This window comes from Clostridium beijerinckii, from assembly GCF_036699995.1.
GTDB classification, from domain to species: Bacteria; Bacillota; Clostridia; order Clostridiales; family Clostridiaceae; genus Clostridium; species Clostridium helianthi.
This window is the reverse complement of sequence record NZ_CP144906.1, coordinates 200172-315514: the sequence shown is the minus strand read 5'-3', so window position 1 is coordinate 315514 and position 115343 is coordinate 200172. Positions and strand designations below refer to the sequence as shown.

102 protein-coding genes, 2 tRNA genes, 1 riboswitch and 1 other annotated feature (2 of these 106 cut by a window edge) are annotated in these 115343 nt (G+C 30.6%); of the genes, 16 read left to right on the top strand and 88 right to left on the bottom strand.

All coding sequences use genetic code 11. The annotated features are described in order from the left end of the window. The 3 genes from PZA12_RS01505 to PZA12_RS01495 form a co-directional block, all read right to left on the bottom strand. On the bottom strand, positions 1–594 hold the 5' portion of the coding sequence (locus PZA12_RS01505) for a FadR/GntR family transcriptional regulator (RefSeq protein ID WP_103698134.1). Its footprint begins 108 nt before the window's first position; 594 of the gene's 702 nt are visible here — the first part of the coding sequence; its start codon is at positions 592–594; the stop codon falls past the left edge of the window. Positions 595–778: 184 nt separating this feature from the next. Beyond that, the gene (locus PZA12_RS01500; protein ID WP_078116939.1) at positions 779–1621 is read right to left on the bottom strand and encodes a patatin-like phospholipase family protein; all 843 of its coding nucleotides are present in this window, start codon (positions 1619–1621) and stop codon (positions 779–781) included. A gap of 223 nt (positions 1622–1844) precedes the next feature. Beyond that, positions 1845–3554, bottom strand: a complete 1710-nt coding sequence (locus PZA12_RS01495) for a methyl-accepting chemotaxis protein (RefSeq protein WP_103698135.1) — start codon at positions 3552–3554, stop codon at positions 1845–1847. 564 nt (positions 3555–4118) lie between these two features. Between PZA12_RS01495 and PZA12_RS01490 the strand changes: the two genes are divergently transcribed. Beyond that, complete coding sequence (locus PZA12_RS01490; protein ID WP_103698136.1) at positions 4119–6782, top strand: cation-translocating P-type ATPase; 2664 nt, start codon at positions 4119–4121, stop codon at positions 6780–6782. A 98-nt stretch (positions 6783–6880) separates the two neighbouring features. Here the strand turns inward: PZA12_RS01490 and adhE are convergent, their stop codons facing one another. Then, a complete protein-coding gene (gene adhE, locus PZA12_RS01485) occupies positions 6881–9475 on the bottom strand; it encodes a bifunctional acetaldehyde-CoA/alcohol dehydrogenase (RefSeq protein WP_078116936.1) in 2595 nt (864 codons plus the stop codon). A gap of 532 nt (positions 9476–10007) precedes the next feature. Here adhE and hydE point away from each other — a divergent pair. Continuing rightward, on the top strand, positions 10008–11054 hold the full coding sequence (hydE, locus tag PZA12_RS01480) for a [FeFe] hydrogenase H-cluster radical SAM maturase HydE (protein WP_103698137.1): 1047 nt from the start codon (positions 10008–10010) through the stop codon (positions 11052–11054). A gap of 241 nt (positions 11055–11295) precedes the next feature. Here the strand turns inward: hydE and PZA12_RS01475 are convergent, their stop codons facing one another. Then, the gene (locus tag PZA12_RS01475; protein WP_078116934.1) at positions 11296–12051 is read right to left on the bottom strand and encodes a DUF3298 and DUF4163 domain-containing protein; all 756 of its coding nucleotides are present in this window, start codon (positions 12049–12051) and stop codon (positions 11296–11298) included. 406 nt (positions 12052–12457) lie between these two features. On the opposite strand from PZA12_RS01475, the gene PZA12_RS01470 reads away from it, so the two are divergent. Beyond that, a complete protein-coding gene (locus tag PZA12_RS01470) occupies positions 12458–13417 on the top strand; it encodes a polysaccharide deacetylase family protein (RefSeq protein ID WP_078116933.1) in 960 nt (319 codons plus the stop codon). Positions 13418–13432: 15 nt separating this feature from the next. Here PZA12_RS01470 and PZA12_RS01465 read toward each other — a convergent pair whose 3' ends face one another. Beyond that, entirely contained in the window at positions 13433–14464 is a 1032-nt protein-coding gene (locus PZA12_RS01465; protein ID WP_103698138.1) for an anti-sigma factor domain-containing protein, read from the bottom strand. A 380-nt stretch (positions 14465–14844) separates the two neighbouring features. Between PZA12_RS01465 and ispF the strand changes: the two genes are divergently transcribed. Then, complete coding sequence (gene ispF, locus PZA12_RS01460) at positions 14845–15321, top strand: 2-C-methyl-D-erythritol 2,4-cyclodiphosphate synthase (RefSeq protein ID WP_103698139.1); 477 nt, start codon at positions 14845–14847, stop codon at positions 15319–15321. Positions 15322–15424: 103 nt separating this feature from the next. On the opposite strand, the gene PZA12_RS01455 is transcribed toward ispF, so the two are convergent. Continuing rightward, positions 15425–16021: a hypothetical protein gene (locus PZA12_RS01455; protein ID WP_242984820.1), complete on the bottom strand. Its 597-nt coding sequence runs from the start codon at positions 16019–16021 to the stop codon at positions 15425–15427. A 429-nt stretch (positions 16022–16450) separates the two neighbouring features. Here PZA12_RS01455 and PZA12_RS01450 point away from each other — a divergent pair, with 429 nt between their 5' ends. Further along, entirely contained in the window at positions 16451–16855 is a 405-nt protein-coding gene (locus PZA12_RS01450) for an HNH endonuclease (RefSeq protein WP_011967645.1), read from the top strand. A 120-nt stretch (positions 16856–16975) separates the two neighbouring features. Here PZA12_RS01450 and PZA12_RS01445 read toward each other — a convergent pair. The 3 genes from PZA12_RS01445 to PZA12_RS01435 all read right to left on the bottom strand — a co-directional run bounded on the left by PZA12_RS01445 (position 16976) and on the right by PZA12_RS01435 (position 19707). After that, positions 16976–17050 (bottom strand) — tRNA-Gly (locus PZA12_RS01445). Between the two features lie 4 nt (positions 17051–17054). Beyond that, a tRNA-Leu gene (locus tag PZA12_RS01440) sits at positions 17055–17139 on the bottom strand. A gap of 90 nt (positions 17140–17229) precedes the next feature. Further along, entirely contained in the window at positions 17230–19707 is a 2478-nt protein-coding gene (locus PZA12_RS01435) for a methyl-accepting chemotaxis protein (protein ID WP_103698141.1), read from the bottom strand. Between the two features lie 204 nt (positions 19708–19911). Further along, positions 19912–20176: a binding site (T-box leader), on the top strand. A gap of 128 nt (positions 20177–20304) precedes the next feature. Here PZA12_RS01435 and thrS point away from each other — a divergent pair. After that, entirely contained in the window at positions 20305–22236 is a 1932-nt protein-coding gene (gene thrS, locus PZA12_RS01430; protein ID WP_103698142.1) for a threonine--tRNA ligase, read from the top strand. Between the two features lie 149 nt (positions 22237–22385). On the opposite strand, the gene PZA12_RS01425 is transcribed toward thrS, so the two are convergent. After that, positions 22386–24995 (bottom strand): hypothetical protein, encoded by a 2610-nt coding sequence (locus PZA12_RS01425; protein WP_078116927.1) that lies wholly within the window; start codon positions 24993–24995, stop codon positions 22386–22388. A gap of 34 nt (positions 24996–25029) precedes the next feature. Next, positions 25030–25620: a 5-formyltetrahydrofolate cyclo-ligase gene (locus PZA12_RS01420; RefSeq protein ID WP_078116926.1), complete on the bottom strand. Its 591-nt coding sequence runs from the start codon at positions 25618–25620 to the stop codon at positions 25030–25032. 281 nt (positions 25621–25901) lie between these two features. On the opposite strand from PZA12_RS01420, the gene PZA12_RS01415 reads away from it, so the two are divergent. After that, entirely contained in the window at positions 25902–26519 is a 618-nt protein-coding gene (locus tag PZA12_RS01415) for a HutD family protein (RefSeq protein WP_078116925.1), read from the top strand. Between the two features lie 83 nt (positions 26520–26602). Here the strand turns inward: PZA12_RS01415 and PZA12_RS01410 are convergent, their stop codons facing one another. From PZA12_RS01410 to PZA12_RS01400, 3 genes are all read right to left on the bottom strand, one after another. Continuing rightward, positions 26603–27019, bottom strand: coding sequence for a hypothetical protein (locus PZA12_RS01410; RefSeq protein WP_077842310.1), 417 nt, complete (start codon positions 27017–27019; stop codon positions 26603–26605). Positions 27020–27176: 157 nt separating this feature from the next. After that, positions 27177–27764, bottom strand: a complete 588-nt coding sequence (rbr, locus tag PZA12_RS01405) for a rubrerythrin (protein ID WP_065417016.1) — start codon at positions 27762–27764, stop codon at positions 27177–27179. 152 nt (positions 27765–27916) lie between these two features. Next, positions 27917–29920 (bottom strand): methyl-accepting chemotaxis protein, encoded by a 2004-nt coding sequence (locus PZA12_RS01400; protein ID WP_078116924.1) that lies wholly within the window; start codon positions 29918–29920, stop codon positions 27917–27919. 326 nt (positions 29921–30246) lie between these two features. Here PZA12_RS01400 and PZA12_RS01395 point away from each other — a divergent pair, with 326 nt between their 5' ends. Continuing rightward, entirely contained in the window at positions 30247–30918 is a 672-nt protein-coding gene (locus PZA12_RS01395; RefSeq protein WP_077837235.1) for a helix-turn-helix domain-containing protein, read from the top strand. A gap of 133 nt (positions 30919–31051) precedes the next feature. On the opposite strand, the gene PZA12_RS01390 is transcribed toward PZA12_RS01395, so the two are convergent. Further along, entirely contained in the window at positions 31052–33313 is a 2262-nt protein-coding gene (locus PZA12_RS01390) for a glycogen/starch/alpha-glucan phosphorylase (RefSeq protein WP_078116923.1), read from the bottom strand. A 456-nt stretch (positions 33314–33769) separates the two neighbouring features. Here PZA12_RS01390 and PZA12_RS01385 point away from each other — a divergent pair, with 456 nt between their 5' ends. The 4 genes from PZA12_RS01385 (at position 33770) to PZA12_RS01370 (ending at position 36713) form a co-directional block, all read left to right on the top strand. Beyond that, positions 33770–34243 carry a MarR family winged helix-turn-helix transcriptional regulator gene (locus PZA12_RS01385; protein WP_078116922.1) on the top strand — a complete coding sequence of 158 codons (474 nt, stop codon included), beginning with the start codon at positions 33770–33772 and terminating at the stop codon, positions 34241–34243. A gap of 388 nt (positions 34244–34631) precedes the next feature. After that, positions 34632–34883, top strand: a complete 252-nt coding sequence (locus tag PZA12_RS01380; RefSeq protein WP_078116921.1) for a hypothetical protein — start codon at positions 34632–34634, stop codon at positions 34881–34883. Positions 34884–34965: 82 nt separating this feature from the next. Then, complete coding sequence (locus PZA12_RS01375) at positions 34966–35361, top strand: metal-dependent transcriptional regulator (RefSeq protein ID WP_077837240.1); 396 nt, start codon at positions 34966–34968, stop codon at positions 35359–35361. Positions 35362–35393: 32 nt separating this feature from the next. Beyond that, positions 35394–36713, top strand: a complete 1320-nt coding sequence (locus PZA12_RS01370) for a CynX/NimT family MFS transporter (RefSeq protein WP_078116920.1) — start codon at positions 35394–35396, stop codon at positions 36711–36713. A 209-nt stretch (positions 36714–36922) separates the two neighbouring features. Here the strand turns inward: PZA12_RS01370 and PZA12_RS01365 are convergent, their stop codons facing one another. Beyond that, the gene (locus PZA12_RS01365) at positions 36923–37474 is read right to left on the bottom strand and encodes a flavodoxin family protein (protein WP_103698143.1); all 552 of its coding nucleotides are present in this window, start codon (positions 37472–37474) and stop codon (positions 36923–36925) included. Positions 37475–37520: 46 nt separating this feature from the next. After that, positions 37521–38726: an alpha/beta hydrolase family protein gene (locus PZA12_RS01360; protein WP_078116919.1), complete on the bottom strand. Its 1206-nt coding sequence runs from the start codon at positions 38724–38726 to the stop codon at positions 37521–37523. A 129-nt stretch (positions 38727–38855) separates the two neighbouring features. Here PZA12_RS01360 and PZA12_RS01355 point away from each other — a divergent pair, with 129 nt between their 5' ends. Next, entirely contained in the window at positions 38856–39467 is a 612-nt protein-coding gene (locus PZA12_RS01355; protein WP_078116918.1) for a TetR/AcrR family transcriptional regulator, read from the top strand. Between the two features lie 173 nt (positions 39468–39640). Here PZA12_RS01355 and glmS read toward each other — a convergent pair whose 3' ends face one another. From glmS to PZA12_RS01330, 5 genes are all read right to left on the bottom strand, one after another. Then, a complete protein-coding gene (gene glmS / locus PZA12_RS01350) occupies positions 39641–41467 on the bottom strand; it encodes a glutamine--fructose-6-phosphate transaminase (isomerizing) (protein WP_011967598.1) in 1827 nt (608 codons plus the stop codon). Positions 41468–42132: 665 nt separating this feature from the next. Continuing rightward, positions 42133–43278, bottom strand: a complete 1146-nt coding sequence (locus PZA12_RS01345) for a mannitol-1-phosphate 5-dehydrogenase (RefSeq protein WP_078116916.1) — start codon at positions 43276–43278, stop codon at positions 42133–42135. A gap of 1 nt (position 43279) precedes the next feature. After that, positions 43280–43720 (bottom strand): PTS sugar transporter subunit IIA, encoded by a 441-nt coding sequence (locus tag PZA12_RS01340; RefSeq protein ID WP_011967596.1) that lies wholly within the window; start codon positions 43718–43720, stop codon positions 43280–43282. Then, entirely contained in the window at positions 43720–45771 is a 2052-nt protein-coding gene (locus PZA12_RS01335) for a BglG family transcription antiterminator (RefSeq protein WP_078116915.1), read from the bottom strand. Before PZA12_RS01335 ends, PZA12_RS01340 begins: the two co-directional genes overlap by 1 nt. A gap of 538 nt (positions 45772–46309) precedes the next feature. Then, positions 46310–47719, bottom strand: coding sequence for a PTS mannitol transporter subunit IICB (locus PZA12_RS01330; RefSeq protein WP_078116914.1), 1410 nt, complete (start codon positions 47717–47719; stop codon positions 46310–46312). 349 nt (positions 47720–48068) lie between these two features. Between PZA12_RS01330 and PZA12_RS01325 the strand changes: the two genes are divergently transcribed. Next, positions 48069–48554 carry a MarR family winged helix-turn-helix transcriptional regulator gene (locus PZA12_RS01325; RefSeq protein WP_077837246.1) on the top strand — a complete coding sequence of 162 codons (486 nt, stop codon included), beginning with the start codon at positions 48069–48071 and terminating at the stop codon, positions 48552–48554. Positions 48555–48739: 185 nt separating this feature from the next. On the opposite strand, the gene PZA12_RS01320 is transcribed toward PZA12_RS01325, so the two are convergent. The 23 genes from PZA12_RS01320 to PZA12_RS01210 form a co-directional block, all read right to left on the bottom strand. Continuing rightward, complete coding sequence (locus tag PZA12_RS01320; protein ID WP_103698144.1) at positions 48740–49876, bottom strand: trans-sulfuration enzyme family protein; 1137 nt, start codon at positions 49874–49876, stop codon at positions 48740–48742. 33 nt (positions 49877–49909) lie between these two features. Further along, a complete protein-coding gene (locus PZA12_RS01315) occupies positions 49910–51058 on the bottom strand; it encodes a trans-sulfuration enzyme family protein (protein ID WP_078116912.1) in 1149 nt (382 codons plus the stop codon). A gap of 136 nt (positions 51059–51194) precedes the next feature. Continuing rightward, positions 51195–51313, bottom strand: a riboswitch (SAM riboswitch). A 366-nt stretch (positions 51314–51679) separates the two neighbouring features. After that, the gene (locus PZA12_RS01310; RefSeq protein ID WP_078116911.1) at positions 51680–52954 is read right to left on the bottom strand and encodes an ABC transporter permease; all 1275 of its coding nucleotides are present in this window, start codon (positions 52952–52954) and stop codon (positions 51680–51682) included. Next, positions 52945–53682 carry an ABC transporter ATP-binding protein gene (locus PZA12_RS01305; RefSeq protein ID WP_026886617.1) on the bottom strand — a complete coding sequence of 246 codons (738 nt, stop codon included), beginning with the start codon at positions 53680–53682 and terminating at the stop codon, positions 52945–52947. Before PZA12_RS01305 ends, PZA12_RS01310 begins: the two co-directional genes overlap by 10 nt. Positions 53683–53687: 5 nt before the next feature. Next, positions 53688–55124 carry an efflux RND transporter periplasmic adaptor subunit gene (locus PZA12_RS01300; protein ID WP_078116910.1) on the bottom strand — a complete coding sequence of 479 codons (1437 nt, stop codon included), beginning with the start codon at positions 55122–55124 and terminating at the stop codon, positions 53688–53690. A gap of 430 nt (positions 55125–55554) precedes the next feature. Beyond that, complete coding sequence (locus tag PZA12_RS01295) at positions 55555–56763, bottom strand: CapA family protein (RefSeq protein WP_078116909.1); 1209 nt, start codon at positions 56761–56763, stop codon at positions 55555–55557. 237 nt (positions 56764–57000) lie between these two features. Further along, positions 57001–58002, bottom strand: coding sequence for a LacI family DNA-binding transcriptional regulator (locus PZA12_RS01290; RefSeq protein WP_041893549.1), 1002 nt, complete (start codon positions 58000–58002; stop codon positions 57001–57003). Positions 58003–58388: 386 nt separating this feature from the next. Further along, positions 58389–59879: a 4-alpha-glucanotransferase gene (malQ, locus tag PZA12_RS01285; RefSeq protein WP_078116908.1), complete on the bottom strand. Its 1491-nt coding sequence runs from the start codon at positions 59877–59879 to the stop codon at positions 58389–58391. Positions 59880–60034: 155 nt separating this feature from the next. Next, positions 60035–60934, bottom strand: coding sequence for a carbohydrate ABC transporter permease (locus PZA12_RS01280; protein ID WP_078116907.1), 900 nt, complete (start codon positions 60932–60934; stop codon positions 60035–60037). Then, a complete protein-coding gene (locus PZA12_RS01275; RefSeq protein WP_078116906.1) occupies positions 60934–61800 on the bottom strand; it encodes a carbohydrate ABC transporter permease in 867 nt (288 codons plus the stop codon). The genes PZA12_RS01280 and PZA12_RS01275 overlap by 1 nt, the downstream gene beginning before the upstream one ends. Positions 61801–61908: 108 nt before the next feature. After that, positions 61909–63222 carry an ABC transporter substrate-binding protein gene (locus PZA12_RS01270; protein ID WP_017209787.1) on the bottom strand — a complete coding sequence of 438 codons (1314 nt, stop codon included), beginning with the start codon at positions 63220–63222 and terminating at the stop codon, positions 61909–61911. Between the two features lie 369 nt (positions 63223–63591). Beyond that, positions 63592–63855, bottom strand: a complete 264-nt coding sequence (locus PZA12_RS01265; RefSeq protein WP_078116905.1) for a GIY-YIG nuclease family protein — start codon at positions 63853–63855, stop codon at positions 63592–63594. Between the two features lie 101 nt (positions 63856–63956). Continuing rightward, on the bottom strand, positions 63957–64961 hold the full coding sequence (gene ilvC, locus PZA12_RS01260; RefSeq protein ID WP_011967570.1) for a ketol-acid reductoisomerase: 1005 nt from the start codon (positions 64959–64961) through the stop codon (positions 63957–63959). A 12-nt stretch (positions 64962–64973) separates the two neighbouring features. Beyond that, positions 64974–66647: a biosynthetic-type acetolactate synthase large subunit gene (gene ilvB, locus PZA12_RS01255; protein ID WP_078116904.1), complete on the bottom strand. Its 1674-nt coding sequence runs from the start codon at positions 66645–66647 to the stop codon at positions 64974–64976. Positions 66648–66716: 69 nt separating this feature from the next. After that, positions 66717–67799, bottom strand: coding sequence for a 3-isopropylmalate dehydrogenase (gene leuB / locus PZA12_RS01250; protein ID WP_078116903.1), 1083 nt, complete (start codon positions 67797–67799; stop codon positions 66717–66719). Between the two features lie 135 nt (positions 67800–67934). Continuing rightward, positions 67935–68420, bottom strand: coding sequence for a 3-isopropylmalate dehydratase small subunit (gene leuD / locus PZA12_RS01245; protein WP_017209668.1), 486 nt, complete (start codon positions 68418–68420; stop codon positions 67935–67937). 13 nt (positions 68421–68433) lie between these two features. Further along, positions 68434–69693, bottom strand: a complete 1260-nt coding sequence (leuC, locus tag PZA12_RS01240; RefSeq protein WP_078116902.1) for a 3-isopropylmalate dehydratase large subunit — start codon at positions 69691–69693, stop codon at positions 68434–68436. 13 nt (positions 69694–69706) lie between these two features. After that, a complete protein-coding gene (gene cimA / locus PZA12_RS01235; protein ID WP_077837262.1) occupies positions 69707–71302 on the bottom strand; it encodes a citramalate synthase in 1596 nt (531 codons plus the stop codon). A gap of 65 nt (positions 71303–71367) precedes the next feature. Continuing rightward, entirely contained in the window at positions 71368–71877 is a 510-nt protein-coding gene (ilvN, locus tag PZA12_RS01230) for an acetolactate synthase small subunit (RefSeq protein ID WP_077837263.1), read from the bottom strand. A gap of 540 nt (positions 71878–72417) precedes the next feature. Then, a complete protein-coding gene (locus tag PZA12_RS01225) occupies positions 72418–72843 on the bottom strand; it encodes a hypothetical protein (protein WP_078116901.1) in 426 nt (141 codons plus the stop codon). Between the two features lie 226 nt (positions 72844–73069). Further along, the gene (gene glmM, locus PZA12_RS01220) at positions 73070–74416 is read right to left on the bottom strand and encodes a phosphoglucosamine mutase (protein WP_077842541.1); all 1347 of its coding nucleotides are present in this window, start codon (positions 74414–74416) and stop codon (positions 73070–73072) included. Positions 74417–74632: 216 nt separating this feature from the next. Further along, on the bottom strand, positions 74633–74941 hold the full coding sequence (locus tag PZA12_RS01215; RefSeq protein WP_077837302.1) for a YerC/YecD family TrpR-related protein: 309 nt from the start codon (positions 74939–74941) through the stop codon (positions 74633–74635). Between the two features lie 198 nt (positions 74942–75139). Beyond that, on the bottom strand, positions 75140–75976 hold the full coding sequence (locus tag PZA12_RS01210) for an AIM24 family protein (protein ID WP_078116900.1): 837 nt from the start codon (positions 75974–75976) through the stop codon (positions 75140–75142). Positions 75977–76149: 173 nt separating this feature from the next. On the opposite strand from PZA12_RS01210, the gene PZA12_RS01205 reads away from it, so the two are divergent. Continuing rightward, positions 76150–77583 carry a DDE-type integrase/transposase/recombinase gene (locus PZA12_RS01205; protein ID WP_168983577.1) on the top strand — a complete coding sequence of 478 codons (1434 nt, stop codon included), beginning with the start codon at positions 76150–76152 and terminating at the stop codon, positions 77581–77583. 243 nt (positions 77584–77826) lie between these two features. On the opposite strand, the gene folK is transcribed toward PZA12_RS01205, so the two are convergent. The 8 genes from folK to cdaA form a co-directional block, all read right to left on the bottom strand. Then, a complete protein-coding gene (gene folK, locus PZA12_RS01200) occupies positions 77827–78651 on the bottom strand; it encodes a 2-amino-4-hydroxy-6-hydroxymethyldihydropteridine diphosphokinase (RefSeq protein ID WP_077842542.1) in 825 nt (274 codons plus the stop codon). 12 nt (positions 78652–78663) lie between these two features. Beyond that, positions 78664–79473 carry a dihydropteroate synthase gene (gene folP / locus PZA12_RS01195; RefSeq protein ID WP_077842563.1) on the bottom strand — a complete coding sequence of 270 codons (810 nt, stop codon included), beginning with the start codon at positions 79471–79473 and terminating at the stop codon, positions 78664–78666. A gap of 16 nt (positions 79474–79489) precedes the next feature. Then, positions 79490–79963: an HD domain-containing protein gene (locus PZA12_RS01190; protein WP_078116899.1), complete on the bottom strand. Its 474-nt coding sequence runs from the start codon at positions 79961–79963 to the stop codon at positions 79490–79492. 148 nt (positions 79964–80111) lie between these two features. Continuing rightward, positions 80112–81179: a butyrate kinase gene (gene buk, locus PZA12_RS01185; protein WP_039772701.1), complete on the bottom strand. Its 1068-nt coding sequence runs from the start codon at positions 81177–81179 to the stop codon at positions 80112–80114. A 144-nt stretch (positions 81180–81323) separates the two neighbouring features. Then, positions 81324–82241, bottom strand: coding sequence for a phosphate butyryltransferase (gene ptb, locus PZA12_RS01180; RefSeq protein ID WP_270562869.1), 918 nt, complete (start codon positions 82239–82241; stop codon positions 81324–81326). Between the two features lie 263 nt (positions 82242–82504). Further along, a complete protein-coding gene (locus tag PZA12_RS01175) occupies positions 82505–84106 on the bottom strand; it encodes an NAD(P)/FAD-dependent oxidoreductase (RefSeq protein WP_077842545.1) in 1602 nt (533 codons plus the stop codon). A 171-nt stretch (positions 84107–84277) separates the two neighbouring features. Continuing rightward, complete coding sequence (locus PZA12_RS01170; protein ID WP_078116898.1) at positions 84278–85498, bottom strand: CdaR family protein; 1221 nt, start codon at positions 85496–85498, stop codon at positions 84278–84280. Next, positions 85471–86319 carry a diadenylate cyclase CdaA gene (cdaA, locus tag PZA12_RS01165; protein WP_011967552.1) on the bottom strand — a complete coding sequence of 283 codons (849 nt, stop codon included), beginning with the start codon at positions 86317–86319 and terminating at the stop codon, positions 85471–85473. The genes PZA12_RS01170 and cdaA overlap by 28 nt, the downstream gene beginning before the upstream one ends. A 241-nt stretch (positions 86320–86560) precedes the next feature. On the opposite strand from cdaA, the gene PZA12_RS01160 reads away from it, so the two are divergent. Then, positions 86561–87166, top strand: coding sequence for a cell wall hydrolase (locus PZA12_RS01160; RefSeq protein WP_077842547.1), 606 nt, complete (start codon positions 86561–86563; stop codon positions 87164–87166). Between the two features lie 70 nt (positions 87167–87236). Here PZA12_RS01160 and iadA read toward each other — a convergent pair whose 3' ends face one another. From iadA to rpsH, 34 genes are all read right to left on the bottom strand, one after another. Further along, on the bottom strand, positions 87237–88412 hold the full coding sequence (gene iadA, locus PZA12_RS01155) for a beta-aspartyl-peptidase (protein ID WP_078116897.1): 1176 nt from the start codon (positions 88410–88412) through the stop codon (positions 87237–87239). Positions 88413–88573: 161 nt separating this feature from the next. After that, positions 88574–89839, bottom strand: coding sequence for a tetratricopeptide repeat protein (locus PZA12_RS01150; RefSeq protein ID WP_078116896.1), 1266 nt, complete (start codon positions 89837–89839; stop codon positions 88574–88576). Positions 89840–89990: 151 nt separating this feature from the next. Beyond that, a complete protein-coding gene (ptsP, locus tag PZA12_RS01145; protein WP_017209683.1) occupies positions 89991–91610 on the bottom strand; it encodes a phosphoenolpyruvate--protein phosphotransferase in 1620 nt (539 codons plus the stop codon). Between the two features lie 231 nt (positions 91611–91841). Further along, positions 91842–92876 carry a ribonucleotide-diphosphate reductase subunit beta gene (locus tag PZA12_RS01140; RefSeq protein WP_039772711.1) on the bottom strand — a complete coding sequence of 345 codons (1035 nt, stop codon included), beginning with the start codon at positions 92874–92876 and terminating at the stop codon, positions 91842–91844. Positions 92877–93129: 253 nt separating this feature from the next. Beyond that, positions 93130–95361, bottom strand: coding sequence for a ribonucleoside-diphosphate reductase subunit alpha (locus PZA12_RS01135; protein WP_078116895.1), 2232 nt, complete (start codon positions 95359–95361; stop codon positions 93130–93132). Between the two features lie 196 nt (positions 95362–95557). Then, positions 95558–96913, bottom strand: coding sequence for a sensor histidine kinase (locus tag PZA12_RS01130; protein WP_078116894.1), 1356 nt, complete (start codon positions 96911–96913; stop codon positions 95558–95560). Then, on the bottom strand, positions 96885–97577 hold the full coding sequence (locus PZA12_RS01125; RefSeq protein ID WP_023974808.1) for a response regulator transcription factor: 693 nt from the start codon (positions 97575–97577) through the stop codon (positions 96885–96887). Before PZA12_RS01125 ends, PZA12_RS01130 begins: the two co-directional genes overlap by 29 nt. A gap of 69 nt (positions 97578–97646) precedes the next feature. Further along, positions 97647–98408: a tetratricopeptide repeat protein gene (locus tag PZA12_RS01120; protein ID WP_078116893.1), complete on the bottom strand. Its 762-nt coding sequence runs from the start codon at positions 98406–98408 to the stop codon at positions 97647–97649. Positions 98409–98448: 40 nt separating this feature from the next. Next, positions 98449–99006: a Fe-S-containing hydro-lyase gene (locus PZA12_RS01115; protein ID WP_078116892.1), complete on the bottom strand. Its 558-nt coding sequence runs from the start codon at positions 99004–99006 to the stop codon at positions 98449–98451. A gap of 306 nt (positions 99007–99312) precedes the next feature. After that, positions 99313–100155: a fumarate hydratase gene (locus tag PZA12_RS01110; protein ID WP_077842555.1), complete on the bottom strand. Its 843-nt coding sequence runs from the start codon at positions 100153–100155 to the stop codon at positions 99313–99315. Positions 100156–100733: 578 nt separating this feature from the next. Then, on the bottom strand, positions 100734–101396 hold the full coding sequence (gene cwlD, locus PZA12_RS01105; protein WP_103698880.1) for an N-acetylmuramoyl-L-alanine amidase CwlD: 663 nt from the start codon (positions 101394–101396) through the stop codon (positions 100734–100736). 520 nt (positions 101397–101916) lie between these two features. Beyond that, the gene (gene rpsI, locus PZA12_RS01100; RefSeq protein WP_008426638.1) at positions 101917–102309 is read right to left on the bottom strand and encodes a 30S ribosomal protein S9; all 393 of its coding nucleotides are present in this window, start codon (positions 102307–102309) and stop codon (positions 101917–101919) included. A gap of 26 nt (positions 102310–102335) precedes the next feature. After that, the gene (gene rplM / locus PZA12_RS01095) at positions 102336–102770 is read right to left on the bottom strand and encodes a 50S ribosomal protein L13 (RefSeq protein WP_011967539.1); all 435 of its coding nucleotides are present in this window, start codon (positions 102768–102770) and stop codon (positions 102336–102338) included. 160 nt (positions 102771–102930) lie between these two features. Then, positions 102931–103665: a tRNA pseudouridine(38-40) synthase TruA gene (truA, locus tag PZA12_RS01090; protein ID WP_103698879.1), complete on the bottom strand. Its 735-nt coding sequence runs from the start codon at positions 103663–103665 to the stop codon at positions 102931–102933. 16 nt (positions 103666–103681) lie between these two features. Continuing rightward, the gene (locus PZA12_RS01085; RefSeq protein ID WP_017209692.1) at positions 103682–104488 is read right to left on the bottom strand and encodes an energy-coupling factor transporter transmembrane component T family protein; all 807 of its coding nucleotides are present in this window, start codon (positions 104486–104488) and stop codon (positions 103682–103684) included. Between the two features lie 8 nt (positions 104489–104496). Further along, a complete protein-coding gene (locus PZA12_RS01080) occupies positions 104497–105366 on the bottom strand; it encodes an energy-coupling factor transporter ATPase (RefSeq protein ID WP_078116890.1) in 870 nt (289 codons plus the stop codon). After that, on the bottom strand, positions 105351–106202 hold the full coding sequence (locus PZA12_RS01075; RefSeq protein WP_077842559.1) for an energy-coupling factor transporter ATPase: 852 nt from the start codon (positions 106200–106202) through the stop codon (positions 105351–105353). Before PZA12_RS01075 ends, PZA12_RS01080 begins: the two co-directional genes overlap by 16 nt. Positions 106203–106435: 233 nt before the next feature. After that, the gene (gene rplQ, locus PZA12_RS01070) at positions 106436–106777 is read right to left on the bottom strand and encodes a 50S ribosomal protein L17 (RefSeq protein ID WP_041893475.1); all 342 of its coding nucleotides are present in this window, start codon (positions 106775–106777) and stop codon (positions 106436–106438) included. Between the two features lie 12 nt (positions 106778–106789). After that, complete coding sequence (locus tag PZA12_RS01065; RefSeq protein WP_041893472.1) at positions 106790–107737, bottom strand: DNA-directed RNA polymerase subunit alpha; 948 nt, start codon at positions 107735–107737, stop codon at positions 106790–106792. A gap of 102 nt (positions 107738–107839) precedes the next feature. Then, a complete protein-coding gene (gene rpsD, locus PZA12_RS01060; RefSeq protein WP_011967532.1) occupies positions 107840–108460 on the bottom strand; it encodes a 30S ribosomal protein S4 in 621 nt (206 codons plus the stop codon). Between the two features lie 30 nt (positions 108461–108490). Further along, positions 108491–108886 (bottom strand): 30S ribosomal protein S11, encoded by a 396-nt coding sequence (gene rpsK, locus PZA12_RS01055; RefSeq protein WP_011967531.1) that lies wholly within the window; start codon positions 108884–108886, stop codon positions 108491–108493. Positions 108887–108901: 15 nt separating this feature from the next. Beyond that, entirely contained in the window at positions 108902–109270 is a 369-nt protein-coding gene (gene rpsM / locus PZA12_RS01050) for a 30S ribosomal protein S13 (RefSeq protein WP_011967530.1), read from the bottom strand. 223 nt (positions 109271–109493) lie between these two features. Further along, positions 109494–109607 carry a 50S ribosomal protein L36 gene (gene rpmJ / locus PZA12_RS01045; RefSeq protein ID WP_003156543.1) on the bottom strand — a complete coding sequence of 38 codons (114 nt, stop codon included), beginning with the start codon at positions 109605–109607 and terminating at the stop codon, positions 109494–109496. A gap of 54 nt (positions 109608–109661) precedes the next feature. Next, a complete protein-coding gene (infA, locus tag PZA12_RS01040) occupies positions 109662–109880 on the bottom strand; it encodes a translation initiation factor IF-1 (protein ID WP_002582630.1) in 219 nt (72 codons plus the stop codon). Between the two features lie 7 nt (positions 109881–109887). Further along, on the bottom strand, positions 109888–110169 hold the full coding sequence (locus PZA12_RS01035; RefSeq protein ID WP_011967529.1) for a KOW domain-containing RNA-binding protein: 282 nt from the start codon (positions 110167–110169) through the stop codon (positions 109888–109890). 87 nt (positions 110170–110256) lie between these two features. Further along, positions 110257–111006: a type I methionyl aminopeptidase gene (map, locus tag PZA12_RS01030; protein ID WP_023974816.1), complete on the bottom strand. Its 750-nt coding sequence runs from the start codon at positions 111004–111006 to the stop codon at positions 110257–110259. After that, positions 111006–111656, bottom strand: a complete 651-nt coding sequence (locus PZA12_RS01025; RefSeq protein ID WP_011967527.1) for an adenylate kinase — start codon at positions 111654–111656, stop codon at positions 111006–111008. The genes map and PZA12_RS01025 overlap by 1 nt, the downstream gene beginning before the upstream one ends. A 25-nt stretch (positions 111657–111681) precedes the next feature. After that, positions 111682–112980, bottom strand: a complete 1299-nt coding sequence (gene secY, locus PZA12_RS01020; protein ID WP_077842560.1) for a preprotein translocase subunit SecY — start codon at positions 112978–112980, stop codon at positions 111682–111684. Between the two features lies 1 nt (position 112981). After that, positions 112982–113422: a 50S ribosomal protein L15 gene (rplO, locus tag PZA12_RS01015; protein WP_011967525.1), complete on the bottom strand. Its 441-nt coding sequence runs from the start codon at positions 113420–113422 to the stop codon at positions 112982–112984. 21 nt (positions 113423–113443) lie between these two features. Beyond that, complete coding sequence (gene rpmD / locus PZA12_RS01010; RefSeq protein ID WP_011967524.1) at positions 113444–113623, bottom strand: 50S ribosomal protein L30; 180 nt, start codon at positions 113621–113623, stop codon at positions 113444–113446. A 12-nt stretch (positions 113624–113635) separates the two neighbouring features. Then, on the bottom strand, positions 113636–114133 hold the full coding sequence (gene rpsE, locus PZA12_RS01005; protein ID WP_011967523.1) for a 30S ribosomal protein S5: 498 nt from the start codon (positions 114131–114133) through the stop codon (positions 113636–113638). A 20-nt stretch (positions 114134–114153) separates the two neighbouring features. Next, positions 114154–114513 (bottom strand): 50S ribosomal protein L18, encoded by a 360-nt coding sequence (gene rplR / locus PZA12_RS01000; RefSeq protein ID WP_011967522.1) that lies wholly within the window; start codon positions 114511–114513, stop codon positions 114154–114156. A gap of 18 nt (positions 114514–114531) precedes the next feature. Beyond that, positions 114532–115074, bottom strand: coding sequence for a 50S ribosomal protein L6 (gene rplF / locus PZA12_RS00995; RefSeq protein WP_011967521.1), 543 nt, complete (start codon positions 115072–115074; stop codon positions 114532–114534). Between the two features lie 68 nt (positions 115075–115142). Then, positions 115143–115343 carry the 3' portion of a 30S ribosomal protein S8 gene (gene rpsH / locus PZA12_RS00990; RefSeq protein WP_008426597.1) on the bottom strand. The gene runs 198 nt beyond the window's last position, so the window shows 201 of its 399 coding nt (coding positions 199–399); its start codon lies beyond the right edge, outside the window; its stop codon occupies positions 115143–115145.

The window sequence follows — 115343 nt, the reverse complement described above, 5'->3', positions numbered from 1 at the left end:
AATCTCTAATAAATTCCCCCTAGTTTTTCCTGTATGTAAAATTTGCGCTCTTGATTTTCGAATGAATTCATCCATAAGCTGGGATATAACTTCAAGAACATTTATAAGCAAAGTATTTCTTGAGGTTTTCGCTATTAAATAATGAAACTTAATATCAAGTTCAAGACTCTCGACCTCATTTTCTGCTATATACATTCTATCTAATATTGCTGCTAAAAGCTCCAGCTCATTATTTTCTATATTTTTAGCGGATAACCTAGCACAACGAAGCTCTAATGTTTCTCTTAAATCATACATTTCTTCAATTGAACTTTCTTGTAACATAAACATGACAGAAAGAGGTTCAAATAATGAATTATCAAAATTAGTTTTTATATAATTTCCTGCGCCTTGCCTGCTTTCCACAAGCCCTACCACTTCTAACGCTCTCAATGCCTCTCTTATTGATGCACGTGATACTCCTAGAGATTCTGACATTTCTCTTTCTGATGGTAATCTATCTCCCTTTTTTAATTTACCACTTTTTATGTTGTTCTTAATTTGTTCTATAACTTGATGATATACTTTAGGTGTTTTGCTATTGGATGTAAACATATATATCTCCCTTGTTCGCTTTATTGTCTAAAATTTTATATTTTATTAGTACATTATACATCAAAAACAGCTAGAATCCTACATTTGCAGATTTTAAAATTAGTTCTATTCTACTTAAGCACATTCACAATACATACTAATTTATCTATTTAAAAATGCTTCTCTAAAATATTATATTTAAATATTATCCAATATACTTAAGTATTTTTTCTTTATTTTGAATAATCAAATCATACCCATTTTGATATATTGCTTTTAGTTTACTTTTATTTCTCTCAAATCTACTTATATCCATACTTATACTTGGTCTTATTATAAATGCTTTTCCACTTTCCTCTAATTCTTTGCAGTAATCAAGTTGCTGATTGTATTTAATATGCCTATTTTTTAGTACATCTGCAAGCTTTGGATACTTATTTTTATAAAGTCTATAAGTCACTTCATTGGCTTTAGATTTTGCCTTTCTATACCCTTCATTCCTTGTTAATACTATTATATGTTTGTCATTGCCATCCTCTATTGACTTATTAATTGGTATAGGCTCTGAAAGACCTCCGTCAGCATAATATTGTCCATCTATCTTTTCAAATGGAAATACTAATGGTATTGCTATACTTGCTCTAAGAATTGAATTCCTCTTATCCAATAAATCTTTATCAAAATACTCATTCTTCCCAGTCTCAATATTAAAAGCACCTGCTAACATCTTTCCATCAAATTCATAAAATGCCTTATAATCAAATGGACAATGCTTATTAGGTATCTCGTCAAATACAAATTCTAAATCCATAAGAGATTTACATCTAATTAAATTTCTATAACTGATATACCTCTTATTATCCATAAATCTTTCCATTATCTCTAAGTTTCTTCCTCTTTGCTTAGAAACATACGAATATGCGTTAGTAGCGCCTGCAGATACCCCTACTATATACTTTATTTCTGCTTTTATATCCAAAAATCCGTCTAACACACCTGCTGTAAATAATCCTCTGAATGCTCCGCCTTCAAGTACAAGTCCTGTCATAAAAAAACCTCCATACGCAATAAATACTATTATATATTATAACTTAAATAATAAATTTAATCACATAAAAACTTACATAAATGGAGTTTCTAGTTTTTTTAATAAAGTCGTTTATTCTTAGTTCCTATATATTAAATTTATAATAGAAATGAGAATCTCTATAATTCTAATAACATAGAGATTCTCATGATAAATTAATATTTATGTTTATCTATTTTTAACATTAAAAAACAAACTTCTCAATTTGGGATGTAATTTGCTGCATTATATCTTTCAACTCTTCTGCAGATTTAGAAACCTTATGTGCTGAATTATCCATTTCATGAGCTGATACCGATATCTCCTGAGATGCAGCTGAATTTTCTTCCGATACCGCCGATGATAATTCCACATTTTCTACTATATTGTTTTTTCTATTATTAATATCAACTATTGAATCATTTATCTCATGAACTTGAGGAACTATATCACCTATAGATTCTACTATTTCTTTAAATGAAACTATGGTTGATGCTATTGTATGAATCTGCTCCTCTAATTTCTTGTTAGCAATACCTGTTGTTTCTTCAACTAATTTAGTTTCGGAACTTATGTCACCTAGCAAATTATTAATATCTTCTGATGAACTTTTAGATTGCTCTGCTAATTTTCTAATTTCATCTGCAACAATTGAAAATCCCTTACCTGCTTCACCTGCTCTTGCCGCTTCAATAGCTGCATTTAAGGCTAATAAATTAGTTTCATCTGCTATTTCATTAATCATATTAGTTATTTCTGTTATTTTATTTACACTTAAACTTAATTTATTAACTTTCCTTTGTGCTTCATTATAAGATTCTGCAATTTCATTTATCGATATACCTATATTTCTCAATCTTTCATCGCTAATATTAGCTTCATTACTAATATTAATAGTGCTTTTGTCCACTTTCTCTACAGATCTTGTTATTGAATCTAATTTATCACTAAAAGAACTTAAATTATTGTTTATTGACATAAGTCTTTCAGATTGTTCATTAGATCCTTCTGCTATATCATGAATTGAACTAGATACATCTCCTATATAATGCTTCATTTTTTCTGAAACCCTTGAAAGCTCTATTGATTGTTCTGTAACAAGATTCGAATCTTCCTTTACTGTAGATATAATTGATGCAATAGATGCTATAGTCTTGCTTAATGCATTCTGCATCACTCCAAATTCGTTCGTGGATTCAGTATCAAACTTTACAGTGAAATTTCCTTCTGATAAAATCGAAACTTTATGTACAAATTCTTTAATTGAATTCTTAATCATGAATATTATATATGTTGACATAAACGCCAGAGCCAGAATTGATATACTCAATATACTTATAAACATAAATATATTTTTTCTATATGCACTCATAGATTTATTAATCTCGCTTGTAGCTTTATCCTTTTGAAGTTGAACCAATGCCTTATTATCTTGAGCAATTTGATTTCCATATACCCCCATAGCATCATTTGTAATCTTTTTATCTGGAGTTAAGTCTTGTTTTCTTTGATCAATAATACCAGGTATGTACGAATAATATTGTTCATATTCTTCTTTAAATTTCATAACTAATTGGTGTTCTTCTGAATTATTTTCTGATTCTTTGACCTGTCTATTTACTATTTCCGTTATATTCGCATTTAATTCTAGCATGGTCTTTTCATTTGCTTCATCAAATGGTCTATCTATTATTTTTGTTAAAGTATTTCTTAAAACGCCCATACTGCCATTAACATCACCCCAATCACTAAGTTTTGGAATAACATTATTATACATTGTCAAGTTGGCATCATACATTTTAGATGTATTTAAATAGCCCAAAACTCCAATAGTAATTGTAGATATCAAAGATAAAATTACTATTATTATTATACTCCTTATGATTTTCACATCTTTTACTTTTTTTAATCTCATTTCAACTTCCCCCTATGGTTTAAACATATACATACATAACATCGCATTGTTAACGTGTGCAGTTATAATTATACATATTAATTAAAATTATAACAATAGTTATAATTTTACATACATACAAAACAATAATTCACTTATTTACATTTTTATATAATATAAATAATATATATCGTATGAAATACCGCTTAGTGTATTGACGTAAACTATATAAAATGCTATAATCATTACATAAAATAAATCACTACATTAAAAGGGAGTAGTTATAAATATAGCATCAACAATCGCGACTATATTGTTAGTCTGGTGTTATATACCCTAACAGGTAACGAGACTTTTAATATAACTTCAAATTTTTGAAGTTATATTAAAAGTCTTTTTTGTTGTTAATTTATCCGATATCTATCATCAGTAACACCCCTTCTTCAATTGGGTATAACAACTGTACATTTCTGGATGAGGTACCCCTTGAGGGTATAAGTTAAACTCTACCTGAAAATGTTCACTTTATAGACTTTAGCTAATTATGTACTTATTAAATTTTTTCTTTGAAAGGAAGATGCCATAATGAAAAAATATTTTTCTAAAACAGTAGAAGAATCTCTTAAAACCTTCGATGTGACTTTAAAGGGGCTGACGGGCGAAAAAGCTAATAAAATATTAGACTCTGTAGGCGAAAACACCTTAAATGAAAAAAAGAAAAAAAGCATTTTATCTGTATTTCTAGAACAATTTAAGGACTTATTAGTAATCATATTAATTGCTGCTGCTATAATTTCAGCTATGACTGGAAATATGGAAAGTACTTTTGTAATTTTAGCTGTTATAACTATGAATTCTATTTTAGGTACCGTTCAATATGTTAAAGCTGAACAATCTCTAGCTAGTCTAAAAGCGCTATCTGCGCCTAATGCTAAAGTTATTCGGAATGGGGTTAAAATTGAAATACCTTCTAAGACTGTAGTTCCAGGAGATATTTTGATACTAGAGGCTGGAGACTTAGTTGTTGCTGATGGTAGAATATTGGAAAACTTCTCTCTTAAAGTTAATGAAAGTTCATTAACTGGTGAATCCGAAAGTGTGGACAAATTCTCTGATGTTATTGACAAAGATGAAGTTGCTTTAGGCGATCAAAAAAATATGGTTTTCTCTAGTTCACTAGTCACTTATGGACGTGCTACTGTTCTTGTAACTAATACTGGTATGAATACTGAGCTTGGTAAAATAGCCACTCTTATGGAAGAAACTCAAGAAAAAAGTACCCCACTTCAAGTTTCCTTGGATGAATTTTCTAAGAAGTTAGCCTTTGGGATAATTGGTATCTGCGTTATTGTATTTGGATTAAGTATGTATAGAGGTATTGATCTATTAGATTCATTAATGTTTGCTGTTGCTCTTGCTGTTGCCGCTATTCCTGAAGCTCTTAGTTCTATAGTTACAATTGTTCTTGCCATAGGTACACAATCAATGGCTAAAGAGAATGCTATCATTAAAAAACTAAAGGCTGTCGAAGGTCTTGGATGCGTATCTGTTATATGTTCTGATAAAACTGGTACATTAACTCAAAATAAGATGACTGTTAAAAAGATTTTCGTTGATAATAAGTTAATTGATAGTACTAAAATAGATTTTAAAAATTCTGATTCAAATTTCCTTTTAACTAGCTCTGTACTATGTAACGATTCTACTTCAAAAGATGGTGCTGAGATAGGAGATCCAACAGAAGTTGCTTTAGTAAACTTAGGGCATAAATACTCCTTAAATGAAATTGAATGTAGAAATAATTACCCGAGGCTTAAAGAGATTCCTTTTGATTCTGATAGAAAACTAATGAGTACTCTTCACAAGATTAATGGAAAATATATAATGGTTACTAAAGGTGCTCTTGATGTATTACTAGATAGGGTGACTTCGATAAAAACTTCAGCTGGAGTAACACACTTCACTAACAATGATAATATCAATATAAATAATGTTAATAGAGAATTATCATCCCAAGGATTAAGAGTTTTAGCATTTGCTTATAGAGAGCTTAATGAAAATAAAGAACTCACTTTAGATGATGAATATGATTATACTTTCTTAGGTTTAATTTCAATGATTGATCCACCTAGAGAAGAATCTAAAGCAGCTGTTAGTGACTGTATTAAAGCTTCTATTAAACCAATTATGATTACTGGAGACCACAAGATTACAGCTTCTGCTATTGCTAAAGAAATTGGAATATTGCAAGATGGTGACTTAGCTGTAGAAGGCTTAGAACTTGATAAAATGTCCGATGACGAACTCAACTCAAAATTAAAGCACATTTCCGTTTACGCAAGAGTATCTCCAGAACATAAAATAAGAATAGTTAAAGCATGGCAAAACAAAGGTAAAATTGTAGCTATGACTGGAGATGGTGTTAATGATGCACCTGCATTAAAGCAAGCTGATATTGGTATTGCAATGGGTATAACAGGTACTGAAGTTTCAAAAGATGCTGCTTCAATGATTTTAACAGACGATAACTTTGCTACTATTGTTAAATCAGTTACTAATGGGCGAAATATCTATGCTAATATAAAGAATTCAATAAAATTCCTACTTTCAGGTAATACTTCTGGAATTCTTGCAGTACTATATTCATCAATATTTGCGCTCCCTGTTCCATTTGCAGCTGTGCACTTATTATTCATAAACTTATTAACAGATAGTTTACCTGCTATAGCAATTGGTATGGAAAAATCTAAAAAAGATGTTTTAAAAGATAAACCTAGAGATGCTAAAGAATCTATTTTAACTAAAGATTTTATAATAGATATTTGTAGTCAAGGTTTGCTGATTGGAATATTCACTATGGTTTCTTATCATATTGGTTTAGCTACAGGAAGCCATGGGCTTGCAATGACTATGGCATTTAGTACCTTATGTTTAGCTAGATTATTCCACGGATTTAACTGCCGAGGCAAAAAATCCATCTTTGCCCTTGGAGTTTTTAATAATAAATTTAGCTGGATTGCCTTTATATCAGGTGTTGTACTTGTAAATGCAGTTTTACTTATACCAGCACTTCAAGGATTATTTGAAATAACTCCACTTACTACTAATGAGTTAATGTTAGTTCACTTATTTGCTTTCATTCCAACTTTAATAATACAAACTATTAAGGTTGTTAGAGATTTTATTGAAAGAAAAAATGAAAAGAATAGAGATAGAGACGTTAATGATTCAACTATGAGGGCTGCATAAAATACCTTTAATATTATATAATTAAATTAATGAAAGAGCTGTATCAAAATTACTTAATTATTTTGATGCAGCTCCTTTTCTTCTATTATTTATAGTTTTTACTTACTACTGCCATTATACGATTTTATGTACATCTCTTTAATTTCACTCATTAAAGGATATCTTGGATTTGCACCTGTACATTGATCATCAAAAGCCTGTTCTACCATTTCATCCATTGATGCATAGAACTTTTCTTCTGAAACTCCAAATTCTTTTATGCTTTTTGGTATTCCAACTTTGGCCTTTAAATCATCTATTGCTTTAATTAATAGTTCAACCTTTTCTTCTTCTGTATTTCCTCCTAGATTTAGATAATCAGCTATTCTAGCATATCTCCATCCTGCATTTGGATATTTATATTGTGGGAATGCTGCTTGCTTTCTAGGTGCATCTGTTGCATTAAATCTAATTACTTCATCTATTAATAATGCATTTGCTATTCCATGAGGTACATGATGGAATGCACCTAATTTATGAGCCATTGAGTGGCATACGCCCAAAAATGCATTAGCAAAGGCCATACCTGCTACAGAAGATGCATGGGCCATCTTTTCTCTAGCTTTAATATTTGTAGTTCCTCCATTATATGCATCTGGTAAGTATTTAAATGTTAATCTTATTGCTTCTAGAGCTAACCCATTTGTATACTCAGACGCTAGCACTGAAACATAGGCCTCAATTGCATGAACTAAAGCATCTATCCCTGAAGCTGCTGTTAATCCTTTAGGCATACTCATCATAAGTTCTGCATCTATTATAGCCATATTAGGAGTTAATGCATAATCTGCAAGTGGATACTTAACTCCTGTTTGTTGATCTGTTATAACTGCAAATGGAGTTACTTCTGATCCAGTTCCTGCTGATGTTGGAATTGCAACTAAAATTGCCTTTTCTCCCATTGGAGGGAATTCATATACCCTCTTTCTAATATCCATAAATCTCATTGCTAAGTCTTCAAATCTAACATCTGGATGCTCATACATTACCCACATAATTTTTGCAGCATCCATAGGCGATCCTCCACCTATAGCTATAATAACATCTGGATTAAAGTCTCTCATTGCATCTGCACCTAACTTTGCAGCCTTTAATGTTGGATCAGGTTCTACATCTGAAAATATCTTGTATTCTATATGATTTTCACTTAAGATATCTGTAATCTTATGAGTATAACCTAAATCAAATAATACTCTATCTGTTACTATGAATGCCCTTTTCTTCTTCATTGCATTTAATTCTTCTAAAGCAATTGGAAGACATCCGAATTTAAAGTAGATTTTGTCTGGAACTCTGAACCAAAGCATATTTTCTCTCCTCTCAGCAATTCTTTTAACATTAATTAGATGCTTAGGGCCTACATTTTCCGATATTGAATTTCCACCCCAAGATCCACAGCCAAGAGTCAATGATGGTGCTAATTTAAAATTATATATATCTCCGATTGCACCCTGAGATGCAGGCATATTTATAAGAGTTCTAGCAGTCTTCATGGCTACTCCGAACTTCTCTATTCTATCTACTGATTCTACTTGATTTGTATAAAGTATTGATGTATGACCAAATCCACCTAGCTCTATCATTCTTGAAGCCAATCTTAAGGCATCATCAAAAGTTTTAGCTTTATACATGCCTAATATTGGTGACAATTTTTCATGTGAAAATGGTTCTTCTAATTCAGGTGATTCAACTTCACCTATCAATACTTTAACAGCTTCAGATACTTCAACCCCAGCCATCTTTGCAATCTTGTAAGCTGATTGACCAACAATCTCTGAATTTAAAGATCCCTTTGAATCTAATATTATACTTCTAACCTTATCTACCTCATCACCTTTAAGTATATAAGCTCCTCTTTCATCTAGTTCTTTTCTAACTTCATCATATACTGATTCCATAGCTATAATACTTTGTTCTGATGCGCAAACTACTCCGTTATCAAAAGTTTTAGAAAGTAAAATTGAGTTTACAGCCATCTTTATATGTGCTGTATCATCAATTATAGCTGGAGTATTTCCTGCTCCAACTCCAATAGCTGGTTTTCCTGATGAATAAGCAGCTCTAACCATTCCTGGACCTCCAGTGGCTAATATAATATCTGATTCAGCCATTACATTTCTGGATAATTCTATTGATGGCTCATCTATCCATCCAATTATTCCTTTTGGTGCACCAGCTCTTTCTGCTGCCTCTAGAACTATTTTTGCTGCTGCTATAGTTGAATTCTTTGCTCTAGGATGTGGACTTATAATTATTCCGTTCCTTGTTTTTAATGCAATCAATGTTTTAAATATAGCTGTTGATGTTGGGTTTGTTGTTGGCACGATTGCAGCTATTACCCCTATAGGTTCAGCGATATGAGTTATTCCGAACATTTCATCTCTCTCTATAACTCCACAGGTCTTTGTATCTTTATATTGGTTATATATGTACTCAGCTGCAAAGTGATTTTTTATTACTTTATCTTCTACTATTCCCATGCCGCTTTCTTCTACTGCCATTTTAGCAAGGGTAATTCTTGCATCATTAGCTGCCATAGCTGCCTGTCTAAATATCTCATCTACCTCCTCTTGGGAAAACTTTGCAAATTCTCTTTGAGCTTCTCTTATTTGCTCTATTCTTTTTGTCAATTCTTCTGGATTTGTAACTCTCATTTTCTACCTCCAAAATTATTTTCTAAATTTTTATACTCAAATTACTTTTGTATCGCAGTTTTACTTACTATAAACAAACTGTGTATAGTTTATCCTGAAAATAATATTTAATTTATCCCATATCAAAATAATTGCTAAGGTATCTAATAAAAATATAAATTATATATTCATTTGCAATTAAAACAAAGTACATATCCATATCTCATGCTATTATTTTCTAAAAATCGTAAAATAATAGACATGATAGAATAGGTTATTATTTTTCCTATTCTACATGTCTATAACAAGGCTTCTTTTATATTGATATTAATGTATTGTAGACGTTAAATTTAATCCTATGACTCCTATTATTATAAGCCCTATAAAAACTATCTTCTGCAAATTAATTGATTCCTAAAAAAAACATTGCCCCAATAATAGCCAGTTATGATGAATGTCATATTTTACACAAACTACTATGTTGTTATGTTGTTAGATTGTATAGTATACTAATATCAGTTAGCTATTAATTTCTTTTAACTTAGGAGGAACTATGAATAAAATTATTGAAAAAGCTAAAATTACACATAACTTAAATAAAGATGAAATACTTGAATTACTACAAAACGATGATATAAATGAAGAATTATTTAAAGCCGCTGATGAAGTACGTCAAAAATACTTAGGGGATTATGTTCATTTAAGAGGGCTCATAGAATTTACAAATATCTGCAAAAGAAATTGCCTTTATTGTGGTTTACGCAGAGACAATAAAAATCTTGAAAGATATAGATTAACTGAAGAAGAGATTCTAGACTTTGCTAAAAAAGCTGTTAGCTATGGCTACAAAACACTTGTGCTTCAAGGTGGAGAAGATGATTATTTTACTAAAGAAAGAATGACAAACATAGTAAAAGAGATAAAGAAATTAAACGTCGCTTTAACCTTAAGCTTAGGTGAAAAAACTTATGATGAATATAAGGCATTTAAAGAAGCTGGAGCTGATAGATATTTAATAAGAATTGAAACTACTGATAAGAAACTTTATGAAGATATGGATCCTAACATGAGCTTCGAGGAAAGATTGAATTGTTTAAAAAATTTAAGAGACTTAGGATATGAAGTTGGAAGTGGTATTCTTGTTGGTCTACCAAATCAAACATTAGAATCTATAGCTAGTGATATACTTTTCTTTAAAGAAATTAATGCAGATATGATTGGTATAGGTCCATTTATACCAAATGAAGATACACCTTTAAAGGATGCTCAAGGCGGAAATCTTACTCTAGCATTAAAGGTTATGGCTTTAACCAGATTAATACTTCCTGATATAAATATTCCTGCAACAACTGCAATGGAATCTTTAACTCCAAACGGAAGAATAGTTGCACTTCAAAGCGGTGCTAATGTTGTAATGCCTAACGTTACTGAAGGTGAATATAGAAAGCTTTATGCATTATATCCAGGCAAAATATGTACAGGCGATACACCTGCACACTGCAGAGGATGCATAACTGGTAAAGTAACTGGAATAGGCAGAATAATATCAGATGGCTATGGATTTAGAGGAAATCAAAACACTAGTGCCTATAATAATTAAAAAATATTAGTAACAATAAGTTAAATCATAGTATTAAGTAAAATATACCATACAGGATAGACAATATAATCCTATATGGTATATTTTTATGAATTGCTATGATTTAATTTCTATATATATGTCTTTTATTTAAATTTGTTCTATAATTTATTACTATCTATTTTAAGTCTATAAGTTAAAGTTGATCATGAGATGTCAATTAGCTTATGATTTAATGACCTATCTAATTAAAATTGTTATCCTACTTCTTGCTTCCCGAATCCCAATTTTTATAATAAACAAAATCCTTATCAAATAGCTTTAAGGGAATTTTAAATTCAGGAATTCCAAATACATATGGCGCTATATCATACAACTGGTAATATATTACCAGGTCACCGTCTCTTATATAAAAACTTTGATTTTCACTAATACCCTTAAATGCATTACCTGAATCAAAATAATTTTCTGGATTTTTCTTTATTTGATTTTCTATTTCTTTATTTATTATGTCAGAATAATTATATCCTTCACTGAATAATTCCTTTAAAGTTAGTAAAGCTTCTTTCTTCTTATCTATTGTATATGAAGTCCTTGTTGTCATACCATGAGCTCCTCCAAGAAACTCATAATAGTCATTATATAAGCTAAGAATTTGATTATTATCTTCTGACGTTGTGTATCTTGAATAAATTTCATATGGAAACCTTGGGGTTTCTTGTCCCTTTTCTCCGAAGTATTCTTTCGCTGTTTTTTCAGACTCCTCAGCTCTTGGCAAAATATCTTGACTAATTACATTATTTATCAAATTTATTCTTTTTTCATCATTTCCGCCTACTAATTGAGGCATATTTATGTCTAATTTTAAGTAATTTAGATTTTTAGTTATAGATTTATCCACAATTTTAAATTTACTTTCACTTTGCATTTTATTACTTATAAACATTTCCTGTGGACAAGCGGTGGATAACATTGAACTTACTATTAATAGCCCTGTTATATTAGCTATAATACCCATTTTAGCGCCTCCCTGATTTATGCATTTTGCGACATAATATATTTTATATCCACAAAACCAACATGTAAAATTATGTATGTTAACAGCTTTATAACATTTTATCCACAAGCCAATGTGGATAATGTTAGTAAGTTGTACTATTTTTATATTATGCTACTTTTTTCAATAAGTTATTCCGCTCAAACTCTATAAAAATAAATTTTTTATATAATATTTTGCTATAATAAATTTACATTTACCCCCCTGGTAATCTAATGGTTCAATTAAGGCTGAGATTCAGAATTTTAATTAGAATATATATCACAAATTACTTATATTAGGTCTTGTAGTTTTTCTTTAAGTTTAGGGTATAATTATAAAAGAAAATTATATTTGTTTTAATTACAAGGAGGTGAATAATAACAACATGTTAAAAGGAAATTTACCATCAAGGAACATTTCTTACAAAAGATTTTTCAAAAATAAAACTTCCTTAAGTATTTTGATATTTAGCTTATTGTTTGTAATGTTTTCTTTTTACCTAATAACACACAATATATCTTATAAAAATTCTATAGCTTCTAATCATGGTTCTGATAATACAAGTATTGATGAAAATCATGTTGAATCTAAAAATGGATTAGAGAAAGATCCTCCCAACATAGAACAAAACACAATTCAAAACGAAAGATCTTTTAATAATTCAAACTTAATTACTGACAATAGAGGAGTTCCCGTATTATATTACCATTCCGTAAGAGAACCAGCTGAAAATGAGGTTACAATAACTCCAGAAAATCTTCGAATGCAGCTTGAGTACATAAAAAATCAGGGTTATACAACATTAACTTTAGATGAACTAAAAAACTACTTATTAAACAATTCCCAAATTCCTGAGAAGAGCATAGTTATTACTTTTGATGATGGCTATATGGATAATTACTACAACGCTTTTCCAATTTTGAAAAATCTAAATATGGTAGCAACAATATTTTGTATAACATCAGATCTAGATGGTTCCTATTATTTATCAAAAGAAGCTATAAAAGAAATGTCTGATTACGGAATAGATATAGAAAGCCATACTGTTAATCACCCTAAGCTTAACCAGCTTCCATATGATAAACAATTAAGCGAATTGAAGGAATCAAAAGAAACCTTGGAATCAATAACAGGAAAAAAAGTTGAAGCTGTTGCCTATCCATTTGGAGATTTTAATGATGATAGTGTTATCGCAGCTAAAAACTCAGGTTATACGTTAGCATTTACTACTAAGAGAGGGCTCTCTGATAGAGATGATAATATTCTTAAACTTGATAGAATTTATATTAGCTCAAAATATGATATGAATACTTTTAAGGAAGTTTTAGCACAAACTAAAAAATAACTCTTAAATAAAGAGTTATTTTTTTTCTTCCTTGCTATCTTCAGTTGAATATTTAGGTAGTTTTTGTTGATTTCCTGCATTATTTATAGCTATAGGTATATTATGTTCGTATATAAATTTATTTGTTTTAGTAAGCTCTCCATATTTTAAAGCTTGTCCATTAATTGTTATTAATGTTTTCCTACTTAAATCTAACATTTCATTATCCAATGCGTATTCAAATATCTCCGATATAGCCCCATCAACATCTTTATTCAAAACATCAATATTTCCTATAAGTTCTTTTCCTTTATCTGTAGGCGAATAGGCATATATAACTTTGTGAAACTTATTAATATGAATCTTTATATTAGAAGTTGTTTCTATAACTATTATGCTCTGTGTTGTCCTATATTCAATAGTTATACCACTACCAATCAATATTAATATAAATAGTAATATTGATATATGTATTTTGTATCCCCTAATACCTTTCTTTTCTTTTCCTTCACATACATCTCCAACCTTTGATTTATTAAGAGTCTTTATCTTTAAAAATTCTCCTTTTGAAGTTAATATATATGCAGAATTTTTAAAAGCTTTTATTACTATTCCTTTATATAGTTGCTGATTTTTACTTGAAATGCTTACAACTTGATTATCTTCTTTTAATTTTATTCTTAGATAATCTTGAATAAATTTATAATTTGAATTAGTTATTATAATGCAATAAGCTATTATGTAGTCCCTAAATTTATTTATAATCTCAGATTTTATCCTAGTTAACTTACTTATTTTAGCTATAGGTAAAGCTCTCTTTTCATTGATTATTCTTAGTAAATCCTCATCACTAGCTATATAATAAGCTATATTTAAAGCTATATTTCTGTCAGCTTCTTTAATTGGAAAATTTACTAAATCTTTAAGTAAAACATTATATGAGCTTAATTCATTTATAAATAAAGATATCTGTTTTTTTCTAATATCCTCCGCAGTATCTCCTATTAAGAACATTGACGGCATGGATGAAAATACATATTTGTCTTTACTAAAGCCCAAATTCTCCATAAAATTAACACCTCTTTAAAATATTAACCCTTTGTATAAGTTCTTCATACTATGATATTATAGCATATAAAGCTATTTATCTATAAAATTTTCTTTATCTAAATTTAATTTAAAAGCAATATTTTGGAGATTATTAATGAGAGGAAAAATTATATATGTAGATTTTGTAAAAAGACGTAGAATAACCTTTATACATTTTCATATAAATAGATTTATTTCTTGGTTTAACATTAAATTTTATATTAAAACCAAGACAAGTTCTTTGAACAACATGTCCACAAATAAACGTAGACGTATTTTAAATTAGTATAATTATTTATATAAAAAGCCTCATAATATGTTAAAATAGTAAAATAATAAAACACATATGAGGTGATTATATGAGAATTGGATTAGGATATGATGTTCATAGATTAGTTGAAAACAGAAAATTAATTTTAGGAGGAGTAGAAATTCCATATGAGAAGGGGCTGCTAGGTCATTCCGATGCAGATGTTCTTATCCACGCTATAATAGACTCTTTATTGGGCGCTTGTGCTCTTGGCGATATAGGAAAACATTTTCCTGATACAGACAATAGATTTAGTGGCATATCTAGTATCATACTTCTTGAAGAAACAGGTAAATTGCTTCTTAAGTCCGGCTATGCCATAAACAACATAGACGCTACAATAATAGCTCAAAAGCCAAAAATGCTGCCTCATATTGAGAATATGAGAAAGAACATTTCAATTGCGCTGAATATAGATATTAATAAAATAAATATTAAGGCTACTACTGAAGAAGGCCTTGGTTTTACTGGCGAAATGCTTGGAATTTCTTCTCAAAGCATTTCTTCTGTTGAAAGTATAATTTAGAAATATACTTTTCAAAGTTTATAGTACTTTATAATTAAAAGGGAGATATAATTAGCAGATTGGAATCTGCTAATTATATCTCCTTAAATTATATATTAACTTGCTAAAATACTTCACTTAATTTCTTTAGTAGAATCTCTCTGAATACTTCCCCTTTATTAGGATCACTTATTGCATTCTTACAAATATCTTCCCAATCATTAATAGACATACCTATTCTATTTTCTAATTCTTCTTTTGTATTTGTTAATAACGAAGAGGAAATTACAAATTCTCCAAGCTCCTCTGGAGTCTTGAAAATTTTTACATATAAAAATTCTGTATTATCCCCCATCCACTTCTTATTAAACTCTGCTGGGAATTTATCTAACCTAGCTTGAGCCTTTTCAGATGGAAGATGCCATAAACTACTTAAGAAATCATAGTCTATCCTCATATTACTTGCAACTTCTTTGTCTATTTTCTTTAGTTTTTCTCCCTCACGAATGATCTTATCAACAGTTAAATGTGGAATCCTAGTAATTAATTTTTCTTTTCCATATATCCACTTATAAAAAGCTTCCTGCAAGAACGAATACTGAAGATACCCAATCAAACACTTTCTATTAGGGAAATATCCCCATATATTGTTTATACCATTATTGTTTCCGAATATAAGGGTATGAAAATAAATACTTCTTTCTGTTGGTGGTTTCTGCATAAACATATGTCCTCTTATTGTCTTATTCCTGCTGATAACGTTTTCCCAATAATTAAATGAATTATAAACTTCCCACACTTTACTCACCTTCCCAACTAATATTTTATAAAATATATTATTAATAGTTATCTTTTGTTTTCTAATTATATTATAACTCATTTATCTCACAATTGTTTATTCTTGGATAAATTTGTTTAATATATACATATTAATATATTATCCCCATTTTATTATTTTATTACAAAATTTTAGACTTTTATTATAGATATTCAAATTGATATTTCTTATTTATTACTTTATAATATTAAATGTCAAGTTATTTACAGTTATCATATTATTATATTAAGAATTCTATTATTTTTTTAATTTAAATAAATTTTAATAATTAATATATTTTTATATAGGGTAGATTCTAAGGAGGATTAAAAATTGTCTTTATGTGAAATATGTAATGCCGAAGCTGATATACATCATATTGTTCACAGAAGTGAAGGTGGCTTTGATATAGAACTAAATTATAAATATTTATGTCCTTCCCATCATAGAGGAAAATATGGTCCCCACCAATCCAAAGAAGTTGATTATAGATATAAGTTAGATCTTCAAAATAAATTATATGATATGCTAAAAAAAGATTATTATTCTTTTAAGGAGCTAGCATTAGAATTAAATATACCAAGAAACACTCTTAAAAGAATTACAAGAAACTTAAAGCTTTATAAAGAAGGTTATAAAAAATCAGAAGTAATATTTAAAATAATGGGTGAAAAATTTTACTCTGAAGAAATGATTGTTAACTTAACTTTAGACAAATTAATTGAAGACAATTATTAACTTATTGTGTTATATAATTAAATTTATCTTAGTAACCATGTGTAAATTAAAATAACAAATATCTAAAACAAATTTTTGTTTTAGATATTTGTTATTTTAATTTAATCTTTATATTCTTACTGGAGCGGAAAACGGGGCTCGAACCCGCAACGTCCACCTTGGGAAGGTGACACTCTACCATTGAGTCATTCCCGCTTATTGGTGCAGATGAAGGGAGTCGAACCCTTACACCAAAAGGCGCTAGATCCTAAGTCTAGTGCGTCTGCCAATTCCGCCACATCTGCCTACCAATATTATACATCTATTCAATATATTAAATCAATATTAAATTTTATACATTTACTATGATTTTTTAGATATATTTATATAAGAAACTATGATATATTATATCTTCCTAAATCATCCTCCGAGCATTCTCCCTCATCTTTTTGCTTAATATATTCTTTAATTTCTGTTATCTTCGAACATCCCCATCCAAAATCTTTAGTTGATGTATCTACTTCCAACTTTTCTAGCGGAGATACACTTAAATCAACAAAGTGTTCTGCCAGTGATAAATCCAAATCACTTGTCCCATAATTGCTAAATTCCAAATTAATTTCTTCCTCTGGTAACATTGATAGTTCCTTTAATTCTTTTTCCAAATCAAGATCTAGATTTCTTTCATATTGATCACTATCTATTGAGTCTTCAAACTTATTTAATAAATTCGTTTTTTCTAACCTCTTATTCTTAGTGTCTAACTCTCCTCCCCCACTGGAATATGATTTTTCTTCATATTGATTATTTGCTTTTGAATTTTGTTCAGATATGCTAGTATCTCTTGCTAAATCTTCTTCTTTGATTTTAAATTGATTAACTTTTTGAAGCAAATCATCTGCTCTATCTAGTAAAATATCAGAACTACTGTTAACTTTCTCTGCAAGTCGTGCAAGCTGCACTGATGAATTCGTTACTTGTTCCAAGGAATTTGATGTCTCTGTTATTTCTCCTGATAATTCATATACAGTTTCAACTATTAAATCTTTGCTGTGATTAATATTATTAAACACACTATCTATATTAGATACTTTAGGTGCTATTTCTTTAACTAGCAGTGCTATTTCTGAAAATGAACTTGATGCATTATAAATCATTTCCTTCTGCTCATGCAACTCACTCTCCATATTTTTAGACTCTTCTACAAGTTTATTTATTATATTTATGAGTCTATTTATTATCTTATAAATATTCTGTGCAGACTCCTTACTTTTGTCTGAAAGCTTTTTCACTTCTAATGCTATTACGCTAAACCCTCGTCCTGCTTCTCCTGCACTAGCTGCTTCAATTGCTGCATTTAGTGCTAAAAGATTTATTTGTTCAGATATCCCATTGATAATATTCGTAATTCCATTAACATTTTTCATATCACCTTGTATATACTCTATACTGATTAAAAACTTTTCGAAACTATCATTAACACTTATAATTCCACCGTTTAATTCTTTTATATTTTTAGTTCCTTTTAATGATTTATCATTGATTATTGCAATATCTTCATTAATTGAATGAACATTATTCTTAACTTCAGTTATATTTTCACCAAAGTTTTCAAGCTTAGTACTTATCTGTACAAAGTCATGGCTTTGTTTATTAGTATTATTAGAAACCTCTCCTATGGATGCTGATATTTCCTCTGTAAGAATTGATAGTTCTTCTGCAATTTGATTTAATGATACAGAACCTTCTCTAACTATATTTGAATCCTCTCTTACTGCCTCTATCATTTTTCCTACTGATTCCTTAGCTTGACTTACACTTAGGCATATTTCACTTATTTCATCATTACCTTTAGTATATTTATTATCAACTTTAGTATAAAAATCACCTTTAGCAATACTATCTACATAATATTTTGCCCCAAGTAACCTGTTTACAACTATAATTGTGAAGCCTATTATAATAGTCAATATTAGTAGCGTCATAATAACAGTCACTATAATATCAATGAAAGCTAGACTGTTTAATGCACTTAGTAGGTCTTTTTCTTCTACTGTAATTCCTATGGCAAGACCTGTTTTTCCTATTGGGCTATATGATATATATCTTTCTTTACCCTCATAAGTATATTTTCCTGTTCCAGATTGAGTCCCAATTGTCATACTTTTTCCTATGTTATTTAGATCTTGTAAATTTTCTTTATCAGATGTCATATTGGTTATATTTTTATTCTCATTTACCAAGCTCTCATCTTCTGAAACTATAAAATTACCATTACTATCTACAATTAATAAATTTCCCGTTTTCAAAAAATTAGTTTCTTTGTTTAAAGAAGCAAAATCTTTGCAATCTTTTATCGAGGTAATAATTCCTATAATCCTATTTGAAGAATCTTTGATAGGTACTGAATATGATATGACTTTTTTCTTTGTGATTGGATCTATATATGGATTGGTTATTGAATTTTCACCATTTATTGATTTCATGAAACTTTGTGTTGTCTTTATTGATTTCTTATTTCCTAAAGTATCTATTGAATTTCCATCTTTATCACTTATGCTCATTTCTAATTGTCCAACTGTTTTCAATGCTGGTTTAAGTATTTGAATTTTTTCTTCTATCTGTACATTCTTATCCGTTATTATCGGATTGCTTGCAATTACTTCAAGGTTCCTAATCTCACTTTTTATTTGATCATCTGCTCGTGATGCAGCAGTTTTCGTCATTTCTTCCATTACATTTAAGTTACTCTCTTTTAATGATTTACTCGCAAACCTATATCCTATTCCCGACAAAGCTATAAATGCAATTAATAACATTGGTATTAGGAACATAATAATTTTAACTTTTATACTTTTAATACTTCTATTCATCTTTACCTCCTGAAAAAAATACTAAATACAACCTAATATACATAAATTTTATTTGATTTTAATAAATTCTAGGTTAAAGCCTTATTATAATCTTGTTAAAATCTCCAATATATTCTGAGATTCTTAATATCTTTTGTATTTTTTTTGTTAATTAGTTGACATCTAAAAATCAGGTGCTTATAATTAAGAATATTAATATAATAAATAAACACGTTGATGAGGACAGTAAGCTAAAATCTTATTTTTCAGAGAGAGAATATGTTGGTGCGATTATTCTTATATAAATTTAGACTGAAAACCACCTCTGAGTGGCTCTAATAAAGCCCGTAATTATCACGTTACGATAAATTCAAGTGACCTATTTAACTGATTTTTAGAAAGATTTTTAATGTTTCATTTATTTAGCCTATTTTAATCAGTTTCTTCTAGGTAATTAGAGTGGAACCACGGATATTACTTCGTCTCTATTATTAGAGATGAGGTTTTTTTGTTTGCAAAAGTGTATGATTTTGATAATAAATTTTTTTAACAATATTATTATTAAAATTTATCAAGTCACCGAAACAAAATTGTTTTAAATTTGAAAGGAGTTTTAAAATGATAAAAGTAACTTTAAAAGATGGATCAATTAAAGAATTAGAAGCTGGTTTATCTATTTATGAAATTGCCAAATCAATTAGCGAAGGTTTAGCTAGAAATGCTTGCTGCGGTATAGTTAATGGAAAAGTTGAAGACCTTAGAAAAGAAATAAATGAAGATGTTGAGTTAAGCATATGCACATTTGACTCTCAAGAAGGTAAAGATGCCCTAAGACATAGCATATCTCACGTTTTAGCTTATGCTGTAAAAAGACTATTCCCTGAAACAAAATTAGCTATAGGGCCTTCAATTGCAACTGGCTTCTACTATGATTTCGATAGAGAAAGTGCATTTACTGCTGCAGACTTAGAAAAGCTTGAAGCAGAAATGCAAAAAATAATTAAGGAAAATCCAGAAATATCTAGATTTGAGCTTCCAAGAAATGAAGCTTTAGAATTAATGAAGGATGAACCTTACAAAGTTGAATTAATAAACGATCTTCCTGAAAATGAAATAATCTCATTCTATAAAATGGGTGATTTCACAGACTTATGTGCTGGTCCTCATCTTATGTCAATAAAATCAGTTAAAGCAATTAAACTTACTAGAAGTGCTGGTGCTTATTGGAAGGGTAATGAAAAAAATAAGATGCTTACAAGAATCTATGGTACTGCATTCTTAAAGAAAGCAGACTTAGATGCTTTCCTAGAAGCTTTAGAAGAAGCTAAAAAGAGAGATCACAATAAGCTTGGTAGAGAGTTAAAGTTGTTTACAACTGATGAAAATGTAGGTCAAGGGCTTCCATTATTAATGCCTAAAGGAGCAAAAATAGTTCAACTTCTTCAAAGATGGGTTGAAGATGAAGAAGAAAAAAGAGGATATCTTTTAACTAAGACTCCACTTATGGCTAAAAGCGATTTGTATAAAATTTCTGGTCACTGGGATCATTACAAAGATGGTATGTTTGTATTAGGTGATGAAGAAAAGGACGATGAAGTATTTGCTTTAAGACCAATGACTTGCCCATTCCAATATACAATCTATAATGCTGAACAACACAGTTATAGAGATCTTCCACTAAGATACGGTGAAACTTCTACTTTATTTAGAAATGAAGCTTCAGGTGAAATGCATGGTCTTATAAGAGTTAGACAATTCACTTTAGCTGATGGTCATTTAGTTGTTACACCTGAACAATTAGAAGAAGAATTTAAGGGCGTTCTTGAATTAATTCAATATTTAATGGGAACTTTAGGAATCGCTGAAAAGATAACTTATAGATTCTCTAAATGGGATCCAAATAATACTGAAAAATATATCAATGATCCTGATGCTTGGAATAAGACTCAAGATACAATGAGAAATATCCTAGATCACTTAAATATTAATTATGTTGAAGCTGATGATGAAGCTGCCTTCTATGGTCCAAAACTTGATTTACAATTTAGAAATGTTCATGGTAAAGAAGATACTTTATTCACAGTTCAAATTGACTTTGCTTTAGCTGAAAGATTTGATATGAGTTATGTAGATAAAGACGGAGAAAAGAAACGACCTTATATAATCCATAGATCATCAATTGGATGTTATGAAAGAACTTTAGCTATGCTTATAGAAGAATACGCTGGTGCTTTCCCAACATGGTTATCTCCAGTTCAAGCCAAAGTATTACCAATCTCTGATAAGTACAATGATTATGCTGAAGCAGTTACAAAAGCCTTAAAGAATAAAGGTATTAGAGTTGAAACTGATTATAGAGCTGAAAAGATTGGTTATAAGATTAGAGAAGCTAGACTTGAAAGAACTCCTTACATTTTAGTTGTTGGAGAAAAAGAAGCTGCTAATAATGAAGTATCTGTAAGAAGCAGAAAGAATGACGATGAAGGCGCTGTTAAATTAGATGCGTTTATCGAGAGAATAGTTAAAGAAATAGAGAATAAAGAATTATAAAATTTATATAAAAATGAGGATGCCCTTGTAAATAAGGCGTCCTCTTTTTTTAGTTTACACAAAATTTTTTACTGAGTATAGACTCATGCTCTTTCTGTAAAATAATATAATACTCGGTAAATCTTAATTATATATCTGAAATCAATCTTTTAGTAACCACTTTCTATGTCCATATACGCATTCTTCATAGTAGTTAACTGCTTCTGCAAGTCAATAATTTTACTTCCTATATTATCAACTAGTGCATCTTTGCTTTTCAGCATCTCCTTATTTTTTTCTATAGATTCATTCACTTTTTGAATTTGATCTTCTAATTCTAAGAAAACCGAATATTCTTTTTTAAAGTAAGGCTTTTGCTTTGCTTCTTTAATTAGCAACTTTTCAGCTTCTAGCATATTGGATTCATTAATAAACTTATTCGCTTGATCCTTCCAAACCTCTATAGAAAACATGCTTTTCAATGTTCCAATTTTATTTTTTGATTCATTAATATGCTTTTCTGCTAACTTCTTTTTATTGCACAAATCATCATAGTAAAAATATGATGGCAAGAGAACTCTTTTTTCTGAATTCATAACTAGATTTTTGAATTCACTCTCGTAGCTTCCATACCTTCTCATTAATGAGTCATATGATTCTGATAATTCTTTCTGATTAATTTCTAATTCTAATTTTTCTCTCATTATTAGACCTAAGCTATTTTCCTCTTCCTCTTTCTTCATAAAGATATCGTTATATTTTTGTTGTTTTTGTTTCCACAACTTAACCAAATCATTATAACCTTCTAAATTTATAAAATCACTATCTGAGGCTGAACTTGTACTCGTTATTAACATTACTACTAATGGTAATAATTCTTCTTGCTGGTTTTGACTTATCACTACTGCATCGCTAGATAAATATAATAGAACCATAAAATAAGCATTAGAAAAATCTTTAATCAAAGATCTTTTCTCAATTAAATTTTCAATTTGAAATATAATACTAGACATATCCTTATATGAATCAATGCTTGCTAAGTCTGCTATCATATGTAGAAATGTATATGGTTGAGATTTTATAGCTGATTTAATGGCCGCCTCCGTCATAACATCCAAATCAAGTTTTTCATAGTAAAATCTTTTCTCTTTATTTTCTGGTCTCTGTTTTAATTTTATAACCATATCATAAATCTTTTCTATAAGCTCTTCTGTAATATGTGTATTTGAGCCTTTATTTTTTAATGCCCATATAGTTCTATTCATATAATATTCATTTATTGCATCTAATTTTATTGCTCTTGCTTTAAAATCCTTTTTGGGCACTAAAACAGCATAAGCTTTCTCTACCATAGAATCCAATGTCTGTACAAACTTTCTTCTATTATATACCTTCCCATAAGGAGCATTTGACAAACTTATTAATTTATAATATAAAATTAGCTTTATTTCATTATCATTAATGTTTTTTAAATTCTCTAAATTTCTATTTAGTAATTCTAAAAACTTATCTTCATTATATCTTCCCAATAATTCCTTAGGTTTACTTATCAAATTGAAACTTGAAGTAATATTATTAATGATTGTATATACGATTTTAAGCTCTTTTCCTGATAGTCTTAAAAATCCATCATAAAATTTTTCATGCCTAATTTCTCGTTTTATATTTTCATTTACTAGTTCTTTAAATATTAACGCTTTTCTTCTATACTCCACTATATTTTTATTGTAAATAATTATATTCTCGTTAAATACAGCATCCTCAAAATTTATTTTTATTTGGATACTGTTCTTTTTAGCTTCCAATTCTTTTTTTAATTCATTATCATATGAAAATTCTATTGTTTCAACAATATTATTATATTCTTCTGTTAAGTTTAATAAACTTTCATATGCGTGTCTTAATGTTCTTAATTCTTCATCCAGTGATACTTTCATACTTTTTATTGATTCATCTTCGTCATCTAACTCCTCAGTCGATATTTTCAATTCTTGATTTTGTATCTCAGCCTTCAGAAGCTGCCCCTCTTTTTCAAGAAGAAGTTCTTCATTTTCATTAAACTTAATTTTCATTTCATTAAGCTTTTTTTCATATGTTTTATAATCCGTTTCCATATTCAATACACATTTATTTTGCATTTCTACTTTTCTATTTAATATATCTTGGATTTCTTCTAAATAAGCTTTTTCTTCTTTTATTAGTATTATGATGTTATTTATTTCACTTATTCGCTTTGGAGAACTATCTACCTCAAGAATCTTTGCCCTAAGATTATTGATTAAATTTTCTCTTTGAGCAATATCGTTATTGATCTTTAAAAGTTCTTTCCTCATATATTCTATAGTACTAGGAGCACTAAAACTTAAATTCTTTATATCTAGTATCAAATTTTCTTTTTCTTTCAAATAGTAATATAGAACCTTTTGAGCTATCTTTAAAATTTCTATTGGATGTTTAGGTATCTTTCTATTTCTATCTCTTTTGGAAATGTTCTCATATCCGTTAGCCAATATAATCTCTATACTATTATAAATTTCTTCTGAAAAAGAAATATTAGACTTTAACTTAATACTATTTAATAATGTAAGTGCAGAAACATTCATATCAACTCCACTGTCCTGCGCTATATCCCTTAAAAGCATTTCTATTACTTTTCTAACAATAATCTTTGTAACTATCGGATAATACTCGCATAAAAATTCTGCTTTTATCAGATGATCGTAGTACTTTTCTATTTGGGTTCCTTTTAGGTAACCAAAATTACTCTCAATGTATTCCATATATTCCCCCTATTTATTTTAATCCGGCATTACATTATTCCAACTTTATAAATTCTTTTTCAGTTATAATATAATCTACTGGTACGTCATGATAACTGGTTGGAACTTTATCAAGTACTTGAAAATCATATGCTAATGCTAATTTGGCAATTCTTTTTATATTATCTTTGTTAATTTTCTTGAAATATCTATCATAAAAACCTGCTCCATAGCCAACTCTCCCCCCACGCCTGTCAAAAGCTACGCCTGGAACTATAATTAAATCAAGTTCGTTTGGATCAATATAGGGATCATCTATAGATGGTTCTGGTATTCCGTATGAACTCTCCAACAAATTATCCAGTGATTTAATTTCTACTGCATCCATAAGTTTAGTTTTAATTTCCGTCCTTGGAACATAAATTTTTTTATCATTATTTAATGATTCCTTTATAAAATCTCTTGTATTTATTTCAGTGTCAAACGATATATAAACAAAAATATTTTTTGCCAATTTATAGTACTCGCTACTATAAACTGTTTCTAATATTCTTTCATCTATTTTTTCTTTTTCTGTTACATCTATTTTTTTTCTCTTATCTAAAATTTCTTTTCTTAGTATTTTCTTATTAATAAAGTTTTCCATACAAACAACTCCTATAATTATACTTCATATCAATCATGAACTTCATATTGTTCTCAAACTAATAAATCTATAGATATTTTATCTAGCTATTCACTTTACTTATTATTTTAATTTTACTTACTAAAACATCTTATGTCTATTCTTTATATATCTAAAAATAGTAAACCTTACATAGTAGCAAAATTAATTATGCTTTATATTGTACTTATCTTTATTGATTATACATATATCTTTTAATATAATGAACATAAAATATGTGATAAATAAAGGGAGAGTAATTTATGAACTACGATGTTGAATTAATAAGAGAAAAGAGCTATAAGCCGACATTTTGGTCTGGTGGAATGGCGACAGAATTAATAACATATCCAGTAGATTCTGATTATGCAAGCAGGAACTTCTTATGGAGACTTGGTATAGCTAAAATTGATATACCGGAATCTACTTTTAGCAATCTTACAAATGTTTCACGTAAATTTATGGTTACTGAAGGCAAAATAACCCTTGATCATGAAAATAAATATAAGAAATTACTAAAAGCCTTTGAACAAGATAGCTTCATGGGTGATTGGAAAACAAAAACTTATGGAAAAGCTTCTGTTTTTAACTTAATGACAAGAGAGAATTATAATGGTGAATTAGTTCATTTAAATATTACGCCTAGAAAAAAGTGTGTATTCAAACATCAAGTTCCATTAGATAAGGAACTTATAGCCATTTGTTTTTATGTTGTAAGTGGTAGCTTTAAATTTACTATTAACAATAAAATTTTCAAAGCTAATACTAATGATCTGCTATTACTTAAATCCTTAAGCCTAAGTTCTATACATGAATTTTTACTCTCTAGCAATTCATTAGAAATTACTAATATAATAGCAAGCGCAATTTATAGCCAATAATACTAAAATGCATTAAAAAGGAATTATCTCAAATTACTTCTAATTTGAGATAATTCCTTTTTATTTCTCTTTTTAAATACATATCATAAATTAAAGTCCTTAATTACTACCTTAGGCTTCTTAAAGACTACCTCCTTTGTTATTTCATAACTATCTTTATCTATAGTTATTCTATAAATGTCAGGACAACCTTCTTCTCTCCATTTTTTCATATACTTTGCGGTAGCATCTATATCTGTATAATAATTTTCATCATAGTAATCTGAGAATTCCAAATAAGATAATATGCATCTCTTATCTAATACTAAATTCTCTCTGCCTACATTCTTACATATTGGAATAAAGAATCTTAGAGGTACTTCATATTGATATCGTCCCTTAATTTCTTTTGCTTCCATGATAGCTCTTTTAAATAAAATATTTTCTTTATAATCGCTGTCTATTTTTAATTTAAATATTATTTTTCCACTTTTATTCTTTTCTAATTTAGCTTTAATCATATACTCACCATCTGTCTTATTTTTATTACTTCTTTTATTTTAACACGGTAAATATGAACTGTCTAAATTTTCAAAAATACCAATACAAAAAAAGGAAACACTTAATTTAAACTTAAATATAAGTGCTTCCTTAATGTATGTCTATTTGATTTCTATATTAATAATTTTCAACAAACACTTCAAAGTATGCTTGTGGATGTGCACATGCAGGACATGCAGCTGGTGCTTCTTTGCCTTCATATATAAATCCGCAATTGCCACACTTCCAAAGAGTTACTTCATCCTTCTTAAATACTGTTCCATCTTCAATATTTTTAGCTAGTTTTTTATATCTAGCCTCATGTCGTGCTTCAACTTCACTTATCTTTCTATAAACTACTGCAATTTCTGGATATCCTTCCTCTTCAGCTGTTTTTGCAAAACTTGGATAAAGGTCTGTCCATTCTTCATTTTCGCCTGAAGCTGCTGCAAGTAAGTTTTTCAATGTACTTTCGTGGAATGAGACTGGGTAAGATGCTTGTATTTCTATCTGCTCGTCAACATAATCATCCTTAAGAAATTTATAAAACCTTTTTGCATGTTCTTTTTCTTGTTCTGCTGTTTCTAAGAATATGTTCGCAATTTGCACAAACCCTTCTTTTTTAGCAATACTAGAATAATAAGTATATCTAGTTCTAGCTTGGCTTTCCCCTGCAAATGATTTCATTAAATTTACTGCTGTTTTGCTTCCTTTTAAACTCTTCATAATCATACCTCCAATATACCAATTCTCTATATAATGATACCACTAAATAATCAAATTATCTAGGATACTTTTAACTTTCATTCATTATCATTCCTATAAATAAAGAACAAGTTGAATTAGATTCTTACATCCAATTCAACCTGTGATTCTCCCTATATCATTTTAAACTTACTTATTTCTTCATCTAACTTTTCTGCCAATAATTGCAGCTCATCCGCATATTTTGTGAACCTATCCATAACTGCAGTTATTTCCTCTGTTGATGCAGTTACTTCTTCTGAAGCTGAAGCAGTTTCCTGTGATATTAGCGATATATTCTCAATTTCTAATACCGCTTTTTTCTTTTTCTCATCAACATCAATAATAGAAGTCTTTATCTCATCAACCTTGCTTATCATTGTTTCAATTGATCTAAGGATTTCGCTAAATATCTCCTGTGTCTTTCCTACTGCTAAATCTTGCTCTGTCACTACACTTTCTGTAGATTTAATTGCTTTAACTGCTGTATCAGATTTACTCTGAATATTTGTAATAATAACTTTGATTTCTTCTGTTGATGATTTTGATTGTTCTGCAAGTTTTCTTATTTCCTCTGCCACAACTGCAAAACCTTTTCCGGCCTCCCCTGCACGTGCAGATTCTATACTTGCGTTTAATGCCAATAAATTAGTTTGCTCTGTTATTTGCGAAATTGTTTCAGATATAGTATTTATCTTTCTAGTACTTTCATCCATATCCTTAACTATACTATCAACTTCACCTGTAGCTATCTTAGTTTTCTTCGATTTCTCTATTAATGTATCTATCATAGATAATCCTTTAGCGCCTAATTCTTTGGTACTTGCTGAGAGTTTATCCATCTCATTAGAATTTACACTTATTTTATCTAATCTATTAGATAAATCATTCATTTCTGAAACTCCGTTTTGAGCATTTTGCGATTGATTTGTCGCCCCTTCTGATACCTCTTCTATTGCTTTTGCAACCTCTCCTATAGATGCAGTTACTTCCTCAGACATGCTTGCAAGATTCGATGACGTTTCCAAAACTGTTTTTGATGATTTAGTTACATTATTCATAAGCTCTGAAATATTCTTTAGCATTTCATTGAAGGAATTAGCTAGATCCATAAATTCATCTTTTGTAGACGAAGTCATAGACACAGTTAAATCTCCCCTTGAGGCTTTTTCAAATACTTCTTTTAATTTCTTAATATTATGTGCTATTCCTTTACTTAATAATAAAGATAAGACTATCGAAATCAAACATATAACTACTACTATAATTAAAGTTGTAGTTCGTATTGAATTTGTATCATTTGATAATTCTTTTTCATCTAACGTCGCTACTAATTTCCAACCTGTAATATCATTAGTTTCATATACTCCAAACTTATTTGCATTGTTAAAGGTATACGTTATAAATCCTTTTTCATTATTTTTAGCATCATTCCAAAAAGATTGCTTAGATGCTGCATCAGTTCCTAATAAATCTTTATTGGGATGAGCTATCATATTTTTACCTTCTACGTCAGAAATAAAAACATATCCAGTTTTTCCTATTTTCTTCGTACTTATTTTTTCTGTAAGTGTCTCTAAGGAAACATTCATAGCGCAAACTCCTATGACTTTTCCATCTCTTTCTACTGTCTTTGCAATAGACACAACATTTTTTCCTGTCTGAGCATCAGTAAACGGTAACGTTATTATTGTTTTTCCTTTATTATCTACAGCCTGTTTGTACCAAGGCCTTTCTTTGGGATTAAATCCTTCTGGCATTTTAATGTTAGGATATATATCAAACTTTCCATCAGTAGTTGCAAAATATGAACTGAAAATATTACTATTACTTTCTTTTAAATTCTTTAGACTTTCTGGTATGTATGCTGCTTGCTCACTCTTATCACTGTTAACAAAGTTATAATCTGTGGATGTCATAGTTATCATATTACTGAATCCATCAAAATAGTTACTGATTCCATCGTTTACTTCTAAAAGTGTTTGCTGACTTGTTAATTTCAGTTTTTCATTAAGGATTGATTTAGCCTGTATATTGGCACCATAACCTAATATTATTAGGGGAATCACACAAATTCCTATTAAGCTAATAACTAGTTTGCTGCGAATAGTGTTAACCCTAAACTTTTTCGTTTTCATTACTATTACCCCTTTTCATAAAATTGAATAAATAACAATTTAACTTAATCAAATCTGTTATCTATTTGCATTATTCTCCCTCTTAATTTTTACAATAACAATTTACATATTCTTTTTATTATCGCACTGAGGGTTCAATTTCTTTACATATATACTATAATATTATTAATTTTTATCATAAAATCAAGTCGAAAATTATACTTTATTTACCACATGCGTCTTAATTAATTACATCTGCCTTACTCACTAATACTTGATTGTGCTTGTATATCTTTAATATAATATGTATATATATAATATCAGTGGAATGTGGGGAGGAAATTATCTTGGACAATTCATTCATGTCAGATATGAGTATTTTTAATAATGACATATCATTTCTAATAAAACTTAGAGCAAAACCACAAATCTTAGAAATAGTTAAAAAAAAGCATTTAGATGAAATTTCCGATGAGATATCTATACAAGATAAGAAAAACGATTTGCTTATTTGGAATGCTATGTATACTAGAGAAATAGTCGAAAATGGCATTTTAACAAGATATCTTCATCCCATATATAACAAATTCTATACTTTAATCCCTACTCTTAACACTATAGAAGATTTGCAAACCATTGAAATACAAATGATAGATACATACATTAATCTCCTTATAAATGACGTTGAAGTAAAAGATAACTTTGTTATAAATAGAATTCTGAAACACTTACATCTTAATATTGAAAGCCAAATCTCATTAAAAAAATTGTCTAGAGAATTAAATCTATCTGAAGGCTATATATCAGATTGCTTTAAGAAACATATGGGCATGACTATTATGAAGTATGCAAAAAAAATAAGAATTGATAGGGCTAAAGTATTGCTTGTAACTACGACTAGCAGTATTTTAGAAATAGGTTTAACCTTAGGTTTTCATGATCAAAGTCATTTCCATAAAGTATTTAAATCATTTACTGGTGTTTCACCTTCTGAATATAGAAACAATAATTTTGGATAATAAACAAACTTTTACTTTAATAAAAAGAAGACTAAAAACTTGAACACTCAAATTTTTAGTCTTTCTTATTAGTTTAATTTGCTGCAAACCGGTATCGATACCACTTAAACTAAATTATTATTCTATTTATAAATTATAATTTCCAAATATCTTCATTGTATTGAGCAATCGTGCGATCTGAAGAGAAAAATCCTGCTTTGCTAATATTCATTAACACTTTTTTATTCCAAGCCTTTCTATCTTCATAATCTTTAAATACCATATCTTTTGTGTTTATATAATCCTCGACATCAAGTAAAGTCATAAACCAGTCTTTATTAACTAATTCTTTATGAAGTCTTGTAAGATTTTCTTCATCACCAACTTTTATCATGTCATCACTTATGATAAAGTCAACCAATTCTTTGATTGCTGGCTTTTTATAGAATTCCTTAGAAACATAATCTGCATTCTTATAATGCTCGATAACTTTTTCAGAAGATTCACCAAATATATAGATATTATCATCTCCAACTAATTCATGAATTTCAACATTAGCTCCATCTTCGGTTCCTAAAGTTAATGCACCATTTAGCATAAACTTCATGTTACCAGTACCTGATGCTTCTTTAGATGCAAGCGAGATTTGCTCTGAAACATCACAAGCAGGTATTAACTTAGAAGCCTTAGTCACGTTATAGTTTTCAACCATAACAACTTTTAAATATTTATTAACTTCTGGATTATTATTAATTATTTCTTGCAGACAAAGAATAACATGAATTATATCTTGTGCAATTACATAAGCTGGCGCAGCCTTAGCTCCAAATATCATTGTTATAGGAGTAGTTGGCTTATTTCCTTTCTTTATATCTAGATACTTATAAATGATATAAAGTGCATTCATTTGTTGTCTCTTATACTCATGAAGCCTTTTGATTTGAATATCGAAGATAGAATTTTCATCAATTTCTATCCCTTGTGTTTCTTTTAAATATTCCTTTAATTCAATCTTATTTTCTTTTTTAATTTCCCCAATCTTATTTAACACTATCTCATCATTTATGAACTTCGCTAATTCTTCTAGCTTAGCAGCATCTTTCTTATATCCATCTCCAATAAGCTCTGAAATATAACTAGCAAGTTTGTTATTACAATGAATTAACCATCTTCTGAAGGTTATTCCATTAGTTTTATTATTGAATTTCTCTGGATATATATCATAGAATGGCTTTAGCTCTTCTTCTTTCAATATATCAGTATGGAGAGCTGCAACACCATTTACGCTATATCCATAGTGAATATCCATATGAGCCATATGCACTCTCATATCTTCATCTATAATAGCAACTTTTTCATCTTTAAATTTAAGTTTAACTTGATTGTCCAATTCTCTGATAATTGGTAATAAGTGTGGAACAACCTTTTGCAAATAAGCTATTGGCCACTTTTCTAAAGCTTCTGCTAATATTGTATGATTAGTATAAGCACAAGTCTTAGATACTATTTCAATGGCTTCTGACATAGGTATTCCTCTTTCTCCAAGCAGCCTTATCAATTCAGGAATAACCATAGATGGATGCGTATCATTGATTTGAACAACAACATGTTCATGTAATTTATGAAGATCATACCCATTTTTATCTGCTTCAAGTAATATTAATTGTGCAGCATTGCTAACCATAAAATATTGTTGATATATTCTTAATAAGCGTCCAGCCTCATCACTATCATCAGGATATAAGAATAATGTTAAGTTCTTCTTAATATCTTCTTTGTCAAAATCAATTCCTTCTTTAACTAAAGTTTCATCTATTGTATCTACATCAAATAGACGAAGTTTATTTGATACTTCTTGATCATATCCAGTTACATCTATATCATAAAGTGTTGAAGTGACTGTGAATCCTGCAAATGGAACTTCAAACTTAATATCAGATTTATTTAACCAACCTTCACTTGTTATCCATGGATTCTTAACAGCCTTTTGCTTATGGTCTTCAAAAACTTGTTTGAATAATCCGAAATGATAGTTTAATCCTACACCATCTGCATTTAAACCTAAAGTTGCAATAGAATCTATGAAGCAAGCTGCTAATCTTCCAAGTCCGCCATTTCCTAATGAGGGTTCTAATTCAACTTCTTCAATTTCAGCTAATTCTTTACCATTTCTACCTAAAATATCTTTAATATCTTTATAAAGACCTAAGTTAATTAAGTTATTTGATAGTAATTTACCAATTAAAAATTCAGCAGAAATATAATATAATTTTCTTTTACCTTTATTAACACCCTTTTTCTTAATAGTTCCTTTTGTTAACTCTAATAATGCTAAATAGATTTCTTCATTACTCGCTTCTCTCACTATCTTATTAAACCTTTTCTTTAAGATTTCGTTTAAATTCTTTTCTAGCATATAATTTTCCCACCTTAAATAAATTATTTATTTTTATACTCATGAGTAATACCTTCGATTTAGCCTTATTATATCAATTTACATTTAAGCTGATTGTATATTCCTATTATATTTTGTATATTTATCATATGAATTTCACATTTATAAATTCCTCTAAAAGCAATTTATGCTACAAATATATTAATAAAACTGTTCTTATATGCAGCATAGCTGCCTTTTTTAATGTGTATATCTTTTCTCTTTCATGTTAATGAATTTCCTTTAAATTTTATTTCATCCATATATATGAAATATTATTTTTTAGCAAATTTGTAAACCTATTTTTAAAATATTTTTTCCCCTTTTACAAAAGTGGCTTTTAGCATTTGCTCTACTATATATCATTTCGTTACAATATAAGAAATATTAATTCAACAGTCACTTGACAAAAGCGTATGGTAGCCATATACTATTGGCATGGATAGATTTATAGATAACAAACATAAAATTGCATATGATTCTCTTGATTTAGCATTTGCCTTAATCGATCTTGATAAAAAGACACGCTATTTCGGAACTGATGTGCCAATTTTTCACTCTGAAATTCATATAATAAAGGCCATTGCTGAACATCCTGGTATTCATGTTGGTGGATTAGCAGATATTCTAGGAGTAACAAAAGGGTCTGTTTCCGAAATCCTCAAAAAGCTAGAGAGAAAGGCTCTGGTTGTAAAGGAAATTGATAATCTTAATTTATCTAGATATTCGTTGAGTCTGAGTGAAAAAGGTAAAAAAGCTCATAGTAACCATATGTACTATCATTCTATTTTGAACAGTATGTTTGAAGATGAGCTACAAAATTCTTCCGAATATGAATTAGAATTTTTGTCAAACTTTTTATCGTCTATGATAAACAAAGTTAAATCTTTTAATGAAAACTTTGATGAATAAATACTTTACGCAAGTGTATGGCTTCTATATTCATTTTTATTATAATTTAAGCTAGAAAATGCTAATATCAAAAAGAGAAAATTATCAGAGGTCAGATATGACTTCTGATAATTGCAAAATATATAAGTGAATATATAAACAATTATCCCCAAGCATATGGCAACCATACACCATTTATCTATAATCAAAGCAGGAAACTCATAGTAACTATGTGAACTACCATTCTATTGTTGCAAATATAGTTAGATATGAACCACAAAATGCCTCCAAACATGAATTGGAATTTTTCTCATTCATGATAAGCAAAATTAAATTTTTCAATTAAAATTTTATACATGTGTATGGATGCTATACACTTTTCATCACAATTAAGTTAGGAGGATATAATATGAAAAAGAAAAAATCATTAAAGTCATTTCTGAGTTTTGATAATAGTAAAGTGAGTAAGAGAAAGCATAAACATAAAACACTTAATGCTGATGAAAGAGGTTTATGGACTACTGAAATGAGTTTATGGGCTATCTATACTTCTTTATCCTCATGCGTTCTCTTTGGTTCTTATCCATATGAATGTCCGATATTTCCACCAACGAATCTTTCCAATAACAAATTGGAAAATAATAAATTTGATGGGCTCTAAAAAATAAGACAAATGAAGAATTATACCAAAGTGTATACCACCAATACGCTTTAATCTATAATTAATGCAAGGAGGATCAGTGATGTATCAAAATAGGCGTTATTCCCAGAAAAAACTTAGTCCTTCAAAAGAAGAATATTTAAAAGCCATATATAAGTTATCTGAAAAAACACAATCGGTACGTTCGATTGACCTTGCTGCTTATTTAGGATTTTCAAAGCCAAGTATTAATAATGCTGTGGCTATCTTGCAAGAGGCCGGATTAGTTGTTAAGCCTTTAGGCGGGGAAATCCATCTCACTGATGAAGGACGTAAACAAGGTCAAATAATTATAGCTAAGTTTCAGCTAATAAAACAATTCTTAATTGCCTATTGCAATGTTAATGAGCAAACAGCAAGTGAAGATGCCTGCAAAATGGAGCATATTATCAGTGATGAAGCTACTTTTGCTTTAAAAAAATATTTAAATCAAGTATAAACATATGATAATTTTAAGGAGAAACTATATAAATGAATCAATTACGTAATGAACACAAAAAGAACCTACATCCATATTCAAGAAGATCTATACAAATAATGCTGATAATCGTAATTACATTTACTGCAGCGAATTTGCGTGCACCTTTAACAGCAGTTGGCCCGTTGATCGATGAAATTCGTAGAAGCTTACATATTTCAAATACATTAGCGGGTATGATTACAACACTTCCGTTATTCGCTTTTGCAGGATTTTCACCTTTCGCTCCAAATTTGGCGCGAAAATTTGGCACTAAGTTAGTGCTTTTTTGGTCACTTATTTTCCTGACTTTGGGAATTATATTACGTTCGTTGTTTGGAGATTTAGGACTGTTTCTTGGTACAGTAATCCTTGGATTATCCATTTCTGTAGGTAATGTGCTGATTCCCAGCTTAATAAAACACGAATTCCCTGAACGGGTCGGTGTAATGACGGGCATCTATACTGCTTCCATGGGCCTTTTTGGCGCTATAGCATCCGGTATCAGTGTCCCCGTTGCTTCAGAATCAGGATTAGGATGGGGAGTAGCCTTAAGCATTTGGGCTGCACTTAGTTTCTTATCCATTATCCTCTGGATACCTCAAATTACACGAAGAAAACAAAAAATATCTATTGTTCAAAGAACGGTTCATAATGGCATTAGAATAAAGGCCAAAGACGTCCACGAAAAAAAAGATAAAATGGAGATCGTTGAGGCAAATAGTATTAATAAGATCAATCTCTGGAAATCTCCTTTAGCATGGCAAGTGACAGTATATATGGGATTGCAGTCTATGCTACTCTATTGCATGATTGCGTGGTTACCAGCTATTTTAGTTCATCAAGGTATGGATTCAAGCAAAGCAGGATGGATGCTCTCCCTTTACCAACTAGTATCTCTCCCTACATCGTTTGTTGGTTCTGTACTTGCTGGGCGTAAGGCTAATCAACGTCCATTAGTTATCACTGCTTCCCTATGTGTTTTGGTAGGGCTTTTGGGGATATTCCTCGGAGAAACAGAGCTTACAGCACTATGGATGATTATATTAGGTATTGGCGGAGCGCTTACTTTTTGCTTAGCTCTTATATTTTTTAGCTCTCGTACAAGAAATGCAGATGAGGCAGCAAGACTGTCCGGCATGGCACAATCAGGAGGCTACTTGCTCGCTGCTTTCGGGCCGATGCTTTTTGGTTTTCTGCATGATGCGGTTAACAACTGGACGTTACCACTTATTATCTTAATCGGTGCTGCCGGGTTATGCTTATTGGCCGGTCTAGGCGCATCGCGCAATCTTTATGTTAGTAAAAATACTGACAATAAAGCCACCATCTAAATCTTCTATCTTATAATATAGATTAATGCTATAAACTGTTTTTAATTTAAAAATAACATCCCAAAAGGTGGTTTTCATATGAAAACCACCTTTTTCCACTACAGCTAGCAATCACACATTATAGCAGCTGACTGTAGCAGAAATTCTCTTCCTGCATGATGGTGTTATGTCAATATCTTATATACAAAAGTTAAACTTTCAAACTGCACTTATTCAATCAAATTTTCTCCATCCTTAAATGCTCTTAAAGATAACTCATTAAATATTTCATCATCGGTTCCACAGTAGTGGATGCAATCCTCTAATTTCCAACCAAATACGTCAAAAATATTATTAACATATTTAATCGCTTCTGCACCTTTTTTAGAATCTAAGCTTCCTTGAGCAAATACAGTTATTAACTTTTTACCTGGATGTCTAGGAATAAACTTATTTGGAAGCTCTTCAACCATTGGAAATGTACGATCTAACCAAGTTTTTGCCTGACCTGTAATTTGGTACATATATATTGGGGAACCAAATACAATAGCATCTGCCTCCGCAATAGCTTTATACATTGGCTGCAAATAATCATTAACAGCACAGCTATCATGAGTACGACAATAGAAACATCCTTGACATCCACGAATTTCAGTGTTATTTAAATCAAATTCAATAACCTCAGCACCTTTTGATTTTGCTCCTTTTGCTACTTGATCTAATAATTTTGTAGTATACCCATTCTTTCTTGGACTACCCTTAAAAATAACCACTTTTGACATTTTTCATCTCTCCTTAATAAATATAAAAATTTAAATCTTATGTTATCTATATATTCCTTAGGATCTTTTCAATCCAACTGAAAATACGTTCATTTGCAATTAATTTAGCTCCAGCTTGGCAATGGAATTCAGCACCTTCTTCAGCTGTAAATAAAATAAAATCTTTATGGCAGGTAATCTCCTCATACAATTGCCTTGCTTGATCTCTAAGAAGCTTGTCATTTTCCGAATCAACGATTAAGGTAGGGCACTGTATTTTTTCTGCTAATCCTTTCATATAAAAATTTCCAACCTTTAGAATGAATTCAGCAGGGGTATTTACACCAAATACATACATACCATGTGAAAAGCTCCATTTTGCTTTTGAGTTTGATTCCATTTTTTCCCTAACAGCTTTATTAAATCCCTCTGAATCAGAAAGTGCGAAATTTAAAAATTCTTCTCTTGGCATATTAAAGATACTTGTAAATCCACCTAAAAAGTCATATACTCCTCCATTAGCTATGCAGCCTGCAAGTCGATGTTCAAAAGCTGCTGCTCTAGGAGCAAGATACCCGCCTAAACTTTGCCCCCATAAGATAATTCTCTTTGGATCTATTTCCTTTCTTGTAAACAGATAGTCTACTACTGGGGTTATAACTTTCTCGTAGTCATGTCTGAAAAATAGTTGCTGTTTATGTACAGCCTCTCCTTGTCCTGGTCCCTCAAAAGTAATACAATGCATACCGTGTTCAAGTGCATCCATTGCCATTCCGTAAAATGCTTCCTTTGTTCCATCAAAGCCAGTCATAGCAATTAAAACTGGTTTAGGCTCCTCTGAATCCTCTAATTTATAAAAATGTCCTGTAAGTGTTGTATTTTCATAGGGGATTTTCACTTCTTCAATAAGAGGCTTATTAAGTTTCATAACATGGGAAAAGCAATCTAAGCTTGCGTTGTATAACTCATCTATCTTTGGATTCTCTGGATTTTCATGAAGGTAGAATTCTGCAATTCTATAATAATTAGAAGCTCTAAGATAGGCTTTTCTTGCACTTATCAAGTGACCATCTGAATAGCTATCCTCTGCAACTTTTTGCAAACGCTTGGCTGTTTTGGTCCATTCTTCGCACCAGCTCTCATAATCTCCTTCTTTAATTCTTTCTGCTGTTGAAACCACCTCGCCTATATCTGCAGCTTTGAAAGCAGTGTCTCCAAGAAGTCCCAATACCTTTGATGCAAATTGATCGTCTTTAAAAATCAAATTATTCATAGTAATTCTCCTTTACAGTATTTATTGTTTATGTAACACGTTGTTGCTATAATTAAAATATATCAGATACAGATTTGTATTCAACCAACAATACTTATAGTTTGTTTTATATACAACAAAGGAGTGAAAATGTTGCAGAATAAACATGATATTCGAACAAAACGGACACATCAACAAATAAGGGATGCACTTATTGATCTTATTTCTGAAAAACACTTTGATAACATTACAGTTGGTGATATCACTAATAGAGCTATGATTAATCGTTCTACTTTTTATAGGTATTATCAAGATAAATACGATGTTGTACTAAAAATTTTTGAAGACGCAATGGAAATAATGAAGAAAGATTTAGGCCCTCCAAAATCCAGCCTTAAGTATCTTAATGAAGAACAAAGATCTGATCCATGGGTGAAACTATTTGAACACTTTGCTGAAAACAGTCGATTATATTTGGCAATGCTGGATGATTCATGTAACATATGGTTCATATCTAGACTTCGTAGCCACATTATCTCAATGTTTAGAGAACGTGAAAATTTACGAAGCTCTTTCATAATGAATAAAGAAGACTGCTCACCAGAGATTCAAGAAATGGCGTTCTTATTTACCGCTAATGCTTTAATCGGTACTATTGATTGGTGGTTAAAGTCAAACTGTACTCATGATTCAGAGAAAATGTCTTATTTATTTAGATCTTATTTTAAAAATGGCTATGTAGGAATGCTGAATAAAGATTAATTTTGTCTGCTGCTCTTACTACCTTTATTCCTGCCCCCCTTCCCTTAGACGAAACATCTTGAATCTTAATCCCCACTAAATATTCTTTACTATAATTAGTTTCCAAAATAAAAGAAGCATGAAGATTCAGGATTGCCCCTGCTTTCTTCATGCTCAATATAAATTGTTTTAAATTATTCAACTGTTACTGATTTAGCTAAGTTTCTTGGCTTGTCTATATCGCAACCTTTATTTCTAGCTGTATAGTAAGCTAAAAGTTGTAATGCAACTACAGCAACTATTGGTGAAACTAAGTTAAGAAGTTCTGGAATCCTAATTACTTTATCGAAAATTGATTCATCTAATACATCATTTTCGTAAGCAATTGCAATTACTTCTGCTCCTCTAGCTTTAACTTCAACTATATTACTTACCATTTTTTCTCTTAATGATTTTTGAGTTAATAATGCTATTACTTTAGTTCCTTCTTCTATTAAAGCAATTGTTCCATGTTTTAATTCTCCACCAGCATATGCTTCTGAATGAATATATGAAATTTCTTTAAGCTTTAATGATGCTTCTATAGATAATGCATAGTCAGCACCTCTACCTAAATAGAATACATCTGTTTCATCAGTTAAAAGATTTGCAATTTCTTCTACTTCACTTGCTTTATCTAAAATCACTTGAACTTTTTCAGGTACTAATAATAATGCTTCTTTTAACTCTTTTTCTAATTCCTTAGTCATTAATCCCTTTAATTCACTGAAATACATTGCCATCATATACATAACAACAACTTGTGTTGTATATGCTTTAGTAGAAGCTACTGCAATTTCTGGACCTGCCATTGTATATAATACGTCGTCAGCTTCTCTAGAAATTGTACTTCCCACAACATTTGTTATAGCTAAAGTTTTAGCTCCAGCTTTCTTACAATCTCTAAGAACCGCTAATGTATCAGCAGTTTCTCCTGATTGACTTAATGTTATTACAAGGGATTTATCAGTTACTAATGGGTCTTTATATCTAAATTCTGATGCTATATCAACTTCAACTGGAATTCTTGCTAATTTTTCAATTGCTACTCTTCCCATGAGTCCTGCATTATATGCAGTTCCACAAGCTACTATAAATATTCTATCTATATTATTAAGATCCTCTTTTGATAACTTAAAGTCTCCAAAAGTGATATCATGGCTCATTGATAATCTTGATGCCATTGTATCTCTAATAGCTTTTGGTTGCTCGTTGATTTCCTTTAACATGAATGAATCATATCCACCTTTTTCAGCAGCATCTTCATTCCAAGTTACTTTGAAAACATCTTTCTTTATTTCACTTCCATCAGCGCTTAAAATTTTAGCGCCATCTTTGCTTATAACAACAAATTCTCTATCTTCTAAAAGATATATATCTCTTGTATAGCTTATTATCGCTGGAATATCTGAAGCAATAAATGTTTCATCTTGTCCTAAACCAACAATTAGTGGACTATCTTTTCTTACTGCAATTAGCTTGTCTGGTTCTGCTCCAGTTACTACACCTAATGCATAACTTCCTTCTAGTCTTTCAGTAGCTTTAACTACTGCTTTAAAAAGATCTCCTTCATAATAGTAGTGAATCAAATTTGGTATTACTTCAGTATCTGTTTGAGATACAAATTCGTATCCTTCTCCTTTAAGCCATTGTCTAAGTTCTAGATAGTTTTCTATAATTCCGTTATGAACTACAGTAATATCTCCCTTTGAACTTTGGTGTGGATGTGAATTAATATCTGATGGTTCTCCATGAGTTGCCCATCTAGTATGACCGATACCAAGTGTTCCTTCAGCTTTACCTTGTCCTAAATTATCAGTTAAGTTAGTAAGACGACCTTTATGCTTTTCGATACTTACCTTACCATCATTAACAACTGCAATACCTGCTGAATCATAACCTCTATACTCTAACTTTGATAATCCATCTACTAAAAAAGATTTTGCTGATCTACTTCCTAAATATCCAACTATTCCGCACATATTTATTCTTCCTCTCTTTTTTCATATAATATTTAATTTTAATTCTTCTTTTAACTTTATTCCTAGCACAATTATAAAAGGGCATAGTAATCCTAGAAATTAAAATTAAAACAAAGGTTTTAACACCAGACTGAATTTGTCCTGTGAATCACTTCACAGTTTTACCAGTCGTTTACGGTAGTGCGATACCGTGGGGCACCCGCCGAAGTTTCGATACTCCCCAACCTCGTCGACGTAAATGAAACTCCAAATCTTCAATTTGGATAGTTGAATTTACTCAGCGAACGAATGTGAGTCGAGTTTCCTTTAAAAAGATTTCATTAGCTATTCGCGTAACTTATATCAAAGCTTACTATTAACTAAATTCCTTTTATAAAAACCAACCCTTTAAAAATTCACTTTCAACTAAATCTCACTTAGTCCTGGCGCTTTTTATTGATTTTAAGATTTTCTTTCTTCTCCATTCATCACCTCTATTTTCTTTATTTATGCCTCTTTGACTATTTTATCATATTATTTTCAATTGTCTATATTTATATATATATTTTATTATTACTTTTTGGTTACAAAATCATCTTCAGATAATTAATTATTAATATGTTAAATCACTAAAAATTATTAATAAAATATTTAAGGTGGATAATTATCCACCTTAAATGAGCTTTCTATATTGCTAAAACATCATTATATGCCTTTTCTATCTTTTCTAGTAAGTCATTATCATCTATATTAGCAACTTCTGCTATAGCTCCTTTTACGCCCTTTTCCTTTATTAATTCTTGTAGTTTTACACTTTGTGTATCTTCTTGATTATTGTAGTGTAATGCTGCACCTACTCCTAGTAATAAATTGTCAACGCTTAAGTCAAATCCTCTAGCAGTCATTAGTGGCTTTATTAATCTGTCGCTATCACTTAGCTTTCTAAGTGGTTCTCTTCCAACTCTTGATACATCATCTTTTAAATAAGGGTTTTTAAATCTTCCAATAATCTTATCTATATATTTGAAGTGAGCTTCTTTATCAAACTTATGCTTTTCTACTAAGCCCATTCCACTTTCTGTCATTGCTTTCTTAACAATATTATATATTTTTTCATCAGCTATACTTTCATCTATTGTTCCATAACCTTTTAAATTTCCTATATATGCTGTAATTGCATGACCAGTATTTAATGTAAATAGCTTTCTTTCTATATAAGCCATTAAATTATCTGCTAAATTCATTCCTTCAATTGCTGGAATAGTTCCTTTGAATGCTTTTTCTTCAACATTCCATTCATAGAATTTTTCAACTACTACATCTAGAATATTTTCACTCTTAACTGGTGGAACAATTCTATCTACAGAGCAATCTGGGAATCCAACAAATTCTTCTAAATAAGCTTTTTCTTCTTCGCTTAGACATTTTTCAACTTCTGCTTTTAATTGAGAACTTGCTTTTATTGCATTTTCACATGCAATTATATTTAATGTTGTTTTGATTCCTGCTTCTTTTCTAAGTTGTATTCCTTTAGCTATTGTTGGAGCTATTCTTGGTAATACAACAAGACCTACTGCTGTTGTTATAATTTCAGCTTCTTTTATTTCATCTAAAATTTCATCGTTTATAGAAATAACTCCGCTTATGTTTTCAACTACTATTTCTTCGCAATTTACATCCATTACATGTATTGTATATTTTTTATCTTCATTGATTTTATCAATTACTTCTTTATTTACATCAGCAAATACTACATGATATCCTGCTTTTGAAAGTAATGCACCTATGAATCCTCTTCCTATGTTTCCTGCACCGAATTGAATTGCTTTCATATTACATTTCTCCTTCTTCTATAATCTCCATTATTTCTTCTGGTGTCTTTGCTTTTCTAAGTCTTTCAACATTTTCTTCATATTGAATAGTTAAAGCTATCTTTGATAATATCTCCATATGTTCATCGCCTTTTCCTGCTATTCCTATTACTATATAAGCAGTATTGCCTTCACCAAAGTCTACACCATTAGGATATTGAGCTATAACTATTCCTGTTTCAAGTATTTCTTTCTTGTATTCATTCATACCATGAGGAATAGCAACCCCATTTCCCATGTAAGTTGTAACTTCTTCTTCTCTAGCTTTCATTCCCTCTATATAATTGTCTTTAACGTATCCTCCATTAATTAAAAGTTTACCAACTCTTTCTATCGCCTTGTCCTTAGATTCTGACGCAACATTTAATACTATTCCTTCTTTTACTAAAATTCCTTTTTCCATTAGTCTTCCTCCTCGTTATTTATAATATTAATTAAATAATCTCTAATATCTATAGTGTTACTTAGTCTTAGCATTTCAACAAATTCTTTCTTTTCTATTAATGAAACGCTTATTTTTCCAAGAATCTTAAGTATATAATTACTTTCAGTACTTCTTGCAAACATTACTATAAAGGTATCTACATCTTCTGTGGAAAATCCTATACTCTTCATAGATAAAGGGTTGTTTATTCTATACACTCCTACAAATGGAGAAGTTATTGTATCACTTCTTGTGTGTATAAGGGCTACATGAGTTCCCGGAATTACAACATTTCCATTTTCCTCTCTCTTAAATATAAGATCCCTTATTACTTCTTTATCTGTTCCAATATCAATCTTGTGAATATCATCTACTATATAATTTATTAAATCAATAAATGAATCACTATCTGATTTTTTTAGCTGAAAATTCTTAACCATCGTATTGGCTAATTCATATTCGTGATTTGTTACTGTATTGTCTTTTGTTTGAGCAAATAATTCTAGTTCTCTTTCATTATTACTAGCTTTAAAGTTAGAAATAAAATTACTTATATTCTCTATATCTACTTCAGTCATAAAGTGAGAAACAACAATCAGGTTATGTTTTGTTTTCAAGTTTACAGGAACAGTGGATAGGATCAAATCATATTTATTTTTATCAATTATACTATTAATGTCATGTAAAGAGACTACATCAATAACATTGATTTCATTAAATATAGACTTTACTTTACTACAAAGTATTCTTGCCGTTCCTATGCCACTTGGACATAAAACAAGTGCTTTTATATTCTTTGACATCGCCTGTTGCTTTTGTACTGCAACAGCAATATGCATTGTTATATATCCAACCTCTTCTGGAGGAATCTTAAAATTATACCTAGAGAATATTAATCTGCAAGTATTTTTTATAATTTTATATAACTCTGAATAATGTTCCTTTATTTCATTAATCAAAGGATTTATAACTTTCAATCCTAAATTCAGCATATAAAATGTTTGTTTAAAATGCTGAGTCAAATCCCTTATTAGCTGCTCATCTTTAGTAATATCTACATATATCTTTGTTGATATTTCCTCTGTAACCTCTTTAGCAATATTCTCATAATTAATGTCTGATTCTATAAGATGCTTATTGTTAAAAAAGTACTTGTAATCACTTAAATATAAACATAAGTAAACAAGTTCATCTTCACATATATCTATATTATTCTTTTGCAGAACACTGCCTAAATATTGTATTTTTTTATATTCCTCTAAAGATAATATACTATTTTTAATCTCTTGAGGTAAATATATAATTTCTCCATTTTTTGTCTTCTTTATAGATAGCAATACTTGGATAAACAAACTAAAATATTTGACATCATTTCCTTTAAGATAATCAAAATCTATATCTTTTAATATATCCTTTACCAATTGGATAGCTTCATTCCCAAAAACAATGTTAAACAAAGTTTTAACTATCGGATCAACCTTTTCATCATAAAGAAATGCTATTAAATCTTCAAAAGGTTTAAAATCAAAGAATAGCTCCACTAATGCATTTCTCTTATTCCACTCTGATCCTTGAATACTTATCCCATAGCTACGCTTTCTAATCACACATAAATTCTTAGATATTAGCCTTTCTTCAATGTTGTCTATATCAAGGCTTATACTTCCCATTACAACATTGAACTTATGACAAAAGTACGAAGCTTTTAGTGGCTCATTACTAACTAATAGTTCACATATAATAACTATTTGTCTCTGTTCTTTACTTAATAGCCAAGGAATCGGAACCATATCTAATGATTTCTTTATCTCCTCTATATTTTCTTTATTACCTGAAATACTTAAATTCATATTTTCGTCATTAAATATAGTTATACTATTCTTCTTTAATCTTTTATTAATAGAAGAAAGTTCTCTTAAAATAGTTCTCTCACTTATGTCAAGATCTTTATGAAGCCGTTTTATATTAAAAGTTCCTTCATTTAATACTGTACTTAATATGAATTGTTGTCTAGGCGTTAAATTATTCATAATATCTCACCTGATTTATCTATTATTTTGTATATATTGATAGACTGATCATATCTATAACAATTAATTTTAACTTGAAGTAGAATCTTCAGATGTCATTAGATTTTGAATTTCTTAAATTCTTTTAAAAATAGATTTTCCTATTAAAGAAGATCCAATACACACATCTTAAATAAAACTGCTAATTTAAAGTTAATAACCCGTTGTATCATAAACGTTATCATCAGATCTACCAGTTTATCCAAAGTTCAAGCTGGAAGTCACTTTGTCTAAATAAAGTTTTATATAATAAAACCTCCTATTTAATTACTATAAATTATTGCTTCTTTCAATATATATATTACTCTATATGAAACATCCTTTCAATTCAAACAAGTTCAAAACTGTGATACATTTCTAATGACAAATTTAAAGTTTGACTATCATCCACCCTCATCTCTACTATTTATCAAATCAAAAAATGGCATTGGTAAATCAGTCAGTTTACCAATGCCTGTAAGTTATACTACTAAAATCTACTCTAGTTAATAGTATCTTATTATTTTAATGTGTTAATAAACTCATCATACTTAGAACGATCTAAGAAGTTCTTAACTGTAATTATATTAGCAGTTTTAGCTGATTTTCTTGCTCTTTCAACTAAGTTTTCTTGAGTAAATACAACATCTGCTTCTTGTGGAATGCTATCAACTGATGAATGCTTAACTCCAACATCAGTAATTCCAGCATCTTTTAATGCTTTTTTAAGAATAGATTCTCCCATTGCAGAAGATCCCATACCTGCGTCACAAGCAAAAACTATTAATTTAACATCAGCTTTTGATACATTAACTGCAGTTTCTGAAGCTTTTGCACCTTTGCTTTCTGCTTTCATACCTTTCATCTTAGCTTGAGCTTCTTCAAGATTTTCTCCTTCTCCATTGTCCTTTGATGCCTTAAGAATTACTGATGCAACTAGGAATGATACAATTGTTCCTACTGCAACACCTGCTAAAACTCCTAAATATGAATCACTTGCTGTCATAGTTAATACTGCAAATATACTTCCTGGAGATGCTGCTGCTCTAAGACCTGCATGAGTTAATACAAAAACTAAATCTGCACATATTCCACCAGCTATTGCTGCTAGTATTAATACTGGTTTCATTAAAATGTAAGGGAAATATATTTCATGTATTCCTCCAAGGAAGTGAATTATTATAGCTCCTGGAGCTGATTGTTTCGCATTTCCTTTTCCGAATAAAGTATAAGCTAAAAGTATACCAAGCCCTGGACCTGGATTTGCTTCAAGTAAGAAGAATATTGACTTACCAACTTCTTGCGCCTGTTGTACTCCAAGTGGAGTTAATATTCCATGATTAATTGCATTGTTTAAGAATAATATCTTAGCAGGCTCAATAAATATATCTATTAATGGTAAAAGTCCCATATTTGTAACTACTGTTGCTAAACTTCCTAAACCATTTGAAAATGCAGTAACTACTGGTTCAATACAAGTATACGCTAAGATTGATACAAGTCCACCAAAAATACCAGCTGAAAAGTTATTAACTAACATTTCAAAACCTGTTGGAATTTTTCCTTCAAATAATTGGTCAACCTTCTTGATAACATATCCACCAAGAGGTCCCATAATCATTGCTCCTAAGAACATAGGAATAGAAGCACCAATTACAACTCCTGCTGTGGCTATTGCACCAACAACGCCACCTCTGTGTCCATATACCATCTTACCACCAGTATAACCAATAAGTAATGGTAATAAATACTTTATCATTGGGTCTACTAACTTGCCTAAATATTCATTTGGAATCCATCCTGTTGGAATGAATAAAGCTGTAATTAAACCCCAAGCAATAAATGCACCAATGTTAGGTAATACCATACCGCTTAAAAAACTACCTAATCTTTGCACGCTTCCTTTAAGAGACGATTTGTTAGTTTCCATAATAAAACCTCCATCTATTTTTATTTATATAATTTATTATTAGTTCTTTCATTTACTATCTTAAACTATGAAGAATACCTTTTCAATTTAAACAACTTCAAATTTGAGTTACGTTTTCAATGACAAATTTAAAGTTAATGTTAAACTGTTGAAAATACATGGTTATAGCCTAAAATGATCGAAAAGAAAGCATACTTTTATTATCTTTACAAAACAAAAAAATATACTTAGTAAGTGTTTTAAACCTATTAAGCATATTAAATATTACAATAATCCTTATCTATTGTCTTCAATTTATCAATAGTTTATAATTTACTAATATACCACCTCGGGAAGGATTTGTTTTAATATGGAAAAAGAAAATTTATTTAAAGTTGCAGATTCCTTAGTTAACTTTTTATGGATTATTCAAAGTAATATATTCAAAGTACAAGATATATCTAAAATTTTTCAATCATTGCATGAAAATAGCAAACAATGTTGCTCTGATTTTTCTATTCCTCCTTCACATGCCAGAGTTATATTCTATCTTTTTCACAGTAATTCATCTCCTATTTCTCAAATAGCAGATAATATAGGCATATCAAAATCTAATATGACTCCAATTATAGAAAACCTCATTAATTATGAACTAGTTAATAGATACCCAGACCCTAATGATAGAAGGGTTCTTAGAGTTGAGCTAACACCAAAAGCTTATGATTTACTAAATTCTCTCCGTAATGCAATTTGTAACTCTTTTGCTGAAAAAATCTCTTCTCTTTCTGATGATGAAGTAATTACATTAGATGATTCTATAATAAACCTTATAAGTATATTAAAAAAATTAAATTAACACTTACCTAATCATTTGCTTATATAAAAGTATATTTTCTAAATTATAATATTTCGATTAATTCTATTTCTTTCATTTCACCAAATTTAATCGAATTATTCCTCTAATCAGAAGCATGAAAAAAGGATGATTATATAAATCACCCTTTTTCATCAACTTTTATATATAATTTATCTCTGTAATTTTTATTTCTCCATTGCTTCTCTAAATGACTCTATTAAATCATCTATATCTTCTAATCCTACGGATACTCTTATCAATGTATCTGTTATTCCAAGCTCTTCTCTTTCTTCTTTTGGAATTGAGGCATGACTCATCTTAGCTGGATATGATACTATCGTTTCAACACTACCCAAGCTAACAGCCACCGCTACATTCTTTACATTATTTAAAAATATTTTTGTTCTTTCAAATGTTTTAAATTTAAATGATAATACAGCACCTGCTCCATCTGCTTGTTCTAAATGTAGTTCTCTTCCTTCCATAGAAGGTAATCCAAGATAATATACTTTTTCAACTTCTTCTCTAGATTCAAGCCATTCTGCTAACTTTTGAGCACTTTTTTGAAGTACATCTAGTCTAACTTTTAATGTTTTGATACCTCTAACTAAAAGCCACGAGTCTTGTGGTCCAAGTACTGCACCAAAAGTATTTTGTATTTGATAAACTCTATCTCCTAAATCCTTTGTTTTAGTTACAACAAGACCTGCTATAACATCGCTATGACCTCCAAGAAACTTAGTTGCACTGTGAACAACAATATCAACTCCTAACTCAATAGGTCTTTGCAAATATGGTGACATAAATGTATTATCCACTATAGTTATTGCTCCATTTTCTTTAGCTAATTTACTAGCTGTCCTTAAGTCTATAACTTTTAGCAGTGGATTTGAAGGTGTCTCTAAATAAAGACCTTTAGTATTTTCTTTGAATGCTTTTTCTATTTCATCAATATTTGATGCATCTACAAAAGTGAATTCTATATTGAATCTTGAGAATAATTTTGTAGTAGCTCTATATGTTCCACCATATACATCTCCACATATTATAACATGATCTCCTGCAGAGAATATTGATAATACAGAGCAAATAGCTGCCATTCCTGATGCAAATGCAAATCCACACTCACCACCTTCAAGTTCTGCAATTAATTTCTCTACCACATCTCTAGTTGGATTACCTGATCTTGCATAATCGTATTTTCCGAAATTCTCTATATCAAATTGGTGAAATGTTGATGTCTGATATATTGGAGTGCTTACTGATCCTGTTGTCGGATCTATATCTCCACTTGCATGTATTAATTTTGTTCCAAAATTCATATTTAACGCCCCATTCTATTTTAATTATAAATTTTATTTTCCTATAGCATTTTCCAGATCTTTTAGCAAATCTTCTACATTCTCTATTCCTACTGATAGCCTAAGCAGATATTCATCTACTCCAAGTCTTTGCTTAATTTCTTCCGGTATCTCTGAATGTGTTTGGGTAAATGGATATGTTATTAACGTCTCCACTCCCCCTAGACTCTCTGCAAATCTTATTACTTTAACTCTTTCTAAAATCTTGGCAACTAATTCTTTTTCTTTTACTCTAAACGATAATGTTGCCCCAAAACCTGTCGATTGTTTCTTATTTAATTCATAGCCCTCAAAACCTTCTAGACCTACATAATACACCTTTTCTACTTTAGGATTACCTTCTAAAAACTTAGCTATCTTAAGCGTATTCTCTTGTGACCTTTCCAACCTTATATGTAAAGTCTTTATACCTCTTAAAATTAACCATGAATCAAATGGAGATAAAGTTGCTCCTGTTGACATGTGAATTCTTCTGAGTTTTTCTAATATTTCTTCATCATTTACTACTATGAATCCTGCAAGTAAATCATGATGCCCACCTAAAAACTTTGTTCCACTATGAACCACTAAATCTGCTCCTAGTTCTAGCGGCCTTTGATAGTACGGAGTTAAGAAAGTATTATCCACAATTAACAGTAAATTATTTGTTTTTGTTATTTCTGCAACTGCTCTTATATCTGTTACCTTCATCATAGGGTTAGATGGCGTTTCTATAAGTATTGCCTTTGTATTTTCTTTTATAGAATTTAATATATTTTTAGTAACTGTAGTATCAATGAAGGTAGCTTCTAATCCAAAATCTCTAAAAATATCATCAAATAATCTATATGTCCCACCATATAAATCATCAGATAAGATTATATGATCTCCAGACTTAAATAAATGTATACAGGCTGTAATTGCTGCAACTCCTGACGAAAACCCTATCGCTGATTTTCCACCTTCTAAAACAGCTAATGTTTTTTCAGCTTCTTCTCTAGTTGGATTTTGAGCTCTTGCATAATCATATCCTGTGCTATTATTAAGGCCATGATGTTTAAATGTAGCTGCCTGATATATAGGAAAACTTATAGCACCCGTTTCTTTATCTCCACCTGATACTCCACTGACTGCAATTGTTTCAAAAGATTTTTTTAAAGTCATTATTTTGCCTCCTTAAATTTACTTTGCTTAATGCATTACTTATTGCTAATACCAGAGATAATATTAATAAAAAAGCCACTTCCAAAACAAGAAGTGACTTTGTAGTCATATTATAAGTTCTACCGAAACTTAATTCCTCTCATTTTTCAAGATATTCTCTTGCAGGATTTAGCACCAACGAAAAAATTTATATATAAAAATTTTTCAGGTTGCCGGGCTTCAAAGGGCCAGTCCCTCCACCACTCTTAATAAGATTAACTTATCCAGATATTTTTTTGTTAATACTAATTATACATAGTTACAGAGACTTGTCAATAATTATTAGTAAAAATATCGACTTTCTATGTAATTAGATTATTAAAGTTTTATTCCTATCTTAAAATTTATTCAGAATAAGAAAATAGATAGATATTTTAATTATTAATAAAATTAAAATATCTATCTTTCTTAATTTAACCTCTATAACATAAATTATACTTTACATATACGTTTTAAATAATACAATTCATTCATCATAGAATATCTAATTTTTACTATCCACTAGTTCAAAGTGAGCTTCGATGAATTAAACTTCTTAGAATATATATTCCTTATTTTTTATCTACTACTTTTTCATGCTGCTTACTCATATCTTAAGGCTTCAATCGGATCAAGACTTGCTGCTTTTTTAGCTGGATAGTATCCAAAAAACACACCAATTGCCATTGAAAAAGTGAAGCTTATTAAAATTGTTGGAATAGATATCGATATTGGTGATTTTAATACTATGCATGCAATTACTCCCATGCCTATTCCAAATATTATTCCTATCATTCCACCAATTGAACATATTATCACTGACTCAGTTATAAATTGCATCTTTATATGGCTGCTCTTAGCACCAAGGGCTTTTCGCGTTCCTATTTCCCTCGTTCTTTCCGTAACAGATACGAGCATTATATTCATTACTCCTATTCCACCTACAAGTAATGCTATGGCTGCAATTACTGCTACACCAAGGGATATCATATTAATCACTGACGTAAAAGACGCCGCTCGACTTTGATTATTAAAAACATCTATTGTCCAATTCTTATTGCTTTTATATAGCTTTTCCCCATATTTTTTCATGTCTTTTACAAGCTTTTGAGCATCAACATTTTGTTTAGGAGTAATAGTAAAGTATTGATAATTCTTGTTTTTTTGTGATGCTTTTTCTGTTGTTACAGGAATATATAAATCAGTAACTCTATCTTTTTCTGATGCCATACCACCCCCACCAAATAGTGAAGAATTTTCATATTCATATACCCCTACAATTGCATATGTTTCAACTTCATCTTTTGTATAAACCTTAATTTCTTTACCTAGTGGATCAGTCTTTCCTTTAAAGATATTATTAATAAGTTTATCAGAGACTATAGCAATTTTTTTCGCTCCTTTAAGATCTTTATCAGTGATAAATCTCCCACTAGTCAGTTTTACATTATTAACTTCTTTGTATCCCTCGTTTACTCCAATAGTATTTACATTAGCATATAAATATCCATCCCTTACCTTTCCCTGTCCTTTTGTCTCATCTATACTTACGCTGCTAATTCTATCCTTAAATATTTCTTTAAATGAGTCTATTTGCTCTGAAGATATAAGATCGCTATCTTCTGGCTGTTTACTTGGTCCATCATTAAATCCTGCAGAGGTTCCATCATCTTTTTTTTCAGTTAAGACAACTTCCATATTATTTGCACCCATGTTGTCCAACTCACTTGTTACTTTAGATGTAATTGCACCTCCAATAGAAACAATTCCTATAACAGATGATATTCCTATTATAATCCCAAGCATAGTTAAAAGTGAACGCATCTTGCTTGATTTTATGCCTGCTATTGCAAGCAATATATTTTCTTTTATAAACATATCTTTTCACCATCTGGAAATTTTCTTACATACTTGTCGTTATCTTCTTCTGATATTATCTTTCCATCCCTTAATGTTATAATTCTCTCTGTTTCTTTTGCCAGCTCATAATTATGAGTTATAAATACTATAGTCTTACCTTCTAATTCATGAACCTTATGAAACAAATCCATAACCATCCTACCTGTTGCAGAATCAAGGGCTCCTGTTGGTTCATCGGCAAGTATTATACTTGGATTATTTGCAAGTGCACGAGCAATTGCAACCCTCTGTTTTTGTCCACCTGATAATTCATTAGGAAGATGTTTCATTCTATCCTTCATTCCAACAAGTTCCAAAAGTTCTTCTGATCTTTTCCTTCTTTCATTCCTATTCATTCCATAATAAAGCATTGGCAACTCAACATTTTTCAAAGCTGAACTTCTTGGAATTAAATTATAAGTTTGAAATACAAAGCCTATTTGTTTATTTCTAACTTCTGATAAACCATTGTCTGTTTCTTCATTAACATTAGTCCCATCTAAAAAATATGTTCCAGAAGTTGGCCTGTCAAGTGCTCCAATAATGTTCATTAAAGTACTCTTTCCTGATCCTGATGCACCAACTATAGATACAAATTCACCTTCTTTTATTGTTATATCTATATTTTTAAGAATATTTAATTGATTAGGAGTCCCAACATAAAAGCTTTTGACAATATTCTTCATTTCTATTATATTTTCATTCAAAGAACTCACCTTCCTTTTATTTGAACTTTCTCTCCAGGCCTATGTGTTGAAGGATCATCAATTACAAATATTCCATCTGAAATTCCTTCTCCTGAAATTTCAACATTAAAGTCAGATTCAAGTCCTGTATCTATTGGTAATTCCTTAATTATATATTCATTTGGCTTTTCACTGTTTTTTTCTGCAACATATATACTCTTGCTATCTTCATTTTCAACTATGCTATCTGATGAAACGGTATAAATATCAGATTTTTCATTTGTAATGATATTTACTCTTGCACTCATTCCCACTTTCATATTTTCATCTGTATTATCAACTTTAACTTTTGCCTCAAAGCCTGCATCTGAACCTGTTCCTTGAGACTGAGATTGTGTATTCCCAGATTGACTCGTGCTTACAGACACACCTTCTTTTCTAGCAGATGGACTAACACTTTCTACTTCTCCTGGAAAAGTCTTATCACCTGTTGCATCTGTTTTTATCTCTGCTCTCTGTCCTACTTTAACATTAGCTATATCGACTTCCTTAATTGGTACAGTTATTTCTATATTATCTAAATTTTCGATCTGAAATAAAACACCATTTCCTGGATTCCCCACAACAGCATTTACATTTGTAATTATCCCATCACTTGTAGCCTTAATAGTGCAATCATCTAACTGCTGTTTTTGCTTCTCAATGGCTATTCTCTGGCTTTTATTATTATAGTTTGTTTGTGCTGTTTCATAGTCACTTTTAGCCTTATTAAGAGCTTGGTCAACTTTAACCTTAGCATTTTCAAGAGCTGTTACAGCCTTTTCATAATCTGATTTAGCAGTATCATAATCTATCTTTATCTTATTCAAGTCGCTCTCTGAAATTGCTTGAGCGTTAAATAAAGCTTTATTCTTATCATATATTTTCGCTTTATCATCAAGAGTAATTTGTGCTAAACTTAATGTTTCTTCTGCATTTTTAATATCTGAATTTGAATTGTTATTATATAAATTCAATTCATCATTATATTCCTTTTGAGCTGAATCAAGCTGTGTCTTAGCATTAGCTTCAGTTGCATCTGCTGTAGCTGTAGCCTGTTCAATATCTTTTTCTAACCCATTTGAATCTAGTACCGCTAGAACATCTCCAACTTTAACCTTATCTCCCTCTTTTACTTTTATCTCTTGCACTGGATTGTTCAAGGTACTGTATATGTTAGTTGATTCTTTACTTTTTATTTCTCCCAAAACATTAACACTATTTACAATTTTTCCCTTAGAAAGAACTGTACACTTTACTTGCGGAGCTGACTTAGGCATAATAAACTTTCCTATTATGATAGCTCCAACTATTATAAATATTGCACATATTAATATTACTTTTTTGCTTGGCTTCTTTTTTAGTTTCATCCCCTTAAGGCTTATGCCCTTAGGTTTTAACTTTTTCACATCTAATTTCGGCATTTTTAAAACTTCCCCCTATTCTTAACAGCCTTTTTATCCATGTAATAGTAATTAACTAACATTGTCATATATATGTTACTCTTTAAGCATCATTAATTCTTACGCTACCCTTACAAACTTCCACTATATTGAATTTATGTAACTTTATCAATCTAATATTCCTCAGTATATCACTAATGCTTTAACATAACCCTTAATAAAACATTAATTTTTCCTTAAATAAAAGCTTAATATAAATGAGTTCCTGTCATATCACTTATATAATAACCTAAGTTTAATTATTCTTATATTGATAAACCTTACATTTACCTTTCAATTCTGTAACAATAATATGGCTAAAGACATATTATGAATAATTCCACTTAACATAAAGGCTGCTTCGAAGTAATTATTTCAAAGCAGCCTTTTATATTTATTAACAATAAAAACTTTATTTAATTTTAAAAAATTCATCTTTAATATTCCCATTTAGCGTTGGCGATAACTCATTTAATTTCCTTAATATTTCAGTCCTATTCTCACCACCTGCTAAAGTTGGAATATAATCATTTTTATCATCTCTTGAAGAAATCATTGCTGGAATTACTTTATACTCAAGGCTAGATAATTTATCATCTTCAGTATTAACTTTAATTTGAAGTATAAAAGTTCTTTTATCTGATGGATTGGAATTTCCTCCAAAACAAAAGTTTCCCATAGAATATGCTATAAACTTCCCCTTATAGTTTTCCATACTTTCAATTACATGTGGATGAGAACCAATAACCGCATCAGCTCCATTATCTATAGAAAATCTAGCTAAACTTTTTTGAACATTATCTGGTTCATATTTTCTCTCTACTCCCCAATGAAAGTATGGAATAACAACTTCTGCTCCCTGCTTTCTTAACTCACTAATATCACCTATTATTTTAGATTTTAAATTATTAGAATATTCCCAACCTGTATACCCTAAAAATCCAAATTTTATTCCTTGAATATCCTTTAATATTTTATATCCTTCACCACATATATCAATATTCTTTTCTTTTAAAGTATTAATCGTATCATTTATCCCTTGCTTTCCATAATCATAGATATGATTATTTGCTATCGTAACACCTTCTATTGATCCGCTAGTAAGAATGTTAACGTATTCCTTAGGTCCTTTAAAATTATAAAATACTTCTCCATCTTTATGTGCTTTATCTTTGGAATCTGTAAATGTAGTTTCTAAATTCACTAATGTATAGTCATCTTTACTAAATACGCTCGATACATTTTGCATGAAATAAGAGTAATTCTTTCCACTACCTATGAACGCTGCTGGTAGGCTACCATCATAAGGGAATTTAGTGTCAGTCCCTAAAGTGAAGTCCCCCGCGAAAGAAATAACAATCGTTTTCTTTATTGGTTCTTTGAGTTTATTAGTTTTATACTTGTCATCATCAATTGACTTATCAGTTTCCCCATTTACTTTATCGTTAGCTGTATTTTTTTTATCACTTAATCCTTTTCCATACTTTAAATAGATTAAAGAACTAGTTAAGACTAATATAGCTACCAATATAAAAGTTATATATTTTAAATAATTACTTTTTTTCTTCCTATCTCTTATGTATGTTTCTCCGTGGCTGATCCTAGAGTTTTTATCATTCATATATAGACCCCTAACTTTTTAGTTTTGAGTTATCTTTATACAAATACTAACATATTATACATTTTGATTCTATATTTTATATATAATACTCCCTCTAAATCCCAACAATATTTGTTCATGAAAGAATTCTTTTGTTTAAAATGTATTCCTAATATTTAATAAAACCTAATAAGTGTTGATAAAGTTTTAACTCTCACCAATTACCTTGAATTATATAAATTTAAATATCACATTTTATTACTTAAATGATTCTCTTTTTACTAACTTAGTATCTATAATATAGTGATTTATCGCTGTATCATTATTTTCTAGAAAATCTATTAAAATTTTTGTAGCATAATACCCTAGTTCTTCAGACTTAATGTCAACTGATGATAATGATGGTACTTGAAGCTCCGCTAATGGACTATTATTAAATCCCACCACATCTATATTTTTAATTTTTCTCTCATTGATTACCTTAAGCGTACCAAATGCTAATACATCATCCTCTGCTATTATGGCTGTAGGAGTAATATTTTCTAACAATTTAATTGTTCCATCTATTCCTTCCTGTTCATTAAAATCATCCATAATCGCAAAATTTTTATCCTGTATTGAAATTCCATTAATTTCGCATGCAACTTTGAACCCTTTAAATCTATCTTTTGTAACATTCCAGTCCTTCTTTGCGCCTAGAAAAGCAATGGATTTATGCCCCTTTTTTACAAGTTCATTTACTAAATTGTAAGTGGCCTGAAAATTGTCATTATCAACCCATAGCAAATTTTCCGATTCTTCCGGTCTTCCTATTACTACAAATGGGAATTGTGTTTCCTTAAGATATTTAATACTTCTATCATCAGTTCTTGCACGTAATAAACATATTCCATCAACTAAGTTACTTGTTATGAAATTATTTATATATTCTAATTCAGCCTTTTCATCCTCACTAAATGCATATGTAATATAGTACTTCTTATTTTGAGCATATTTGCTCATCCCTTTCATAGCTTGAATAAAAAACGTGTTAGTGATTAAGTCTTGAGCCTCATTAGGTAAAACTACACCTAATATTCTGCTTTTCTTATTTGCCAGGCTCCTAGCTATCGCATTTGGCTTGTATTTCAATCTCTTTATCGCATCTCTAACTCTTTCCTTAGTTTCTTCACTTATCTGTGAACTATCTGATATAACTCTCGATACAGTTGATGGAGATACATTCGCTTCTTTTGCTACTTCCTTTATTGTAACTTTCATAACTTACTCCTATTCTCAATAATAAATTACTTATAAAGTTTACTAACATAAAAACATCTTAATCACATTCTAATATACTACCTTTTTAGGAATAATCTCTTAATGACAGTAAAAGCTTATATATGTCACGCTTTATAACTATTTTCCTTTAATAATTTTAATATTAACATACTTAAAATAATGTTACAATTGCCATATATATGGTTTTATTAAACAGCAATCAAATAATCTTTCTTGCTATTACTAGGAATCATAAATTGAGGAACGCTCTCTAATTAACAAATAAATATGTAGCTAATCTCCACCATAATTAATGAGTATATATTATTGTAGAGATTATCTTTCATATAAATTACTATTATGCTTTACATTTACTATAGTACCTACTAATTATCACATCTTCCATAAGTTCTAGTAATCTGATGAATCTTTTCTGCTAACTGATCCGTCAATGCATCTTTCCTTACTCTCCAACGCCAATTATTCCCCAATGTTGAAGGCAAATTAATTCTGGCTTCATTTCCCAAATTCAAGAAATCTTGCATTTGTGCTATGGAAATATTCGCGCTGCTGCTCCAAGCACCCCTAATAAATCCCCAGTTATACCCCTCTTCTTTATTTAGGCCTAAATACGCTATTGCTCTTTGAACTTCTTCTTTAGGTGCTGTTTTTTCAATCCATCCTCTTACAGTATCATTATCATGTGTACCAGTGTAAACTATAAAGTTCTTTTCATAATTATGAGGTAAAAAAGGATTTGAACTATCTGAATCAAACCCAAATGTCAATATCTTCATTCCAGGAAACCCTGTGTCATTTCTAAGCTTTATTGTTTCTTTAGTAAGTGTACCTAGATCTTCTGCAATTATATTAACTTCACCAAGCTCATCTTTAATTGAATTAAAAACTTTTATTCCAGGGCCTTTAACCCATTCACCATTTTCTGCTGTTAGATCTCCATAAGGAATAGACCAATATGATTCAAACCCTTTAAAATGATCTATTCTAAGTACATCATATAAGTTCAAACTTTGTCTTATGCGATCCACCCACCATTTATAGTCCGTTTTCTCCATATAGCACCAATCATAGATTGGATTTCCCCATAATTGTCCTGTGGCAGCAAATATATCCGGAGGACATCCAGCAACTTTTAATGGTTTTAGTGTCTTTTTATTAAGTAAAAATGCCTCAGGATTTCCCCATACATCAGCACTGTCCTCTGCCACATATATAGGCATATCTCCTATTATTTCAATTCCCAAATTATTAATATAAGCTTTTAAATGATTCCATTGTTTATAGAACTCATATTGCAAAAACTTCCAAAATCCTATTTCATCTTCTAATAAGATTTTATACCTATTTATTGCCTCTGGTTTTCTTAACCTAATATCTTCATCCCATTCATACCAGCTCTTCAAATCAAAATGTTTTTTTACTGACATATACAATGCATAATCATCAAGCCAATAGGCCTCAGCTTCTTGAAATTTAATTAAATCCTTATCTTGTCTTGATTTAAATTTTTTGTATGCTATTTTTAATACCCTTAATTTTTCTTTGAAAATCAAACCATAATCTATATCCTCTGAACTTTCCCCAAAATTCACTGAATAATAATCACTTTCATCTAAAAATCCATCATGTCTTAAAATATCAAAATCTATAAAATACGGATTCCCTGCAAATGCTGAGAAAGATTGATATGGTGAATCTCCAAAACTTGTAGGCCCTAGCGGCAGTATCTGCCAATACTTCTGACCCGCCTTTTTTAGAAAATCTCCAAATTTATATGCTTCTTTACCAAATGTCCCTATTCCATACTTTCCTGGCAGAGAAGCAATGTGCATTATTATACCACTACTTCTATTCATATATTCCTCCTAATTTCCAACGTTTGTTTTAAATTTACTTCTATAACTAATCTCTACTCTCTTCATGCCCGAAGCAACCGTTTGCGCAAAGAAACATATTAAACTACATTAATTAAGAATATAGTAACCATAACTAATATACTCTCTCTTAATAACTATTTTATAGATCCTTGAACAATACCTGCAATGATATGCTTTTGAACAAAGAAGTAGAATATGATTATTGGAATTATTGCTAAAATTAATGCTGCCATTGCTAATTCCCATTGTTTCGAAAACGCTCCGAAGAAATTGTTCATAGCTAATGGTATAGTATTTATCTTTCCGTTTATAGTTAAAAATGGTAGCAAAAAGTCATTCCATATCCATATGCTATTTAAAACTGCAACTGTAACAGTAATTGGCTTTAATAATGGCAATAGAATTTTCACATATGTCTGCCATTTACTGCATCCATCTATAGTTGCCGCTTCTTCAACTTCTTTTGGTACTCCTTTAATGAAACCATGATATAAGAATATGCTCATGCTGACCCCAAACCCTATGTACATAAAGATAAGCCCATAGTGTGTTCCTAGCATTTGAAATGGTCCGAACTGGATTTTTGCCATCCATTTTACAAGTGGTATCATTACCGCTTGAAATGGAACAATCATTCCAGAAGTGAATATATAAAATATTATCTTACTCTTTCTTGACTGATCCCTTACTAGCATCCATGAAGCCATTGATGAAAAAAGAATTATTAGTATCACACTTCCTATAGTTATTATCATAGAATTTGCAAATGAACTTATTACACTCATTTTTTTCATAGCATCTAAATAATTCTGAAAATTCCATGTGTCAGGAAGACCAGTTGTGTTTGAAAAAATCTCTCTTCTTGTCTTAAATGAATTTATAAGCATCAAGTAAAATGGTGTCATATATGCTATCAATAGTAACCATGAAAATACTTCTAATAGTTTTAATCTGCTAGTATAACTATCTAGTGTCTTTAGCTTTTTATTTGCTTTAACTTTTTCTATATTATTAACAACTTTACTTGGCTCCATTATACCTCTACCTCCTTTTTCTTATTAAAGTAAACTTGAGTTAAAGAAATAGTAGTTACTAGTATAAAGAATATAATAGCTTTTGCTTGTCCTATTCCCATATTGTTCACAATAAACGCTTCATTGTAAATATTTAATGCTAACATTTCAGTGGTTTTCATTGGTGTAAGTGAAAAATTCAAATCAAATAACTTAAATGAATTTGCTAAAGTTAAGAATAAGCAAATTGTGACCGCTTGTCTAACCATAGGTATTGTTATATTTTTAAATGTATGCCACCCATTAGCTCCATCAATATGCGCTGCTTCTATTAAGTCAGTCGGAACATTTTCAAGGGCTGCCACATAAATAACCATTATATATCCAGCATATTGCCATGTGGAAACTATTAGCATTGCTAGCATTGCTGTAGTTGGAGCTTGTAAAAGTGATGTTGAAAGTGTTGCACTTCCCAATGCTTTACCAACTCCTGTAAATACTGAATTGAACATAAATTGCCATATAAAACCTAGAATTAATCCTCCTATTAAGTTTGGCATAAAGAATCCGGTTCTTAAGAAACTACTAGTTTTTAATTTTCTAGTTACTATATACGCTAGTCCAAACCCTATTATATTTATAGTTATTACACTCGCAATTGTATATAATACTGTTATCTTTAGAGAATATATAAATTGTACATCTTTAAAGATTCCTGTATAATTTTTTATTCCAACAAAATCATAATGAGGATTAGCACCATTCCAATTTGTAAATGTATAATATATACCTATTATAAACGGAATTATTACAACCATTGTCATAGCAAATAAAGCTGGTCCGACAAAAATCCAAAAATCTTTAATATCTCGTGATTTCTTACTCATACACTTACTCCTTTCCTAATAATATTCAGCGCTATCTTATAATTTAAAATATTTATACAAAATTCATGAGGAGGTATTAATCCCCTCATGAATAAATCTTATCTAATATTATTTAGCTTTTGTAGCATCTTGAATTCCTTGTAGCATATCTTTCTTTGCTTGTGGCCCCATATCAGTATTAATAAATTTAGAGAATAAAGGTGCTAAGCTATTCTTGTTAAATCCATCTGGTAGATTAGTGAATGCCCAAGGAAGAGTCTTTCCTTCTTTGTTATATTCAGATATTGATTTATTTAATTCATTATCACTTTCAACTGTGAAGTTTGTAAATGCTGGAATCATATTCATATCCTTAACTAATGCCTCTTGACCTGTTTGACTTGTAACCATCCAATCTAAGAATTCTTTAGCTTCTTTATTAATTTTAGAATCTTTATTTACTACCCAATACATTGGAACACCTACTGGAATAGATCCACTCATTTTTGGATCATTATTAATTGCAAGTGGTGCAAATCCCATATGGAACTTCTTATTTGGATCCTCCAACTTTTGTAAATCCCCAGCAACCCAGTTACCTTGATGTAAGAATGCAGTCTTTCCAAGCGCAAAGTTACCAACTTGAGTACTATAATCTATAGTATCTAGACTCTTTCCTCCACCATATTTACAAAGTAATTCAACTAAGTTCATCCACTCATTAAATTGCTTATTATTAACTATATCTGCTTTGCCTGCAAGATAGTCCTTTGTAAATTGAGCTGGATTATCTTGAGTTGCAAGTGGTATATTAAATGTATGATTACCAGTAACCCAAAATTCTTTTGTTGTATAAGACACAACATTATCAAGGCCTAATTCTGCCTTTTTACTATCTAATGTCTCAAACGCTGCTTTTAATTTATCAAAGGAATCTAGAGATTTGGGATCGATACCAGCCTTGTCCAAAATATCTTTATTATATAACAAGCCATACCCTTCTGTTGCTGCTGGCATTCCATATACTTTTCCGTCGATAGTTACTGTATCTAGTGTTCCTTTAACAGCATTTTTAACCCAGCCTTGATCGCTTAAATCATCAATTTTATGTTTCCAAGTTTCATAATCCCCAGCTCCTTGAATCATAAATATATCTGGCTCCGTACCTTTTTGAAATTCTGCCTTTAACGATGCGCCATAATCAGCTCCACCGCCCACTGAAGTAACTTCGACTTTTACGCCTTTTTCTTTTTCATATTTTTTAGCAAGTTCTTGAAGTGCATCATTGATTTCAACCTTTAATTGATATACTTTAATTGTTTTTCCACTTCCAGCATCGCTTGAACTTTGCGAACTTGCTCCTGATGAGCTTCCGCATCCAACCATAGTACCAGCCAATAATGTAGAAGCTAAAATTGTTGATAATATTTGTTTTGTTTTCATTTAAATACCCCTCCATTAAAATTTTGTTTAACATTCTAAATAATTTTCAAGAATACCAAACATATATTTATATAACACATACCTAAAAATTTATTTAAGTATGTATGTTAATCACTTCCCTTCGCAAACGATTGCGAAACTTTTAAAAAAATGTAGTCTTTTTAGCATATCAAGCTATCCAGACCCTATTCGTTAACCTTTTCTCAAGTAAATCTACTTCTTAATGATATAAGTATATCAACCAAAGAAAACTTTTACAAATTATATTTTCCTTTGTTTTTTATTAAATTTAATAGTTTTTCTATGTTTTATTACCATTTACTCAATTATAAGCCGCTTTATAAAAACGGTTGCATAGATTCTTCTCATTTATTCATATCTATTTTCGCCCTCATACGTACTTATTAATATTAACTTATCTTTTCTTGTTAACTTTTTTATTTCATATTCTCTTTTCATTGCATCTTTTCTATTTTCAAACACTTCATGATATACTAATTTAACAGGCCCTCTACCCCTTGTATACTTTGCTCCGCATCCATCCGAATGCATTTGAATTCTTTTTCTTAAGTTATTTGTCCATCCTGTATAAAGTGTTCTATCTGAACATTCTACAATATACACATAATTCATGTATTACCTCAACTCTTGACTTATAATTTAATATCTTAATAAAATTATATCAAAAAAGAAGACGATCATCTACGAATCTCGTCTTCTAAAAATTTTTAATATTAGTCTACTTTAGCTGTATCAATCCAGCTCATCATTCCTCTTAATTCCTTACCAACTTTTTCAATTGGATGTTCTGCTTCCATTCTTCTTCTTGCATTAAATCCTGGTCTATTAGTTTGGTTTTCCAATAACCAGTTTTTAGCAAATGTACCATCTTGAATTTCAGTAAGAACTTTCTTCATTTCTTTCTTAGTTTCATCTGTGATGATTCTTCTACCAATTTGGTAATCTCCATATTCAGCAGTATCTGAAATTGAATATCTCATCATGCTTAATCCACCTTGATATAATAAATCAACGATTAATTTCATTTCATGCATACATTCAAAGTAAGCATTTTCTGGAGCATAGCCTGCTTCTACTAAAGTTTCAAATCCAGCTTTGATAAGTTCTGAAACTCCGCCACAAAGAACTGCTTGTTCTCCGAATAAATCTGTTTCTGTTTCATCTTTAAATGTAGTTTCAAGAACTCCTGCTCTTGCTCCTCCAATTCCATTAGCATATGCTAATGCATATTGTTTAGCTTTTCCTGTTGCATCCTGATGTACAGCTATTAAACAAGGTACTCCAGCACCTTCAGTATATGTTCTTCTTACTAAATGTCCTGGACCTTTAGGAGCAACCATAAATACATCAACGTATGATGGTGGAACCACTTGACCAAAGTGTATGTTAAATCCATGAGCAAATACTAATGCATTTCCTTCTTCTAAGTTTGGAGCAATTTCTTCATTATATATTTTTGCTTGTTTTTCATCTGGTAATAAAATCATGATTAAATCTGCTGCTTTTGCTGCATCTGCAACAGTTGCAACTTGCAATCCTGCTGCTTCTGCTTTAGCCCAAGATTTACTTCCGTTATACAATCCAACAACAACATCTACTCCACTTTCATGAAGATTTAATGCATGTGCGTGCCCTTGGCTACCATATCCTATTATAGCAACTTTCTTTCCTCTTAATAAATTTAAATCTGTGTCTTTTTCGTAATACATTTTTGGCATTTTAATGACCTCCTAGTTAATATTAATATCTTCTTCACTTATTATTTGGTTAATTGGCGCACCAGGTGCAACCATAGGAAAAACTTTTTTATCACTGTTTATTAGATAATCTATAAGAACTGGACCTTCTGAATCCAGAGCTTTTCTAAGTATATCGTCTATTTCATCTACTTGAGTTATTCTAAATGCTTTAGCTCCAAAAGCTTCAGCAAGCTTAACGTAATCTGTAGGTCTATCTAAGGTTGTCTCAGAATATCTTCCTTCGTAGAAGAAATCTTGCCATTGCCTTACCATTCCTAAACAATTATTATTCATAATAACTTGAATTAATGGAAGATTGTTTTTAACAGCAGTAACTAATTCATTGCAGTTCATTCCAAAACTTCCATCCCCTGCAATATTAAATACTCTTTTATCAAGTCTACCTATCTGAGCTCCAATTGCTGCTCCAAGACCATATCCCATAGTTCCAAGCCCACCTGATGTTATAAATGTTCTTTCACTTTTAAAATTGAAATATTGAGCAGTCCACATTTGATGTTGCCCAACTTCAGTAGAAATTATAAAACTTCCGTCATTTAATTTATTCAACCTATCAAAGAACAATTCCGGAGTCAAATCGCAGCATGGCACTAATTTATTATTCTCTTTTAAATTATTTATAGTATTCAACCATTCGTCATTTTTCTTTTCATCAATTATTGGTATTAATTGATTTAGTGCCACCTTTAAATCTCCTACTATACATGTATCAACTTTTATATTTTTATTTATTTCTGCTGGATCAACATCTATTTGTAATATCTTTGCATTTTTTATATGATTTTGATTGCTTATAACTCTATCACTAAATCTAGCTCCAAGAGTTATTAATAAATCACATTTAGTTGCAGCAATATTTGATGCTTTTGTTCCATGCATACCTATCATACCAGTATATAATTCATGATCATTTGGAAACTCCGACATGCACATAAGCGATGTTGATACAGGACAATTTATCTTTTCCGCAAATTTTATTAATTCAGATGTTGCTCCAGATATACCTATACCTCCGCCAGCATATATAAGAGGTCTCTTGCTTTGATTTATTAACTCAACAGCTTCCTGTAATGATTTTTCTGTAATATGCTCTGATTTTCTAATGACCTCTTTAGGAATTATCTTATTATATTGAGTTTTTTCAGCAGTAATATCTTTTGGAATATCTATTAATACTGGGCCTGGTCTCCCCTCCTGGGCTATATAAAAAGCTTCCCTTATTATATCCTGAAGTTCATTAATATCCCTTACAATATAATTATGTTTTGTTATAGGCATTGTAATTCCAGTTATATCAACCTCTTGAAAACTATCCTTTCCAAGTAATGGCTTTGCCACATTTCCCGTAATAGCAACCATTGGAATTGAATCCATATATGCAGTAGCAATACCTGTTACTAAGTTGGTAGCTCCAGGTCCTGAAGTTGCAAGACAAACTCCAACTTTTCCAGTGGCCCTTGCATATCCGTCAGCCGCATGTGATGCTCCCTGCTCATGGCAAGTGAGAACATGACGAATTTTATCCTTATATTTATATAACTCATCATATATATTTAATACTGCCCCACCTGGATATCCAAATATAGTCTCTACTCCTTCATCAAGCAACGACTTTATTAATATTTCAGCCCCCGTCAATAACATTTTATTCACTCCTTTGCTTATAAAATGATCTCTGTTTGATAACTAACAATGTATAAATTGATTTAGATTCTATTTTGCTGCCTCTAATTTCTCGCGAACTAGATTTCCCATTTCAATTGTTCCAACTTTCTTCTTACCTTCAGTCATTATATCTCCAGTTCTATATCCATCTTCAAGAACTTCTAAAACTGCATTTTCAATAGATTTTGCTTCTTCCTCTAATGAAAAACTATACCTAAGCATCATTGCTGCTGAAAGAATAGTTGCTAACGGATTAGCAATTCCTTGTCCTGCGATATCAGGAGCACTTCCATGAATTGGTTCATACATTCCAAGGGTTCCTTCACCAAGAGATGCTGAAGGTAACATACCTATTGAACCTGTAACCATACTTGCTTCATCTGATAATATATCTCCAAATATATTTGAAGTTACAATTACATCAAATTGATTTGGATCTTTTACTAACTGCATAGCAGTATTATCTACATACAAGTGATTCACTTCCACTTCTGGGTAATCCTTAGCCATCTCGTTAACTACACTTCTCCAAAGTCTAGAACTTTCTAATATGTTAGCTTTATCTACACTTGTAAGTTTCTTATTTCTTTTCATTGCTGTTTCAAATCCTATTTTAGCAATTCTAGTTATTTCATTTACATTATATCTTTCAGTGTCATAAGCACTCTTTACTCCATCTACTTCTTCCAATCCTCTTTCTCCAAAGTAAATTCCACCTGTTAATTCTCTAACTATGCAGATATCTATCCCATCTTTAACAATGCTATCTTTAAGTGGTGATTCATTTTTTAATGGAGCATATAGTACTGCTGGTCTTAAATTACAATAAAGATTTAATGCACCCCTTAATCCTAGTAGTGCTTGCTCTGGTCTTATTTTAGCAGTAGGATCATCCCACTTAGGGCCTCCAACAGCTCCAAGTAGAACTGCATCACTTTTTTTACATGCTTCTAAAGTTGCTTCTGGAAGTGGAGTTCCTTCTTTATCAATAGCACATCCACCTGCTAATACATATTCATATTCAAATCTATGCCCAAATTTATCTCCAATAACTTTTAAAACTTTTATTGTTTCATCTATCACTTCTGGGCCAATTCCATCCCCTGGTATTACAGCTATATTACATTTCATTATGATAATCCCCCTCTTAATAATTACCTATTTCTTATTGCTTTTTAATCAAAATTTAATTGTTAATTCTATTTATTAGTATCTTTATCTGATGAAAATATATTAATTTAATTTTTCTTTTAATAATAAATTTTTCTACCTATTTCTTATATACCCAATCAATCCATCATTATCGATGATCTTTTGCATAAATTCAGGGAATGCTTCTCCTTGATACTCTTGGCTCTTAGTTAAATTTTTAATAAGACCTGTTGAGAAATCAACTTCTAATTCATCTCCTGCATCAATATTTTTTACAGCTTCATCACATTCTAAAATTGGTAACCCAATATTGATTGCATTTCTATAAAATATTCTTGCGAAAGTTGATGCAATAACGCAGCTAACCCCTGCTGTTTTAATTGCTAAAGGTGCATGTTCTCTTGAAGAACCACATCCAAAATTCTTATTTGCAACAATTATATCCCCACTCTTTACATTTTTAACGAAATCCACATCTATATCTTCCATACAATGTGCAGCAAGTTCTTTAGCATCCGAAGTGTTTAAATATCTTGCTGGAATTATTACGTCTGTATCTACATTATCACCATATTTGAATACTTTACCTTTTACGCTCATTACTAAATACCTCCTACACTAATTCAGGATCAGTTATTTTTCCAGTTAGAGCAGACGCTGCTGCCACTGCTGGACTTGCTAGATATACTTCTGACTCAACATGCCCCATTCTTCCTACAAAATTTCTGTTTGTTGTAGATACACATCTTTCACCTTTAGCTAAGATTCCCATATGTCCACCTAAACATGGTCCACAAGTCGGTGTTGAAAATGCTGCTCCAGCCTCTACCAAGTCAGTAACTATTCCTTCTTTTATTGCTTGTAAATAAATTTTTTGAGTTCCAGGGATAACTATACATCTGATACCCTTTTTAACTTTCTTTCCTTTTAAGATATCTCTAGCTATTCTTAAATCTGAAATTCTACCATTTGTGCATGATCCAATTACAACCTGATCAATAGCTACATCGCCAGTATTATCAATTGTTCTTGTATTGTCTGGTAAGTGAGGAAATGAAACTGTTGGTCTTAATTCACTTAAATCAATTTCAAATACTTTATCATATTCTGCATCTTCGTCAGCTTCATAAACCTTCCATTCTCTAGAAGCATGACCTTTTAAATATTCTTCAGTTTTATCATCAACTGGGAAAATTCCATTCTTTCCACCAGCCTCTATTGCCATATTTGCCATTGTAAATCTATCATCCATTGAAAGATATTGTAAGCCATCACCTACAAATTCCATTGATTTATATAGAGCACCGTCAACACCAATCATTCCGATTATGTGTAAGATTATATCCTTACCACTTACCCATTTTGCTGGTTTATTCTTAAGTACGAATTTTAAAGCAGATGGTACCTTAAACCAACACTTTCCTGTAGCCATACCAGCTGCCATATCAGTTGATCCTATTCCTGTTGAAAAAGCCCCAAGTGCTCCATAAGTACATGTATGTGAATCAGCTCCTATAACAACATCTCCAGCAACAACTAGTCCTTTTTCAGGAAGTAGGCAATGTTCAATTCCCATTTCTCCAACTTCAAAGAAATTTTCTATCTCCATATTTTGAGCAAATTCTCTAATATATTTAACTTGTTCTGCTGCCTTTATATCTTTGTTAGGAGTAAAGTGATCTGGTACTATAGCAATTTGGCTTTTGCTAAATACTTTATCTGTTCCAAATTTCTTAAATTCATTTACAGCTACTGGAGTTGTAATATCATTTCCTAATACTAAATCAAGATTTGCTTCAATTAATTGTCCAGCTTTTACAGCTTCCAATCCCGCATGTGCTGCTAAGATTTTTTGAGTCATTGTCATTCCCATGTTTTAGTCCCCCTTAAAAATATGCTTTTACTTTTCTTTCAATATCTTTTATTAATTTATATTCTATTGAATCCACTAGAGCTATCCAACTAGCTTGAATTACATCCCGAGATACCCCAACAGTACTCCAACTTTCAATCCCATCTGTTGATTCAATTAATACTCTTACCTTTGCCTCAGTAGCACTTTCTGAATCCAAAACCCTAACTTTATAATCTACTAATCTTGCCTGTTTTAATTCCGGATAAAAAACTTCTAGTGCTTTCCTAATAGCCTTATCTAAAGCATTCACAGGTCCTTCCCCTTCTGCTGCTGTCATCTCATTTTGTCCATCAACTGTAATATTTATTACTGCTGTTGATGAGAAATCCTCTGATCCATAGGGTTGTTCACCAATGATCTTAAAATGATTCAATTTAAAGAACGGTTTGTACTTTCCAATAATTTTTCTTATAACTAATTCAACTGTTCCTTCTGCTCCTTCAAATTGATACCCATCATATTCTAGTTCTTTCAATCTATCTGTAATTTTTTGAACCGATTTATCATCCTTAGATATATTAGGAAATATCTTTTGTATTTCCTGTAAAATTGTACTTTTACCACTTACCTCAGATACTAAAAAGCGCCTCTTATTCCCTACCAATTCTGGCTCTATATGTTCATATGATTTTGGTGATTTAGTTACTGCATCTATATGCATTCCACCTTTATGAGCAAACGCTGAATTTCCTACAAATGGATCTTCATCTGATAATGTGATATTACAAATTTCAGCAATATACCTAGATGTTTTTGTTAGATTTACTAGCTCGTTATCATTTAACACTTTATATCCAAGCTTTAGTTTTAATGTAGGTATTATTGTGCTTAAATTAGCATTCCCGCATCTTTCTCCTATTCCAATAAAGGTTCCTTGAATCTGACTCGCTCCTGCCTCCACTGCCATAATCGAATTTGCAACTGCCATCCCCATATCGTCATGGCTATGAATTCCCAGTTCAACCTTCATTGTTTCTTTTATGCTTTTAGTTATGTTATATATCTCTTGAGGTAAAGTTCCCCCATTAGTGTCACATAGCACAACTACTTTTGCCCCTGCTTCTTCTGCTGCCTTTAAAGTTGCCATCGCATACTCTTTGTTAGCTTTATATCCATCATAAAAATGTTCTGCATCAAATATTACTTCTTTCCCCTTAACACACAAATACTCAATTGTGTCTTTTATCATATTTACATTTTCACTTAAAGAAGTTTTTATAATATCTGTTACTTGAAAGTCCCATGACTTCCCAAATACAACAATTGTGTCTGCCCCTGATGACAGTAAATCTTTTAGATTTTTGTCATCTTCTACGTTAATTTTAGGTCTTCGTGTAGATCCAAATGCTACGACCTTTGCGTTCTTAAGTTCCACATCCTTAAGCCTTTTAAAGAATTCCATATCTTTCGGATTTGATCCTGGATTACCAGCTTCAATGTAATCAACTTTAATCTCATCCAAAACTTTTACTATTTTAATTTTATCTTCTAATGAAAATGAAATTCCTTGACCTTGGGCTCCATCTCTTAGAGTAGAATCAAATATTTTCACCTGATTCTGAGCCATATATGATTATCCCCCTTTTCATTTTATTGCCTTATTGCTTTTAGATTATCTTTATTTAATATACATTAATAAGATTCAATGGAATTTCTTATAGTTTTTTCCCCTCTTTGTAGTGCTGTCACACCTGTTCTAACCAATTCTTCTATTCCATACTCCTCCATCAGGTTTATTAATGCTGATATTTTATTTTCATCCCCAGTTAATTCTATCGTTAAAGTGTCTGTAGACAGGTCAATTATCTTGCTTCTAAAAATATTTACAGTTTCATTTATTGCTGCTCTGTTTTCTGCATTTGCCTTTACTTTAATTAGCACTAATTCTCTATAAACAGAGTCATCAGCTTTAAAGTTTATAACCCTTATAACATCTTCTAATTTGTTTAATTGCTTTTTAACCTGTTCTAATACATTCTCGTCTCCCATAAGTGTAATTGTCATTCTCGAAATCAAAGGATCTTCAGTTCTACCCACAGTTAAACTATCGATATTGTATCCTCTTCTTGAAAACAATCCACTTACTCTACTCAAAACACCAGATGAATTCTTTACTAAGACAGATAATACATGCTTCTCCATTGCCTTCCCCCCTTAAAAATGGTTAAAAAAATCCACCCTTAATGATATAAATCATAAGAAGTGGGATAATATTCCGCCTTACATAATATCACTAGGTTCTAACAAACCCTTGCATATAACGGATGCACACCGGATATCTTTTACTCAAGGAACGGTTATTCCTCTTTCTGGATTCTGCTCAGGAGTGATAATTATAGAGCTAAAGTATCGATTCTCACCAGCCATCGACTCTCTGCAACTTATCTACTAAATAATTTTCTCCATCTCAGCATTTTATAGCTTAAGGACCTATTTGATTTTCCTGTTAGACTAAATTGTACTCTCGGTTTTTATTGTTGTCAACATTTTAATTATATATTTTCCATTATCATTTTTTTATATATTTACAATATATGAAAATTAACTATTTGTTATTTTTTTACGCTTTTTTTTAACTATATATCAATACACCAAGACTTAATTTAATTATATCAATTTTTATAGTAGTTTAAATTAACAATTTAAATAAGCTTGCTTTTATTGATTTTTTAATTTGGAGTATTACATTCTACTAATCTTTGTTCCATAATCCTCCATATATTCAACTTCTTGAATGTTTGCTAAAACTGTATCTAAACTATACTCATATATGTTAAAATTTATTTTTGCTTCACATAACTTTGAAATTATTTCTTCCTTTTCATCTTCAAAGACTAACTCTTTATTAATTTCTTCAATGAATGACACAGTTTTATATATCTCGCATTTAGCTCCCTCTTCGGCACCTAACTGTGTAAATACGTTGTACCTATATTCATCTCCACCTATTTCAGTAGCATCATTATAACCATCCTTATGAAAAACATCATCAAGACGTAATTCATAATACATATTAATATATGCTTTTGCTCCTTCTATATCGTTAAATCCCTTGCAGTTACCAGTTGGCATCACTACTAGATATTCATTATAAGGTTCTTTGTCCATATAAATGCCTCCTTTATCAACGTATTATTATTTTATGTATTAATCTATTTATCCCCTTATTGCTCATTTGTTATTCATAAAAAATTATCTGTAAAAAGCAAAGTTTCAAGCAATTTTATAAACTTATAGCAATTTTAAATTAGTTTTATCCATTTTAGATAGATAAACAAAAAAGGAACTCATTTAATAGAGTTCCTCTTAACAAAGTTATATATACCTTATTTAATTAATTATATTTCTTCTCGATTAAATTTGCTAAATTATGAGCCATTTCATCTATCTCAGCTTGATTTTCTCCTTCAAGCATTACTCTTACTAGCGGTTCAGTTCCAGATGGTCTTATAAGTACTCTTCCAACACCATTTAAAGCTTCTTCTATCTTTCTTATTTCGTTTTGTATTTCATCATCTGTCAAATACAAATCTTTTTTATCATTTGGTATTGTTGCATTAGCTAAAACTTGTGGTAATTCCTTCATTATTGAACATAATTCAGATAATGTTTTTTCCTTTTTCTTAACTATCCCTGCAATTTGAAGCGCTGTTACTAATCCATCTCCAGTTGAATTATAATCTAAAAATATAACATGTCCTGATTGTTCTCCACCTAAGACATATTTGTTTTTAACCATTTCTTCTAAAACATATCTATCTCCAACAGCAGTCTTAATAATGTTTATTTTTTCATTTTTGCATGCAATATCTAATCCAAGATTACTCATTACAGTTACAACTAATGTATCATCTTTTAACTTACCAAGTTCTTTTAAATATTTTGCACATAACATTAGTATGAAATCACCATTTATTAAATTACCTTTTTCATCAACAGCCAAGCATCTATCTGCATCTCCATCAAAGGCAAAACCTAAATCGCATTTCTTTTTAATTACATATTCCATTAATTCTTCTGGATGTGTAGATCCACAATTTTCATTTATGTTTGTTCCATCTGGATTGTCATTAATTACAAATACATCAGCACCTAGCTCTCTAAACGCTTTTACTGATGATTTATATGCAGCTCCATTGGCACAATCTAATGCTATTTTTAATCCCTTCAAGCTATAAGGTATTGTGTTTTTAGCAAATTCTATATAATCATCTAATGCTGACACTTCAATTGTCTCTCTTCCCAAATCTGTGCCTGTTGGACTTGGAACTTCTTCAAAATCACTTTCAATAACTCTTTGAATCTCATCTTCCAATTCATCTGAAAGCTTGTACCCTTTATCGTTAAAGAACTTAATCCCATTATATTCTACCGGATTATGCGATGCAGAAATCATAACACCCGCATCTGCTCCATATTTTCTTGTTAAGTATGCAACAGCTGGTGTAGGTACTACTCCAAGCACTATTGCTTCAGCTCCAACTGATAGTATTCCTGCTATTAATGCTGATTCTAACATATCTCCTGATATTCTTGTATCTTTTGCCACTAATATTTTAGGCTTATGAGCTCCTTCTGTTAATACATATGCTCCTGCTCTTCCAAGATCATACGCAATTCTTGCTGTTAATTCTGTATTTGCAACTCCTCTAACGCCATCAGTTCCAAACATTCTACCCATAATTTTACCTCACTTTTTTATTCTGTTATAGTCACTCAATTACTATAATATACTTAATCATCTACAATGGATAATATTATTTGTAATTTCTTCAGTGCCTACCTTAAATAGTATAATATTTTTAACACGTATTTACAATCTTCTCTTTCTGTTATAATATTACTATTTTACAATTAATTACATATAAGAATAGTATTTCTAGAATCAGCATCTATGTTAGTCTATATTTTCATCATTTAATCTTTCTAAAACTAAATTATATCCATCACTTCCATAATTTAAACATCTATTAACTCTACTAATAGTTGCAGTACTCGCGCCAGTTATTTCAGCTATTTCTGAATAAGTCTTTTTACCTTTAAGTAGCTTTGCTACATGTAATCTTTGTGCTAATGATTTAACTTCATTTATTGTCGCTACATCTTCAAAGAATTTATAACATTCATCTATATTTTTAAGTTCTAAAATTGATTTAAAAAATAAATCTAATTCTTTACTTTTTAGCTTTGACTCTAAAGAACTCACTTTATCACCTCTTGTAATACTTATTTTCTCTTTAATTATAACCATCTAAAGCTTACTTTACAACTTTAATATATCAAAGCATATATTAATATGAATTACATAAAATTCATAAAACAAAGAAGAAGCTTATTATAAAATAAAATTTATAATACACTTCTTCTTTAATTAAATTTATAATACTCTATTTATATATTCTAATCATAAATCTTCAACATTACTTTCTGGGTTTATGCCACTTATCGCGTCCAATCCCTTAATATTTAAATCCTTGTATATGCTTTTTGTAGGTACTAACCAAACTTCTCCAGTACCTCTATATACATTAACCATACCTTCTCCACTAACTGCAGTTCCTATAATTGATTTAGATGATTTCTCCACTGAGAATTCAATGTTTCCTGTCCTTAAGATAGCAAAGTTTCCATCTACCTTTAAAGTATCGTTAATTAATATACATTTAAATATTTCACTTTCTGGAACTGGAACCTTAAGAACAACTATTCCGCTACCTTCTATCCTAGTTTGATATAACCCCTCATTCCCTAGAAAGGCTGATGATACATTTTTTTGCATTGTTGCATCAATTTCTATACCTTCTTCACATGCATAGAACATATTATCTCCCACAACTATTTCATCATCCTCTAGTTCTATTAATGCAAAATGACCGAAAGAAGGCTCTAAAAATATTTCCCCAGTCCCACTATAAGTAGGCCTAAATATGCTTTCCCCTATTAGTTTACTTGATATTATCTTTTTGCCAAGTCCCAACAACCCACCTGATTTATTTGTTATTTGAATCTTCCCTTTCATATAGCTCAAAGAGCCTGGTTCAAGTGTTACCGAACTATCTTCTAGCAATATTCTCACTTGTTTTAATTTTATCCCACTCTTTTTCATTATATTAAGTCCCAAAGCAGTTTGAACATCAGTCGCTCCATCTAAATTCTCATATTCCAATATTTGAAACGTTGATTCACATTCCATTTCAGATAACATATTTAATTTGTTAGTAAACTTTAGTGAACTTCTCATAAAATTACCCCTACCTTATAATAGGTACTGTCAAAGTTTTTTATCTAACTAAGGCAGCAACCCTTTAATTTTTCTTATTTTTTATATAAATAACTTGCCACCCCCAAAAAGTTAAGATATTTTATACTTGCAAAACAAAAACACTGAACTAAAAAAGGAGGCAAGCTATTACCATGATTAATAAGTTTCTTCTTGAAACTGTAATTTATCTTATTGAAATTATAAAGTATCTCATGACTTTGCTGGTTGGCAAAAACTTGCTTAAAAGCATTTCGGACGAACCTGTTAAGAAAGAATACCGAAAGCTTCAAGTAGATGATCAACCAATCTTTGATGTTCCCGAAAAACTTAACTATAAGCTTCTAATAGCTGAATATGAGTTTAAGCACGGCAAAGAATTTGCTCCTGTGAAACCTCGCAAAAACAAAGCGTTAGCTCCTAAGGATGTTATCTGTCCTAAGTGTGGTGCTCCACATACCTATCTTTACGATAATAACGGAGGCCGAGGACAATATCTTTGCAAAGTCTGTGATACCACATTCAATCCTAAAAATTACTATCAGAAATCCATAGTGTTAAGATGTCCTCACTGCAGTAAAACACTTGAAAGAATCAAGGCGCGTAAGGATTTCTACGTTTATAAGTGTAAGAATGATAATTGCTCTTTTTACCAAAATAATCTTAAATCAATGACAAAATCTGAAAAACAAGATTTTAAGAAGAATCCTGGTAAGTTCAAAGTTAGATACATATTTAGAGATTTCACTTTTGACTTTAAGCCACTTTCTAAAGAAAGTCCGGTAAAATCAAAGGTTTCTCTTCCAAACATTATGATTTCTTCTTACACCTTAGGACTCATTCTAACTTACTACGTTAACTACGGTTTATCTTCCAGAAAGACAGCTGCATTGCTTAAAGATATTCATGATATTAAAATATCTCATCAAGCAATTTTAAACTATGTTAATGCCGTTTCAATTGTAGTTAAGCCATTTATAGATAACTACGATTATAAACTTTCTGACTCTTTCTGCGGCGATGAAACCTACATAAAAGTTAACGGTAAGTGGAACTATATTTTCTTCTTTTTTGATGCTGTTAAAAAGATTATTCTATCTTACAGAGTATCACCACATAGAGATACCGAAACGGCTGTAAAAGCCATCGATGATGTTCTAAGTAAGTTAAAAGAAATACCTGAAGATCTTAATCTTATAACTGATGGTAACCCTATATATCTTCTTGCACAGCACTTCTTTGCAAGCCATAGTATAAAATTCGATGTTACTCAAGTTATAGGCTTAACCAATAAAGATGAAGTTTCAAAAGAATATAGGCCATTGAAGCAAATTATTGAACGTCTTAACCGAACCTTTAAAGGCAATTATAGAGCTACTACTGGCTTCGGAAGTCCTAACGGGTCGGTTGCATTTGTAACTATGTTTGTGGCATACTTTAACTTTCTAAGACCACATTCTGCCCTTGAAGGCAAAACTCCTGTAATCCTTGAAGAGTTAGAGTCAATGTCCAACATGCCTACTAGATGGTGCAAATTTATTGAACTATCTCAAGACTTTGTTCTAAATAACTGTACAATAACTGCCTAATGATCTAAAGCAGTTGGTGAAACGCACCCTTGACACGCCCACAAAGATAAATGGTAAAATATCTCAATAGGCGGGTCTATTAGTCATGTTCAAAATTATCATTCACCCGTCCTTAACTGCCTAAGACCATTTATCTTTAGGTGTGTCAAGGGCAACTAGCAAACATAATTTAACATTAAATGGTAGTTGGATTGATTTTTCATATATTTTTTACACTACCTTATAATAAGCTGTTTCATATTTTTAATTTTCTTTTTTCTCTAGCTCCTCTAAAAGAGTAAATACTCTCTTATTGAGCACAGGATGCATAAGATATGGTGCTATTTCACTTAATGGTTTTAATACAAATTCTCTCTCATGCATTCTTGGGTGTGGGAGAATCACCTTTTCATTTGAAGAAACCACTGAATCATACATAATAATATCCAGATCAATAGTTCTAGGTCCCCACTTTATAGTCCTCTTTCTATCTAGATCTGTTTCAATTCCAAGTAATAAATCCATAAGTTCTTCTGCTTCTAATATGGTTTCTATTTCCACAACACCATTTAAAAAATCTTCCTGTTCTAAGTATCCCCATGGTTTTGTTTTAATAAACGATGACTTTCTTATTATTTCAATATTTTTTTCTGCAGATATTTTATTTATTGCGTCCTCTAAATATTGTTCCTTATTCCCGATATTGGATCCTAAACTTATATATGCTTTGTGCCTTCTTCTTTCAATCATTATTTCTACAGTATCTAAATGTTTCTTTATAGGTGCCCAAGGTTTTTTTAAGAACACCTTAACACCTTCTATTATCTTATATTCATTAAGAATAAAATCAGCTAAATTTAAAGTTGCTGTTTCTATAAGATCATAGTTCTTTCTTTTAAATTCGTCTTCAATTTTTTCACACAATTCACCATAATGAACTGTTTTAGTTAAATCTCCAGTTTTTCCTGCTAATTTTAGATCTATATCTAACTCAAAAGATAAAATGAACTTTTGACCTAATCTTTTTTCCTCTTCGAAAACTCCATGAAAACCAAATAACTCTAGCTCCCTTATATACATCTTATCCAAAACTCATCCATCCTATCTTCTTACGATTATATCAGTCATCTTTGCTGCTCTTGAATTTTCAAGCACATCATGAACTCTTACAAAATCACAAGCATCTTTCATTATTCCAATAACTGTTGTTGCAACTGTCCCCTCTATTCTTTCCTCTACAGGTAAATTAAGAGCTAATCCTATCATAGACTTCCTAGATGTACCAAGCAATATCGGATATCCCAAGTCTTTGATTCTTTCTAAGTTATTCATAGTTTCTAAATTTTGTTCATAAGTCTTTCCAAAACCTATGCCTGGATCTAATATTATATTTTCGTCTTTTACTCCAGCATCCTTAGCAATATTAATACATTCTTTCAGATCATTTAATATATCTTCCATTAAATTTTTATACTCTGTATTATCTCTATTATGCATTAGACAACAAGGTACATTATATTTTGCCGCAACTTTTGCCATATCTTTATCTTTTTTAAATCCCCATATATCATTAATAAGGTTCGCACCAGCTTTTATTGCCTGCTCTGCAACTTTAGCTTTATATGTATCTATTGATACTGATATATCGAAATTTTCTTTTATAGCCTTTATTATAGGTACAACTCTTGAAATTTCTTCTTCTTCACTTACTATCTCATATCCAGGTCTTGTAGATTCCCCTCCTACATCTATTATGTCAGCTCCATTATCTATCATTTCCTTCACATGTTTTATAGCAATATCGATGTCATTAAATTTTCCTCCATCTGAGAAAGAATCTGGAGTAAAATTTAATATTCCCATAATATATGTTCTCTCCCCTATATTAAATTCCTTACTTCCTATTTTCATTGATTTATAGCTCCTTTTAATAATATATTTTAAAATTTTTCTTTTCATCTCCCCAATTACATTCATCAATAGACTTGCAGCTAATGCACAGTCGTGAGAGTTTATCTGCTCTATACATGAGCTGCGCAAAGTTTTCACTTTTTTTATCTCTATGACCTAGTATTCCTTGTTTTATGATTTCAATTTCTTCCTCATTATATCTGTAATTATGTAAAATTTCTTTTGAAATCTCCCATGATGCTATTTCATGAGGTGTTCCATTTTCATACTGAAGCGACTTTCCTATGTCGTGGAGAATTGCAGTAGTATATATAATTTCTTTGTTAAATCCTAAACCTTCTTCGAGATTTATCAATTGTGCTATTCGTGCTACATCTAAAAAGTGTTTTAAATTATGCTTGCAAAATTTTCTATCTTTTTCAAACTTTTTATTTCTTTTTAGATAATATATATATTCTGTGTCATTCAAAATACAATTAAATCTATCCATATCATACCCCAATTAAACTTATTCTTTACTAAATATCATTACGATTATTTTATTATATCATTTGGTCACAGTTTAGCGATATACATATGCGAATTTTATGTAAATAAAAAAATACACCTAGAAAATATCTCTAGGTGTATCTTTACGTCTAGTAAACCTTAGCTTGTTCTTCTCCATCAAGTACTCTTATAGCACCTTGAGCTAGAGCAAGTAATTCATCTTCTCCAGGATAAACTGTAACTGGGGCTATCCATTCAACTTTTGCTTTAAGGTCTGGAACAAGTGTTGGTGAGTATGCAATTCCTCCGGTAAAAATAATTTGATCAACTTTACCTTCTAATACAACTGACATTTCTCCAATTGCTTTCGAAATTTGATAAACAAATGCTTTATATATTGATTCACATTCTTTATCTCCTTCTTCCATCTTATCAATAACACCTTTTACATCATTTGTGTTTAGATAACCAACAAATCCACCTTTTCCTACAACCTTGCCATATACTTCTGCTTCACTATATTTTCCACTAAAACACATTTTAACTAAATCACCAATTGGAACTGATCCAGCTCTTTCTGGTGAGAATGGGCCATCTCCATCTAATGCATTATTTACATCGACAACTTTCCCATGATTGTGAGCACCAACTGAAACGCCTCCACCCATATGTACAACTACAAGATTTAGGTTTTCATATCCTTGTCCACTTTCTTTTCCATATCTTTTAGCTACTGCTTTTTGATTTAAAGCGTGGAATTTACTTTTTCTTGGTAATTCTGGTACTCCAGATAGTCTTGCTACATCTGCTAACTCATCTGTAACAACTGGATCTACTATAAATGATGGAATATTTAATTCATCTCCAATTGACTTAGCAATTATTCCACCAAGGTTAGAAGCATGAGGTCCTTGAACTCCAACTTTTAAATCTTCAACCATTGCATCATTTACTGCATATGTTCCACCTTCAACTGGTCTAAGCATTCCACCTCTACCAACAATAGCACTTAAAGTCTTTATATCAAAATTCTTTTCTTTAAGAACATTTAATATAACTTCTTTTCTAAATTCGAATTGATCATATATTGTATCATATCTCTTTATTTCTTCATTTGTGTGTCTTAAAGTTTCTTCAAATAGTTCCTTTTCTCCTTCGTAAACACCAATCTTTGTTGATGTTGAACCTGGATTGATTATTAATAGCTTATATGACATTCTGAATCCCCCTTAAATTTAATGCATTCTATACAGTCATAATGCATAATTTTCGGAAGAAATTATTATAGAATCTAAAAGTGCATTGCAAATTCCATATAAATCTCTCCATTAATTATGCATTAATTATTATGGATCGATTTATTACTTATTTCTTGCTGCAACTAATGCTGCAAGAGCAATTGAATTAACTTTAGTTTCGAACGAATCTGCTCTTGAAGTTAAAATTACTGGTGCTGATGTACCTACTAAAAGTCCACCATTTCTTGATTTTGAGAAATATGTTAATGTCTTATACATTACATTTGCTGCTTCTATATTTGGTAATAATAATATATCAGCTTTACCTGCTACTGATCCTGTAACACCTTTATGATGAGCTGCTTCTTCTGATATTGCATTATCTAAGGCAAAAGGTCCATCAATTATGCATCCTTTAATTTGCCCCCTATCACTCATTTTAGCTAACAATGCAGCATCAACTGTTGATTGCATACTTGTATTTACAACTTCAACTGGGCATATAGGCGCTACTCTTGGAACATCTATTCCACATGCATGAGCAACTACAACTGCATTATTTATCATTCCAACTTTATCCTTAAATTCTGGGTATGTATTAAATGCTGCATCAGTTAAAAATAATAGTCTATCCCAACCTTCCACATCAAACACAGCTACATGGGACATTAATTTTCCTGTTCTAAGACCAACCTCTTTGTTTAATACGCTTCTTAGGAATGTTGCAGTATCAACTAGCCCCTTCATTAACATATCTGCATGACCACTTGAAACTAATTTTACCGCTTCTAATGTTGCTTTCTTTGGATCTTTAATATCCATTATTTCATAATCAGATAAATCCAAGTTTATTTTCTTTGCGATTTCATGAATCTGTTGTTTATCACCAACCAATATTGCTTGTGCGATGTTATTTTCTGTAGCTTCTTTTATAGCTTCTAATACTGGTTCATCTTGTGCTACAGCTACAGCCACTTTTTTTGTTGGAACTTCCTTTAATCTTGATAATAACTCATCAAAGTTTTTACTCATTTTTTGCACCTCTACTTTAATAATTTTTAACTTTTATTTATAATTAATTTAATTGTTTGTTAAATTTATATCAATCAATGCTATGAATATTTCTTTATACCCTATTGTAACAAAAAAATATTGGAAATGTTGAATTTTCAGAATATTATTTTTATTATCTTATTAATTTTATATATTTATTTTTATAATATTTCACAACATGAACGTAATATAATATATCTTCCTCATCTTCTGAAAAGATTATACTAATTCCATTCATGTTATTTATGATCTTATTTTGGTAAATCGAATTTTTCAATTATGTGTTCGGCAACCTTTATCCCGTCAACAGCCGCTGATATTATGCCACCTGCAAATCCTGCCCCTTCTCCAGTTGGATAAAGTCCGCATACATTTATACTTTCAAGCGAAGTATTTCTATTCAATCTAACTGGCGCTGATGTTCTTGTCTCAATTCCCGTTAAAATTGCATCTTCTCTTGCATACCCTTTTATCTTTTTATCAAAATTTATAATTCCTTCTTTAAGAGCTTCTACAACATAATCAGGTAGACATTCTTTTAATTCCCTGAATTCATACCCTGCAGTATAACTTGGGATTACCTCACCTAACTTAGTTGACACTCTATCCTTCATGAAGTCTCCTACTAATTGAACAGGTGCTTTATAATTTCCACCACCTAGCTTAAACGCTAAACTTTCGTAGTGCCTTTGAAATTCCATTCCTCTAAGCGGTGAACTTCCTTCAAAATCTTCTGGGGAGACAGTTACCACTAGTGCTGAATTCGCATTATCTAAATCTCTTGCATGATAACTCATACCATTAGACACAAGTCTTCCTTCTTCTGATGCTGCTGCAACCACTACTCCACCAGGGCACATACAAAATGAATATACACCTCTTTTTAGCTTTTCGCTTTGATATGTAAGTCTGTAATCTGCAGCATGTAATTTAGGATGATTATGATTGTTGCCATATTGGTTAACATTTATTAATTCTTGTGGATGTTCAATCCTTACCCCTATTGCAAATGCCTTTGCATCCATTGATACATTTTCTCTATATAACATCTCATATGTATCTCTTGAACTATGTCCTATAGCTAGCACTAAAGCCTCACATGTAATATTCTTTCCATTAACTACTATGCTCTCTAACTTTCCATCTTTATATGTTATTTTCTCTAACTTAGAATTAAAATTAACCTCGCCTCCAAGCCTCTTTATTTCTTCTCTGATATTCTTAACCACACCTTTTAAAAGATCTGTTCCAACATGGGCTTTGCTCTCATATTTAATTTCTGCCGGTGCCCCTGCCTTTATTAGTTCATCAAGGACAAATGAACACCTGTGATCTTTAATTCTTGTAGTTAATTTTCCATCAGAAAATGCGCCTGCTCCTCCTTCCCCAAATTGAACATTTGATTCTAAATTAAGACATCCATCCTTCCAAAACTTTTCCACAGTCTCAGTTCTTTTATCTACATCTTCCCCACGTTCATACACAATTGGTCTATATCCATACCTTGCTAATGTTAATGCTGCAAAAATTCCTGCTGGTCCAAATCCTACAACTACTGGTCTCGCTTTAATTTCTTCAGTACCACTTTTTATTGACTCAATTTCTCTAATTTCTTCAAAACTTATATCCTTATCATGTATTCTTGATAGTAACATTTTCTCTTTTTTACAAAATACATTGACACTAAAGCTTATTTTTATATCATTCTTTTTTCTTGCATCTATACTTCTCTTAATTATATCTAACCTACTAATATCTTCCTTTGATATATTTAGCTTTTTACATATTTTTTTCTCTAAAATATTTAAATCATCATCTAAACTTAAATTTATATTATTTATTCTTATAGCCACAGACTTCTCACCATATCCTTTCAACAAACAATCTATAATTATATATCTATTCAATCAAATTTCATATCTTATTTATTATTTCCCATCCTACCTTACTCCAAACTAATTCAAAGAAATTATATCATAAAAAATCACAGTATTAACAAATTAATTAATACTGTGATTTTATTATTATCCCTTCTTCTTTATTGTTACACTAACATTTCCAACATCTGATACTGTTACATTATTGGCATTAACAAGTGTTGCCTGAGGTGTATAATCAAAAGTCCCTTCTTCTTTTACATTAGCTAAATCTAGTATGACACTTATATTTTGTGAACTTATCTTATCTAATGCTTCTTGTGTACCTGATAATTTTACATTAGATACTAAACTTTGATTTGTAACCAAAAATACATCACTTAAATTCTTGTACTGAACATTGCATTCTATATTTTTAGTTGTATTCTCTTCCTTCTTTAATTTAAATTTAGCCTTAATTGATCCATCTCCATCACCTATCGAAATACCTTCTGGTAAGTTAAGTTTGACATCGACTTCACTATCAGGCTGCAATGATGACATATCCACAGCCTCTGTATCTATTGATTCCAACTTATTTAAAATCTGACTATCACCTAATACAGTTACATTATTTTTACTTAACTCATATCCATCTAAAACAAACCCTTGAGGTACATTTCCTGTAGTCTTTAAATTAACTGGCACGGTCTTCCCATTCGTAACAGTAATTGATAGCTTTGCAGTTTTTATATTAGATTCAATATTGCTAACTGCATTTCCAAATGAGTCTATAAATTGTATATTATAATCACCTTGCTTATTTTTATCTACATCCTTTTCTTCGCCAGTCAAAATAGCTTCAGTAACCTTATCTACAGAACTTTTACCCCCTGTTATTGTTACGGTCTTTGGATTTATGCTTTGCTCTTTTTCATAAATATTTTCTTTATACATTACTTTTACTTTTGAGCTTATCGTAAGTTCCTTTTGGGTCAATTCCTCTAGATTAACTTTTATACCCAACATCCCATTATTCTTTATAGTTATATTTTCAGGATAACTCATTATTTGGACTGGTATGGTATTTTCTCCTACTTTAAGTGCATAAGCCGACATATCAGCTACAATCTTAAAATCTTCTTTCTTCACCTTTAATATTTCACTTGATGGCCCCTCTAATTTTAAATCCACCGTAAATGGCTGTTTATTTACAATTGCGAATTTTGAATCTACTAGGGAATCCTCATTAGTTAATTCTACTGGTATTCCTTTTAATTCATAAGTCCTGAGTGGGTTCTCAACATTCGAGATATATAGCCACAGAACCACTGATAACAGTAAACAAATAATTTTAACAATTAACGTTCCGTTTTCACTTTTATCCATGACCTCACCTTCTCTCCCGCCGTTTTAACTCTTTTTTGGTTTCTATTTTCTACTACCTTAGTTAGTATAAGCTTTAATCTATCCTTATCATATCCCCTTGTAATTTTTCCGTTGATCGCTAGCGATACTACACCTGTTTCTTCAGATACGATTATAACTAGTGCATCAGAGACTTCTGATAAACCTATCGCTGCCCTATGCCTTGTTCCTAATTTCTTATTTATAGAATTATTACTAGTAAGCGGCAAAACGCATCCAGATGCTAAAATTCTATTATTTCTTATTATTGTTGCTCCATCATGTAGAGGAGTATTAACAACAAATATATTTTCCAAAAGATTCGAGGTGATTTTGGCATCTAATACTGTTCCTGCACCAATTAATTCATTCAAACCGGTACTTTGCTCCATTACAATTAGAGCTCCTGTTTTGCTTTCTGCTAAGTTTTGCACAGCAATTGTAATTTCATTAATCATAGTATTAAAATCTTCTCTATTATTAAGATAATGATCATCGAAAGCACTTCTTCCCAAATGTTCTAAAGCCCTTCTAATCTCTGGTTGAAAAATTATAACTACAGATAATACCCCGATGGTTAATGTCTTATTTAATATAAAATATAACATATCTAGTTTTAATAAATAACTGATTGGAATAAGTGCTATAATTAATACTATTCCCTTTAATAATTGTTCTGCCCTTGTTTCCTTTATTAGCATATATCCTTTATAAAATATATAGGATACTACTAGTATATCTAGTATGGACCATATAGATATATTAGAAAAGCTTTTTATTAACATTGTTAAAAGTTCTTGCAAATTTCTCACCTCTTTTTCTCTCACAATAAAATTATACAACAAATACTATGTTATTAGATATAAAGAGAATTATTATTTTCTTACTTTTTAATTATTTTTATAGTAATTTTTTATTACTATTAATTAATTATAGTTTATATCGTTATAAAATCCTATAAATGATTATACGAATAAATAGTGTATATAATTACTTTCTTTGGCAATAATATTATTTGTTGCATTATACCGAAGGAGGTTTTTTATGAAAAAGACATATAGTATTTTTGTAACTGCGTTAATACTATATCTTTCCGTTATTAATATGAATCCAGCATTTGCGTCTAATTTAGCTGGATCTCATAGTGAAATTAAGACTACTTATGAAAATCCAAAAATGAAAGTAAACTACTTAAGTGCTAATATAAACAATTCTCAGTCTGATGAGAAAAACAACGAAGTTTTAGAAGTTTTCAAACATGATACTCAACAATTATATATAACGGGTGAAGATATAGATCTAATGGCAAAACTTGTATCTGCTGAAAGTGGTGGTGAACCATATGCTGGAAAGGTTGCTGTAGCTTCTGTAGTATTAAATCGTACTATTGATCCTCATTTTCCAAATACTATTAGAGAAGTTATATTCCAAAAAAATGCCTTTTCATGCGTTAAGAATGGTAAAATAACTGCTAATCCAGATCAAGATTGCTATAATGCAGTATACGATGCGATTAGGGGCGCTGATCCAACAAATGATGCCTTATTTTTCTATAATCCGGCTACCGCAACATGTCATTGGATGAAAGAAACACAAAAAGTGAACGAAAAAATTATAGGGCATCACACTTTTTTCAAAGTAAAAGTGTAGCCTCTATATATTAATTTAAAAATAATGGGTTATATCAAATAAAAATGATATAACCCATCTCTTATTACAATTACTTTTCAAAAAATCCTTTTACAATTACTTCTCCATTCTCCATCATTTTCTTTCCATTTGCAAAAACCATCTCTATATCTAAAGATTTTTCGTCAACTATCACTAAATCTGCATCTTTTCCTGACTCAATTGTGCCTTTATTGTTAAATTTCATGATTGATGCAACATTTGATGTTACTACTTTAATAGCGTCTTCAATTGGCACATTTTGTTCATTAATTGCATATTTAATTTCCCTGTATAATGTTGAAACTGAGCAAATTTCATATCCTTCTAGCTTTCCATCTTTATCGAATTTCTCCATACTTCCATTTCCATCTGAAGTGAAAGTTATATGGTCTATAGGTAATTTTTCATCTAAGTATTTTTTTAATCCTTCACCAGCTCTAAGTTCGCCTTCTCCTAAATTCTCTAGGTCGCAGCTGGTTGTTAAGTCAATGAAACCACCTTTTCTAACATACTCTAAGCCTTCCTTAAATAGCTTACCGTTTCTATTGATATGAGTCGGTAATAACTGAGTCTCAGGAATTTCCGTCTTATCTAGCAATTCAAATAAATAATTTAATTTCCTGTTTCCTTCACCTAAATGTATGTTAACAATTCCACACTTATTTGATAGAAGACCTCCAACTCTACTTTCTGCTACTGCATTTGCAAATACTTCAAAGGTTTGCTGAGAACTTCTATGATCTGAAATAGCTATTTCCCCTATTCCAATTATTTCTTCAATTAACATTAAATCGCTTTTAATTGAGTCTGTTACAGTCTTAACAGGCAACTCATATGAACCAGTAAAACAGTATGCAGACATGCCATCTTGTTTTAGTGCTTTCGCCTTTGCTATCAATGATTTCATGCTTCTGCATGTTCCATCTGTTCCTATACATCCTACAACTGTGGTTATTCCCGCCTTAACCAAGCTAGATAATGGCATTTCAGGAGTTCTTGTATTATATCCACCTTCGCCTCCAGCACCTATAATGTGAACATGACCGTCTATAAGCCCTGGAAAAAGTAATTTATTTCTTCCATCAATAACCTCAACATCTATCGGAGCAATTTTAATATTAAGATTTTCATATATCCCTTCTATTTTGCCCCCGGCTATCACAACATCTTTTATTCCAAGGTGCTTAGGTGCATACACGTTACATCCTTTAATTATTGAAATCATATTCTCACCTATCCTTTATTTTAAATAAATACTCTAAATCATCACATCTAATAATAAAATGCCGATTATGTGATTATCTTTTCCTAATAGATATATTAATATGACAGTAATTTGCTTTTAAATTAAGAAGAATAAGTAATTTCTAATTTGAAACTTATTTCTTATTCATTAATTATATTTTTTATATTATTATTAGCATACATTGAATCTGGATAATTATTTATTAGTATATTTGCATACTGCTTACTCTTATCCTTATTTATAGAACTGTTTAATAATGCTAGATCATATAGTGTTTCCTCTACATATACACCATTAGGATACTGACTATAATATTCCTCATATTGCTTTATAGCTGCAGAGTTGTCAGATAGCTTTGAAGAGCTGCTTGCTCTATAAAATAATATATGTTCTTTTAAACTATTCCCTTCACAGTATGCATACGCTTTATCTAAAAAAACTTTAGCATCTGAATATTTATTTTCATTAAAACTCTTTAATCCATTTTCATAAAAGCTTGAAACCCCTTGATCTTTTATTAAATCAACAGCTTGCTTATATACTTCTTGATCATCACTATTTATAGATTCCTGTTTAATATCCTTTATTTGTTCATATATACCATCTAAATCATTGTTATTTATTAATGCTATCATCTTATCTTTATTAAAGTTAATATTATTATGTTCATCTTTTACTTCTTCTTTTAATGTCTCTGGAGCAGATTCTGTATTATCCTTTACCTCATATGTATCAGCTTCTTTATTAATATCACTTTCATCTTTCGTTGTTTCTTCAACGGTATTATTTAAACTTTTATATTTTGATATAACTGTATATCCACCCACTACAATAGCAGCCACTATAACCATAATTATTATTCCAATTAAACCCTTTGATGAGCTTCTTTCTTCTATAAATGTTCCACTGTCTTTCAATTCCTTCTCAATATTTTTCGCTGTAATTGCATTTTTATCGACATTTAGTGCTTTCTCTGCATATTCTCTTGCTCTGTAGAAATCACCTTTCTTCTGATAGCACATAGCAATTCCAGTATTCACCTTAATAGAATTAAAATCACTTTCTGCACATCTCATAAATATATTTAATGCTTTATCGATCTTTAACTGCTTTAATGCCTGTTCACCCTGCCTATATAACTCTAATCTCTTTCTATCTAAAATTGAATCATTTATGTAACTTTTTGAACTACTATCATTATTTAAATCACTATTCATTTTCCATGCTGTAACTGCTTCGTCTAAATTACCCTTTTGATATAATAAAAGCCCTTTAAAGTTTAATACATTTGGGTTATCCAACCCTTCTAATAATATATCTTCACATATTTCTAAAGCTTTATCTATTTGTCCCATCTCATAGTAACTCATAGCTTTATCATGAGCCCTTTTAACCTTCTTATTCATAAAATTCCCCTTTGTAATTCTTAATGCAATATGTTTTACTAGTTCATAATATCTATTATATCGCACTCAATTATAATAATTAAATATAAAAATTAAAGCTACCTCAATTAATTTTGAGATAGCCTTAATTACATAAACGATATATTATATATTATTCTTGTTCTAACATTATTTTTTTAGCATTTAAGATTGATGTAGCACTCATTGAGAATTCATCTAATCCATATTCAACTAATGTTGGGATAGCTGCTTCATCTCCAGCCATTTCTCCACACATTCCAACCCACTTACCGTGTTTATGAGCTCCATCAATAGTCATCTTTATTAATCTTAATACTGCTGGATGCATTGGATTATAAAGATATGAAACTTTTTCGCTCATTCTATCAGCTGCTAATGTGTATTGAATTAAGTCATTAGTTCCTATTGAGAAGAAATCAACATGCTTAGCTAATTCATCTGCATAAACTGCTGCTGCTGGAATTTCAACCATTATACCCCATTGGATCTTTTCTGAATATTCTTTTCCTTCAGCCTTTAATTCTGCTTTACATTCTTCAACAACTTCTTTTGCTTGCTCAAATTCTTCTAACCCAGAAATCATTGGGAACATAACTGCAAGATTTCCATATATAGAAGCTCTAAGTAATGCTCTTAACTGAACTTTAAATATGTCTTTTCTGTCTAAACAAAGTCTTATTGCTCTATATCCTAAGAATGGATTCATTTCTTCTGGTAATGGTAAATATGGAAGCGTTTTATCTCCTCCGATATCTAAAGTTCTTATAACAACTTGTTTACCTTCCATTTTTTCAAGAACGAATTTATATGATTCATATTGTTCATCTTCTGTTGGAGCACTATCTCTATCCATATATAAGAACTCTGTTCTGAATAATCCTACACCGTCTCCACCATTTGCTAAAACACCTAGTACATCCTCTGGTTTACCAATGTTTCCGCAAACTTCTATTCTTCTACCTGATTTAGTAGTTGTTTTAACATCTATTAATTTCTTTAATTCTTCTTGTTCTGCTTGGAATTTTGCTTTTTTCTCTCTATATTCTGCTAAAACTTCTTCTGATGGATTTATAATAACATCTCCTGTTATTCCATCAACTATAACTGCATCTCCTGTTTTAACAGCTGTAGTTATATCACCTAATCCAAGTACTGCTGGAATTTCTAAAGTTCTAGCCATTATAGCTGCATGTGAAGTTCTTCCACCTATATTAGTTATAAATCCAACAACCTTAGTTCTATCTAATCCTGCTGTATCAGATGGAGTTAAATCGTGAGCTACAACTACTGTGTTTTCTTCAGTAATTGCAAAAGAATCTCCGCCCTTACCTGCAAAATTTGATAATATTCTCTTAGATACATCTTTAATATCAGCAGCTCTTTCTCTCATATATTCATTATCCATAGATTCAAATATAGCAACAAAAGTATTAGCAACACTCTCAATAGCCTTTAATCCATTTATACTATTGTTTTCAATTTCCATCATCATTGCTCCAGTAAATTCTGGGTCATCTAATAATGTAATGTGTGCTTCAAATACAGCTGCCTTCTCTGCACCCATTTCTTTTTCTGCCTTATCCTTAATAGCTTCTAATTGTACTTTAGAATCATCTAATGCTTTTTGCATTTTTGCTTTTTCTGCATCTATATCTGCAATTTTACTGTCATTTATAATGATTTCCTCATGCTCTTGTAAAAATACTTTTCCTATTGCATATCCTTTAGAAGCAGCAATACCTTTTTTCATAATATGGAACTCCTCCTTGATTGTAAATTTCATTTATTAAGTAAGTATTTCTTACATTAATTCGTGTATTTGCAAGTTTTATTTTAAGTATAAACCTTTTCTATTATAACATAATTCACAAAAAAATTAACTTAAATTTAATCGTTTTTTATGATTTTTACTAAAAAAAGTATTCCCTCATTTATCTATTACTACTTATTTCCTATTATTTTCTATATTTTATAAATCTATTTATAAATCATCAATTAAAGTTGTCACTTTTGCATACGCTGTAGACCTTGCTTCAAAGAAATCAGTTTTAACAGAATTTGCATTTGATAGAGTATCTACCCATGAAGCTGGGTTCTTATCTTGTTCTTTGAATAATGGAGATAAATTTATTTCTTTCAACCTTTTATTTCCTAAATATTTAATATAATTTTCAATTAGTTGCTTATTTATTCCTTGTATCTTATCTCCTATAACATAATGTCCCCATAAAATTTCTTGTTCTACACCAATCTTCATCATATTTCTTAATTCATTTTTTACCTCTTCAGTAAATAACTCTGGATTTTCATTTTGTAGCTCTTTTATAATATTTCTAAAAAGCCAAAGATGAGTATTTTCATCCCTATTTATATACCTAATTTCTTGTGCTGATCCTGGCATCTTACCATTTCTCTCCAGGTTATAGAAGAACATAAATCCAGAATAAAAATATATACCTTCTAATATGTAATTAGCCATAAGTGTTCTTAATAAATTGTATTCCGTTGGATTCTCTATAAATTCATTGTATAAGTCTCCTATGAATTTATTTCTTTTTAAGAGTATCTCATCATCTTTCCATTGATATAATATTTCATTCCTTTTTTCAGGAGAACATATGCTATCAAGCATGTAGCTATAGCTTTGCGAATGTACTGCTTCTTGAAAACTTTGAATTGTTAAACAAAGATTTATCTCACTTGCTGTAATATAATTATTTATATTACTTAAGTTTGCTGTTTGTATAGAATCTAGAAATATTAAAAATGACAATATCTTATCATATGCAATTCTTTCTTCTTCTAATAGGTTTTGATAATCCTTTAAATCTTGTGAAAGATTTACTTCCTCCGGTATCCAGAAATTATTCATTCCTTGCCTATACCAGTCTGAGACCCAGCTATATTTCATATTATTAAAATCATTTAAGTTTGTAGTATTCCCGTTTATAATTCTCTTTTTACTGATTTCTCTATCTCCCAATTCATTAAAAAGAGGTTTTTTATTTATAGTCATATCTGCACTCCTATTCTCTAAGTACTATATAGCTAACGTATGTTAGTTATATAGCAATTAATTCTAAACATTTTATATCTTAACAAATCATAATTATTCATATATTTTATTTTTCATAAGTTCAAATAACCAAGTAATATCAAAGAACTTAATTAGCTTGAGAACCCAAATATAAAATTTGAGTTCTCGTTTATCAATCTCACTATGTATAAACCCTACTGCCAACTATTTATCCATAGATTACAAAGTACTCTTACGCTGAACAAGTTTCACATTCTGTCACTTCTAATGATTTTGATCTGACATAATATATAGATTTAACGCCACATTTACATGCCTCTATATATAAGTTCATTATTTGCCTCATTGTATAGCTACTCGTTATATAAAGATTAAAGGATTGACCTTGATCTATATGCCTCTGACGTATTCCGTTCATTTTAACACACCACATTTGTTCTATATTATAAGCCGAATTATAATACCAATAATTATCTTCTGAGAGATTTGGTGCAGTCTTAGGAATTATACTTCCCTTTTTCTCTTCTAAATAGAATCTTGCCATAATAGGATCAATTCCTTCTGTTGTTCCTGCAATTGTTGCCGTCGAACCATTTGGTGCTACTGCAATTAAATATCCATTTCTAGTTCCAAATTCATGAACTAGCTCCTTTAGTTCATTCCATTTAAAGCTATTGTAGTTTCTTAGTTTAAAATACTCTCCAGTATCCCAATCAGATCCCTTAAACAATTCATAGCATCCTTTTTCTTTTGATATGTTCATACTGGCTTTTATAGCATAGTAGTTTATCTTCTCATAAACTTTATCCACAAAACTTTTATGTTCTTCTTCCGTCCAATGTATCTTATTGTTAACAAGCATATGATGATACCCACTAGTCCCAAGACCTATCGCCCTATACTTTTTGTTTGTAATCTCAGCAAAAGGAACTGAATAATAGTTTAAGTCAATTACATTATCCATTGCTCTAATCTGAGTTTCAACAACATATTCCACCTCTTCATCATTACATACATCTATATTTCCAAGTACTACTGATGAAAGATTACATACAACAAAATCTCCTGGTATTATTTTCTCAACCACAGCATATTCATCTTTATCATTAATAATTTGACTCTTTTGTATCTTCATCGGACTCATATTCTGCATGATTTCAGTACATAAATTTGATGAATATATCATTCCTTTATGCTTATTCGGATTCATTTTATTTGTCATATCTCTATAAAATGCGAATGGTGCTCCAGTTTCAACCGCACTCTTTATGATTAATCTCACTAAATCTTTTACTGACATTACTCTTTTCTCTATTCGCTCATCACTTACACATTCATAATACTTTTCTTCCCATTGCTCTCCATAAAAGTCTTCTAATGCATATCCTTTAATGGTCTTAATCTCATGTGGACACATCATATACCAATTAGCATCTATATCATTTTCAGCAAGCCTCCAAAATAAATCGGGGTAGCATATGCCTGGAAATACATCATGTGCCTTTTTTCTATCATCCCCATTATTAGTCCTTATTTGAAGAAACTCAGGAATATCCTTATGCCATGCATCTAACCATATTGCCACCGAGCCATTTCTCACACCTAACTGATCTACAGCTATTGCTGTATCATTAAATAATTTAACCCACGGTATTACCCCTCCAGATGCTCCCTTAAATCCTCTTATTGGTGAACCTAATGCTCTAATTTTCCCCATATATATGCCCATTCCACCGCCAAATTTAGATACTTTAGCAAAATTATCAAGCGATTTATAGATTCCCTCTAAACTATCTTCCACTGAATCTATAAAGCATGAACTTAATTGATAAAATGGCTTTCGTGCATTAGACATTGTTGGAGTCGCCATAGTGGCTTTTAACGAACTAAGTACATCATAAAATCTCTTTGCCCAATATACTCTATTTTCTTCTTTCTCTGGAATTGCAAGATGCATAGCTATTCCCATAAACATTTGCTGAGGAAGCTCTATAGGGCTTCTATTATAATCTTGAACTAAGTATCTGCTTGCTAAAAGATTGATTCCACTATAATTAAATAGAAAATCCCTTTCCGGCTTTATATCCTTCTCCAGTTCTAAAATATCATCTCTTGAGTAATTCTTCAAAATATATTCTCCATAAAGACCTCTTTCAGTTAGAGATTCAATAAATTCGTAATAATTCTGGTATAAATTCTTATCCTCCTCTAAATTTCTAGAACTTCTAACTCTATCATAAAGTTCATATGTATACGCTCTAGCTGCTACATATTGCCAATTAGGCTCCATATCTGTAGTTAATTCCAGCGCTACTTGTATCAATGAATTTCTTATTTCTCTTTTATTCATATCTTTTCTTATAATTGGATTTAAAGCATCTAATAGTTTATCTTCTGTATAAAGTCCCTCATTATCTTTAATTGCATTAATAGCATCTTTGCATAATTCACTCAAAAGCGACATTCAATTATCTCTCCCTACTACATATTGTGTTTTTTGTATGTAATTTAATTTTTCTATACAACATATCGTATATTATAATTGTTAGCATGATAATTGTAAAACCTTAAAATTTATAGATATATATGAAAAAAGTAGCTAATCTTTAGTTTTCTATAGATTAACTACCTAATTGATAAAATTTATTTATTAATATTTTTTATCCCTTATTTATTGGAAGCATAAGATAAATTTTAAACATATCTCCTTCTTTTTTTATTTTAACTTCTCCACCATGAAGTTCAACTATACTCTTTGTGATTGCTAGACCTAATCCAGAACCTTCTACTTTAGAATTTCTAGACTTATCTCCTCTTGCAAATCTTTCAAACATTTCGTCTTCATTAAAATCCATTTCGTAATTAGCAATATTTTTCACGCCGACATTAACAAAATCACCATCTATTTTTACATTAATATAAACCCTAGTATTGCTCATTGAATACTTTAGTGAATTAATTATTATATTTTCTAAGGCTCTTGACATCATCTTTCCATCAAGTTCCATATATACAGCATCTTCTTCACTTGTTACTTTAAAGGAAATATTTTTTTCCTCATATAAAGTACTATATTCACCTATCCCTTGATGTATTAATGATAGTATGTCTATTAACTCTCTATTTAACTTAATTTTCCCACTATTGATTTTTGACATTTCAAATAAATCTTCAATTAAAACTTTTAATTTTAGTGACTTTCTTTCCAATATTAATAAGTATTCTTCTCTTTCTTCCTCTGTTATATCACTATTCTTTAGTATGTTAACATAATTTATAATTGATGTTAGCGGCGTCTTTAAGTCATGCGATACATTCGATATTAATTCTGTTTTCAGTTTCTCATTGTGAACACCATTTTCTAATATTTCCTTATATCCCGCTTTTATTAAGTTAATATTTTTTGCAAGCTCTTTTATCGCAGGCGATCCATCCAATTTAATATCATCTTGCAAATTTCCTTCACTAACTCTTCTAAGTGCATCATTTACCACTATTATGTCTAGAGTCTTCTTTAATGCATACATCATAGTGAAAAATAATATTATAATAACAAATACACTTCCTTTAAATGGATACGTTTGGAAGAACTTCACAAATATATTATTTTCATATCCTCCAGTAGCAAGAAAATATAAATATGCAATTAATAATATCAATGCTAATGCAATCGATATTATTAATTTGCTCCTTGTTTCTTTATAATGAAACCCATTTTTAATTACAAAAATCACATTATTAACAAAATCAGATTGTATTCTAGGTGAATTTTGATTCTTTTTCAATATGAAAATAATCTTTGTAATAAACGCCACATATATAACAGCTAAGAAAATTAGTCCTCTTAAATCACTTTTAATTCTATTAACTGCTAAACTGTGTTGTGACCTATTAATTTGTATATAATCACCCAATATTGAAAGTAAAAATAATGTTATCAATGCTACAATTATTATATCAACTAAATAAATGCTACTAAAATATAGGTTAATCTTCCTTTTCAATCTTGTATCCAATCCCCCACACCACCTTGATATATTCAGGCTCTTTTGTGTTTATTTCAATTTTTTCTCTTATTCTCCTAATATGTACGGTTACTGTATTTTCACTTTTGTAAAATATTTCTTCCCACACGTTTTCGTATATCTCTTTAATAGAAAATACTTTTCCTAAGTTTGATGCTAGCAAATATAATATTTTGTATTCTGTAGCTGTTACCTTAACATCTTCTCCTCGCAAAGTAATCTTTTTTGCAACAGTATCTATTACCAAATCTTTAACTTTAATTATATCCTTACCCTCTTCCACATTTAGCGGTTTCTCATATCTTCTTAATTGAGATTTAACTCTTGCTACCAATTCTAAGTGGTTAAATGGTTTAGTTATATAATCATCCGCTCCTACATTTAATCCTAATATTTTATCTGAATCTTCGCCCTTTGCAGATAACATTATTATAGGTAAGTTTTGACTTTCTCTTATCTTTAAACAAGTACGTATCCCATCAAATCTAGGCATCATTATATCTAGTATAATTAAATGTATCTTTTCTTTTTCAAGAATATCTAAAGCTTCCAATCCATCCTCAGCCTTAAATACTTTTAAATTTTCGCCTCTTAAATATATTTCAATTGCATCTCGTATTTCCTTTTCGTCATCAACTACTAATACATTGAACATACAAATTCCTCCTAAAGTCCACGTCTTACATAATATTGTTTTATAATGAACTTATCTTCTAATATTAAATTAATTATACACTGCTTTTTGAAATTCTTCTGAATTTTTAACTGGATCAAAATCATGCTCTTCTTTTGCTATATCCTTTATTGATTCATCCATTTGTATTGCTTTATTCAAATATAGCATTGTATTTTTTATATCTCCTCTTCTTCCATAAATAGATGCTATACCATAATAACTCCATTCATAATCTTCAACATCTAAAGCCTTATTATACCATTCAAGTGCGTCATCCATTTTTCCATATAACTCATATGTAAGTGCTTTATTAAACCTTGCATATCCATAATTATTGTCAATACTTAATGCCTTATCTATATCATCTATACCACTATTAAAATCTCCATTATAAGATTTCGCAATTCCTCTTATATTATATCCCATTGCATTACTTGGAAATTCATTTATAAGCAAATCTGCTTTGCTAATTGACTCAGTGTACTTATGTGAAAAAAATAAATTATATGCTTCGCCGTATAATTCATTTTCCCTCGCCGAATAACTAGACTTTTCATTTGTTTTATCATTAACAGCCTTTTTAGAATCATTCTTCATATCTATACTTTCTAGTTCTTTATTGGCTACATTATTATCTGATTGTTGCTTTCCCTCTGGCATTATTATCTCATTTTCTTCTTTATATTTGCTATCCTTGCTATTTCTATTTTCTATAAATTCATGAGCTATTATCCCCAATGCTATCAACACTAGCACAAATAATAGTATTCTTTTATTTTTCTCTTTTCCTGGTAACTTAATTCTGCCCATATATTTCTCCTTTTAATACGGCTTAATATATAACTTCAATTTATTTTACCGAATCCAAATATTCTCTTTGACCAATTTCATACAGGTTATTTCCTTGAGCATCGATAATAACAACTAGAGGAATATCCTTAACCTCCATTTTTCTTATAGCTTCAGCTCCTAAATCTTCATAAGCGATTATTTCAGACTTAATAATACTTTTTCCTATTAATGCGGCCGCTCCTCCAATTGCTCCAAAGTATACTGCCTCATTCCTTTTGATTGAACTAATTACTTCATCGTTTCTTGCACCTTTACCTATCATTCCTTTTAGTCCAATGTCCATTAATTTAGGTGCATAAGCATCCATTCTATAGCTAGTTGTTGGACCAGCAGATCCTATAACAGTACCCGGCTTAGCTGGTGATGGTCCAACATAGTATATAACCTGATCTTTTATATTAAAAGGCAGTTCCTTCCCTTCATCAAGTAATTCTATTAATCTTTTATGTGCGGCATCTCTAGCAGAATATATTATCCCACTTAACAAAATACTATCTCCTGCTTTTAATTGTCGTATCTTTTCTTCATTAAGAGGTGTCTCTAATTTAATTTCCATACCTTTTCTCCAATCATACATATAATTTCAATTTTTATTTCTAATACATTCTTACTAATTAGACTTCCAATAAAATATATAACTCTAAAAAGTTTAATTCATCACAGCTTCATCTTATAGATTTCCCAAACAAGAACTTGACATATACATTAAGCTAACTCAAGTAAATTGAAGAACTAATCCAATGTATAAGTAAAATTCTTGAATTGCTTATCTATAAATAGTCAAATAGTAAAAGTTAGATAATTCATAAAGAATTAGCTATGTTATTTAGAACTTATATATATCTTATTTAAATTATAGTTTTTATAGTATTACCTCTTTATGTCTAGTAGCATGACAATTTATATTTACCGCAACAGGTAACCCCGCAATATGCGTTGAATAAGTCTCTATATTTAATCCTAATGCAGTTGTTTTACCTCCGAAGCCTTGTGGGCCAATTCCTAATTTATTTACTTCTTGTAACAATTCCAATTCTAATTCCTTGTAAAATTCATCTTCATTCCTTATATTGATGGGTCTTAATAATGCTTTCTTAGCTAAGTATGCTGCCTTATCAAAAGTCCCTCCAATTCCAACACCTATTACCATAGGAGGGCATGGGTTAGGTCCTGCCGCTTTAACTGTATCTATTATGAACTTCTTCACTCCATCCAGTCCATCTGATGGCTTTAGCATACCTATTTTGCTCATATTTTCGGAACCAAATCCCTTTGGCGCTAATATGATCTTAACCTTATCGCCATCCACTATGTCATAATATATTATAGCTGGAGTGTTGTCCTTTGTATTAATCCTTCTTATCGGATCTTTTACTACCGATTTTCTTAGAAATCCTTCCTCATATCCCCTACGTACACCTTCATTAATCGCATCTTCAATCCTTCCACCAACTAAATGGACATCTTGTCCTATTTCAATAAACACACATGCCATTCCAGTATCTTGGCACATAGGCATTTTTTCATTTCTTGCAATTTCTGAATTTATTAATATCTTATCTAAAACATCGGATGCTAATTTCCATGGTTCTTCTTTCTTAGCATTTAATAATGCATCATTAATATCTGATCCTAAGAAATAATTAGCTTCAATTGATAAATTTTTAATAGCTTCTGTTATAAGTTCAACATTTATTTCTCTCATTCCTACAGCTCCTTTATTATCACTTATAAACTATACATTTATACTTATTACTACATATAAGTTTAAAAGTATTTCTTATTATTTACAACCCCAAATAAATTTTATTTAATCCAATAATTCTCAGAACCCCATGCAAGAAATTGCGGTATATACTGTACGTTATAATCATAAGCGGAGCATTCTCTATGATCATTTTTAGTATTTTCCTGCTTAATATTACTAAATACTTTCTCTATTTTTAAATTTATCGCTCATAATTATAGTTCATTACTACTATAATTATATATATATGTTGCAATAACTGGCTTACATTTAAAATACTTGTAAGCCAAGTATTGAATTTTAAAAATGCAGGAATTCAATTGCAACATATATAATTATTTTATATATTTGAGAGGTTAATTTATGAACCCTAAAAATTTAGATAAATTCCTAACTATACTAATTTACTTTTTAATTGTTCTTTTAACCTGTTTGCTATTGTATAATCTTTTTTTATTAGTAGACAAATTATATCACTCTTATGACTATCCAAAAAACAGCATAAAAGTTGGTCCTATTTTTATGAAATTAAATAACTAGCTATCTTTACTTTCAAAATATTTATTGATACCAGCTGTTATTCCTCTTGCTATTTTGTCCTGATGTTCATCACTTTTTAGTTTTTGCTCTTCCTCATAATTAGATAAAAAGCCACATTCTACGAGAACACATGCACCCTCATATCCATCTCTAAGTATTCTATATTGTTCCTTTGCTGCCTTGGGAACTCTCTTATTATTATCATTTATTGTTTCTTTAAGTGACGCTTGAATATTTTCTGCTAAAGACTTGCTGATCTCATTCGATGAATACCAAACTTGAGACCCAAAGCAACTGGACTGTGGAAACATATTCTGATGTATAGATATAAATGCATCACATTTAACATCCTTCTTCATTTGACATCTGGCATTTAGATCTTTAACTTTCTTCGCATCCAATTGAGAATCTCCCTCTCTTGTCATATACACAGCATATCCAGCATCCTCCAACTCCTTTTTTAACTTTAAAGATATAGATAAATTTATATCCTTCTCTATAGTTCCACTCTTTGATTTTGCCCCACCATCAATTCCTCCATGACCAGGATCTATTAATATTATCCTTTTATCTTTATTTTCTTCGGAATTTGTTCTTACTGGGATTCCAGACATTAAGCAAAATATGCAGAACAATGCTATCCATTTTTTCATTCTCATAAAATTATTCCTCCAAATCATTTAGACTTACATAGTGTATTGTTTGCTATACACTCTTAATTATTCAAATTCATTTATATTAGTAAATTTTTATTTTTTTATTAGAGATATTTTATGGAACACTCAATAGATATCTCACTACAATTTTTTAATATAATATCTGAAATATTTAATCAATTGGAATCTACCTGTAATTATCATATATGGAAATGCTAATAATTTTATAAAGAATAAATTATATTATTTAGGACTTATTAAAATACATATATATGTATTCTAATAATGAAGTTACATTTAGAATTCTAATAGCTAAAGAATTCAGTTAAGGCAAAATATATAGATTTAGTTTCAACATATATATAATGGAAGAGTTTATAACTATATTAAGGAATAGCACGAGAACCGCATTATTAGACATGTAATAACTATTATTTGTATTTGTTCATTAAAGATTACATATTTTTATATAAAATAAAAATCCCACAAACACCGCGTTTGTGGGATTTTTGATCTCCAAATATTATCTCTTTGAGAATTGTGGAGCTCTTCTTGCTGCTTTAAGACCGTATTTCTTTCTTTCTTTCATTCTTGGGTCTCTTGTTAAGAATCCAGCCTTCTTTAATTCTGGCTTTAAAGCTTCATCAGATTTAACTAATGCTCTAGCTATACCATGTCTGATAGCTCCTGCTTGACCTGTAAATCCACCACCGTGAACATTTACTAAAACGTCAAATCTATCCTTAGTTCCAGTTAAAACTAATGGTTGGTTTACGATAACTCTTAATGTTTCTAAACCAAAAAAGTTTTCTATTTCTCTTTTATTTACAAGAACCTTACCACTTCCTGGTACAAGTCTTACTCTTGCAACTGATTTCTTTCTTCTTCCAGTTCCCATGTATTGAACTTTTGCCATTTCTTTTTCCTCCTCCCGAGATCGTATTAGTATCTTAATTCTAGTACTTCTGGTTTTTGAGCTGCATGATTATGTTCTGCACCCCTATATACATTTAATTTCTTTAACATTTGTCTTCCTAAAACACCGTTTGGAAGCATTCTTCTTACTGCTTCTTCAAAAGCAAATTCAGGCTTTTTATCTAATACTACTCTATAAGGAGTTTCTTTTAATCCGCCTGGGTAAAGACTATGCTTTCTCATTAATTTTTGATCTAATTTCTTACCAGTTAAAACTACCTTTTCTGCATTAATTACAATAACAAAATCTCCGCAGTCAACATTAGGTGTAAATGTTGGTTTATTTTTACCTCTTAAAATTGAAGCAACTTGGCTAGCAACTCTACCTAGTGGCTTACCAGCAGCATCAACTACATACCATTTTCTTTCAATTTCACTTGCTTTAGCAATGTATGATTTCATCTGTTTCCCTCCCTGAACTTACATTAATTCTTTACTCATTATTTTAAGTAAGATTTTTTATGTCAAGACCCGGGGCTAGTGGATCTTATATACATAAATGTTTTAACAAACAAACCTATTATAATACACGCACACGGGCGTGTCAACACATTTTTATGATTTAATAGAAAACTTTTTCTAATATTAATCCGTTTGGCGGTACGCACATTCCTGCTTTTTTTCTATTTCCTTCTTCTATTATATCTTTTATATTTTCCGCTTCTAGTTTTCCATTTCCAATCTTTATTAACGTACCTACTATTATTCTCACCATATTATACAAAAATCCATCAGCCGTAATAAATATTTTTATTTCATCTCCATTTTGCTCTATATAGAGATCCTGAATAGTTCTTGTTGTAGTTTTTATTGAGCTTCCAGGAGACATAAACGCCCTAAAGTCATGTCTCCCTATAAAATATTCACATGCTCTTCTCATCTCATTTATATCCAATTTATACTTATAATGATACAGATATTGATGACCTAAAGATAACCTTTCATATCTATTTACAATTGTGTAAGAGTATGTCTTTCCCTTTGATGAATATCTTGCATGAAAATCTTCACTTACTTCTTCTGATTTAATTATAGATACATCTTCTGGCAGTCTTGTATTAATAGCTTCTCTAAACTTATCTCCAGGTATTGAAGAATTAGTCAGAAAGTTTGCAACCATTTCCCTTGCATGAACACCTGCATCAGTCCTGGAACTTCCATTAATCATAATTTCCTCTCCAGTAGCCTTAAATATTGCTATCTCTATTACTTTTTGAACAGTTCTGCCTTTGGGTTGCCTTTGCCACCCGCAAAAGTTACTTCCATCAAACTCAATAATTAATTTTATATTTCTCATTTAAGTTATCTTACTCCTATAGCATAATGAATCTTACAGCTATGCACCATAAAACTAAAATACAAAATACAATAAAAGCAACCAGATCCCTATACGAAAACTCAAGTATTTTCATTCTAGTTCGCCCAGCACCACCTCTATAGCCTCTTGCTTCCATTGCCATTGCTAATTCATCTGCTCTTCTAAATGAACTGATAAATAAAGGCACTAATAATGGTACTAAACTCTTAGCCTTTTTTATTATTCCACCTGACTCAAAATCAGCACCTCTAGCCTTCTGAGCTTTCATTATTTTATCCGTTTCATCTATTAAAGTAGGTATAAATCGTAAGGCTATTGTCATCATCATAGCAAGTTCATGAGCCATTTCTTTTCCAATTGGCCTTAATAATTTTTCGATTCCATCAGTTAACTCAATTGGAGATGTTGTTAATGTTAACAGTGATGTTCCTACTATTAATAGAATTAGTCTTATTGCCATAAATGCTGCAATACTTAACCCCTCTGGATATGCCTTTAAAAATCCAATACTAAAAACTTCTGTCCCTTCAGCGCCCCTAACCATAAATATGTTTAGAGCAGCTGTTAATACTATCAATAGAAAAATTGGCTTCAATCCATTAAAAATAAACCTAAATGGCACCTTTGCGATCAATATTATAGCTAGTAAAAAAACAACCACAAAAGTATAACCTATAAATTTATTTATGATAAATAAACACGCAATAAAAAGTATTGATATAAGTATCTTTGTTCTAGGATCTAACTTATGAACAAATGACTCTCCAGGTAAATATTGTCCTATTGTAATATTCTTCAACATAATTTTGTCTATTCCCCTTTCACTTTATTTATCCTCAAAGTAGACAAAAGTTGCTTTTTTGCTTCCTCTATCGTAAATATATTATCTGGAATGTCAAATCCTTTTTTTCTTAGTTCTCTTATTAGATATGTTACCTGAGGGACGCCAAGTCCTATCTTCTCTAGCACATCAACTTCTTTAAATACTTCTGCTGGAGTTCCTTGTAGTGCTACTTTTCCACCATTCATCACAATAATTCTTTCTGCAATCTTTGCAACATCCTCCATACTATGACTAACTATAATTATAGTCATATTATAATCCTCATGTAGCTTTCTTATCTGATCTAATATATCATCTCTACCCTTTGGATCTAACCCTGCCGTAGGCTCATCCAATATTAGTGTTGTAGGTTGCATTGCTATAACCCCTGCAATTGCTACTCTTCTCTTCTGACCGCCACTTAAGTCAAATGGCGACCTATCTTTATAAGTCTCATAGTCCAGACCAACCATTTCCATGGCCCTAATTACTCTCTCATTAATTTCACTATCTGAAAGTCCTAAATTTCTAGGCCCAAATTCAATATCCTTGGCTATAGTTTCCTCAAAAATTTGATATTCCGGATACTGAAATACCAAGCCAACCTTTTTTCTTATATCCGTAAGCTTTGCTTTTTTATCAGTAATATTTGTTCCATCAACAATTATTTCTCCACTAGTTGCTTCTAGTAAACCATTAAAATGTTGTATTAAAGTAGATTTACCAGAGCCAGTATGCCCAATTAGTGCTACAAATTCTCCATCTTTTATTTCTAAAGACACATTGTCCAATGCAGTCTTTTCAAATGGACTCTTAGGCATATATATGTGTGTTAAATTTTCTACTTTAATTGACATAATTCATTCACCATCTCATCCACATTTAATATTTTTTCGTTTATATCTATTCCTGCCTTTTTTAGCTCATAAGCTAATTCAGTAACCTGTGGAACGTCTAAACCTATCTTTTTCATTCGCTCTACCTGAGGAAAAATTTCTCTAGGAGTCCCCTCCATTTTTACACTTCCACCATCCATTACTACAATTCTATCAGCTTGAGCTGCCTCATCCATGTAGTGTGTTATCAATACAATAGTAATACCATGAATTTTATTTAATTCATTTATGGTTTTTAGAACTTCCCTTCTACCTGATGGATCCAACATTGCTGTCGGCTCATCAAAAATTATACATTCAGGTTGTATTGCAAGTATTCCTGCTATAGCAATTCTTTGCTTTTGTCCACCAGATAAAAGATGTGGTGCATGCCTTTTATATTTGCTCATTCCAACTTTCTCTAGACTCTCATCGACTCTTTTTCTTATTTCTAATGGTTCTATTCCTAAATTCTCTGGTCCAAAAGCTACATCTTCTTCTACTATAGTAGCAACTAATTGGTTATCAGGATTTTGAAACACCATTCCTGCTCTAGATCTAATCTCCCATACATTCTCCATTTTACTAGTATCCAAGCCATCTACAATCACTGTTCCCTCTGATGGTACGACCAATGCATTCATATGCTTAGCTATTGTTGATTTACCTGATCCATTATGTCCTAAAACTACTAAAAACTCCCCCCTTTTTACCTCCAAATCTACATCTTTTATTGCATATTTTTCTTGCTTAACTCCTTCTGTATCCTTTACATATTTAAAAGATACTTTTGCACACTTTATCATCGCATCACTCATAGTGTACCTCCCCATGATGTTTTATAGTTTTAATATATTATACAAATGTTTTTCATTAACAACATAGTTGTCTTTGATATTAAATTATTATTTTCATTATATCTCAAAATCCAGCATATTCAACAAAAAAATATATATCTTGAGTAAGAAAACATCTCTATAATAAATTAAGTTAAAATTTTATTTTCTATGTCAAAATGGGGATTAAGTTTAAACTTAATCCCCCATTAGTATTATACTAATTCAAGTATTACTATCTCAGCTCCGTCCCCTCTTCTAGGACCTTTTTTAATTATTCTTGTATATCCGCCGTTTCTCTCAGCATACTTTGGAGCTACATTATCAAATAAATTCTTAACAACTAATTCTTCTTGAACATAAGATAATACTTGTCTTCTAGCATGAAGATCTCCTCTTTTTCCAAGAGTAATCATTTTTTCTGCTAATGATCTAGTTTCTTTAGCTCTTGTTTCAGTTGTTTCGATTTTACCATGTTTTAATAGACTAGTAACAAGATTTCTTAGCATAGCTTTTCTTTGGTCTGTAGGAAGACCTAGTTTACGATAACCTGCCATGGATTTACCTCCTTACTCCTCGCTTAGTTTTAGTGCTAAACCTAATTCCTTAAGCTTTCTTTCAACTTCTTCTAAAGATTTCTTTCCTAAATTCCTTACCTTCATCATATCATCCATCGACTTTGTGGCAAGTTCTTGTACTGTATTAATTCCAGCTCTCTTTAAACAGTTATATGATCTAACTGATAAATCAAGTTCTTCTACAGTCATTTCTAGGACTTTTTCTTTCTTATCGTCTTCTTTTTCTATCATTATTTCAACATCATTAGTATTATCTGTTAATGACATGAATAATTTAAAATGTTCAATAAGTATCTTTGCTGATAAACTAATAGCTTCATCTATTTTTATGGTACCATTAGTCCAAATTTCTAAAGTTAATTTATCATAATCAGTAATTTGACCAACTCTTGTATTATCAACAGTAAAATTAACTCTTTTTACTGGTGTATAAATAGAATCAACTGCTATAGCTGAAATAGGCAATTCATCACTCTTATTTTTATTTTGAGTAACATATCCTCTTCCCTTATTAACTGTCAATTCCATATAAAGTCTTCCATCGTTATCTAAAGTTGCAATATGTAAATTCTTATTAACAACTTCAACATCACCATCAGTCTTTATATCTGCTCCAGTAACTTCTCCTGGTCCTTTAGCATCAATATAAATAACTTTTGGACCTTCACCATTCATTCTTAGAGCTAATGATTTGATATTAAGAATTAATTCAGTAACATCTTCTTTAACTCCTTGAACAGTAGAAAACTCATGAAGCACACCATCAATTTTGACAGAGGTTGTTGCAACTCCTGGAAGAGATGATAATAATATTCTTCTTAGGGCATTTCCTAATGTAATACCGTATCCTCTTTCAAGTGGTTCAACAACGTACTTACCATAAGTACCATCTTCATTAGCTTCTATACATTCTATTATTGGCTTTTCGATTTCTAACATTGACAAACCCTCCTTATTTTAAAAATGGCAACCTTATTATGAGGGCAACTGATTCTATATTTGCATATATTGTGATAAATTTCTCTAACAAATATAAATATATTATTTACTGTATAACTCAACAATAAGTGTTTCGTTAACAGGCACATCTATATCTTCTCTTGATGGCTCTGCAACTACTTTTCCTTCATAGTTATCAACATTAGCTTCTAACCATTTTGGTAAAGTTTTTGGATTTTCAACAAAAGTTTTAAACTTTTCACTTGATCTGCTCTTTTCGCATACAGTAATTACATCGTTAACTGAAACATGATATGAACAAATGTCAACCTTTTTACCATTTACTAAGAAATGTCCGTGAGTCACTAATTGTCTTGCCTCATTTCTTGATGAACCATAACCTAATCTATAAACTATGTTATCAAGTCTCATTTCTAGTAATTTAAGTAAGTTTTCACCTGTTATACCTTTAATATGCTCAGCTTTTTCATAATATGTTCTAAATTGGCCTTCTAATATGCCATAAATTCTTCTTGCTTTTTGCTTTTCTCTTAATTGAACACCATAGTTTGATACTTTCTTTTTGTTAGCTCCATGTTGTCCTGGTGCATAGCTTCTTCTAACGAAAGCACACTTATCTGTAAAACATCTATCACCTTTAAGGAAAAGTTTCATACCTTCTCTTCTACATAATCTACATGTAGCGCCAGTATATCTTGCCATTAAATTACACCTCCTATTACTACATTTATATTAGACTCTTCTTCTCTTTGGTGGTCTACAACCATTATGTGGTATTGGAGTAACATCTTTAATCAAAGTTACTTCTAGTCCTGCTGCTTGTAAGGATCTTATAGCTGCTTCTCTTCCTGAACCAGGTCCTTTAACATAAACCTCTATACTTTTTAAGCCGTGTTCCATTGCTACTTTAGCTGCAGTTTCTGCTGCCATTTGAGCTGCAAATGGTGTACTCTTTCTTGATCCTCTGAAACCTAGTGCTCCTGCACTTGACCATGATAAAGCATTTCCTACTGCATCTGTTAAAGTAACTATTGAATTATTAAAAGTTGACTTAATGTGTGCAGCACCATGCTCAACATTTTTTCTTTCTTTTCTTCTTCTAGTTTTCTTAACTGTTTTAGCTGCCATTATCTTCCCTCCTTACTATTTCTTCTTATTTGCTATTGTCTTCTTAGGACCTTTTCTAGTTCTTGCATTAGTCTTAGTTTTTTGTCCTCTTACTGGAAGACCTCTTCTATGTCTAATCCCTCTATATGATCCTATTTCTACTAATCTCTTGATATTTAAAGCGACATCTCTTCTTAAGTCACCTTCAACCATTAAATTCTTGTTGATATAAGTTCTGATTTCATTAACTTCTTCTTCTGATAAATCCTTAACTCTTGTATCTGGATTAATTCCTGTTACAGCTAAGATTTTTTGTGAAGTTGATAATCCTATTCCATATATATATGTTAAACCTATTTCAACTCTTTTTTCTCTTGGTAGATCAATACCTGATATTCTTGCCATTAAAATTTACACCTCCTGATAATTGAAATGTATAAAAGTTGATTTTATAATTTATGATTTATAATTTATAATAAAATTTTAGGTCAATAGACGATTCTATTGCCAGCCGCCCTAAAATTTATTTTTGATTAATTAAACGACTATATAATCATATTTGACTTTTGCTGAAATGTCAATATTATTTACATTTATTTTAATGTAAATAATATTGTAAACTTGATCATTAGCCTTGCTTTTGCTTGTGCTTAGGATTTTCACAGATTACCATTACTTTTCCTTTTCTTCTGATTACTTTGCACTTTTCACAAATAGGCTTAACTGATGGTCTTACTTTCATAGCTAACCCTCCTCATATTACTTTTGTAGTAGATCAATGTAAGTTATATCTACTTTATTTTGCTCTCCATGTAATTCTACCTCTGGTTAAATCATAAGGAGAAAGTTCTACTGTAACTTTGTCTCCTGGTAAAATTCTTATGAAGTTCATTCTTAATTTACCTGATATGTGTGCTAGAATCTTATGGCCACTTTCAAGTTCAACTTGAAACATAGCGTTTGGTAAAGATTCTAATACCGTACCTTGCATTTCTATAACATCATCTTTTGACATAAGGTAATCAACCCTCCTTAACAATGCCTCTAAGCTTTAGGAATCTCTTAATCTTTAAATTAGTACTCTTATCGCATGAGTTTATTAATGATAATAATTCATCATCTACATCTTCTAAAATACTTAAGTGTTTAATTTTTTTCTTCTTAGGCATCTCAATTAATTTTGTATCTCCATTAGCTAGTAATACATAATCATCATCTATCTGCCTAACAACAACATATAAGTGATCTTTATCTCTTCCTGCTTTTGAAAGTACTACTTTTCCAATCAAGTCATTGTTTTGCAAATTTTTCACCTCTATGATTACCTTAGTATAAATTAACACTACCACAACGGTATTATGCAAATTTATAACTAAGCAACACTCTTTATTCTACTTAATCAGTGTTAATATTTCAGGTCCATCTGATAAAATTGCAACTGTATTTTCATAATGTGCCGATAAAGAAGAATCCGCTGTTACAACTGTCCATCCATCTTTTAATGTCTTAACCTTATAAGTACCAGCGTTAACCATAGGTTCTATTGCTAACACCATACCCTCCAGTAATTTCGGACCTCTACCAGACTTTCCGAAATTAGGTACATTAGGATCCTCGTGAACTTTTCGCCCAATCCCATGACCTACAAAATCTCTTACAACTGAGAAACCTGCTGCTTCTACGTAGCTTTGTATCTCATGTGATATATCAGTTAATTTATTTCCTTGTTTTGCAAACTTTATACCTTGGAAAAAACTTTCTCTTGTTATATCAATTAATCTTTGAGCTTCCACTGAAACTTCCCCTACAGAGAAAGTTCTTGCAGCATCTCCATGGAATCCATCAAAAAACGCCCCACAGTCAATACTAACTATATCGCCTTCTTTAAGAACATATTCTCCTGGGAATCCATGTATTACTTGCTCATTTACTGAAATACATAGTGACGAAGGAAAACCATATAAGCCTTTAAATGAAGGTTTTGCTCCATGCTTAGTTATAAATTCTTCTGCTATTCTATCCAAATTTGCAGTTGTTACTCCGGGTTTTACCTCTTTTTCAAGCAATAGCAATGTTTCTCCTACTATTCTACCTGCTTTTCTCATTATGGCTATTTCATCATGATTCTTTACAGTAATCATTATTTGTTGTTCCCCAACAATTCACATATTCCTCTGAAAACTTCATTAATAGCTTTTGTGCCATCTACTTCTGAAAGCAAGCCTTTTTCACCGTAAAATTCAATTAGCGGTTGTGTTTCCTTCTGATATACATCAAGTCTTTCCTTTACAGTCTCAACTGTATCATCTTTTCTCTGTATAACTTCACTTCCACACAAATCACATTTTCCTTCATTTGTTGGAGGATTAAATTTAACATGATAACTTGCTCCGCATGATGGACATACTCTTCTACCAGTCATTCTTTCTAGAATAAATTCATTAGGTACCTTTATAAGCAATGCGGTATCTAATTGTTCATTCTTATCTACAAGAAAGTTGTTAAGAGCATCAGCTTGAGCCACAGTTCTAGGAAAACCATCTAATAAATATCCGACCTTACAATCGTCCTGTTGCAGTCTATCCTTAACCATATTAATTGTTACTTCATCAGGAACTAATTGTCCGTTATCAATATAACCCTTTGCTTCTATTCCTAAGGGAGTGTTTTCAGAAATATTCTTTCTGAAAATATCACCTGTAGAAATATGTGGTATTGAATATTTATTGCTAATTGATTTAGCCTGTGTTCCCTTTCCAGCTCCAGGAGGACCTAGTAATACTATCTTCACTGGCTTCATCTCCATTTATTCTAATCTATTTAAGAAATCCTTTATAGTGCCTAACTACCATTTGTGATTCTACTTTTCTAGTAAAATCTAACGCAACATTTATAACAATTAATAATCCAGTTCCTGAAAAAGCTATATTTTGAAATTGTGTATAATTTTGTATCATAACTGGAGTTACAGCTAATACCGCTGCTAATATACCTCCAATAAAAGATAGTCTGTTTAAAACTCTTTCAAAATATGTTGTGGTTTCTTCACCTGGCCTTACTCCAGGCACAAATCCTGCCGATTTATGCAAATTCTCAGACATTTCATCTGGTTTAAATGTAATCTGAGTATAAAACCAATTAAAGAATATTGTCAGTACTGCATATAGTACCATATACATCCAACTCTTCTGATTAAAGATAGATGTAGGATTATTTAATATCCATTTTGCCCACTCTTTTTGACTTTCACCTGCTCCACCAAATAATGTAGCAATAGTTTTTGGAAAATCCATTACAGACATAGAAAATATAATAGCAAGAACTGCCGATCCAATTATACTTAATGGTATATGTGTTGATTGTGATTTAACCATATTACTATTGCCTGATGCAAATTTACCAGCATACTGCACAGGTATCCTTCTTTCTGATAAAGAAAAATATAGTATAGTAGCAAGTAGAAATACAGTAAATACTCCAAATAGTACAATTTCCACAATACTTGCACTTCCTGCTTGCTGAAGTGTCATCATTGAAGCAATTGTTGCTGGAACTCTCGAAATTATATTAACGAATATTAGTATTGAAGTACCATTTCCAATGCCCTTAACTGTAAGTTGATCACCCAACCACATACAAAATGTTGTTCCAACCACTAGTGCAAAAACAACAATAGTTTTTTGGATTGCAGTTAATCCAACTGTAGCTCCACTACTTGAAATTGTTGCAAAAATTCCATAAGCTAAGATAAAAGCTATTCCAAGAGATACATAACGTGTTGCATTTTGTATCTTTTTTCTGCCAGTATCTCCTTCTTTTGATAGTTGTTCCAATTGTGGGATAGCAACAGTTAATAATTGAATTATTATTGATGCATTAATGTATGGCATAACTCCTAATGCTAATATACTGGATCTGCTAAAAGCTCCTCCAGAAAGCATATCATAAAATCCTAATAGTCCACCAGACTGAGATAGATTTTTTAAAAAATCAGAGTTAATTCCAGGAAGAGGAATATGACTTCCCATCCTGAAAACTGCAACTAATAATACTGTCCATAAAATCTTTTTTCTAAGTTCAGGAACTTTGAATGCATTGCTTAAAGTTTGAAGCACTTTACATCACCTCAACTTTTCCCCCAGCTGCTTCAATCTTTTCTATAGCAGACTTAGAGAACTTACATCCTTTAACCGTTAAGCTTTTTTCTAATGTTCCGTTTCCAAGAATCTTTACTCCATCCAAAACTTTACTTACAACTCTTCTTTCAAGTAATAATTCTGGAGTAACTTCAGTACCATTTTCAAAGATATTTAATCTGTCAAGATTTATGCTAACAATCTTCTTTGCAAAAATGTTTGTAAAACCTCTCTTAGGAAGTCTTCTATATAAAGGCATTTGACCGCCTTCAAAACCAGGTCTTACGCCACCACCTGATCTTGCATTTTGACCCTTTTCACCTTTACCAGCATTTCTTCCTAATCCAGAACCAGTACCTCTACCAATTCTTTTAGGTGCTTTCTTGCTACCTGCTGCTGGTTTTAATTCGTGAAGTTTCATATTCAGTGCACCTCCTTGTTTTTATACTTCTTCTACTTTTAATAGATATTCAATCTTTTTTATCATACCTTGAACTTGAGGTGTTGCCTCAGGTTCTACTGTTTTTCTTATCTTTGTTAGTCCAAGAGCATTTGCAGTAGCGATATGGTCTTTTTTTCTACCTATTAAGCTCTTAACTAATGTAATTCTTAATTTAGCCATTGCAATATCTCCTTAACCTAATATTTCTTCAACAGATTTGCCTCTTAATTTAGCTATATCTTCTACTGTTCTTAAGCTAGCTAATCCGTTTATTGTTGCATTTACCATGTTATTAGGATTATTTGAACCTAATGATTTAGCTCTAACATCCTTTAATCCTGCTAATTCAAGTACTGCTCTTGCTGGACCTCCAGCAATAACTCCTGTACCTTCTTTAGCTGGCATAATTAGAACATTTGCAGTTCCGAACTTACCATTAACTTGGTGAGGAATTGTTGTTCCTACCATTGCAACGCTTACTAAGTTCTTCTTAGCATCTTCTATTCCTTTTTTTATTGCTTCTGGGATTTCGATTGACTTACCCATTCCAACGCCAACGTGTCCGTTCTCGTCTCCGACAACAACTAGAGCGCTGAATCTGAAGTTTCTACCACCCTTAACAACCTTAGTAACTCTGTTTATGAAAACAACCTTTTCTTTAAGGTCTAGTGTACTAGGATCGATTCTCATTTATTTCCCTCCTTGTTTAATTAGAATTTCAAGCCAGCTTCTCTAGCTGCTTGTGCTAATTCTTGAATTCTTCCGTGATATATGTATCCGCCTCTATCAAATACCACTACGTCAATTCCTTTTTCTATAGCTTTTTTAGCTACTAATTCACCTACAAGTTTAGCACCTTCTTTGTTTCCGCCTTTTGCAGCAAAATCTTTTTCTAAACTTGAAGCAGCTACTAATGTAACACCATTTATATCATCAATAACTTGTGCATATATATTCTTTTCACTCTTAAATACTGAAAGTCTTGGTCTTTCCGCAGTTCCAAAAACTTTTTTACGAACTCTAAGGTGACGTTTTTCTCTGCTCGCCTTTTTGTCTACCTTTTTGAACATAAAACTCACTCCTTTCTATTATTTCTTACCAGTCTTACCTTCTTTACGTCTGATCACTTCATTTTCATACTTAATACCTTTACCCTTATATGGTTCTGGTACTCTCCATTTTCTTATATCCGCTGCAGCAAATCCAACTTTTTCTTTGTCGATTCCACTTACTATTACTCTAGTTGCAGCTGGAGTTTCAAATGTGATTCCGTCAATAGGTTCAATTTCAACTGGATGTGAATATCCAAGGTTCATTACAAGCTTTTTGCCTTGTAATTGAGCTCTATAACCAACACCAACTAAATCTAAAGTTTTTTGGTACCCTTGTTTTACTCCAATTACCATATTATTAATTAATGCTCTTGTTAAACCGTGAAGAGCTCTGTGATCTTTTTGTTCACTATGTCTAGTAACAATTACTTCATTGTTTTCAACAGCTATGCTAATATCTTTATGCATAGTTTTAACTAATTCACCTTTTGGTCCCTTAACTGTAACTAAATTGTCTGGTGTTACAGTAACAGTTACATCAGCAGGAATAGCTATTGGTAATCTACCTACTCTTGACATAATTGCACCTCCTGTATTATTTTAAAATTGCATTTTACAATTTTATCTAGTTTAATTTATCTGAGATATTACCAAACGTAGCAGATTACTTCTCCACCTAATCCGTTCTTTCTAGCTTCTCTATCTACCATTATTCCATTTGAAGTCGAAACAACAGCGATACCTAATCCATTAAGAACTTTTGGTACCTCGTCTTTCTTGCAATAAACTCTTAATCCTGGTTTAGAAATTCTCTTAATACCAGTTATAACTCTTTCTTTATTAGCTCC

Bases quoted from the DNA above. Each gene is read 5' to 3' on its own strand.
- PZA12_RS01500 (WP_078116939.1), bottom strand. From the start codon at position 1,621: ATGACAGGACTTGTACTTGAAGGCGGAGCATTCAGAGGATTATTTACA.
- PZA12_RS01495 (WP_103698135.1), bottom strand. From the start codon at position 3,554: ATGAGATTAAAAAAAGTAAAAGATGTGAAAATCATAAGGAGTATAATA.
- PZA12_RS01490 (WP_103698136.1), top strand. From the start codon at position 4,119: ATGAAAAAATATTTTTCTAAAACAGTAGAAGAATCTCTTAAAACCTTC.
- adhE (WP_078116936.1), bottom strand. From the start codon at position 9,475: ATGAGAGTTACAAATCCAGAAGAATTGACAAAAAGAATAGAGCAAATA.
- hydE (WP_103698137.1), top strand. From the start codon at position 10,008: ATGAATAAAATTATTGAAAAAGCTAAAATTACACATAACTTAAATAAA.
- PZA12_RS01475 (WP_078116934.1), bottom strand. From the start codon at position 12,051: ATGGGTATTATAGCTAATATAACAGGGCTATTAATAGTAAGTTCAATG.
- PZA12_RS01470 (WP_078116933.1), top strand. From the start codon at position 12,458: ATGTTAAAAGGAAATTTACCATCAAGGAACATTTCTTACAAAAGATTT.
- PZA12_RS01465 (WP_103698138.1), bottom strand. From the start codon at position 14,464: ATGGAGAATTTGGGCTTTAGTAAAGACAAATATGTATTTTCATCCATG.
- ispF (WP_103698139.1), top strand. From the start codon at position 14,845: ATGAGAATTGGATTAGGATATGATGTTCATAGATTAGTTGAAAACAGA.
- PZA12_RS01455 (WP_242984820.1), bottom strand. From the start codon at position 16,021: ATGCAGAAACCACCAACAGAAAGAAGTATTTATTTTCATACCCTTATA.
- PZA12_RS01435 (WP_103698141.1), bottom strand. From the start codon at position 19,707: ATGAATAGAAGTATTAAAAGTATAAAAGTTAAAATTATTATGTTCCTA.
- thrS (WP_103698142.1), top strand. From the start codon at position 20,305: ATGATAAAAGTAACTTTAAAAGATGGATCAATTAAAGAATTAGAAGCT.
- PZA12_RS01425 (WP_078116927.1), bottom strand. From the start codon at position 24,995: ATGGAATACATTGAGAGTAATTTTGGTTACCTAAAAGGAACCCAAATA.
- PZA12_RS01420 (WP_078116926.1), bottom strand. From the start codon at position 25,620: ATGGAAAACTTTATTAATAAGAAAATACTAAGAAAAGAAATTTTAGAT.
- PZA12_RS01415 (WP_078116925.1), top strand. From the start codon at position 25,902: ATGAACTACGATGTTGAATTAATAAGAGAAAAGAGCTATAAGCCGACA.
- PZA12_RS01410 (WP_077842310.1), bottom strand. From the start codon at position 27,019: ATGATTAAAGCTAAATTAGAAAAGAATAAAAGTGGAAAAATAATATTT.
- rbr (WP_065417016.1), bottom strand. From the start codon at position 27,764: ATGAAGAGTTTAAAAGGAAGCAAAACAGCAGTAAATTTAATGAAATCA.
- PZA12_RS01400 (WP_078116924.1), bottom strand. From the start codon at position 29,920: ATGAAAACGAAAAAGTTTAGGGTTAACACTATTCGCAGCAAACTAGTT.
- PZA12_RS01390 (WP_078116923.1), bottom strand. From the start codon at position 33,313: ATGCTAGAAAAGAATTTAAACGAAATCTTAAAGAAAAGGTTTAATAAG.
- PZA12_RS01385 (WP_078116922.1), top strand. From the start codon at position 33,770: ATGGATAGATTTATAGATAACAAACATAAAATTGCATATGATTCTCTT.
- PZA12_RS01380 (WP_078116921.1), top strand. From the start codon at position 34,632: ATGAAAAAGAAAAAATCATTAAAGTCATTTCTGAGTTTTGATAATAGT.
- PZA12_RS01375 (WP_077837240.1), top strand. From the start codon at position 34,966: ATGTATCAAAATAGGCGTTATTCCCAGAAAAAACTTAGTCCTTCAAAA.
- PZA12_RS01370 (WP_078116920.1), top strand. From the start codon at position 35,394: ATGAATCAATTACGTAATGAACACAAAAAGAACCTACATCCATATTCA.
- PZA12_RS01365 (WP_103698143.1), bottom strand. From the start codon at position 37,474: ATGTCAAAAGTGGTTATTTTTAAGGGTAGTCCAAGAAAGAATGGGTAT.
- PZA12_RS01360 (WP_078116919.1), bottom strand. From the start codon at position 38,726: ATGAATAATTTGATTTTTAAAGACGATCAATTTGCATCAAAGGTATTG.
- PZA12_RS01355 (WP_078116918.1), top strand. From the start codon at position 38,856: ATGTTGCAGAATAAACATGATATTCGAACAAAACGGACACATCAACAA.
- glmS (WP_011967598.1), bottom strand. From the start codon at position 41,467: ATGTGCGGAATAGTTGGATATTTAGGAAGTAGATCAGCAAAATCTTTT.
- PZA12_RS01345 (WP_078116916.1), bottom strand. From the start codon at position 43,278: ATGAAAGCAATTCAATTCGGTGCAGGAAACATAGGAAGAGGATTCATA.
- PZA12_RS01340 (WP_011967596.1), bottom strand. From the start codon at position 43,720: ATGGAAAAAGGAATTTTAGTAAAAGAAGGAATAGTATTAAATGTTGCG.
- PZA12_RS01335 (WP_078116915.1), bottom strand. From the start codon at position 45,771: ATGAATAATTTAACGCCTAGACAACAATTCATATTAAGTACAGTATTA.
- PZA12_RS01330 (WP_078116914.1), bottom strand. From the start codon at position 47,719: ATGGAAACTAACAAATCGTCTCTTAAAGGAAGCGTGCAAAGATTAGGT.
- PZA12_RS01325 (WP_077837246.1), top strand. From the start codon at position 48,069: ATGGAAAAAGAAAATTTATTTAAAGTTGCAGATTCCTTAGTTAACTTT.
- PZA12_RS01320 (WP_103698144.1), bottom strand. From the start codon at position 49,876: ATGAATTTTGGAACAAAATTAATACATGCAAGTGGAGATATAGATCCG.
- PZA12_RS01315 (WP_078116912.1), bottom strand. From the start codon at position 51,058: ATGACTTTAAAAAAATCTTTTGAAACAATTGCAGTCAGTGGAGTATCA.
- PZA12_RS01310 (WP_078116911.1), bottom strand. From the start codon at position 52,954: ATGTTTATAAAAGAAAATATATTGCTTGCAATAGCAGGCATAAAATCA.
- PZA12_RS01300 (WP_078116910.1), bottom strand. From the start codon at position 55,124: ATGCCGAAATTAGATGTGAAAAAGTTAAAACCTAAGGGCATAAGCCTT.
- PZA12_RS01295 (WP_078116909.1), bottom strand. From the start codon at position 56,763: ATGAATGATAAAAACTCTAGGATCAGCCACGGAGAAACATACATAAGA.
- PZA12_RS01290 (WP_041893549.1), bottom strand. From the start codon at position 58,002: ATGAAAGTTACAATAAAGGAAGTAGCAAAAGAAGCGAATGTATCTCCA.
- malQ (WP_078116908.1), bottom strand. From the start codon at position 59,879: ATGAATAGAAGTAGTGGTATAATAATGCACATTGCTTCTCTGCCAGGA.
- PZA12_RS01280 (WP_078116907.1), bottom strand. From the start codon at position 60,934: ATGGAGCCAAGTAAAGTTGTTAATAATATAGAAAAAGTTAAAGCAAAT.
- PZA12_RS01275 (WP_078116906.1), bottom strand. From the start codon at position 61,800: ATGAGTAAGAAATCACGAGATATTAAAGATTTTTGGATTTTTGTCGGA.
- PZA12_RS01270 (WP_017209787.1), bottom strand. From the start codon at position 63,222: ATGAAAACAAAACAAATATTATCAACAATTTTAGCTTCTACATTATTG.
- PZA12_RS01265 (WP_078116905.1), bottom strand. From the start codon at position 63,855: ATGAATTATGTGTATATTGTAGAATGTTCAGATAGAACACTTTATACA.
- ilvC (WP_011967570.1), bottom strand. From the start codon at position 64,961: ATGCCAAAAATGTATTACGAAAAAGACACAGATTTAAATTTATTAAGA.
- ilvB (WP_078116904.1), bottom strand. From the start codon at position 66,647: ATGTTATTGACGGGGGCTGAAATATTAATAAAGTCGTTGCTTGATGAA.
- leuB (WP_078116903.1), bottom strand. From the start codon at position 67,799: ATGAAATGTAATATAGCTGTAATACCAGGGGATGGAATTGGCCCAGAA.
- leuD (WP_017209668.1), bottom strand. From the start codon at position 68,420: ATGAGCGTAAAAGGTAAAGTATTCAAATATGGTGATAATGTAGATACA.
- leuC (WP_078116902.1), bottom strand. From the start codon at position 69,693: ATGGGAATGACAATGACTCAAAAAATCTTAGCAGCACATGCGGGATTG.
- cimA (WP_077837262.1), bottom strand. From the start codon at position 71,302: ATGGCTCAGAATCAGGTGAAAATATTTGATTCTACTCTAAGAGATGGA.
- ilvN (WP_077837263.1), bottom strand. From the start codon at position 71,877: ATGGAGAAGCATGTATTATCTGTCTTAGTAAAGAATTCATCTGGTGTT.
- PZA12_RS01225 (WP_078116901.1), bottom strand. From the start codon at position 72,843: ATGGACAAAGAACCTTATAATGAATATCTAGTAGTGATGCCAACTGGT.
- glmM (WP_077842541.1), bottom strand. From the start codon at position 74,416: ATGGGTAGAATGTTTGGAACTGATGGCGTTAGAGGAGTTGCAAATACA.
- PZA12_RS01210 (WP_078116900.1), bottom strand. From the start codon at position 75,976: ATGAGAAGTTCACTAAAGTTTACTAACAAATTAAATATGTTATCTGAA.
- PZA12_RS01205 (WP_168983577.1), top strand. From the start codon at position 76,150: ATGATTAATAAGTTTCTTCTTGAAACTGTAATTTATCTTATTGAAATT.
- folP (WP_077842563.1), bottom strand. From the start codon at position 79,473: ATGAAAATAGGAAGTAAGGAATTTAATATAGGGGAGAGAACATATATT.
- PZA12_RS01190 (WP_078116899.1), bottom strand. From the start codon at position 79,963: ATGGATAGATTTAATTGTATTTTGAATGACACAGAATATATATATTAT.
- buk (WP_039772701.1), bottom strand. From the start codon at position 81,179: ATGTCATATAAGCTATTAATAATCAATCCAGGTTCAACATCAACAAAG.
- PZA12_RS01170 (WP_078116898.1), bottom strand. From the start codon at position 85,498: ATGGATAAAAGTGAAAACGGAACGTTAATTGTTAAAATTATTTGTTTA.
- PZA12_RS01160 (WP_077842547.1), top strand. From the start codon at position 86,561: ATGAAAAAGACATATAGTATTTTTGTAACTGCGTTAATACTATATCTT.
- iadA (WP_078116897.1), bottom strand. From the start codon at position 88,412: ATGATTTCAATAATTAAAGGATGTAACGTGTATGCACCTAAGCACCTT.
- PZA12_RS01150 (WP_078116896.1), bottom strand. From the start codon at position 89,839: ATGAATAAGAAGGTTAAAAGGGCTCATGATAAAGCTATGAGTTACTAT.
- ptsP (WP_017209683.1), bottom strand. From the start codon at position 91,610: ATGAAAAAAGGTATTGCTGCTTCTAAAGGATATGCAATAGGAAAAGTA.
- PZA12_RS01140 (WP_039772711.1), bottom strand. From the start codon at position 92,876: ATGACTATAAATAAAAAACCTCTTTTTAATGAATTGGGAGATAGAGAA.
- PZA12_RS01135 (WP_078116895.1), bottom strand. From the start codon at position 95,361: ATGTCGCTTTTGAGTGAATTATGCAAAGATGCTATTAATGCAATTAAA.
- PZA12_RS01125 (WP_023974808.1), bottom strand. From the start codon at position 97,577: ATGTTCAATGTATTAGTAGTTGATGACGAAAAGGAAATACGAGATGCA.
- PZA12_RS01120 (WP_078116893.1), bottom strand. From the start codon at position 98,408: ATGGGCAGAATTAAGTTACCAGGAAAAGAGAAAAATAAAAGAATACTA.
- PZA12_RS01115 (WP_078116892.1), bottom strand. From the start codon at position 99,006: ATGGAAATTAAATTAGAGACACCTCTTAATGAAGAAAAGATACGACAA.
- PZA12_RS01110 (WP_077842555.1), bottom strand. From the start codon at position 100,155: ATGAGAGAAATAAATGTTGAACTTATAACAGAAGCTATTAAAAATTTA.
- cwlD (WP_103698880.1), bottom strand. From the start codon at position 101,396: ATGAGAATGAAAAAATGGATAGCATTGTTCTGCATATTTTGCTTAATG.
- rpsI (WP_008426638.1), bottom strand. From the start codon at position 102,309: ATGGCAAAAGTTCAATACATGGGAACTGGAAGAAGAAAGAAATCAGTT.
- rplM (WP_011967539.1), bottom strand. From the start codon at position 102,770: ATGAAATCATACATTGCTAAAGCAAGTGAAATTGAAAGAAAATGGTAT.
- truA (WP_103698879.1), bottom strand. From the start codon at position 103,665: ATGAGAAATATAAAATTAATTATTGAGTTTGATGGAAGTAACTTTTGC.
- PZA12_RS01085 (WP_017209692.1), bottom strand. From the start codon at position 104,488: ATGTTGAAGAATATTACAATAGGACAATATTTACCTGGAGAGTCATTT.
- PZA12_RS01080 (WP_078116890.1), bottom strand. From the start codon at position 105,366: ATGTCAATTAAAGTAGAAAATTTAACACACATATATATGCCTAAGAGT.
- PZA12_RS01075 (WP_077842559.1), bottom strand. From the start codon at position 106,202: ATGAGTGATGCGATGATAAAGTGTGCAAAAGTATCTTTTAAATATGTA.
- rplQ (WP_041893475.1), bottom strand. From the start codon at position 106,777: ATGGCAGGTTATCGTAAACTAGGTCTTCCTACAGACCAAAGAAAAGCT.
- PZA12_RS01065 (WP_041893472.1), bottom strand. From the start codon at position 107,737: ATGTTAGAAATCGAAAAGCCAATAATAGAATGTATAGAAGCTAATGAA.
- rpsD (WP_011967532.1), bottom strand. From the start codon at position 108,460: ATGGCAAGATATACTGGCGCTACATGTAGATTATGTAGAAGAGAAGGT.
- rpsK (WP_011967531.1), bottom strand. From the start codon at position 108,886: ATGGCAGCTAAAACAGTTAAGAAAACTAGAAGAAGAAAAGAAAGAAAA.
- rpsM (WP_011967530.1), bottom strand. From the start codon at position 109,270: ATGGCAAGAATATCAGGTATTGATCTACCAAGAGAAAAAAGAGTTGAA.
- rpmJ (WP_003156543.1), bottom strand. From the start codon at position 109,607: ATGAAAGTAAGACCATCAGTTAAGCCTATTTGTGAAAAGTGCAAAGTA.
- infA (WP_002582630.1), bottom strand. From the start codon at position 109,880: ATGTCAAAAGATGATGTTATAGAAATGCAAGGTACGGTATTAGAATCT.
- map (WP_023974816.1), bottom strand. From the start codon at position 111,006: ATGATTACTGTAAAGAATCATGATGAAATAGCCATAATGAGAAAAGCA.
- rplO (WP_011967525.1), bottom strand. From the start codon at position 113,422: ATGAAACTTCACGAATTAAAACCAGCAGCAGGTAGCAAGAAAGCACCT.
- rpmD (WP_011967524.1), bottom strand. From the start codon at position 113,623: ATGGCTAAATTAAGAATTACATTAGTTAAGAGCTTAATAGGTAGAAAA.
- rpsE (WP_011967523.1), bottom strand. From the start codon at position 114,133: ATGAGAATCGATCCTAGTACACTAGACCTTAAAGAAAAGGTTGTTTTC.
- rplR (WP_011967522.1), bottom strand. From the start codon at position 114,513: ATGTTCAAAAAGGTAGACAAAAAGGCGAGCAGAGAAAAACGTCACCTT.
- rplF (WP_011967521.1), bottom strand. From the start codon at position 115,074: ATGTCAAGAGTAGGTAGATTACCAATAGCTATTCCTGCTGATGTAACT.